The sequence below is a fragment of the Paraburkholderia strydomiana genome (assembly GCF_031456815.1).
In the GTDB taxonomy this organism is placed as follows: domain Bacteria; phylum Pseudomonadota; class Gammaproteobacteria; order Burkholderiales; family Burkholderiaceae; genus Paraburkholderia; species Paraburkholderia caledonica.
Window position 1 is genome coordinate 573073 of the sequence record NZ_JAVDVL010000003.1, and the last position, 94973, is coordinate 668045.

A 94973-nucleotide genomic window follows, 5' to 3' on the forward strand; every position below is an offset into this window, starting at 1 on the left:
TGTCAGCTTTGGAATTCGTGTCATCACGTCCATTCCCAAGGAGGTGCCGTATGCAAATGAGAGAACTCTGTCACACCCGCGTTACCGGTCGGCTGTCAGCGCAAGATCGCGAAAATGATAGCAAGGAACCGGCTACCGCAATTTTCGGAAATAGCTAATCATTAGGGTGTCGTCTTTCACGCGTTTCGAACGCCGGAGCTACCGTTTCATGGAACACGAATGCGATACGCTGCCGCATTGGCTGACCGGTTCGCCGCAGGGCGAATCCGGCCATGCATCCGCAGCATACAACCCGGCGGTCACCGCACAACCGGCCTACCCGGCCGGCACGCGGCAGCCCGCCAAGTCAGCCCACGCGGCTGACGCATCGATGGTATCGAGCCGCGCGGCAACAGGCGCGGCGCCCGCTGGTTTCCTGACCCTCTTCACCGAGGAGGAGATCGGCACGCCCGCGCCCGCCGCACGGCGCGCGCCCGTCATCAGTCCGCTGGTGCGTTTTGGCAGTGCGCAGGACCGCATCGAATTCGTGCGGCAACGCATCAGGCAACTGGGCTTCAACTCGTTCAGCTATACGGCCACGCGCACGTTCGCGCATCGCAAGACCATGTTCGTGCTGACGAGCTACGAGTCGCAAAGCTGGCTGACGCGCTATTTCCGCGAGCGCTATTTCGAACTCGATCCGCGCGTGGCGCTGGCCTCGCCGACCGGCATGCCGTTCCTCTGGAACACGGTCGACATGCGCGCAGACCTGCCGCGCGCGCAAATGCGCAGCGAGCGGCTCGGCGGCCTGATCGACATGCTGGAGGAGACCGGCCGGAAGAGCGGCATTCTCACGCAGATGCCGCTGCCCGAGCCGGAGTTGAGCGCGAGCCTGTGCTTCAATTCGGAGATCGGCAATCCACGCTGGATGACCGAATCGATCGTCGCGGAAACGCTGATGTTCGCGCACACGATTCATGAATTCATCTGGACGCACGCGAAAAGCGTAATCGGCATGACGCCCGAGCAGCAGCGCGTCACGCTGAGCGAGTTGCAGCACGCGGTACTGAAGGCGGTGGTTCAGGGGCAGCGCGACAAGGAAATTGCGTACTTCCTCGGGCTGTCGCCGCATAACGTCGACTATCACCTGCGGCGTCTGCGGCAATTGTTCAATGTTCGCAACCGCGTGCAGCTGATCAATGTTGCGAAAGCGTACGTGTCGTAGACCGGGGCGGTGTTGCAGTAACTCATGCGAACGGCATGACGGCGAGCGCCGTCATGCCGTTCTCTTATCAGCAGAAGTAATCAGCTCTTGAGCCGGTAACCCGTCTTGAAGATCCACGCAACGATCGCAAGAAACACGGCCAGAAAGAGAGCCGTCATAGCGAGGCTCACCTCGACGTTGACATCCGCGAGACCGTAGAAACTCCAGCGGAATCCGCTCACCAGATAGACGATCGGATTAAACAGCGTCACGACTTTCCAGAACGGCGGCAGCATGTTCACCGCATAAAAGCTTCCGCCGAGAAACGTGAGCGGCGTAATGATCAGGAGCGGAACCAGTTGCAGCTTCTCGAAGCTATCCGCCCATATGCCGATAATGAACCCGAGCAGGCTGAAGGTAACCGCCGTCAGCACGAGGAACAGGATCATCCAGAAAGGATGCTGCACTTGCAGCGGCACGAACAGGCCCGCCGTCGCGAGAATGATGAGCCCGAGCAGGATCGACTTGGTCGCCGCCGCGCCCACGTAGCTCACGACGATTTCCAGATACGACACTGGCGCCGACAACAACTCGTAGATCGTGCCGGTGAAACGCGGAAAGTAAATGCCGAACGACGCGTTCGAAATACTCTGCGACAGCAACGACAACATGATCAGTCCGGGCACGATGAACGCGCCGTAGCTAATGCCGTCCACTTCCTTGATACGCGAGCCGATGGCCGCACCGAACACGACAAAGTACAGCGATGTGGAGATCACCGGCGCGATGATGCTTTGCATCAGCGTGCGCCAGGTGCGCGCCATCTCGAACTTGTAGATCGCGCGAATGGCGTAGAGATTCATTGGTTACCTCGAAGCAGACTCACGAAGATGTCTTCAAGCGAACTCTGCGTGGTGTGCAGGTCCTTGAAACGGATGCTGGCGTCGTCGAGCGCCTTCAGCAGCGCAATGATGTCGGTGCGGCCGCCGTCGCCTTCATACGTGTAGATCAACTCGTTGCCGCCCTTCGCGACGTCGAGGCCGTAGCCTGCGAGCGCCGCCGGCAACGCGGAGAGCGGGGTTTCCAGCTGCAGCGTCAACTGCTTCTTGCCGAGCTTGCGCATCAACTCGGTTTTCTCTTCGACGAGCATGATTTCGCCGCCGTTGATCACGCCGATGCGGTCAGCCATCTCCTCCGCTTCGTCGATGTAATGCGTAGTGAGGATGATCGTCACGCCGCTTGCCGCAAGCGAGCGCACGAGCTTCCACATATCGCGGCGCAATTCGACGTCGACGCCCGCCGTGGGTTCGTCGAGGAACAGTACGCGCGGTTCGTGCGACAGCGCCTTCGCGATCAGCACGCGGCGCTTCATGCCGCCGGACAGCGTGATGATCTTGCTATCGCGCTTTTCCCACAGCGACAGGTCGCGCAGCACCTTCTCGACATACGCGGGGTTCTTCGGCTTGCCGAACAGGCCACGGCTGAACGACACGGTCGCCCATACGGTTTCGAACGAATCGGTGGTGAGTTCCTGTGGCACGAGCCCGATCAGCGAACGCGCGCCGCGATAGTCGGCGGCGATATCGCGGCCGTCGACCGTCACGCTGCCTTCGCTCGCGTTGACAATGCCGCAGACGATGCTGATGAGCGTGGTTTTGCCCGCCCCGTTCGGCCCCAGAAGGGCAAAGATTTCTCCCCGGTTGATCGCCAGATTGATGTTTTTTAGCGCCTGAAAACCGCTGGCATAGGTTTTCGACAGATTCGTGACTGAGACGATTGGCTGCATGGATTCGACGATGGCAGACACCGCTGTGAAAGTGGAGAAAATGACGCGCAAGCGCGACCGCACCCGCAATGTAATGGAATCTGCGAAAGCGTGCAGCGAAAGGATCGCGCCGCGGTGGAAGCCTCCTCGACGGTGCATGCTGCGATTCTCGCCGCCGAGGCCTTCGCTGCGCTGCAAGAAAGTTCGGTTTCCGTAGCGATATCAGCTGGGCGCAACGGCAATGAGAGCGCCGGTCCAAGACGTGCATAACGCATGGCCCGCGCCGTCCCAGGAACGCGTCATGCTCGACTCCTCGCCACGCTGCTGCGCCGGCGCACCTAGCGCCGGCACTTAAGGCACAGTGCTTGCGGCAGTCCTGGCATGTGAGTGCGACGCGCTCGCGTGACATCGATCGACTCTAATGGAGATGAACCATGAAACGCTTTACCAAGACGATTTTCGCTTCGGCGCTAGTAGTGGCACTCTCGGGCGGAGCCTTTGCACAGGCGGGCGGCGGTGCCGGTGGCGGCGGTTCGGGCGGTAACGGTGTGGGCGCCGGCGGCGGCACGACGGGCGGCGCAGGCGGAACTGCAACCCCGGGTGTGGGCCCCGGCACGATGAAGCACCCGGGCGACTCGGGCTATGGCTCGCCGGGCGTGACCGGCACCGGTGGCGGCATGGGCACGGGTACCGGCGCGTCGCCGAATAGCGCGACCACCAATCGCTCCAGTAACGGCATGAGCAACGGTACGGGCAGCACCAACGGCACGATGAAGAACGGCCAGTAACGAAGGTCGATGTTCGTGCAGCTTTTAACGCTGCACGAGTGGCGTTAAGAAGGACGGCGGTGCCGCTGCGCGGCATCGCCGTCCTTTTGTTTTTCGAGCCGCGCTGCGACGCTTGCAACCAGTTAGTGGATTTTGCAACGGCTCCAATGTAAAGAAGTCGCGCGTTGCATCGAAGCGGAATCGCAGAACATGGTCAGGGTTCCGTGCACACGAAGCTGCTTGCGAGATTCACATTGCCCTTGCCCGCATAGCGTGGAAACAGCGGATAGCGGCACAGTGGGCGCGAGCGTCCATTGGTCGCCGCGGCGATGTCGGTGGCGATCAAAGTCTCCGGCGACGCGCCGCGCGTCACCCAGCTATCGAGCGCACCGAGCAGGTCCACCGAAGGAATGAATGCGCCGCTACCGTGCTGAAAACCCGGCACCATGTAAAGACGCATGAACCGATTGACCTGGTCCACGCCGTAGCGATCGACCAATGCCTGATGGTAAGCAATCGTCTGATTCGGGCTAATGACTTCGTCGGCGAGACCTTGCAGCGTAATGAGCTTGCCGCCGCGCGCAATGTAGCGCGCAACGTCCGGATTCATCGCGCCGATGGTTTCGGAGAGCGCTGTCAACTGTGCGCGATATTTGCCCGGACGTTGCGGGTCGAATCTGAGCGAGTCGAAGCCCGCGTCACGCGCAACGAAGTAGCGTATGTAGCCGTCGCCTTGCGCGAACAGATAACCGTTAGCAAAAAACCTGGGCACGGCGAGACGCTCCGCTTGATGTCCCAACCCGAGCGAGCCTGTCAGGTGCGTACCTTGGAACACGTTGTAGCCGCGATAGCCGGCGACATCCCAGGCGAGTTTGTACGGCAGCGACAAGCCGTCGCGCATCACCATCAACGTGGCGAGTTGCGACTCGCTCAGGCATTGCTCGTTCGAAGGCGGGCGTCCCGCGCAACGCAACGACTCGATGATTTCCGATTCATGCTCGCGGCATGCGGGGACGTCGCTCACAATACCGTCCGTGGCACCGTCCAGCCTGTCGCAAACGCTGAGCGTGCGTTGATAGACCTGCTCCAGCAGCAACGGCGGAACATAGCCGCCCGGCGTTGCATATTCCGCCTGGCCGAGTTTGACGCCGATCAGGCGAACACCCGAAAAGTTGAGCGCGGGCGAATTGGCGATCACACCGTCGTAGTCGTCGGGAAAGCGCTGTATCACCGTGTAGCCTTCGCGGCCACCCGTTGAGCCGCCGCCAAAGTACATTCGCTGCGGCGGCCGGCCGTAAGCGCGCGCGATCAGTGCAAGCGCGGCGTCGTGTGTCTTCTTCAGATGCGCATAGCCGAAGTTCGTCACGGCTTCGTCGACGAGACCGAACACCGCGAGCGAGGAATCACCGACATGTCCGGAATCGTCGCCGAAGGTCGCATAGCCTTGCGCGAGCGGCGCGCGATCCGGCGAGAACGGCATCACGCCCGTGCCGCTCACCACGACGCCGTTATAGCCCCCTCCGCCGATTTGCAGCGCGCGGCCATTCCAGCGCCGCGGGAGATTCAGGTCGAAGCGGATGTCGGGTGTAGTCGCTTTGAGCGCCTTGATGCGACCCGTGATGCGGCAATACTCGCCGCCTTGCTGATTGCCCGGCGCGGTTGCGCCGACCATCGACGCGCTCTCGATCTGCGCGCCGGCCGTGGGCAACGCGATCACTTCCGGTGGCAACATGGCGCCCGCGAATTCGGCGCAACGCATGGCGAGCGGCGCATCCTTCTGCGCGGCGAACACCGTATGAGCGCCGGGCCCGAGCAGAGTACCGGCGATGGTGGCCGCGAGCGCGCAGGCGCGAACACCTGAAGTTCGCATGAAACGCATGCGGCGCGACAACGCCCTCATCCGCAACGCGCGCCGCTCGCAGCCGCACGCAACTGCTGTCCCTTCCAGCCGTGCCAGCCGCGCGCAAGCATGAGCAGCGCACCAATGGCGACGAAGTCTCCGGCCAGTCCGATCAACACGCCGCGAAAACCGTGAAACGTATGCGGCGTCGCTGTGTCCACGATCAACGACACCAGCGTGCCGCCGACAAAACATACGAGCCCGGTCCGGCCCACGGTGACCACGGCGGGCAACCGCTGCGCGAGCCACGCTATGGCGCCCATGCGCACGAGACGCGCGGCAAGCCAGGCAATGACAATGAAGTTGATCACGCGATCCACGGAAAGATTCTGTTTAAGGGTGCCGGCCAACGGCTGCGTCAGCACGAACAGTTTGACGGCGGCAAACGCGAGCACTGCGGCAATGGCGGCGCGCGTGAACCAGCGCGCCGCCTCGCCAGCATGAAACTGCTCGCTGATGGGTGCGAGCCGGCACACAATGCCGAGCACGAACATCAGTTGCCATGCAAACGGATTAAAAGCCCACTCGGCCATGTCGTCAATGCTCAATAGCCCGGCCAGCGGCCGCGCGAGCCACCACACAACCGTGCTGAGCAGGAGCGCCGCGATGCGCGAGCGCAGCGCCAGAGGCACCACGAGGGGCACGCAGAGCGCGAAGAACAGGTACATCGGCAACACGCTCGACAGGTAGGGCTGCCGTCGCAACACCGCGATTTCAAACGTCTGATGCAGCGGTTGCATGGCGAACGGCGGCCAGCCGGTAAGCTCGACCATCGGGTGATTCAGTCGCAGAAATGCGAGCGCCGCGCCCGAGAGCAGCGTGAGTACTGCCGTCAACAGATAAGCCCGGTAGATTTCCCAGCAGCGTCGCACGAAGCGCAGCTTGGCGGCCCGCTCTCCGCGGGCCGCAACCACCGCTGTGTATGCCGCCGCCGACGCGTAGCCGCCGAGGAACACGAACACCTCGGCCGAATCGCACAATGCGTACGCATGCAGCATCAGACGAGAGAGCGTGCTGCTGGGCATGTGGTCCAGCACGATGACGATCAGCACGACGCCGCGAAAGAAGTCCACTTCCAAGGAGCGTCCGCGGCGAATTTCCATTCATGTTCTCGCAGGAAAGTTATCCAGCAACGCGTCAAGATATCGCCTTCTTGCCGATGCCGTGCGGTCACGTTGTATGTGCTGACAAGCAGCCTGTCTTTCGGGGCGCCGCGCTGGCAATCTGAAATCCGCTTGTCGGCATGCGGTAAGAGTGATTCGCCGCGCATTGGATTTGCAGCAACTTTTGCGGCTTCGGTGTGGAACGAGCAAAGACGGCCGACTCGCGTCGTAGAAAAAAATCGGCTCATCGCACGATGCGATTTTTTTCGCTTTTTTTCGTCGTAGGATGAATTCATGCATGACCGTCGGAGTTCGCGTAACCCGCGCGACAGGTTTCTCCGCACGGCGGCCACTCATGTGGACCGGACACGCTTGCCCGCCGACCTGCGTCCGGCGGGCGCGTTGAGCGTCAGTGCGACGCCTTCTTTTTGCCGCTGCTCGTTTGCGTGATCGAGCTTTCATTTGCGCGGCACCGGTCCTTCCATTACCGACCTGAACGGTCGCGCGCCGCGCACCGCCCTCGCATTGGAAGACACTCACATGAACAACAGAATTGCCGGCTTCGACGGACTGCGCGCCATTGCCGTCCTGATGGTCTTTCTGCAACACCGGCTATTCGGCGATATCGGCGAGATAGGCCATCTGGGCGTATGGATCTTCTTCGCGCTGAGCGGCTTTCTGATCATCCGCATTCTGTCGGCCCAGCGGCAGCGCATCGAGCAAGGCGGCAGCGGTTTCAGAGCAGAACTCAAGCGCTTCCTGTTTCGCCGGACGCTGCGAATCTTTCCGATCTACTACCTGATGCTCACGGTGATGAGCGCGCTGATGCTGGTGGGCATGGCGAGTCCGGAACTCGCGAGCGGCATGCCGTATCACTTTGCCTACCTGTCGAACTTCTGGATCGGCTCGGTCCTGCATTACTGGCCGGGGCGCTACTCGCATTTGTGGAGTCTTGCCATTGAGGAGCAGTTCTATCTCGTGGTCGCACCGCTCCTGTTGCTGCTCGCAGCGCGGCGGCATCTGGCGGTATGCACGCTGATCGTCATGACGGGACTGGTTTCGCTTCTGGCGATGCGCGCCGCGCATTGGCAGGAGATCACGATCTACACGCATCCGTTGAGCAACTTCTGGTTGCTGGCGCTCGGTGGAATGGGCGGCTTGATGATTTCGGAGAAGGCCGGCGGTGTGGACGGTGCACGCGGTTCACGTGGTGCACGTGGTGTGCGGGCCCTGCTCGGACACGGCGCCACGCTGTTTGTTTTAAGCCTTTGTCTCGTGGGCTTTTGTGCAACCGAGCCGGCGTGGAGCGACATCGAGAATCCTTTGCTCTTTACCGTCGTCAGCGGCGCGTATGGGCTGTGCATAGCGGCGCTGGTGTGTTCGATTGCGTGCTGCCGGAATACGGTCGTGCTGGCTCTGCTGGAAGCGCGCTGGCTTGCGGGCCTCGGACGCATCAGCTATGGCTTCTATCTGTATCACAACCTCATTCCGGACCTGACGCGCAATCATCATGCGCAAGCGCTGTTCGGCGGTGTGGTGCCGCTGTGGGCACATGTGGCCGGGATTGGGGCGTCGTTTGCGATTTCGCTCGGCTTGGCGGTGCTGTCGTGGCGAATCATCGAAGAACCCATTCTTCGTTTGAAGACGCGGCGTGGCGCTTCGGACAAGGTAAGTGCTGATTCGAGGCACGCGGCAACACCTGCGTCCACTTCACCGGAGAAGCAGCATAGCCGGCGCGCGTTGACAGACGAAGGAACCGCTTCGGACGCAGCATGAGGTTGCATGAGGTCGCACTCGTGGCACAGCGGTTGCTGACAGATGACATGACCGTTACCAACTGGAGATGCGCCGTGGCCACTCAGCCCAATAGCCCGAACGAGCATGACCAGGACAAATCGGCCGATCCGGGCGGTCCGCCCACCGAGGTCTCGAAGCCCATTGGCGATGCAATCCCGACACCGGTCGAACCAGGGCTCGACCAGCCTCTGCCGGAAAAAGGCGCCGACTCGTTGCCCGCCGATGACGACGAAGCCAAGCGCGATCCTTTGGGCGAGACAGAAACGCCTCCCGGCGTTCCACCTCCGGGCCCGTCGGACTTCGCGTAGCGCGGTGGTGTCTGGCCGCTCAAGCGTGGTAGTGCGTGGCCGTTCAGGCCGCCTCGGGCTCGTGCACGATCTTCAGCGTGCTCTTGTGCTCCTTGATCAGGCGATACACCGTTTCGCCCGGCACCGTTTCCTGCTCGAGAAGTTCGTCTGCGATAGCGCGCAGCACGGGTTCATACGCGTGCAGCAGGCTATAGCACTGCTCGTTCAACTCCTTGAGCAGAACGTTCGCCTGCTCGATCGCGCCCTTCATCTGCAAACCCGCGTACTGCGAGGGCAATGCGGCGAGGCTAAACAGATTGCCGTCGCTGTTGAAGCCGAACTTCGACACCATGTCGAGGCTGATACGCGACGCTTCCTGCAGATCGGAGGCCGCACCGCTGGATGCTTCGGAAAACGCCAGGATCTCCGCGTTACGGCCGCCGAGCAAGACCTTCACTTCATTGCGAATCTCGGTCTCACGATAAAGATGCTTGTCCTGCGCCTTGGTGATAAGCGCGACGCCCAGCGCGCCGCCACGCGGCAGAATCGTGACCTCCTCGAGTACGCCGGTGCCGAGCAGCGCCGCAACCAGGCCATGCCCGGCTTCGTGCACGGCAATACGCGTGCGTTCGTCCTCGGTCAATGCGCGTTCCGCGCCGCTCACGTCGCCGATCCGCGCGATCTTGATCGCCTCGATGAAATGCTTCGCCGCGATTTCCGTGTCGCCGGCTTTGCGCGCGACGAGCCCCGCCTGATTCACGACCATCGCGACGGTCGCCGGCGACAAGCCTGTCGTAAGGCGCGCGAGTTGATCGTAGTCGATGTCCGCGGCCTTCGACTTCAGCCTCTCGGCATAGAAACGGAAAATCTTCGCGCGGTCCTCGCGATCGGGCAGGCGAACCTGCACGGTGCGATCGAAACGGCCGGGCCGGCGCAACGCCTCGTCCAGATTGTCCGGATGATTGGTGGCCGCAACGATAATCACGCCTTCGTTCGAGGCAAAGCCGTCCATTTCCGCAAGCAACTGATTAATGATGCGGTTGCTCTCCGCTTCGACGGGACCGCCGCCCGTGTCGGTGCGCTTCGCGAGGCCGTCGGCTTCGTCGATAAAGATCACCGTGGGCGCGTTCTTGCGCGCCATTTCGAACAGATGTTTGACCTTCTGGATGCCCACGCCGTAATACTTTGCGCTGAAATAGCTGCCGGTGATCGAGATGAAGCTCGCGCCGCATTCTCCTGCCAGCGCCTGTGCGAGCCGGGTTTTGCCCACGCCGGGGCCGCCCACCATCAGGATGCCGCACGGCGCTCGTACGCCCATCGACGTGAACTGCTTCGGGTTCGACAGATAGCCGCGAATGTCCGCGAGCGCCGCCTTCGCTTCGCCGGCGCCGATCACGTCGTCAAAGCGCAGCGTGGGCGCCTTGCCGAGCAGCGTCGCGCCGCCGCGCATCTCACGGCGCATGAACCACACCATGCCGCCGATCAGCAGCAACGGCAGCAGCAGGCTGATTACGTCGCGCGTCTGGTCGAAAGCCTGCACCCAGTTCGAACCGCCCGTGCGGATGTCCGCGTCGGGCAGCCACACCAGCTGGTATGAAGCCGCGTCGCCGTTCTTCGGCTCGCCGAGTAACAGCGCGTGCGAAAAGGTCGCGTTGTGGTCGGTCACGAAATATTTGGAGCCGTCGCGCCTCGACACGAGAATCGCACTGGGACTCACACCGATTGCGGCAACCTTCGCGTCATGAATGTCGCGCAGCATTTGCGACGCGTCTTTCTCCTCGCGCGTCCAGGCCGACGTGTCGTGGCGCATCTGGTTGGCGACGCCGGTCAGCGCGGGCGCAACCTGCGCCGAGCGCTGCTGGTAATGCCACAAACTGAATGCGAGCGTCAATGCGACAAGCGCCGCCGCCGCAATGACGAATTTGCGCGTGCGTGTTTTCCCAAGCGAATTCTTTCCCGGCTTCATGAGTCACTTCCAAAAACGGGCTCAAGCGAGCCCCGATACAAATCGAATTAGAGAGGATGAGCGGTTGGGAGAGGAATCGGCAATTGCGACGCCATGCCTGCCTGGAAGAAAGGACACCCAACCATGCGTCCCTTTTTCACCCGCCGCGTATAAGCCAGTATGCCGTGCGGCTGCTTCTTCCAAATCGCAGAAAAGGCCTGTTTCTACCGCTTATCCCGCATGTTGAGGCTGGCGGAAATTGGGGGCGCGAGTGGCGCATGGGTGCGGAAGAAAACTGCTCCGCCGCACAGTTTAGCAGCGCAAAAAAGGCCGCGTATTCTGTAGACCTATCATTTCACCCCGCCCTATTTTTTTATGAAAGCGATGCAGTTTTGAGATTAAGGGCTAGCGGGATGGCGATACCGCCGTGAGCACGCGGAAAATCGGAACAATCGTCCGGTTTTTGATAGGCTTCGCCATCCGTCTAAAATCGCGCGCGCTCCTCACAATGGACGTTGCGTAGCGACTCACACTACACGTCACACTCATGCTTCGTTTCGAAAACCTCAGCAAGCGCTATGGCGACCGCGTCATCTTTCAGCGACTGTGGCACGACTCTGCCGCAGGCTGCGTGGCGCTCAACGACGAGTCCGGCAGCGGCAAATCGACTTTGCTCGGCATGCTTGCCGGCGCAATCGAGGCTGATGAAGGGGAAATCTGGATCGGCAACCATTCACTGCGCACGGCACGTAAGGCCGCGCAATCGCTGCTGACGTACGTGCCGGAGGATTGCATGCCGTCACCTGATCCGACCGGTCGCGAATATCTGCAACGCGTGGCTTCGGCGAGAAACGCGGTGGTCAGCGACGCAGCGCTGGCGCTCGCCGACCGCTTCGGACTCACGCCGCATCTGGAAAAACGCTTTGAACAGATGTCGTTCGGCACGCGCAAGAAGTTTTTTCTAACAACCGCGGTGATTGGCGAAACGAAAGTGCTGGTCGCGGACGAGCCCGTTGGCGGACTCGACGCCGCCGCCCGTGCGGTGCTGGTGGATCTGTTCACGACGCTCGCGCAAACCCGCACCGTGTTTTTCTCCAGCTACGACGAAGCGTTCACCGAAGCATGCGCGGCCAGAAGCGTCACGTTCGCAGATCTCGCGCAGCGCGGTTGAGCATCACCGCGTTGCGCGGACGCTCAAGCGCGTCGTGCTCAGATCGATACGCAAATCTTTCCGAAGTGTGCGCCCGCCGCTTCATGCCTGAACGCGTCGCCGAGCTTCGCGAGTTCGAACGTGCTGTCGATGACAGGCTTGATGCCGGTCACTTCGAGCGCGCGAGTCATGTCGCGCTGATCCTGCCGGCTACCGACAATCAGCCCCTGCAGCCGCTGTTGCCGTGCCATCAGCGCCGCGGTGGGCACCGGACCCGCGCGTCCGGTCAGCACGCCGATTAGCGCAATATGGCCGCCTATCCGGCAGGCGGTGATCGACTGCGGTAACGTGCCCGGACCGCCCACCTCGATCACATGATCGACGCCTCTGCCCCCGGTCAACGAGCGCACCGTTTTGCCCCACTCGGGATTCTCGCGATAGTTGATCGTGTGATCGGCGCCGAGCGCGCGAAGCTTTTCGAGCTTCGCATCCGACGAGGACGTCGCGATCACCGAGGCGCCCATCGTCTTGGCAAGCTGCAAGCCGAAGATCGACACGCCGCCGGTGCCGAGCACGAGCACCGTCGCACCCGGTTTCAACTGACCGTCGACGATCAGCGCGCGCCATGCCGTCAGTCCGGCAGTGGTGAGCGTCGCGGCTTCGGCTTGGCTGTAGCCTTTCGGTGCATGCGTAAAGTAGTGGCTCGGCAGCACGACGACTTCGCGCGCATAGCCGTCAACGCCGTCGCCGGGTGTGGTTTTGAAGTCGCCAATCGTGGGCGTACCGTTCTCCCAAAAAGGGAAGAAGCACGACACGACATGGTCGCCAGCCTTGAATTCGCCGACGCCTTCGCCGACTGCTTCGACGACACCCGCGCCGTCCGCCATTGGAATACGCCCGGCGTCGGCGGGCAACACGCCGCTTACGACGCCGTAGTCGTGAAAGTTCAACGAGCTGGCGTGGATACGTACGCGAACCTGGCCCGGGCCTGGCTGTCCCGGATCGTCGATATCGACCAACTGGAGATTGTCGACGCTGGCAGGCGTTCCGATCTTGACGGCTTTCATGTTGCGAGTCCTTTGTGATGTGCTTGGGCGCTCGGCGCGCGGCTTGTCACAAAAGCATATCGCAAGCCGCTCGAGCATGTCGCGAGGTCGGGCAGTCGCGCGGCGTCAGCGACGCGGCATTCAAGCCGCTTTGTCGTGCGCCGCCTGCTCGAGCCACAGCCGGCTGTCGGGAAACCAGAACGCATCTGGCCGCGGTGGAGCGACGAGCTTGACGGGCAGCGCAGGGTTGAAGATTCGGGACCACGCGGACAGATAAGACGGCGTTTTGACCAGATAGCCGCAGCGCGACAAAAGCAGACTGGACACCAGCGCTTCGCGCCCGACTTCCAGCCCCGGAAAGCCGCTGAAATGAACCGGCGTCGCACCGTTCGCAAGCAGCCTCGCGGGCGCGACGCTCACCGGCTTGCTGAACGGCAATGCGACGAAGTAATCGACAAAGGCCTGTTCGTCGCTTGAAATGAAAATGTGGTTCAAATGCGGATTTTCCGCCAGCGTCGTTTCGACGTGACGGCAAAAGTCTTTCCACGAAACGGGAACCGCTTCGAGCGTTTTGTCAGTGCCTCTGAAGTGTGCGCCCAGTGTGAAGGCGCTGATACCGAGCCGCTCGCAGACTGCATCGACCTCGCGAACGATATGCTGCGCCGGCCGATAGTATGCAAAGAACAGTTGACTCGCGCTGCCGAGTTCCAGCAAGTGCTCGTAACGTTGCCGGAAGCCCAACTGCACGAGGTCACGAACCGTCGAAGTCCTGAGCTTGCGCGCGAGCGGCAAGGCAGCCGGAGCGCGTACCGGTTCGAAGAACGCGGAGAACCAGTCGACCTTTCCATCGGCATCGCCATACAGGCCGCCGCGAGCGCTAATGCGCGGCAGCAGGCATTTTTCCTCACAAAACATGAGGATGAACAACACCATTTGCATGACGGAGAAAAAGCCGGAGTTCTCCTTGATTTCGATCGCAAAGACGCCCCGGTTGAGGCGCTGCATCGCATGAAGCGATATGCGGCGAGGCGTGGCGACGGAATGTTTGAATCGCTCGCTCCTTCGGATCTGTTTTGCCCTGTCGACGACTTTTCTCAACATGCCTGGCCCCTGTTAATCGATTATTTTGGCAAACGGCACCCGCCTCACCGGCGAGAGAAACCACAACACGACAGCGCCCGAGCTTAGCACCCCGAACTCACCATCCAGTAAATCTGGCGCGGCGTTGAGTTAGCTAGCGCACAAAGGAACGGTAAGTTATGCCCGGTTCATAACGCTGCTTCAATTGCGCCGCGACGCGCTCGATTACTTCGTCCCAATTTCCCCGTTGCGGTTGCGTGAAAATGCGCACTGTCGGATACCACGGGCTGTCCTCGCGATTGCGCAGCCACCGCCAGCAACCGGCAAAACGATTCAGCAACCACACCGGCTTGCCCATGGCCGCTGCCAGATGAGCGACCGACGTATCGACCGAAATGACGAGGTCCAGGTTGTCGATGATCGCGGCAGTGTCCGCAAAGTCCGACACGTCGTCCATCCAGTCGGTGAGATACGCTTTTGTCGAGGGGCTCGCACGCTTCGCGAGGTCGTCGGCTTTCTGCAAGCTGATCCAGCGAATCCGCGACAAAGAAAGCAATGGGGCGAACTGCGCCGATGTGAGGCTGCGCGCACGATCTTCGGTGAGCCCGGAGTGGCCGCCTGCCCATACGACACCGACGCGCGGCAGGTCCGGCCGGGACAACTCGCCGAGTTTTGCACGCCACTCGGCGGACCGCTGCGGCTCTGCGTGCAGATACGGCTCTGCTGGGATGTTGTCGAGGCGCGTGCCGAATGCGAGGGGCAACGACATCAACGGACATTGCCAGTCCCACTCTTTGGCATCAGGCATGACGTCGTCGAGCATGACGAGGCCCGGCCAGCGCGCACACAACGACTCTTCATAAAGGCGCCGCAGCGAGGGCGGGCAGATGTAGCCCACCTGGGCAAAACGTTCGAGTGCGAGCGGCAGGTAACGCACGAATTGCAGGCTGTCGCCGTGACCTTGCTCCGGCAGAACGAGGAGGCGCGCGCCGCCCGCCACGCCGGGGTCCTCGCCCTTCCACTGCGGCCATGGGAGTTCCGGCCGCTGCGATACGGGCTGCCTGTCGGCATCGACGAAATTGGCCCAACGGTCTTCGAAGTACGGCCACGCTTCTTCGTATCGGCCCGCTGCCAGCAGCACCTGACTGAGACTTGCGCGAGCGCCGCGATTGGACGGGTCTAACGTCATGGCGTGCCTGAGGTGCTGCTCGGCCTTGCTCAACGAGCCCAGGTCTTTCACGACGACGCCCAAGTTAGCGTGCGCCTGCACATAGTCCGGTTTCAGTTCGATCAACCTGCGATAGACTGCTGCCGCCTCTTCCGCGCGCCCTTGCAACTGCAGCGCGACGCCGAGGTAATAGTGAAGCGAAAGCGAATCCGGCTGATACGTGAGCCCCGCGCTGGCAGTGTGCACAATGCTCGCGAACGCGCGCAGCCTGATCTGGACGAGGCACAACATATCGAAGAACGGCGGCTGCGGCTCGACTTCTACCGCCCGCTCGATCCAGCGTTGCGCCAATGGCAGCTGGTCCTGTGCGAGCGCCACCAGTCCGCGCGAGTAAAGCGCGGCCGCGTGCGCCGAGTCATGCACAATGATTCGATCGAGAAGCGCCTGCGCCGTGTCGAAGCGACCTGCGAGGCGTGCTTCTTCCGCTTCGTTGAACCAGAGCGAAATGGCTTGGGGTGATACAGGGGACTGGTTTTGCATGAGCGCGCGAATGATTCTGCGTGGATGAGTCTGCGTGGATGAATCGTGAGACCTCGACTGGCGCAGGCTGCGAACGCTGGCCTGCGCATGAGGTGACGCCGATTATCGACGTCCAAGACGAGCGCCCGTGTAGGACCGTTCCCAATGACGGGCACAGATTGGCGTCAGCGGGAAAGGTAAAGACGCATGCTCGCAGGCTTGACCTTCCCGCCGTGGGAAGGTGCAAGATCGTCTTGAGACTTGTCTCAGGAGATTGGAAATGAAATTGGAATTAGCCGTTCCGGATATGTCTTGCGGTGGATGCGCAAACGCGATTGCTCGAGCGATTGCCGGTCTTGATCCGGCTGCCGCGGTCGACATCGACGTGTCCACGAGGATCGTCAAGGTCGCGTCGACGCTAACATCCACGCAACTCACGGAAGCAATCGCGGCGGCGGGATTTCATCCGTCGATGAGAGACTGATAGCCGCGCGTCGCTCGAACAACTTTTTAATGGGAATCGACTATGAAGAAACTTCGCGCTTTTCGTGCATTGTGCGTGTTCGGCGGTGTGGCATGCGCCGTCGCCACCGCGCCTGTTCACGCGCAACACACGGCCTCCATGCCCGGCATGGACATGTCTTCCTCTGCCGATGGGGCTTCCGGCGATTCGACGCCGGCGTTCAAAGCCGCCGACGAAAAGATGATGAAAGACATGAGCGCGCCGACCTACACGGGGGACGCCGATAAAGACTTCGTCGCGCACATGATCCCGCACCACCAGGGCGCGATAGACATGGCGCAGGTCGAACTCAAGTACGGCAAAGACCCGGAGTTGAAGCGCCTGGCGAAAAACATCATCAAGGCGCAGCGTGACGAAATCGGCTTCATGCAACGCTGGCAGGCCAAACACGGAGCGAAGTAACGCTGCGAAGGCGACGTGTGGTCAGACGGACACCCGCACGGAGAACGGCGGCCTTCGGTCGCCGGCAACGCTGTGTGTGTTCAATGACGCGTGACGTCGGGGCCGGGTCCTGCTTTCACGTCGTCGCTTGACGCTTCATCGAGGCAAGCGGTTTCTTGCGGACCGGTGCTCATGTCGGGCACCCGCGACGCGGGCTCCTTGGCTTCCTGAAGCAGGCGCGCCGCCCGGCTCGCCGTGATGCGCTTCTTGGCCACTCCTTTTGCATCGAGTGCGATCACCTGGAAGAGTTCGCGGTCACACGCAAGCTCCTGCTGATATTGCTCGCCGGTGCTGACGAGCAATTCCAGCATGGTCTGCTGCCGGCGGCGCTCGTCAATCGTGACGGCAGGATTCCTACATATCGTGGACGCAAGCGTGATCAACGAGTCGAGCTTGCTCATCTGACGGTCACAGAGATGGAAAGCCGAGAGCGCAAGCTTTTCGTACTGGAGAGCGTCGACGGGTGGCCGGGAATCGGCTTGCGATCGGCGTTTATTCTTACTCATTGTGCGATCTCGCTAAGACTTCAGTAGGTCGGCGGGCATTCGGTTGAGACGGGCAACACAGCCCAGCAGAGGCAGACGCATGCCTCATGTGGGCGGATGCGTGGTTACGATCACAGCTTCCAGACCTGACCGTTGAGTGTTTCTCGATGGCCCGGGGATTATAACCAGTGCGAAGCCACGCACGTTCAACCGGGCGCGCTAAATATCCACGTCCGAGCCTGAGTTCGACGCCACGCGTCCGGCCAGCACCGGAGCGCCTCTGCCTAGCCCTGCACCCTGACCCAACCCTCCATCAAAACTCTCGCACTGCGACTCATCACCGCCTTCGTGACGACCCACTCGCCACCGACAACTGCAGCCTCCGCCCCCACCCGCAGCGTGCCCGACGGATGCCCGAACCTCACCGCTTCACGCTCACCGCCGCCAGCCGCCAGATTCACCAACGTTCCCGGAATCGCCGCCGCAGTACCGATCGCCACAGCGGCCGTGCCCATCATCGCGTGATGCAGCTTGCCCATCGACATCGCGCGAACCAGCAGATCCGCGTCGCCCGAGCCGATCCGCTTTCCGCTCGACGACACGTAGTCGGCCGGCTTCGCAACGAACGCGATCTTCGGCGTATGCTGGCGCGTCGCGATTTCGTCCAGATGCTTGATCAGCCCCATGCGCAGCGCGCCGTGTGCGCGAATCGTCTCGAACATTGCGAGCGCCTTTTCATCGCTATTGATGGCGTCCTGCAACTCTGTGCCCTTGTAGCCGATCGCCTCGGCGTTCACGAAAATCGTCGGGATGCCGGCGTTGATCATGGTCGCCTTGAGCGTGCCGACACCCGGCACCTCGAGATCGTCGACGAGATTGCCGGTCGGGAACATCGAGCCGCCGGCGCCGTCTTCTTCCGCTGCGGGGTCCATGAATTCGAGCTGCACTTCCGCCGCCGGAAAAGTCACGCCGTCGAGTTCGAAGTCGCCCGTTTCCTGCACTGCGCCGTCGGTCATCGGCACGTGCGCGATGATCGTCTTGCCGATGTTCGCCTGCCAGATCCGCACGGTCGCCACGCCGTCACGCGGAATCCGGTTCGCCTCGACCAAACCCGCGCTGATCGCGAAAGGGCCCACTGCAGCGGAGAGATTGCCGCAATTGCCGCTCCAGTCGACAAACGGCTTGTCTATCGACACCTGTCCGAACAGGTAATCCACATCGTGATCGGGCTTGCTGCTTTTAGCGATGATCACCGTCTTGCTCGTGCTCGACGTCGCGCCGCCCATGCCGTCAATCTGCTTGCCGTACGGGTCCGGGCTGCCGATCACGCGCAGCAGCAGCGCGTCGCGCGCGGCGCCGGGCATTTGCGCCGCATCGGGCAAGTCCTGCAAGCGGAAGAACACGCCTTTGCTCGTGCCGCCACGCATGTAAGTGGCCGGAATTCTGATCTGCGGTTTATGCGCCATGAAACAGTGTCCTGAACGATATTGATTAAGCCGCCGCCTTCGACGACTCCAGAAAGTCCTGCGCAAAACGCTGCAGCACGCCGCCGGCCTCGTAGATGGAAAGCTCTTCGGCCGTGTCGAGCCGGCAGGTCACCGGCACCTCGACGCGCTCACCGCTTCGGCGATGAATCACCAGCGTCAGATCCGTGCGCGGCTTGCGTTCGCCGATTACGTCGAAGGTTTCCGTGCCGTCGATTGCCAGCGTAATGCGGTTCACGCCCGGCTTGAATTCGAGCGGCAACACGCCCATGCCGACGAGATTCGTGCGGTGAATCCGTTCGAATCCTTCCGCGACAATCGCTTCCGCGCCGGCAAGGCGCACGCCCTTGGCCGCCCAGTCGCGCGACGACCCCTGGCCATAGTCGGCTCCGGCGATCACGATCAGCGGCTGCTTGCGTTCCATATAAGTTTCGATCGCTTCCCACATGCGCGTGATCTTGCCCTCCGGCTCGATGCGTGCAAACGAACCGGCCTTCACCTTGCCGTCTTCAATCACCATTTCGTTCCTGAGCGTCGGGTTCGCGAACGTGGCGCGCTGCGCCGTCAGGTGATCGCCGCGATGCGTCGCGTACGAATTGAAGTCTTCTTCGGGCAAGCCCATTTTCGTCAGGTATTCGCCTGCCGCGCTGTCCGGCAAGATTGCATTCGACGGCGACAGGTGATCGGTCGTGATGTTGTCGCCGAGCACGGCGAGCGCACGCATGCCCTGCAGCGTGCGCTCGCCCGCAAGCGCGCCCTCCCAATACGGCGGACGGCGAATGTACGTGCTCATCGGACGCCAGTCGTAAAGCGGGTTCGCTTTCTCCTGCGTGTCCACCGACACCGCGAACATCGGCTCGTACACTTTGCGGAATTGCTCGGGCTTGACGCTCGAAGCCACGATTGCGTCGATTTCTTCGTCCGACGGCCAGATGTCCTTCAGTGTCACGTTATTGCCGTCGGCATCGACACCGAGCACATCCTTCTCTATGTCGAAGCGAATCGTGCCCGCAATCGCATAAGCCACCACCAGCGGCGGAGAAGCAAGAAACGCCTGCTTCGCGAACGGATGAATGCGGCCGTCGAAATTGCGATTGCCCGACAGCACGGCAGTTGCATACAGATCGCGCTCCACGATCTCCTTCTGGATCGCCGGGTCGAGCGCGCCGGACATGCCGTTGCACGACGTGCACGCATACGCGACGACGCCGAAGCCAAGCTGTTCGAGTTCGGGCAGCAAGCCGGCTTCTTCCAGATACAACGTGACGGCTTTCGAGCCAGGCGCGAGCGACGTCTTTGCCCACGGCTTGCGCGTGAGCCCGCGCCGGTTCGCGTTACGCGCGATCAGGCCGGCCGCGATCATGTTGCGCGGATTGTTGGTGTTCGTACAGCTCGTGATTGCCGCGATGATCACCGCGCCGTCCGGCATCAGGCCCGGCTCGTTCTCGACCTTGCCGCTGATGCCGCGCGCCGCCAGTTCGGAAACCGGCAAGCGCCGGTGCGGATTCGACGGCCCGGCGAGCGTGCGCACGACCGTCGACAGATCGAACTTCAGCACGCGCTCGTACTCGGCATGCGTGAGGCTGTCGGCCCACAAGCCGGCTTCTTTTGCGTAGGTTTCAACGAGCTTCACGAGTTCGTCGTCGCGGCCGGTCAGCTTCAGGTACTTGATGGTCTGCTCGTCGATATAGAACATGGCGGCGGTCGCGCCGAATTCGGGCGCCATGTTCGCAATCGTCGCGCGGTCGCCGAGCGTGAGCTTCGCCGTACCCTCGCCGAAGAATTCAAGGTATGCACCGACAACTTTTTCCTTGCGCAGGAACTCGGTCAGCGAAAGCACGACGTCGGTTGCCGTAATGCCTTCAGCAGGCTTACCCGTCAACTCCACGCCGACGATATCCGGCAGACGCATATACGACGCGCGGCCCAGCATCACACTTTCCGCTTCCAGTCCGCCGACGCCGATCGCGATCACGCCAAGCGCGTCGACCATCGGCGTATGCGAGTCCGTGCCCACCAGCGTATCGGGAAACGCGACGCCGTCGTTCACCTGCACGACCGGACTCATGCGTTCAAGGTTGATCTGATGCAAGATGCCGTTGCCCGGCGGAATCACGTCGACGTTCCGGAACGCCCGCTTCGTCCAGTTGATGAAATCGAAGCGGTCTTCATTGCGACGGTCTTCGATTGCCCGGTTCTTCGCGAACGCGTCCGGGTCGAAGCCGCCGCACTCCACGGCAAGCGAGTGGTCCACGACGAGTTGCGTCGGCACCACCGGATTGACCATCGCGGGGTCGCCGCCTTGCGCGGCGATCGCGTCGCGCAAACCTGCAAGATCGACCAGCGCGGTCTGGCCGAGAATGTCGTGACATACCACGCGCGCCGGAAACCACGGGAAATCCAGCTCGCGCTTGCGTTCCACGATCTGTTTCAACGACGCGACGAGCGTCACCGGATCGCAGCGCCGCACGAGGTTTTCGGCGAGCACGCGCGACGTGTACGGCAGCTTGTCGTATGCGCCGGCCTGGATTGCGTCGACGGCGGCGCGCGCATCGAAGAAATCAAGCTGGGTGCCGGGAAGGCGTTTGCGGTAGGCAGTATTCATGGCGTGGGGACCAACAGTAATGATGCGGGAACAAGGGCGGCGGCCATCGCATTGAGCGGGCGTTTTTAACGGCGCGTTCCTGCCTGGGTGAAGCAATCGGTCTAGTGTAGCTCGCTACGGCAAAGAGCGACCCTGGCTCGGGGTATCGGCGAGCCAGAGTCCACGTGCTTGCGCGAGGGCTCTGACGGCGTTAGCCGCGCTTCGCGAGCGGCACGAACGGCAGATCGTCGGGACCGGTGTAATTCGCGCTCGGGCGAATGATCTTGTTGTCGATCCGTTGCTCGATGATGTGCGCGCTCCAGCCGGCCGTGCGTGCAATGACGAAAAGCGGCGTGAACATCGCCGTGGGCACGCCCAACATGTGATACGACACGGCGCTGAACCAGTCGAGGTTGGGGAACATCTTCTTCGCTTCCCACATCACCGATTCGAGTCTTTCCGCGATGTCGAAAAGCTTGTTGTTGCCCGCTTCCTTCGAAAGCTTCTTCGCTACTTCCTTGATGACCTTGTTGCGCGGGTCCGAGATCGTGTAGACGGGATGTCCGAAGCCGATCACCACTTCCCTGTTCTCAACGCGCCGGCGGATATCGCTTTCCGCTTCGTCCGGCGTCTGGTAGCGCGACTGGATCTCGAACGCGACTTCGTTTGCGCCGCCGTGCTTCGGTCCGCGCAGCGCGCCAATTGCGCCCGTGATTGCCGAGTAGATGTCAGACCCGGTGCCCGCGATCACGCGCCCCGTGAACGTCGACGCGTTGAACTCATGCTCGGCATACAGGTTCAGCGACACGTGCATTGCATCGACCCACGACTTCGACGGCTCGACACCATGCAGCAGATGCAGGAAGTGGCCGCCGATCGAGTCGTCGTCGGTTTCCACTTCAATGCGTTTGCCGTTGTGCGAATAGTGGTACCAGTAGAGCAGCATCGAGCCGAGCGACGCCATCAGTTTGTCGGCGATATCGCGCGCGCCGGGCAGGTTGTGATCGTCCTTCTCCGGCAGCACGGTGCCGAGCACCGAGACGCCGGTGCGCATCACGTCCATTGGATGCGCGGCAGCGGGAATCCATTCGAGCGCGGCCTTCACATTGGCGGGCAGGCCGCGCAACGCCTTGAGCTTCGTCTTGTAGGCGGTCAGTTCGGCCTGTGTCGGCAGCTTTTCGTGCACGAGCAGATACGCGATCTCCTCGAACTCGCAATTACCCGCGATGTCGAGAATGTCGTAGCCGCGGTAGTGCAGATCGTTGCCGGTCTTGCCGACCGTGCAGAGTGCCGTGTTGCCCGCGGTCACACCGGACAGCGCGACGGATTTCTTCGGTTTGAATGCGCCCGCGTTCGGCGTGCTGTTATCTGCTTCGCTCATCAGTCTGTCTCCAGTTGCGATCCTACGTTTTTGAACGGGTCGTTAAACGCAAAGATCGGGCCATGCGCTACGGCGGGCGCTAAGTGCCTGTTTCGGCGGAGATCCCGTCTTCTGCGAAATGCCGATGATTTCACTCATGAAATTGGCGAATTTCATTTTTGAAATGGATGCGCGCATAATGACTGCATCTAGCCAATCGAGAGCGCACCGCGCGCCACTGCCGTGAGCACTGCCCCCTTCGACCCCGTCCAGCGCCCGCGCATCTGGGCGCTCAGCATCAGCCGCCTGCGCGACCTGTTTTTCGATATCGCCGGCGAATATGTGGAGCGCGCCGACCTGCGCATCGTTGCGCAAGGTTTTGAAGATGCCGTTCGTGAAATCGAGGCCGCCGGAGCGTCGCGTCCCGATGTCGTCATCGCGGGCGGCTCGAACGGCGCTTATCTGAAGACGCGCGTCGCCGTGCCGGTCGTGATGATCACGCCAACGGGCTTCGACGTAATGCACGCGCTCGCGCGCGCTCGCCGCGACGGCTCGAAAATCGCATTGGTCACGCACGGCAATACGCCCGACGAGATTCGCCGCTTCGTCACCGCATTCGGGCTCGACGTGACGTTCGCCTCGCATCAATCGGCGCAAGACGCGGAAAGCGTCGTGCTCGATCTACGCGACCGGGGCGTGGACGTGGTGGTCGGCCCAGGTCTCGTGACCGACCTGGCCGCGAACGCCGGCATGGGCGCTGTGTTTCTCTACTCACGCGCGTCGGTGCGTGCGGGTTTCGACACGGCGCTCGAAGTCGCGCAAGCCACGCGGCGCGAAACGATCCGCCGTCAACGGCTCGACAATCTGCTGCAACACCTGCGCGACGGCGTCGTCGCGCTCGACTCGCAAGGCCGCGTAGAAGCGATGAACCAGCGTCTTGCCGCCGTGCTCGGTATCGACGCGGCAAATGCAGTGGGCCGCACGTTCCTCGAACTTGCACCGGATCTCGACGGCAGCCTGCCCGATTCGGACGGCGACGCGTTTTGCACCGTGCGCGGCGCGAGCTATGTCGTGCATCGCGGGCCGCTTGCAACGAGCGGAGCCGCGGCGGGCACGGTGCTGACGTTCCAGGAATCGCGCGCGGTCGAGCGGCTCGACCGCACATTGCGCTCGCGTCAGCGTGTGCAGCAGTTCAGCGCGCGGTATCGGCTCGAAGACATGGTCGGCGCGTCGGAGTCCATGCAACGGGTGCGCGCGCTCGTGCAGCGTTACGCAAGGTCGGACGCTACCGTGTTGATTCTCGGCGAGAGCGGCACCGGCAAGGAGATGGTCGCGCAAAGCATGCATCACCTGAGCGCGCGGCGCGACTTCGCGTTCGTCGCCATTAATTGCGGCGCCTTCCCCGAAGCTTTACTGGAAAGCGAGTTGTTCGGATACGAAGAAGGCGCATTCACCGGCGCGCGCAAAGGCGGCAAGGCCGGGTTGATTGAAGTCGCGCATCGCGGCACGCTGTTTCTCGACGAAATCGGCGAAATGCCGCTCTCGTTGCAAAGCCGCTTGTTGCGCGTGCTGCAGGAGCGGGAAGTCGTGCGGCTCGGTTCGACCGAACCCACGCGCGTCGACATTCGTGTCGTCGCGGCGACGCACCGTGCGTTGACTGCGGGCATCGAAGCCGGTACTTTCCGCGCCGATCTGTACTACCGGCTCAACATTCTCAGCATTGCGCTGCCGCCGCTGCGCGAGCGTCCAAAGGACCTGATTCCGCTCGCGGTCGAGTTGTTATTGCAAGCCGCAGCGCGTGAGCCGAGGCTCGCCGCGCGTCTGCCCGACGCCGCCGCTGCTGAACGCGCTCTTGCCGGGCTCGCCGAGCCGTTGCAGCGCTATGCGTGGCCCGGCAACGTGAGGGAATTGCAGAACGTGGTCGAGCGCATCGCGGTCGAGCTTGCCGAGATGGAGACCGAGACGAACGTGGGCCTGCACGCGGACGCCGCAGCACAAACCAGCCCAAGCCGGAACGCTGCAATCGCGCAACCGCTCATTACACGCGACATGCTGCGCACCATCGCGCCCGAGATCACCGAGCCGCACCACACGCGCTCAAAGAGAGCCGCGCTCACGTTGCGCGAACGCAGCCGTCATGTGGAAGCCGACGAGATCCGTGCCGCCCTTGCCGCGCACGGCGGCGACCGCGACGCCGTTTGCGACGCGCTCGGCATCAGCAAGACGACCTTATGGCGGAAGCTGAACGCACCGCGCTAGCTTTCGCGCTCACGTTGCACTGCTTGCCCGCATTGCCAGGATTGGCCGTCGCGCGTTGAATGAACATGCTGGGCGTCATGCCGCAGCATCGTTTGAAGTGCCGGCCAAAGTGGCTTTGGTCGAAGAAACCGACCTCGGTGGCAACCACCGAGCCTGGCACGCCTTCAAGCAGCATCGTCTGCGCACGCTGAATCCGCACGCCGCACAGATAGCGATACGGCGAAGAACCGTATTGCTGCCGGAACACCGTCGCGAAGCGCGACACGCTGAGCGCGGACAGTGCCGCGAGTTGCGCGAGCGTCACCGGCTCGTTGAAATGAGCTTCGATGAAAGCCCGCGCGGCATTAAGGCTGATGGACTGTTTCATGACGTCACGATGCTCGAGCGAGGCGCCGCTTCTTTTGCGAAACGCTGAATGGCGAACTTGTCCAGTGGAATCGGCGTGCTGCCCGTATCGACGAGTTCCGCCATCGTCTCGCCGACACCCGGGCCAATCTGAAACCCGGCGCCGTTGAAGCCGAATGCATAGAAAAGACCGTCGACCTTGCTGCTCGGACCGATCACCGGTTCGCCGTCGGGCAAATAACTTTCGACGCCGCTCCACACACGAATCACATGCAACGGCGCCAGCGCGGGGACGAGCCGCCGCATCTGCGCAAGCTGACGTACCGTGTTCTGAGGCAGGACCGACGCGCGGCTCGTCACCGGATCGGCCGGCCCGGCGGGACCGCCGCCGACGATGATATTGCCGCGCGGAATCTGCCGGAAGTAGATGCCTTCCTGCTTGATCGACGTGAACACGCCCATCGACGATTTGAACACGTAGGGCACCGGCTCAGTCACGCACATTTGCGGGCCGCTCACGGTAAGCGGCGCACCCTCGCCGAACTGTTCGGTAAGACGCGTCGCCCAGGCGCCCGCACAAATGACCAGTTGCGCGGCGCGGTACACGTCGCCCTGCGCGCTTTCCACGCGAAAACGGTCGCCGTCTTTTTCGACGCGCACGATCTCCGTGTTCTCGATCACCTGCGCGCCGAGCCGCGCCGCCGCGCGTCCGAATGCGGGTGCGGCCAGTCGCGGATTCGCATGGCCGTCGAGCGGCGAGATGGACGCAGCCAGCACTTCGCGTCCAAGAAACGGAAAGCGCCGGAACATCGCTTCGCCGTGCAGCACTTCGAGCTCAAGCCCGTGAGCGCGCGCGTCGATCGCGTACTGCTCGAAATTCTCGACGTCTTTCTGGTGATAGCACACGCGCGTATGGCCGACCGGCAGAAACTCGACATCGTCGCCGAGCAATTCAACCGAGCGCTGCCACGTACGCAACGCGCGGTTGGCCATCGCCAGTTGCGGCAATGCGCGGCCTTGCCGCCGAATGCCGCCAAAGTTCACACCGCTCGCCTGCTGCCCGGTCAGTCCGCGTTCCAGCAGAATCACCGAGCGATTGCGCCGGCTCAGGAAGAACGTCGTCGTGGTGCCCATGATGCCGCCGCCGATCACGATGACGTCCGCTTCGTTGCGATTGGCCGCGCTCATTGCGTCACCTCCTCGGTGAGTGCCTCGGTGAGTGCAACAGGCAGCGGCTTGACGGGCGCCTGGCCGCGCAACCGTCCCACCGACGACAACGGCACGCAAGCGGCCGCCGCAATGATCTCCGCGCCCGCGTGAGCGCAATAGCGCCCCTGGCAGCGCCCCATGCCGACGCGCGAAAACGCCTTTGCGCGATTGGCTTCCCGCGCGCCCGCCTCGCATACGACGCGACGCAACTCGCCCGCAGTAATCGCTTCGCAGCGGCAAACAATGGTCTCGTCCGGCAGCGACGCAGCGAACTTCGCCGGCCACGGAAACGCTTCGCGCAAGCCCGCAGCAAAGCGTGAGAAGCGCGTCAGTTCAGCGCGCAGGCCTTCCATGTCTTGCATGCTTCCCGTCTGCATGCCGTGGTCGTGCATGACGGCGAGCGCCGCGAGGCGGCCGGAACGTTCCGCTGCGTCCGCGCCGCGCACGCGCGCGCCGTCGCCCGCGAGATAGACGCCTTTGACGCTACTGCGGCCGTCGTTGTCCACTTGCGCGAGCCACTGCTGCGCTTCGTCGTCGAAAACAAAGCGGCAACCGGCCAGATCCGCAAGTTGTGTTTCCGGGCGCAAGTGATAGCCGAGCGCGACCGCATCGCAAGCTAACTCGATGCGCTTGCCGCCCGGCAGCGCCGCTTCCACGCCGCTCACGCCGGTTTGCGGGGAACCTTTGATCTCCAGAGGCTGCACGCCGCGATAAACCGGCACGCGCGCTTTCGACAACACGCGCGTCAACGCAATGCCCTTCTTGAGCGCGGCGGGAATCGCGAGCAAGCGCGGCAACGCGGCGACGCGCTGCATGAAGGTCGACGTGTCGAGCACCGCCGCGATCTGCGCGCCCGCCTTCACATATTGTGCGGACACGAGATACAGCAGAGGCCCGCTGCCCATCATGACGATGCGCGAGCCGATTGCGCAGCCTTGCGATTTCAGCGCGACTTGCGCGCCGCCAAGGCTATACGTGCCCGCCTGATGCCAGCCTTTGACGGGCATCAGCCGATCGGTTGCACCGCTGCAAATGATCAGCGCGTCGAACGGCAGCGTGCCGTAACGTGTGCCGCTCACTGTGTGCACCGCATTCGCCGAGATATTCCAGACGAGTGTCTCAGGCAGATAGTCGAGCCTGCTTCTCAGCGAATCGAAGCTTTGGTGCAATGAAGCGGCGCGCTCCGACTCCGTGCCATAAAGCGTGTCATAGCTGCGCGAGAAACCTTCAGGCTGACGCCGGTATATCTGTCCGCCGTCGCGCCGGCCTTCGTCGATAACCGTTGGACGCAGCCCGGCTTCGACAAGCGACTCTGCAGCACGCACCCCCGCCGGTCCCGCGCCGATCACGATTACACGCGGGGCCATACGCCCTCCCCGGCTTCGGCCAGTTTCGTCACGATCGACATGCCGGGTGCCGCCGGCGTGCTGCATGCGCGCACACGCTCGCCTTTCGCGGTCCACACCCAGCAGTCCTGGCAGGCGCCCATCAGACAGAAACCGGCGCGGCGGCCATCGCCGAATTCGGAATCGCGCAACGTGCTTCCGCTCGTGAGCAACGCGACCATCAGCGTGTCGCCTTCGGCGGCTTCGCGTAGCACACCGTCGACGGTAATCGGGAAGGTCTTGCGACCGGTTTCCGCGAGCCGCACAAATCGCTGGTTCATGCCGGGATCGTCTCCAGGGTTTGCAAACGGCTGAGCTCGGCCGCCGAATGATGGCAAAGAATCTCAGCGCCGGAAGGAAGTTTCTTGAGCGACGGCGCGGTCATATTGCACATACCGTCGATTCGCACGGGGCAACGTGACCGGAACGAACAGAGTTCGGGCACGTCGGCGCTCTCGCCCATCGCGGGCAATGCGCAAGCAGCCACGTGACGGCGCGCGTCGAGCCAGCCGGGCCTCAGTTCGGGCACCGAATCCACGAGCAACTCCGTGTACGGGTGATACGGCGGCGCGGCGAGCACGTCGCGCTGTCCTGCTTCGACGCGCTGACCCGCGTACAGCACGATCACTTCGTCGCAGATCGCGCGCACGGTGGAAATGTCGTGGCTGATGAACATGTACGACACGCCAAGCTCGCGCCGCAACTCGGCGAGCAGATCGAGAATCGCCGCGCCGACCACGGTGTCGAGCGCGGAGGTCACTTCGTCGCAGAGAATCAACGCGGGATCGGCGGCGAGCGCGCGCGCCAGATTGACGCGCTGCTTCTGGCCGCCGGACAAACCGGCAGGCGTGCGAGTCGCGATGGAAGCCGGCAGCTTCACCAGATCGAGCAGCGCGAGCATGCGTTTCTTTGCAGCAGCGCCACGCAGATGGTGATAGAACGCGAGCGGCCGGCCTAGAATGTCCGCAATCGAATGGCTCGGGTTCAGCGCGGTGTCCGCGTTCTGGAACACGATCTGGATCTGCCGGTACTGCTCGGGCGTGCGCCGCGACAGTTGCGCCGGCAGCGCCTCGCCATTGAACAGCACGTCGCCGCGTGCGCGGTCGACGAGCCCCGCAACCACGCGCGCAAGCGTCGTCTTGCCCGAGCCCGATTCGCCGATCACACCGAGCGCGCTACCGCGGGCAATGGTGAGACTCACGTCGTCGAGCACCCGTACGGCGGGCACGCCGGAACGGTCGATGCGGCCATAACCCGCGGACAGTCCGCGGATTTCCAGCAGCGGCGCCACGCGCTTTGCTTCTTCTGGCGGCGTGTCGAATGATGCTTCCGGGCGGCGCGTCGCGGCGAGCAGCTGACGAGTGTAGGCGTCGACGGGCGCGTCGAGCACCTGGGCGACCGCGCCGTTTTCCTTCACCGCACCGCCGTTCAGCACGACGATGCGATCGGCCATCTGCGCGACCACGGCAAGATCGTGCGACACATACACAGCAGTCGTGCCGAGTTCGCGCACCACCTTCTTGAAGGCGGCAAGCACTTCGATTTGCGTGGTGACGTCGAGCGCGGTAGTCGGTTCGTCGAACACGACGACAGCCGGATCGGTAATCAGCGCCATCGCGGCCATCAAGCGCTGCAACTGCCCGCCGGATACCTGATGCGGATAACGTTCGCCGATGGTTTCCGGCGCAGGCAACGCGAGCGCGCGAAAGAGCCCGATTGCCTTGGTCCGCGCGGCGTCTTTGGTCATCAACTGATGCAGCAGCGCAGGCTCGGTGACCTGATCCATGATCGTGCGCGCCGGATTGAAGCCGGCCGCCGCGCTCTGCGCGACATACGCGACGGTGCGTGCGCGCAATGCGCGGCGTCCCCGGGCGTCGAGCGACAGCACGTCGACGTCGCCGATCCGCACCGAGCCGCCGCTGATCGAGCAACCCGCGCGAGCATAGCCGAGCAGCGACAGCGCAATGGTCGTCTTGCCCGAACCGGACTCGCCGATCAGCGCGAGCACCTCGCCCTTCGCCACCGAAAAGTCGACGCCCTTGACGATCTCTGTCATCGGCCCGTGCGCCGCGCCCGCGACGACACGCAGCCCCTTCACTTCAATCATGTGCCGGTCGGCCATCATGCGTCTCCGTGGCTACGGCTGCGACGCCGCAAGTTGTCGATCAGCAGATTCATGCCGATGGTCAGCGTGGCAATCGCCACCGCCGGCATCAGGACCGCGGGTGCGCCTTCCGACAAGCCGCCGATGTTCTCGCGCACGAGCGAACCCCAGTCGGCGTTAGGCGGCTGCACGCCGAGGCCGAGAAAGCTCAGGCCGCTCAACAGCAGCACGATGAACACGAAGCGCAGCCCGAAATCCGCAAGCATCGGATGGATCATGTTCGGCAGCACCTCGACGCGCGCGATATATAGCAGGCCTTCGCCCCGCGCCCGGGCCACCTGCACGTATTCCAGGCCCATCAGGTTCAACGCGAGCGAACGCGAGATACGAAACGCGCCTGGAATGTAGGCGAGCGCGGCAACTGTGGTGAGCATCGTGATCGACGATCCGAACGCGGCGATCACGACGAGCGCGAGCACCTTGCTCGGAATCGAAATCAGCGCATCGAACAGGCGGCTCAACACTTCATCCACCCATTTGCCGGACACCGCCGCGAGCAGTCCGAAGAACGTGCCGATTACGCTCGCGAGCAACGCGGCGGCGAGCGCGAGGCCCACCGTATAGCGCGCGCCGTACAGAATGCGGCTTAGCATGTCGCGGCCGAGATAATCCGTGCCGAGCGGATAGGCTGCGCTATAGCGGCCGAAGATTTCCGTCGACGTCAGCGCGCCGCCTTTGTATGGCGCGACCAGCGGTCCGACGAAAGCGACCAGCAGCCAGAACAGGACCATGAGCAGGCCAAGCAGGCCGAGCACCGAAAAGCGCTGCACGAGGCGTTGCAACACATTCTGCTTAGCGCTCACCACTTCGACGGGTGGCGTCTCGGCGACGAGTTCATCGCGGCTGACGTCGTATAGCTCGGTGCCGGCGTGAGGAACGTGGGGATTGGTAGGTCGGCTCATCATCGACGCAGCCTCGGGTTGGATACGATCTGACACAGATCCGCGATCAGCACGAGCGCGAGATACGCGGCGCAAAACACCATCACGCAGCCTTGCACGAGCGGCATGTCGCGATTCGTCACGGCGTCGACCATCAGGCTCGCAAGGCCCGGATAATTGAAGATCGACTCGACGATCACCACGCCGCCGAACAGATACGAAAGGCTCAGCGCAACCGCGTTGGCAATCGGCCCAATGGTGTTCGGCAGCACGTGCCGCAACACCACGCGGCCCGGCGACGCGCCCTTGAGCAACGCCATTTCCACATACGACGAGTTGAGCTGATCGAGCACGGCGGCGCGCGTCATGCGAGCCATCTGCGCGACGATCACGCAGCACAGCGTCATGACCGGCATCGCGTAGATGCGCAGCAGCGCGCCGAACGAATTCACCTCGGACAGGTACGACAGCGCGGGCAGCCAGCGCAGCTTGACGGCGAAAATCAGCACCGCGACCGTCGCGACGAGAAACTCGGGAACGGCCACGGTCGACAGCGTCAGCACATTGAGCGCACGGTCGAGCAGCGAGCCGCGAAACATCGCCGACGCGATGCCGATTACCAGCGCGACCGGCACCGACACCACCGCGGTCAAGCCGGCGAGCACGAGCGAGTTCGGCAGGCGCGTCGCGATCAACTGGCTAACGGGCAGATTGTTCGACAACGACGTGCCGAAGTTGCCGGTCACAATATGAAGGAGCCACTCGAAGTAGCGTTGCAGCGCGGGCTGATCGAGCCCGAACTGATGCCGCAGGGCGGCGACGGCCTCCGGCGTGGCCGCCTGGCCGAGCGCCTGTTGCGCGGCATCGCCGGGAAGCAGGCCCGTCACGCCGAACACGATTGCCGAGACCAGCAGGAGCGTGAACAGCGCAAGGCCGAGGCGCGCGGCAATGAGTCGTTGCGCGTGTGCTTTCATTGAAAGTCGCCTCCTTTTTTGCAGCATGCGCGCCGCGTCGCAACGGCGAGCCGTGCACGTTTGGCGCGTATGGCGCGTATGGCGCGTATGGCGCGCATTGCGTATTGCGGGGGAAACGGCGCCCCGGTTCACCGAACCGGAGCGCCTTTACATTACGCCTCTAGCCAGACGTTTTCAGCAAATGCAAAACCCATCAGACCTGCGAGCGGAATCGAGCCGAGGCCCTTGAGCTTGCTCGTATAGGCGTCGAGCGAACTCTGGAACAGCGGAATGCCGATGCCGCCGTTTTCATGCACGAGCACCTGGATGTCGCCGTAGATCTGCTTACGCTTGGCGTCGTCCGGTTCACCACGCGCTGCAACCAGCAACTGGTCGAACTTCGCACTCTTCCAGTTCGCCTCGTTCCATGGCGCGTCCGATTTGAAGAACTGCGTGAGCAGCACATCGGCGCTCGGGCGCGCGTTGACGGAACCGTAACCGAGCGGATGCTTCATCCAGTGATTCGACCAGTAGCCGTCCGCCGGCACGCGCGTTACCTGCAGGTTCAAGCCCGCTTGCGGCCCGACCTGCTGAAGCAGCATTGCCATTTCGACCGAACCTTCAGCCGCCGGCGAAGCGAAAATCTGGATCGGCGTGCTGCCGACCTTGGCCTTCTGGAAGTGATACTTCGCCTTGTCCAGATCGAACTTGCGCTGCGGCAAACCGGCCAGGTAGTACTTGTTGGTCGGATCGATCGGCTGATCGTTGCCGATCGCGCCGTAGCCCTGAAAGACCGCGCGGCGAATCTGCTCGCGATCCTGCAGGTACATCATGCCTCGCCGAAAATCGTCGGTGCCGGTAATGCCGCCTTCGTCGCGAACGACCAGATCCGTGTACTGGCCGGTTTTCGTTTCCAGCACGGAGAAGCCGGACGTGCCCTTGATGCGCGGCGCCGAGCGCGGGCTGACCGCGTTGATCAGTTGCACGTCGCCGGAAAGCAGTGCATTCACGCGTGCCGATTCGTCGCCGATGCCGATCAGTTCGATCTCGTCCAGATGCGGCAGGCCCGGCTTCCAGTATTTCTCGTTCTTCACGCCGACCGTGCGAACGCCCGGCGAGAATTCCTTGACCTTGAACGGGCCGGTGCCCACAGCCGTCTTGAAGTCCTTGGTGCCGTCCTTGATGATGAGAAAGTGCGACGTCGCGAGGATCACCGGCAAGTCGGCGTTCGCGCCTTCGAGCGTGATCGTCACTTCGTCCGGACCGGTGGCCTTCACTTCCTTGATCTGATCGGCAAGCGTCTTGGCCTTCGACGCTGTCGCCGGGTCCTTATGGCGCATGATCGAATAAACGACGTCGGCGGGCGCGAGCGACTTGCCGTCGTGAAACTGCACGCCGTTGCGCAGCTTGACGACCCACACGGTCGCGTCTTTCGTATCGAGCGACGTGGCGAGCGCCATCTTCGCGCCGAGATGCGAGTCGAGTTCGGTCAAGCCGTTGTAGAACATGTTGCAACGAACGTAGTCGGTGGCGAGCGCCCCTTTCGCGGGATCGAGCGTGTCAGACGCGGACGCCGACTGTGTCGCCACGCGAATCTTGCCGCCCTGCTTGGGCGCCGCCTGCGCGAGAGCAGCGCCGCTTGCGCTCAGCAGCCCGGCGCCCGTCATCGACATCATCCCGGCCGCGGCCATCGCGCGCAGCACATCGCGTCGCGAGGCGCCCCGGGCTGTCAATTGCTCCAACCCGTTACCGAGGTCATAAGCGCCATGTTTCGAGTTTTCCTTATCCATCGAACTTCTCCGCAAGGGTGGGCAGTTGTGATGACTGCGTGGGGCTCAATAACAAACACAAGAACAGGACTTCAATAAAAGATGTCTTTGATACGGTAGTACGTCCCCACGAGCGGCAGGAACCAGGGCTTGCCGGTGTGGCCCGGTATCGCCGCCCATTCCGACTCGCCCCACGGGTTGCGGTCTTCGCGGCCGTCCATGACGTCCGCCATCACCTGACCCATGTGTGTGGACATCTGCGTGCCGTGGCCGCTGTAACCCATCGAAAAATAAATGCCGTCGTGTTGCCCGGCGTGCGGGAGACGGTCGGCGCTGATGTCCACCAGACCGCCCCAGCAATAGTCGATGCGCGCACTCGACAGCATCGGGAACATCGCGGCCAGACCTTGTTGCAGGATGCGCCCGCTCTTCGCATCGGACGGACGTTCCGACGCCGTGAAACGCGCGCGGCCGCCGAACAGCAGACGCGAGTCGGGCGTCACGCGGAAGTAGTTGTGCATCAGGCGCGTGGTCGTATAAGCGCGCCGGTTCGGCAACACCTTCGCCAACAGTTCCGGCGGCAAAGGCTCGGTCACCACGATGAACGACCCGACCGGAGCAAGACGCCGCCGATACCAGCCGAACGGTCCATGGCGCGACGGGCCCGTTGCGATCAACACCTGCTTTGCACGCACTTCGCCGCGCGTGGTGACGACGCGATGCGCGCCGCCGTCTTTCACGATCGACGTGACCGCCGCGTGTTCATACAGCTTCGCACCGCGACGAACCGCGGCCTCGGCGAGCCCGACCGTGAACTTGCCCATATGCATCTGACCGCCGTGACGTTGCAGCAATCCGCCATGAAAACTGTCGGATTGAACCTCGCTGCGAATACGGTCTCCGTCGATCAGTTCAATGTCGGTATCGACCGTGCGCCGAATCAGATCGGCGGTCTTTTCCAGATGCGCGAGATGATGCGGCTTCGACGCAAGCTTCAGCTTGCCGGACGCCAGGTAGTCGCAGTCGATCTGCTCTTCGCGAATCAAACGCTCGACCGTATCGACGGCATCGGCAAACGCGCGGTAACACGCGCTGGCGCGTTCGATACCGAGTTGCGCGGCGAGCGCGACGAAGTCTTGGGCGACGCCCGTATTCACCTGCCCGCCGTTGCGGCCGGATGCACCGCCGCCAACGCGCCCAGCGTCCACCACCGTTACCGACGCGCCGCGCTTACCCAGCGCCAGCGCCGCCGACAAGCCGGTGAAACCCGCGCCGATCACCACCACGTCGGCGAGGCCGTCGACCGGGCCTTCACACGCTGTGACGAACGGCGGCGCGGTGTCGAGCCAATAGGATTCGAGCTTCATCCGGTGTGTCCTTTGATCGGCAGATGCTTACAGGCCGAGTTCGGCGGCCAGCCCCGGAATGCCGTCGACTTCGTAGTACTGGTAATACGGCGTCGACGGTTCATGACCGCGGTTGATGAAGGCCTTATGCTTGACGCCCATGTCGTGCACGGTCATGAGGTCGTAGCGCAGGCTCGACGACACGTGCAACACGTCTTCCGGATTGCAGTTCAGCTTGTCGAACATGTACTCGAAGCCTTGCATGCGCGGCTTGTACGATTGCGCCTGCTCTGCCGTGAACACCGCATGGAACGGCGCGCCGAGCTTGTCGACGTTGCTCTGGATCTGGTCATTCGACGCGTTCGACAGAATCACGAGCTTGTACTTCTTTGCAAGGCGCGAAAGACCCTCGGGCACGTCCGGATGCGGACCCCACGTCGGCACTGCTTCATAGATCTTCTGCGCACCGGCTTCATTGAATTCGACATTCATGCGCGCGCACGCACGGCGCAGCGCATTCACCACGACATCGCGATACGGCTTCCATGCGCCCAGCACTTCGTCGCGGCGATAGCCGGCGTAGAACGCGACCAGCTTTTCGAGGTCGTCGGCCTTCAGAATGTGGCCGTACAGTTCGCGCGTCATCTCGGCCATGCGGAATTTGGTCAGCGTGCCGTAGCAGTCGAAGGTAATGTATTTCGGTTCGAATTCGATCATGGTGCAGTCCTATCGTGATGGTGAACTCGCGTCGAGCTCATTGGCGAAAACAGGGAAAGCTCATTCCTGTAAAAGATTTAATCAGCGCAAAAACATAGATGTTCCTGATTCGCGCGCTGCTTGTGACACAAACCATTCGTTTTGAGGCCGTTGCGCAGCACAGTCTGCGGTTACCGGCTGGAAGCCTTGCCAGGCTTGGCTCGCGTGGGCCGGGCGTGGCCGCCTTCCACGTACTCGCCGCCGATGAAATGGCCGCTGCGAATCGCGACATCGTCCGGATTGAAGCTGTCCATGAGAGAGGGTCCTGAGTGGTGACTGAATCAAACCGCCTGCGATGCGTCGGTAGCAGGTCATCGCAATGACAAAATCGTAGAGCCGCGTGCCCGGCATATGTCGCCGACAAAATTCGCCGCGCAGCAGAACCCGCCTGTAATGCATGTGCAGACCTGGTGTTTTGCATCGAATTGCAATGCGGCCCGCTGAAGCGCGTCACATAGAAAGATCGTCCTAGTCACACCGCGCCCTGGATGACAAAGTGACGCGTAAGCCTTTAGCCATTCATGGAGTGCGGCGTGCCCGATTCGATTACCTATAGACGCTTTACCCTCGACGACATAGACGCCGCTCATGCGTTGACGGTCGAACTCAAATGGCCGCATCGCGCGGATGACTGGAGATTCGTCGTGCAACTCGGCGTGGGTTTCGTCGCGGAAGACGCGAGCGGCGTGATCGGCACGGCGCTCTGCTGGAAGTACGGCGCGGACCGTGCGTCGCTCGGCATGGTGATCGTGTCGCCTGCGCGGCAAGGACGCGGCATCGGCAGAAAGTTGATGGAGCTTCTGCTGGAAGAACTCGGCGGCCGGATCACGTTCCTGCATGCAACCCCCGCCGGTCAGCCGCTTTACGAGAAGCTCGGCTTCCGCGCGGCCGGCACGCTCGACCAGCATCAGGGCGCGGCATTTCAGCCGCCGCTCGTGTCGTTGCCGCCCGGCGAGCGTCTGCGTCCGTTAGGTTCAAGCGACACCGCGCGGCTCGTGGAACTGGCTTCGCAGGCAAGCGGCCTCGATCGCAGCGAGGTCCTGCCCGCGCTGCTGGAGAACGCCGACGGCATTGCGCTCGACCGCGACGGCGAACTCGTCGGCTTCGCGCTCTTTCGCCGCTTCGGACGCGGCTTTGCGATCGGCCCGGTGGTCGCGCCTCATTCCGGCGATGCGAGCCGCGCGAAGGCGCTCATCAGCCACTGGCTCGCGCTCAATGAGGGCGTCTTCGTGCGCGTCGATACACCGGGCGATAGCGGTCTGACCGAATGGCTGGAACAGCTCGGCCTGCCGCGCGTGGACACCGTCGTCAGAATGGTGCGCAACGCAGCGCCGGAAAGCGTGGCGGCCAAGGCGACAGGGTGTGTGCAGTACGGCATCATCAATCAGGCGATTTTCTGACCCGTCATGGCCTTCCTCTATAAAGCAGACCCGGCGCGCGGGGCGCAGTGGGCGAAACTCTTCGCCGAGAAGGCGCCCGACCTACCGTTTCATATCTGGCCCGATCACGGCGATCCCGCCGCGATTCGCTATCTCGCCGCCTGGCAACCGCCTGCCAATCCCACGCTCACGTTTCCCAATCTGGAAGTGGTGTTTTCAGTGGGCGCGGGCATCGATCAATTCGATCTGTCGGGCGTGCCGGCGCATGTGCCGGTCGTGCGGATGATCGAACCGGGGATCGTGGAAGGAATGGTGGAATACGTCACACAGGCCGCGCTGACGATTCATCGCGATCTGTTCGACTACGGTCTTCAGCAACAACAGCAAGTGTGGCGCGAAATGCCGCTGAAGCCGGCTGCGCAACGGCGCATCGGCGTGCTCGGACTCGGCGTGCTCGGCACCGCGGTTCTGGAACGGCTGCGCCTTTTCGGTTTTGCGTGTGCGGGCTGGAGCCGCTCGCCGCGTGAAATAGAAGGCGTCGAATGTTATGCGGGCGAAGGCTCGCTCGACGCGTTTCTCGCGCGCACCGACATACTGGTTTGCCTGCTGCCGCTCACGTCCGCCACACGCGGTCTGCTCGACGCAAGCCTGTTTGCCAGGCTGCCGCGCGGCGCATCGCTGATTCAAACCGGGCGCGGCCCGCAACTGAATCAGCCGGATCTGCTCGCAGCACTCGACAGCGGTCAACTCCTCAACGCGATTCTCGACGTGACGGATCCTGAGCCTTTGCCGCCCGGCCATCCGTTGTGGACGCATCCACGCGTGCGGATCACGCCGCATATCGCCAGCGCCACGCGGCCCGATACCGCCGTCGACGTGGTGCTCGACAACTTGCGCCGTCATCGCGAAGGTCTGCCGATGCTCGGTCAGATCGACCGTACGCGTGGCTATTAAGCGGCACACATGTCACTGAACACATGCCCGGCGGCACTTTTCAGCGTTCGCAGCACAAAATGCTAAGGGCATGCATCAAAACGCGTCGCGCGCGCTTTTCAGGCAATTGTTTAGGCAAGCGGGCGATCGCCCCGGATCAGTAGTATGGAACCGTCAACAGCCCTTTCCCGCGACGAGAACCCACCATGCCGATTCAATCGCTCATTGAAGCCGACCGCCAGCATCTGATTCACCCTGTCATCAACTATCGTGCGCACGAAGCTCGCGGCGTCACGGTTCTCGAATCCGCCAGCGGCGCGTTTCTGCGCGACGCGGCCGGCAATGAACTGCTCGACGCCTTCTCCGGCTTGTGGTGCGTGAACGTGGGCTACGGCCAGCAGAGCATTGTCGAAGCCGCCACCGCGCAAATGAAAAAGCTGCCCTACGCGACGAGCTATTTCCATTTCGGCTCTGAACCTGCGATCGAACTCGCGCAGAAACTGGCGAGCGTGGCGCCGGCGTCGCTGCAACATGTGTACTTCACACTCGGCGGCTCGGACGCGGTCGACTCGGCAATCCGCTTCATCACGCATTACTTCAACGCGACGGGCCGCCCGTCGAAGAAGCACATCATCGCGTTGCAACGCGGCTATCACGGGTCGTCCAGCATGGGAGCGGGGCTCACTGCATTGCCCGCGTTCCACCGCAATTTCGATCTGCCGTTGCCGAACCAGCATCACCTGCCGTCGCCGTATGCATACCGCAGCAATTTCGCCGACGACGCCGCGCTGATCGCCGCCTCGGTCGCCGCGCTCGAAGCGAAGGTCGCGGAACTCGGCGCGGACAACGTCGCCGCGTTCTTCTGCGAGCCGATTCAAGGCTCGGGCGGCGTGATCGTGCCGCCGTTCGGCTGGCTGAAGGCAATGCGCGAAAGCTGCCGCAAGTTGGGCATTCTCTTCCTGGCGGATGAAGTGATCACGGGCTTCGGCCGCACGGGTCCGCTCTTCGCATGCCAGGGAGAAAGCGTCGAGCCGGACCTGATGACCGTCGCGAAGGGTTTGACCGCCGGTTACGCGCCGATGGGCGCCGTGCTGATGTCTGACGAAATCTATCAAGGCATTGCCGATGGCGACGCCGAAGCGATTGTCGGCCACGGTCACACGTATTCCGCGCATCCGGTCAGCGCGGCAATCGGTCTCGAAGTGCTGCGGCTTTATCACGAAGGCGGGCTGCTGGCGAACGGCGCAGCGCGCGCCCCGCGTTTTGCGCGCGGTCTCGACGCGTTGCTCGAGCATCCTCTGGTGGGCGACTCGCGTCACCGCGGCTTGCTCGGCGCGCTCGAACTCGTCAGCAACAAGGACAGCAAGGCGCAATTCGACCCAGCACTCAAGCTGTCGGAGCGCATTGCCGCTGCGGCGTATGAAAACCGCCTGATTTTCCGCGCGTTCGGCGACAACATTCTCGGCTTTGCACCGGCGCTCTCGTACACCGAATCGGACTTCGACATGATGTTCGAGCGGCTCGAAAAAACCCTGGACGACGTGCTCGCGCAACCCGACGTTCGGGCCGCGCTAAGCGGCAAAAACGCGGCTAACAACCAGGTCAAAAGTACTGCCGCTGCATGCTAGAGTAGAGGGCGCCTTAAGCCCCTTACCCCAACCGCCGGAGCTACAACGTTACGATGAGCAGCGATTGCAAGCTGGACCGTATTGACCTGCGCATACTTTCGCAGTTGCAGAAGAAAGGCCGCATAACCAACGTCGAGCTTGCCGATGCGGTTGGCCTTTCGCCCAGCCCCTGCCTGATTCGCGTCAAGCGCCTGGAGAAAGCCGGCTACATCATCGGCTATGGTGCGCAGATCCAACTCGAAAAGCTGGGCGACGTGCAGATCGTTTTCACCGAAGTCACGCTCGCCGATCACCGGCGCGAAGACTTCACGAAGTTCGTGAATGCGATTCGCGACGTCGATGAGATCGTGGAGTGCCATCTCGCAAGCGGCGGCTACGATTACCTGCTCAAGTTCGTCACGCGCAGCGTGAGCCATTACCAAAGCATTATTGAAGGCTTACTGGAACGCGACATCGGCATTGAAAAGTACTTCAGCTACGTGATCATCAAGTCGCCGTTCGTGAAGAGCCACTATCCGCTCGAAACGTTGTTCTCGCAGAATCATCACTAGGCATTATCAGGCGCTGTGTTCCGGCGGGCTCCACTGGGCGAACTCCTCGCTGAGGAAGTCCACGCAGACCCGCACTTTCGCCGACTGCGCGAGCCGCGCCGGATACACCGCCCACAAGTTCGCCGGCTGCGTCACCTCCGGCAACACCTGCTGCAATTGCCCGCTTTCCAGCAGCGGCCGCACGTCCCACATCGAACGCAGCACGATGCCGCGTCCGGCCAACGCCCATTGCACCGCCACCTCGCCATGATTGGTCGACAACGGTCCCGTGACCTTGATCGACGCCGCTTCGCCGCGGACGGTCAAGCGCCACAATCCGAACGGATGATCGCGCTCCTTGATCGCGAGACACGCATGCGACGACAGATCGGCTAGCTGACGCGGCGCGCCATGCCGCGCGAGGTAATCGGGCGACGCGCATAGCACGCGATGATTCGACGCGAGCCGCCGCGCGATCAGATGCGGCGCGATGTCGTCGCCAATACGAATGTCCAGATCGAAGCCCTCGCCGGCCACATCGACGAGCCGGTCGAAAAGGTCGAGGCGCACGCTCAACTGCGGATAACGTTCGGAAAACCCCGCGAGTGCGGGTGCAACGAAGCGCCGGCCGAAACCGAAACTGCTGGAAATACGCAGCTTGCCGCCAGGAATGCGGCGCGTGGTCGACACGTCTTCTACCAGCTGATCGACGTCGTCGAGAATCTTCTCGGCCCACGTATAGACGCGCTCGCCGGCTTCCGTGATCGCCACGCGCCGCGTAGACCGGTGCAACAAACGCGTGCCGAGCGTAGTCTCCAGCACATTGATCCGCTTGCTCACATAAGCTGCGGACACGGACAACGCCTCCGCCGCCGCGCTGAAACTGGCTTTGCGCGCGACTTCGCAAAACACGCGCAAATCGCCGAGATCGGGTGACGGGGCGGCGTTCATAGGTCGCTCACTGGCGTGGAGGTTTGTACACGAATCGTGCACAGTGGCTTAACTAAAGCGATCATTTTAGAGCCAAACTGCAGGAATAGAATAACCGTTATCGAATCAGTACTAGCCCTAATGGAGGAGCACAACATGTCGAAAAAATATCGGATCGCTGTCATCCCCGGCGACGGCATCGGCGTCGAAGTCATGCCCGAAGCGCTTCGCGTGCTCGACACGGTGAAAGAGCGCTTTGGCATCGAACTCGAGTATCAGCACATCGAATGGGCAAGCTGCGACTACTACGCGAAGCACGGCCAGATGATGCCCGACGACTGGAAGGCGCAACTGCAATCGGCGGACGCGATTCTGTTCGGCGCGGTAGGTTGGCCCGACACGGTGCCCGACCATATTTCACTGTGGGGCTCGCTGCTCAAGTTCCGCCGCGAATTCGACCAGTACATCAACCTGCGCCCGGCGCGTCTTTTTGCCGGCGTGCCGTCGCCGCTCGCGGGTCGCAAGGCCGGCGACATCGACTTCTGGATCGTGCGTGAAAACACCGAAGGCGAGTATTCGTCGGTAGGCGGCGTGATGTTCGAAGGCACGGAGCGCGAGTTCGTACTGCAGGAATCGGTATTCACGCGGCATGGCAGCGAACGCGTGTTGAAGTTCGCGTTCGATCTCGCGCAACGTCGCGAGCGCAAGAAGATCACCGTTGCGACAAAGAGCAACGGTATTGCGATCAGCATGCCGTGGTGGGACAAATGCGCGGCCGGCATTGCGGCGCAGTACCCGGACGTCACGTGGGACAAGCAGCACATCGACATTCTCTGCGCGCGCTTCGTGTTGAACCCGGATCGTTTCGACGTGGTGGTGGCTACCAATCTGTTCGGCGACATCCTGTCCGATCTCGGTCCCGCGTGCACGGGCACGATTGGGCTCGCGCCGTCCGGCAATCTGAACCCTGACCGCAAGTTTCCTTCGCTGTTCGAGCCGGTGCACGGCTCGGCGCCGGACATCGCCGGCAAGAACATCGCCAATCCGATCGCGATGATCTGGTCCGCGGCGATGATGCTCGACTTCCTCGGCAATCACGAGGGCAAAGAACGCGAGGCGCACGACGCGATTCTGGCTGCGATCGAAGCGACACTGGTTGAAGGCCCGCATACCGGCGACCTTGGCGGTAAGGCGAACACGACCGAAGTCGGTCAGGCCATTGCCGCGAAACTCGGCTGAAACTCGCTAATCTTTCTGCCAGGACACTCTCGCATGAGCATGGAAACCTATCCCATCGAGGTCGAGTTCCCCGACATCTCGGCACATGAACAATCGCCGTCGGGCATTGCCTACGTTCATACGTTCGACTCCGGCGTGCCCGGCCCGCACGTCATGATCAACGCGCTCACGCACGGCAACGAAGTGTGCGGCGCGATTGTCGTGGACGACCTGCTGCGACGCGCGTTGCGCCCGCGGCGCGGACGCCTCACGCTCGCGTTCGCGAACGTCGCGGCTTACCTGAGCTTCGATCCCGCGAAGCCGGACGCCGCCCGGTTCGTCGATCAGGACTTCAACCGCGTCTGGACCGCCGCCATGCTCGACGATGTGTCGCGAACCTCCAGCGAACTAACGCGCGCGCGGGCGATGCGGCCGGTCATCGACAGCGTCGACCTGTTGCTCGATCTGCACTCGATGCACGAGAAGAGCAAGCCGCTGATCGTGGCCGGGCCGCTGCAAAAAGGCATCGATCTCGCCACGCGACTCGGTACACCGGCCACCGTGATCTGCGACGAAGGCCATCCGGAAGGCCGCCGCATGCGCGACTATGAAGGCTTTGGCGATGCGGCCAGCCCGAAGAACGCGTTGCTGATCGAATGCGGGCAGCACTGGGAACAGACTGCCGTGGCAGTGGCACGCGACACGACTGCGCGTTTCCTGCTGCTCGCCGGTGTTGTCGACGAGAGCGATCTGCCGCCTGACTGGCTCGCGCCGTTGCCGCCTGTGCAGCACATCGTGCGCGTAACGGAACCGGTCGTCGCAACGAGCATGGACTTTCGTTTCGCCGGGCCGTACACCGGGCTCGAAATCTTTCCTGAAGCCGGCGCTGTCATCGGCTGGTCCAACGGCGAAGCCGTCACCACGCCTTACGACAACTGCATGCTCGTCATGCCTTCGCTGCGCCAACTGCGCCCTGGCGTGACGGTCGTGCGCCTCGGCAAGATCGAACAAACCATTGCCAACACTTCAACCAGCGGCCAGTAAGCGGGCGCGTGCATTTATATAAGGCGGCTAAAGCCATGAAGGTTCAACAAATCAAACAAAGCGTGAATCTGCAGAATCTGGAGGACTGGGGCACGGCTGGACTGCCCGGCACCACGCCGATCCGCGTCTCGGGCGTCCAACGGGTGATCAAAGGAACGGAAACCATCGACACCGGCATCTTCGAATGCTCGGCGGGCACTTACCGCCGCTCGGTCAAGCAGGCCGAAGTGATGCACATCATCGCCGGGCATGGGCGCTTTACGCCGGACAACGAGGAGACGGTCCACTTTGCGAGCGGCGACACGCTGTTTTTCGAGGCCAATACCGAAGGTCTTTGGGAAGTGGACGAGACTATGCGCAAGGTCTATGTGATCCTCTGATCGACTCTTGCAGTTTCTACCCGGCGCGCTCACACGCGCCGCGGCCTCCGCGCTATTCTCTGCTTCGTCACCGCCCTTTCCTTTCGACGTGACCCGGCCACAGTGTCGGGTAATCCCGCGTTGACCTGCCGTTATCAAATTACTTACAGTGGCACTTGTTCGCTGAGAGAATCCTAGTTCTATATACGAACAAATAAATTGATAGCGACGGCAACCCTGTCCGCATACCATGCATGAATGAAGCCGACAGAGTTGCAGGCGCAGGCATTGCGCGCCGCCCAACGGCACGCGATCGTAAAGTAAGACGAGGCTCGCTGCGACGAGCCTTTTTGCAGTCAGGAGACGCATCATGAATCGCAGCAACGCTGTGAACGTTCAGACCTTCCTCAACGAACATCCATTCTCACCGTTCCAGTGGCTGGTCTTTTTCATGTGTTTCGTGATCGTCCTGCTGGACGGTTTCGACACGGCCGCCATCGGTTTCATTGCGCCGTCGCTACTCGCGGAATGGGGCATTGCGAAACCGGCGCTCGCACCCGTACTGAGCGCGGCGCTGTTCGGCCTTGCATGCGGCGCGCTGGTGTCGGGGCCGTTGTCCGACCGGCTCGGACGACGGGGAATGCTGCTGGGCTCGGTGTTGTTGTTCGGCGCCGCCTGCCTCGGTTCGGCATTTTCGACGAGCATCGAATATCTGACGGTGCTGCGCTTCATCACCGGCGTCGGCCTCGGTGCGGCCATGCCGAACGCCGTCACGATGATGGGCGAGTACTGCCCGGACAGTCGCCGCGCGACCGTGATCAATCTGATGTTTTGCGGCTTCCCGCTCGGCGCGGCATTCGGCGGATTCCTCGCCGCGTGGATGATTCCGCATTTCGGCTGGCGCAGCGTGTTGATGCTCGGCGGTATCGCCCCGCTTCTCCTGCTCGTCCTGCTGGTGATCAAGATGCCGGAGTCGGTTCGCTACATGGTCGCCAACAATCAGCCGGTCGCGCGCATTCGCGCCGCTCTGTCGCGCATTTCGAGCGAAGCCGCGCAGGCGGACTCGTTCATGATGACGGAAACCGCGCCGCAAACGGGCGGCAAGGGCGCGGGTGTAGTGCTGTCGCGCGCGTACATCGTCGGCTCGCTGATGCTGTGGATCACGTACTTCATGGGCCTCGTAATTTTCTACGCGTCGATCAACTGGATGCCGATTCTGCTGAAGGACGCCGGCCTCACGCCGCAACGCGCGACGCTGATTTCCGCGCTGTTCCCGCTCGGCGGCGTAGGCGCGGTTGTGTGCGGCGTGCTGATGGATCGCTTCAACGCGAACCGTATCATCGCGGCCTGCTATGCGTTGACCGCCGTGAGCGTGTATTTCATCGGCCAGGCGGTGGGCAATGTCGGCGCGCTCGTGTTTATCGTGTTCGTTGCAGGGGTGCTGATGAATACCGCGCAATCGTCGATGCCCGCACTCGCTGCCGCCTTCTACCCGACGCAAGGCCGCGGCACGGGCGTCGCGTGGATGCTTGGTATTGGACGCTTCGGCGGCATTGCCGGTTCGTTCCTCGTGGCGGAACTCGCGCGCCGTCACTTCACGTTCGCCGGCATATTCGCGACGATCGCCGTGGCCGGCGTGATCGCGTGCATCGCGCTGCTGATCAAACAGGCGGCGCGGCCGCATGTGGCGAATGCATCGGTGCCTAAAGCGGAGTCGTTCGGACACTGAGCGCCTCGCACGGAAGTGCGTTGCTGGTGCAGACAAGCCGCCTTTCGAGGCGGCTTTTTCTTTTCAAGCTGCAACCTGCTCTGCCGGGTTCGGGGCTTGCTGCAAGTGATGCTGACCATCTTATGGAGCACACGACATGAACCCCGATTCTCTTGCCGGCACTCCTGCCTATTCGCTGCCCGTTCGCCATGTTCCTGTTTTCGGCATGGCGGCGGCATCCGATCCACCGGCTGATGAAAACGACGACGACCTCGATGACGAACTCGACGAAACGGGCGAGGTCACCAACAGGAGCAATGGCAAAACAGGCACCGACACCGAAGCCGAGCCGGACAAGAAATAGTCGCCCACAGCGACGAATCGACGCGGGCAGCAAGGGCTCGCTACCGCGTTAAACTGCGGCCTTTGCGCCCAACAGGATTCGTCGTCATGAAACGCGTGGTGATATCCGCATTGCTTGCGGGATGCCTTGTTCAAACGGCCGTTCAGGCCGTGGCACAAACGGTCAGCAATCAGTGCTTTGCGATTGGCGATATCGCCGGCCAGGTCGCTTCGTGGCGCGCGCACAAGAAGACCAAAGCGCAGGCGCTCGATCAGGCCGCAAAGTACTATCGCGACGATGCAGACCGCCAGACGTTTGCCGCCATCATCGAGAAAATCTATGCGCCCAGCGCGCCGCGCATGACGCCGGACCAGGCCAGCATGGCGTTCACGTCCGAGTGCGCGACGGCGCGCAACGAACAGGCGTTAGCGCACTAACGCCTGCGACCGTCAATGCTACGCGGGCGGTCGCCACTTGTCGTGCGCGCGTCGGCAGGCCGTGTCGTAGGCGCCAACTCCCAGTGCAATCAGCAGAATATGCTGTGGGCGCCCGAAAAAAACAATGTGCACACCGTGGGCCGCTTTTTGAGGCGAGTCATTGATTGCCGGACGCGCGTAGCATCGGCTTATGGAACGAGATTCGCGCTGCTCTGCACCCGCTGCGCGCTTACAGAAACCGTACGCCCGATACAGTCAAAACGGCAACCCAAGGAGCAACGCAATGTCTCTCGCATTGACGCGCAATGAACTGATTCGCCCGCTGAATTTCATCGGCGGAAAATGGATCGCCGCCGCGAACGGCGCGCGCTTTCCCGTCACTAATCCCGCGACCGGCGACACGATCGTCGAAGTGGCGAACAGCAGTGCCGCAGACGCGCGCGCCGCCACCGACGCCGCGGCCAGCGCGTTGCCCGCATGGCGCGGCAAGCTGCCGCGCGAACGAGCTGAGATTCTGCGCCGCTGGCACGCGCTCATCGTTGAGAACACCGAAGACCTCGCCAAGCTGATGTCGACGGAACAAGGCAAGCCTCTGGCGGAAAGCCGCGGCGAAGTCGCGTATGGCGCGTCATACGTCGCGTGGTTCGCAGACGAGGCGACGCGCATCTACGGCGACATCATTCCGCAGCAGCAACGCGGCAAACGCATGAGCGCGGTGAAGGAAGCCATCGGCATCGTGGCCGCGATCACGCCGTGGAATTTCCCGCTCGCGATGATCGCCCGTAAGATCGCGCCGGCCCTTGCGGCCGGTTGCACGGTAGTCGCCAAGCCCGCCGAAGACACGCCGCTCACCGCACTCGCGCTCGCCGCCCTCGCACAGGAAGCCGGCGTGCCCGACGGTGTGCTGAACATGCTGTCCGCTTCGCGCGACCAGGGCATCGAAGCGGTGGCCGATTGGCTCGCCGATGCCCGCGTTCGCAAAATCACGTTCACCGGTTCGACGCCGGTCGGCAAGCATCTCGCGCGCGAGTCCGCCGCCACGTTGAAAAAGCTCTCGCTCGAATTGGGCGGCAATGCGCCTTTCATCGTATTCGACGACGCCGATCTCGACGCCGCCGTCACCGGTCTGATGGCAGCGAAGTTCCGCAATGGCGGGCAAACGTGTGTATGCCCGAATCGCGTGTACGTGCAAGCCGGTGTCTATGAGCGTTTCGCCGATCTGCTCGCGAAACGCGTGGCGGCCCTGAAGGTTGCGCCTGCAACGGATCCGAGCGCGCAGATCGGCCCGATGATTAACGAACGCGCAATCGACAAGATCGCGCGTCACGTAGAAGACGCGGTAAAACAAGGCGCAAAAGTGTTGACCGGCGGCAAACGCCTAACGGAACTGGGCCCGAACTACTATGCACCGACTGTGCTGACCGACGCGAATGACGGCATGCTGGTGTGCTGCGAAGAGACCTTCGGACCGGTTGCGCCGCTGTTCCGCTTCAGCGACGAAGCCGAAGCGGTGCGTCTCGCGAACGACACGCCGTTCGGCCTCGCCGCTTACTTCTTTACGCAGGACGTGCGGCGTATCGACCGTGTCGCCGCCCGGCTGGAAGCAGGCGTAATCGGTATCAACGAAGGCGCTGTGTCGAGCGAAGCGGCGCCGTTTGGAGGCGTAAAAGAATCGGGCTATGGCCGCGAAGGCTCGAAGTACGGACTCGACGATTATCTGTCGATCAAGTACCTGTGCCAGGGCGGCTTCGACCAGTAAGCGTTCGCCTCGCGTTAAACCAAAGCGTTGCGATGGGCTTCCACCAGTTCGGCCATGCTGTTAAAGCGAAAGTCGATCTTCGGCTGGGAGCCCGGGTCCATTGTCGCGCCAAAGCCCTCTTTGGCATGCCGGCGATAGATCCAGCACGACGCAAGTCCGAACTCATTCGCCGGCTTGTGATCGTGAAAGAGACTTTCCGCCGTGTGAAGAATCTTTTCCTTGGAGATGCCGCGTTCGCCCAGCTTCTCCAGCATGTACTCGAAATTGCGCGGTGACGGCTTATATGAACCGATATCTTCAGCGGTGAAGATTGCATCGAATTCGACCTGCAGCTTTGCGTTGCTAAAGCTAAAGCTCTCATTGTCCACGTTCGAAAGAATGACCAGCTTGTAGTGCTGCTTCAGGTACTGCAACGCCGCGGCTGAATCGTCGAATGCCGGCCAGTTCTGAATCGATCTGCCATAAGCCATGCAGTCGTCGAGCGTGTACGGCACGCGCCATTCTTCGGCGAGGCGCTTATAGACGATCGGCAACAACTCCTGATATCGCCGGTAAGGCGTGTACTTTTGCTGCGACGACTCGTGTCGCGCGTGTGCTTCGAGTACCTGGTCGCGTGTCAGCATTTGCTCGACGCGTTCGAGAAGCGGCCGCAAGCCTTCGAAAATGCCTGTTTCCCAGTCGATTAGCGTGCCGTAGCAATCGAACGTCAACGTGTCGAAGTCAGTCAGTCGCATTGATTGCGCTCCTCGTTTTTGCGGATCATACGCAACAGTGTAGGGTATTCTGCGCGTACCGACGTCAAACAGAATCGCTATGAATCTTAGGGCCCTGCAGTGCTTCGTGATTCTCGCCGAGGAGCTTAATTTCAGCCGTGCTGCTGAACGGCTTCACATTGCGCAGCCCGCGCTGAGCCAACAGATCCGCTCACTCGAAGAGCGGCTCGGCACGCAACTGGTCGATCGCGCTCGACGGCCGCTCACGCTTACCGAAGCGGGACTTTACTTGTGTACAGAGGCTCGCCAGATACTCGGTGCTCTGGAGCAGGCGAGCCTCGCGACGCAGGAAATCGGCATAGGCCGGCGCGGCTGGCTCAGCGTCGGCTTCACGCGCTCGGCGATGTACAGCATTCTGCCGCCCGCGCTCAAAGCGTTTCATCAAGCGTATCCGCAGGTGGAACTGAAGCTCTTCGAAATGCTCACCGAAGAACAGACCGATGCGCTTCGCGACATGCGGATTCACATCGGCATTGGCCGTCAGCCGCTGGCAATCGAAGGATGCACGTCGTACCCGCTGCTGCGCGAACGGGTGGTGGCCGCGTTGGAGCCGGGCCATCCGCTTGCCGCCCGCAAGAGCTTGAAGATCACCGATCTCGCCGACACACCGTTGATCCTTTACCCAAAACATCAGAATGCGCAGTTCAAGCGCTCGGTTCTATCGTTGTATCGCGATGCCGGACTGACGCCGTTCGTCGCTCACCAGGCGTATGAGATTCAAACAGCTATCGCGCTCGTGGCCGCTGGGCTGGGTGTCACGTTCATTGGCGAGTCGGTAGCGCGTCTGGGCCGCAGCGACGTTGTCTATCGCCACCTGACAGGACCAGCTTCCAGATACCGCTCGACGCTTGCCGCGACTTTCCGCTCGGACGACGCGTCGCCGCACTTGCATGCGTTTCTCGCCTGCCTTCCGCCGCCGCTTGAGAACGCCGCACTATAAGCAAAAGCCTATAGAAGCATAAGCAACCGGTCTTGGACTGCTCACCCGCCCGTTCTTATCATTGCCTGCACATATGACAAGAACGCAGGGACGGCGCACTCGCCGTCGCCGCAAGGTAGGAGACAGCATGAACCCGATCGACGAAGCCGCAACCATGCGAAAGGTATATGGGCGCCTGATGCCCCTGCTTTTCGCCATGATGTTCTTCAATTACCTCGACCGCATCAACATCGGTTTCGCCGCACTCGACATGAACAAGCAGTTGGGCTTTAGTCCCGCTGTGTTCGGTTTCGCGGGCAGCATTTTCTTTGTCGGCTACATGTTGCTGGAGGTGCCGAGCAATCTGCTGTTGCATCGCGTTGGCGCACGGCGCTGGATCGCACGCATTCTTCTGACGTGGGGCGCCGTGGCCGCGGTGACTGCGTTCGTGTTCAACGACACGAGCTTTTACGTGCTGCGCTTTTTGCTCGGCGTCATGGAAGCCGGCTTTTTGCCGGGCGTCGCGGTGTATCTGACGAAGTGGTTTCCGGTGCGCTACCGGGCGCGAGCGGTGGGCGGCTACATCATCGCCGGGTCGTTTTCGGCAGTGCTGGGCGGGCCTATTTCCACGGCGCTCATGACCTACGCGGACGGCATTCTCGGTTTGCACGGCTGGCAGTGGATGTTCATTCTTGAAGGCGTGCCGGCAATGCTGCTCGGTCTCCTCACCCTGCGCATCATGACCGAGCGCCCGGCCGACGCCGAGTGGCTCTCCGTCGACGAAAAGCGCTGGCTCGAATCCACGCTCGCCGCAGAACGAGAAGCCCTGGGCGGCAACACGCACTTCCCGCTTATGCGCGTGGCGGGCGACATTCGTGTGTGGAGTCTGGCTTGCCTGTTCGGCTGCGCACTGGTGGGCATTTATGGATTGTTCCTGTGGTTGCCGCAGATCGTCAAAAGCCTTGGACACCTTACTAATCTTGAAGTCGGCTTTCTGTCCGCCGCGCCGCCTTTACTCGGCGTGCTCGGCATTTTCCTGATCAGCCGCAGCTCGGACCGCACCGGCGACCGGAAGAGACACCTTGCTTTCGTGTACGGAATGAGTGCGCTGGCCATTGCCGGCAGCGCGTATGCGCCGAATCCGGTGATCGCCTACGTGCTGTTATGCGTGACCGGTCTGTTTATCTATGCGGGCAATCCGCTGTTCTGGAGCCTTGCGTCGTCGTTCAGAACCGGCGCGGCAGGCGCCGCGACTATCGCGCTCATCAATACCATTGCGCAGTTCGGCGGCCTGGTCGGCCCATGGAGTATCGGTCTCGTGCGCAGCGCAACCGGCAACTTCAAGCTCGCGTTGCTGACGATTGCAGCATTCCTGCTCGTGGCCACGGTCATCGCACTGGTGATGCGTGTCACGGCATCGGAAGACGAAACACAATCGCTCGCCACAGGCGACGCCGCGCCGCGTGCGTAACGGACATCGCGACAACAAGCAAAGGCATTGCAAACCATGATCATCGATTGTCACGGGCATTACACGACCTCGCCGCCGCAGCACGAAGCCTGGCGCACGCAGCAGATTGCCGCGTTAAAGGACGGCCACACGCCGCCCGCACGCCCCAACATTAGCGACGATGAAATCCGCGAGAGCATCGAAACGGGCCAGTTGCGCATTCAACGCGAACGCGGCACCGACCTCACGATCTTTTCGCCGCGTGCTGCGGGCATGGGTCACCATCTCGCCACCGCGCAAGCGAACGCGCAATGGTCACGCGAATGCAACGACCTCGTGCATCGCGTGTGTTCGCTGTTTCCGCGCAACTTCGTGGGCGTATGCCAGTTGCCTCAAGCGCCAGGCGTGCCGCCCGCGAACTGTATTGACGAATTGCGGCGCTGTGTCGAAGAACTCGGTTTTATCGGCTGCAATCTGAATCCCGATCCATCCGGCGGACACTGGTCGGGGTTGCCGCTCACGGATCGCTCGTGGTATCCGCTCTATGAAGCGATGGTCGAACTCGACGTGCCCGCGATGATCCACGTGTCGTCGTCGTGCAACCCGAACTTCCATGCAACCGGTGCGCATTACATCAACGGCGACACCTCCGCGTTCATGCAGTTGCTCACTGGCGACCTGTTCGCGGACTTCCCCACGCTGCGTTTCATCATTCCACACGGCGGCGGCGCAGTGCCTTATCACTGGGGACGTTATCGCGGTCTCGCGCAGGACATGAAGCGACCGCTGCTGCGTGATTACCTGCTAAAGAATGTGTTCTTCGATACCTGTGTCTATCACCAACCCGGCGCTGAGTTGCTCGCGAAAGTGATCCCCGTCGAAAACATTCTGTTTGCATCGGAAACGATAGGCGCGGTGCAAGGCGTCGATCCGGAGACAGGACACCATTACGACGATACGCGCCGCTATATCGATGCAATCGAATGGCTTAGCGACGCGGAGCGCCAACGTATTTATGAGGACAACGCGCGTGCCGTGTATCCGCGGCTTTCGCGTCAGCTCGACCGGCAACTCGCGGCGCAAGGAGCCATTGTATGAACCCAATCGGATGGCGAGAGTATGAGTCGGCACCCCAGGCTGGAGCGGCGACTCTCGGTGCATTGCGCGAACTTGCGGTGTCCCTCCTCAGCGACAACATGGCACGCGCGAGCGGCATGCTCGGTTTGCGACCGTATCATCGGCCAAAGCCGCTTGCGGGCACCGCGGTCACGGTGCATACCCGGCCTGGCGACAACCTGGCGATTCATCGCGCGTTCGATTTCTGCAGACCCGGCGACGTGCTGGTGATCGACGGCGCCGGCGACCTGACCCAGGCGCTGATGGGCGAGATCATGGCGAGCTTCGCTCAGAGTCTGGGCGTGGAGGGACTCGTGATAGACGGTGCGATACGCGATGTCGGCGCGCTAGGTCAGCGCGACTTTCCGGTGTACGCACGCGGCGTCACGCATCGTGGTCCGTACAAGAACGGACCTGGCGAAATCAACGTGCCTGTCACCGTCGGCGGCATGGTGGTCCATCCAGGCGATATCATTGTCGGCGATGAAGACGGCCTGCTCGCAATCGCGCCCGCCGACGCCGAAGCTGTTATCGAAGGCGCGCGCCGCCAACAAGCGAAAGAGATGGCTGCCTTGAAGTCGATTGCCGAAGGCAACTTCGACCGCTCGTGGGTTGCCCCTCAACGCGACAGGATGATGAACACCTGACAGTGAGCCTCATGGCGCAATATCTGAACGCTGAAATGCTTGTTGAACTGGCGCGTGCCGCAGAGGCGCGCGTCACCGGGCCATGCGCGTGCATGAAAACGCCGCTCGACGGCTGGCAGTCGCAACCGCTTTCTCTCGACGAAACGCAGTTCGAGGAAATCGGCACGCTGCTGCCGCAGGACTATGCCGAGCCGACTTTCAGCGAGTACTTGCCGGACAAGACAACCTATTGGTCGGCCGACGCGCCTATTGCGCCGCGCTACTTTCCGTACAACCGCTGTGCAGTGTGGAAGTGCGTCTTATGCGGACGTCTCTATCTGCACTACACCGAAGGCGGCGGTTATTTTGTCGATCGCAGGATTCGCGCGGTGAAAGCCGATTTGATTGAAGACGTGCCATTGCTTCCCTGAAGCCCTAAAGCCCGAACGCAATAACGCAGTAACGCCCTAGCCGCTCGCCAGTCGAGCGATCTGTGTCTCCGATATCGCGCGAACGTCCACGCGGCGGGGCAAAATCGCGTCGCGGTTCGCACTGTCGGCCACTTTCTGAAGCGCGGCAATATCCTTATCGTTGATGAAATGCTGTTTGAGCGACGCACGCCGCGTGATCGTTTTCGCGGCATCGAGCGGAGAGCGCGTCAACGTCGCATAAATTTGTGCGTATGCATCGGGGTTCGCCAATGCCCAGTCGCCCGCACGTTGCAGCCTCAACAGCACGTCGGCGATAGCCGCGCGTTTGCCCGCGTCCGCAAGCGACGCCCCTGACGCAGTAATAAAGCCTAGCCCGCTATTGATGCCAGTGCCGTCGCGCAAAACGCGGGCGCCGCGTTGGACGGCAATGCCGTAGTACGGATCGAATGTCGCCCACACCTCAATGGATCCGGAAGCGAACGCCGCAAATGCATCGACGGGCAAAATGAAGCGCACCGTCACGTCGTCTTTCGATAAGCCCGCTTCGGCGAGCGCGCCATACAACTGGAATTGCGAAATGCTGCCGCGTGCCGACGACACAAACACGGTGCGCCCTTTCAGGTCGGCAACCGTGCGTATCGCAGAGTTCGGCGGGACAAGGATGCCGAGTTGCGCACCCGAACCCACGCGGGTCGCCACGATCTTCAGCGTCGGATCGCCAACCGCCGCTGCGAGCACCGGTAAATCGCCTGCCGGTGCGAGATCGACGGCGCCCGCGCGTTGCGCTTCGAACAGCGGCGCCGCCCCCTGAAAATTCGCCCAGCGAAAAGCGTATGGCGCACCGTCGAGCACTTTGGCCGCCTCGACGAGCGCGCGGGTGCCGCCGGCCTGATCACCGAGTACGAGCGTGGTCGATGCAAGATCCGCAGCCAGCGTATGTTGCGAATGCAAAGCGCCGGTTGCCGCGAAGGCGGGCACGGCACCCAACAGTTTCAGCATGCGCCGTCGCATTGAAAAAGAAGTTGGAGCGGAATGAGCCATAAGCCCTCACGTCAGGTCGATACGTCAGCGTATCGAGCCGCGCGCGGCATGGGAATGAATCGATTTCGATAACGTTATTTGCCGGCGCGCTTTGGCGTCGGGCGCGCGCTATGAGCGTCGAAGTCGAAGGGCATGCAGGTCGTTGCGAGGCTTGTATGTGAGTGCTCCAGTACACGCAAAAAACCGCCACTGTGCCGTTTGAAGTGCCGCTCTGACTACCCGCGATTCAAAGTTGAAACGAATCGGTCCGACGCCGGCCAAAAAACCGCCTCAATTCGTCGAAGAAAGCCGCGAACGACGCACCTGGGTCAAATCCCTAAATTTGGGCTGCACCGCATAACCATCGCCGGAAAGCGCGAAGTTCCGCCACGGCAAAAATGACCTGCAGATGAGGCAGAAGTGATTCAAGTCGGTCAGAACTACGCGCGCTGGCATCTTGCGAAGTGCGATCAACGGGCTGCAACCCCCGCGCGCTATGGAATCGACCATGACTGGCCCACTCCTTGCCTTTATCTTTTCATACAGCCGGCGACATGACCATCGACCAGGTCTTGCCAACGGGGGCTTCTCTCAAACGCTCGAGAATGAGCAGCGAGAAGAACGATCCGGTTGCGAAATAAAAGAATGCGAGGAGTACCAGAAGATGCAGTCTCTTATCCTCATTCGAACGGGCTTGCGGTGTGCCGTGCGCATCGCGCGTCGTCTTCTGGCATCGCATCTCGCGGTCATATTCAATGCGCCGCTTATGTTCCCTGTTTCCCGCAAGCTAATCCCGCTGACAGTCGCGCCGCGGCACAGCCACCACACAAATCGTAGCAGGCCGTTTTCGGCTCCTGCCCGGCCGCTCTCATCCGCAGCGCCCGGACGCCATTTCCTGTAGCACCCTTGTAGTGAGCAGCACGTTGTACCCAAACCGTAGTTATTCGATGACATTTAAGTTAGCCATCCTAAAGGGAGTTCAATCATGAAATCGTTTATCAACAGCGCCAAGGCATTCATTCGCGACGAAGACGGCGTGACCGCCATCGAATATGGCCTGATCGCCACGCTCATCGCGCTCGCCATCATCGTTGGCGCGACGGCCGTTGGTACCAATCTCAACGCGAAGTTCAACTTCATCGCAGGGAAGCTCGCGTAAATACGGGCCGGTGCCGGCGGACGAATCGTGCAAGCGTACCGTCCGCCGCCACCGCCGTTAGCCGCTGCCCGGCCCGCAAGGCCGCCATCCAGTTGAACGGGAGTTGATCATGCAATCGCTCATTGAATCCATTGACGCATTCGCCCACGACGAAGAAGGCGTCACCGCAATCGAGTATGGCCTCATCGCCACGCTCATCGCGCTCGCCATCATCGTTGGTGTGACGGCCATCGGGACGAACCTCGAGGCGAAGTTCATCGCGATCTCCGGCTATCTGGCCTAGTTTCGCGCGAAGTGCCGATGGGCGTGCCGCGTTCGCGCCGTCGTCCATCGCACCGCCCTTTTTCAGTCTGCGGTATTGCCGATAAGAGCTTGCCATGTTGATTACCAGCAACGTCATGCCACCGATCGCTCCGTGCGTCATCGCGCTCGTGGTCGCTGCCGCCAGCACGGACATCCAGTGCCGCCGTATTCCTAACATGCTGGTCGGCGCCGGTCTGCTCGGCGCGCTCTTTGTGCAGTGCTGGCTCAAGGGATTCAGCGCCGGCGCCGGCGCGTGGTTCACGGGCGCCGTTGTGGGACTCGCGCTGTTTCTGCCGTTTTATCTCGTGCGCGGCATGGCCGCCGGCGACGTCAAGCTGCTCGCGATGGTCGGCGCATGGATTGGTCCTTTGCTCGTGTTCCATGCGGCTCTCGCCACGTGCGTGATCGGTGGCATATGGATGCTTGCGCGCACCGGGCGGCGTCATCAGTTGGGAAAGGTGTGGGCAAATCTCCGCGTCATTGTCCAGCCCGCGTTGCGCAAAACAGGCGCGGCTTCCATCGAATCGGTGGGATCAGTGCCCTACGGCGCAGCCATCGCAGCAGGAACCATTTCCGTCTTGCTGACGGCAACGGCATAACGGAATCACAACCGCGTGCCGGACGACGATCCGGCATCCGAAGCGATAAAGCCGTGCTCAAAATAGCGCGCGGCACCGGGGAGCAGGACATGAACACGAACGGTACGGCCACAGCCCAGGCAGCAAGCGCACCTCTCGACATGGACGCCGGCCAGAGCTGCACGAACGACATGGTATTGCGCGCGCCGCGCACTGTTGCGGACACCGGCTTGCCCGCGCTCTTCGTCGCGCATCTGGTTCTGAAGTCCCTTTTGCAGAACGGCAAATCGTCGCTCGGCGATCTCATTTTGCGGCATTGCCTGACAGCAGCGGCACTCGAAGAAACGATCGGCTTCCTGGTGCGCGAACATCTTGTCGAAATCGCCCATCGCGGTGCGGCCGATACCGATGTCTATCTGCGCCTCACCGATGCCGGCCGCGCTCTCGCAGCTCACGAAGCAAGCCGCTCCACCTATTGCGGCCCCGCGCCGGTCACGCTCCAGGCGTATGTGAGCATGGTCAACGCGTATTCGGTAACACGCATCCGCATTGCGCAGCACGACGTGCGCGCCGCCTTCCCGGACCTGATCGCCGATATGCCGTTGATCGATTCCGCAGTCGCCGCGTTGAACGCCGGCCGCCCGGTCATGCTCTATGGCCCGGCGGGCGGCGGCAAGACCTACCTCGCCGAACGGCTTGGGGAATTGCTGCAAGGCGCTGTGCCGGTCCCCTATGCGATTCATGTAGCGGGCGATGTCATCCAGTTGCACGATCCGCTGATTCATCGCGACGCTTGCGCTAGCGCTCTGCCTCACGTAACCGATCGCCGCTGGCGAGTATGCGAACGGCCGGTGGTGATGTCCGGCGGCGAACTGACATTGGCGATGCTCGATCTCCAGTACAACGCGAACAGCGGCTTTTATCAGGCGCCGCCGCATATGAAGGCGAACATGGGCATGTATGTCGTCGACGATCTCGGCCGCCAGCGCGTCGCGCCCGCCGATCTGCTCAATCGCTGGATCACGCCGCTCGATCGCGGCGTCGATCAGTTCTCGCTGCAATCGGGCGCGCGCTTCGTGAGCCCGTTCGATGTGTGGCCCGTATTCTCGACCAACCTTACCCCTGCCGAACTGAACGACAACGCCTTTCTGCGCAGGCTCGGCTCGAAGCTCCATGTCGGCCCGCTGTGCCTCGACGACTACCGGCGCCTCTTCGACGCTCAATGCGCAGCGCACGACATTGAGCAGGCACCCGGCGTGTTCGAGTACCTGATGCACCAATTACATCTGCGCAGCGGGACACCGCTTCTCGCCTGTTATCCGGCCGATCTTCTCGCCGTGCTGCGTTCTTTCGCGCTCTATCACGGCGACGCACCTGTCGTCACCGAATACCGTCTGGCGCATGCATGGCACAGCTATTTCGGCAGCGCGCCGGAACATGAAGACACGCATTTATCCCATGCCGGGGAAGCCGGCAAACGGTACGCCGGCGTCTGATCAGCAGGTGCCATCGCAACTCATGAAAGGAGTATCAACATGAAGACCAGTCGCGCAATTGTGATGTTAGGAATGGCTCTGCTCGCGGGTCTTGCCGCCGTCGGTTTCGCGTCGCGATGGTTGCTGCAGGCGTCGTCGTCGGCCGTCACGCCGGTTGCGGTGGCCACCGCCGAAGTGAGTCTCGGGCAGCCGCTGAATCCGAACATGATCCGCACGGTGAACTGGCCGTCCGCAAGCGTCCCGCCCGGCGCGTTCAAGGATGCCAAAGCACTTGACGGACGTGTGGTGCGCACGAGCCTCGAACCCGGCGAGCCGGTGATCGAATCGAAGCTCGCTCCGCAAGGCACCAAGGGCGGCCTCTCGGCGGTGATCGGCGAAGGCAGGCGTGCGATCACGGTGCGCGTGAACGATGTCGTGGGTGTGGCGGGTTTTGCACTGCCCGGCAACTATGTGGACGTGATCGTCAACACTCAGGAACCCGAAGCGAAGAACTCTGACCCGCAGCAGAGCATCTCGAAGATCGTCCTCGAAAAGATTCTCGTGCTTGCCGTCGCGCAGCAGGTCAGCCGCGACGACACGCAGCCCAAGGTCGTCAACGCAGTCACGCTCGAAGTGACGCCTGACCAGGCCGAAAAACTCGATCTCGCGCGCAGCGTCGGCAGCCTGTCACTCGTGCTGCGCAACCAGATCGACGACCGCGCGTTGCCCACCGGCGGCGCGACCAAGGTCACGCTGCTAGGCAGGCCCGCCGCGCCGGCATCCGCGCCCGTTGTCGCGGCGGCGCCCGCTCGCGTCAAATACACGGCCCGCCCTGCGCCGAAGCGCGACTGCGTCGGCGTGCTGTCGGGAACGCAAGGTAGTCAGGAATGCTTTTGATCACATAACAGTCGGGCAATGCCGCCGCGTGTCGCGCACGACAGTTCGCTCGCAACGGGGCTACGGGGAGATAAAGAAATGAAATCGAGTCAACGGAAACTCATGAACGGCTGCGGGATGCGCGCCGCGTTGCTGACCACAACGATATGCGCATCGCTGCTCGGCACGCAGGCGGTGCACGCCCAGGAGGCGCTCGATCCCGGCATGTCCGGCAAAGGCGTTGCCGTGCCCATGCCGCGCGGCCCGGTGCAAATGACCATCAGCATGAATCCCACGGCGGCGCAGCCTGCCAGCGCAATGCAAAGCGCCGCCGCCCGCGGTCCTGCATGCAGCCGCACGCAGAACGAGCAGAGCACGGTGGTAGTGCCAATCGGCAAGTCGACGCTGATGCACACCGCGGAACCGGTGCGCAATCGCACGCTGGGCAATCCGTCGATCGCGCAGGCCACCATGGTGTCGCCGCAAACGCTGTACGTAGTCGGGATGGCGGTCGGCACCACCAACATGATCGTGCAAGGCAAGAGCGGCGCGTGCGAGGTCATCAACGTGGTAGTCAACGCGGATTCAGGCGGCCTGCAGACTTCGCTGTCGCAACTCATGCCCGATGAGCCGAACATCCGCGTCTCGACGGTCGCTGGAGACCTCGTGCTCGCCGGCCGCGTATCGAATGCACAGGCCGCCAATCAGGCACAGGAAATCGCCAAAGCATACGCACGAAGTTCGCTGCCAGCAGCCAACGGCGCGTCGAATGGCAACGCCAAGGCCGCGACGGTGCTCAACATGATGAGCGTCGACTCGCCGCAACAGGTAATGCTCGAAGTGAAGGTCGCTGAAGTGTCGAAGACCGTGCTCAACCAGTTGGGCTCGGCAATGAACATCCAGGGCGGCTTCGGCTCGTGGAGCGGCGCGTTGATCAGCAGCCTGCTCGCGGGCGTGTCGAGCATCGTCGACGTGAACAAGGCGAATAACCGGCCATTCAATGTCGCGATCGACGGACAGCACGGCGATAACCTCGTGAAGATTCTGGCCGAGCCGAATCTCGTCACATTGAGCGGACAGGAGGCGACATTCCTCGCAGGCGGCAAGGTTTTTATTCCGATTCCGCAAAGCAACCTGAACGGCGTGGCGACCATCGTCCTGCAGGAAGAGGAATTTGGCGTCGGCCTGAAGTTCACGCCGACTGTACTCGCCGGCGGCCGCATCAACCTGAAGGTGGCGCCGGAAGTGTCGGAGCTGTCGTCCACCGGCGTCACCGTCGGTGCGACGAATACCAACAATCTGACGATCTTGCCGCTGATCACCACGCGCCGCGCTTCCACGACGGTGCAGATGAACGATGGGGAGACTTTCGCGATTGGCGGCCTGATCAAGAACAACGCGTCGGGCACGTTGAAGGCCATTCCGGGTGTCGGCGAAGTACCGGTGCTGGGCGCGCTCTTCAGAAGCACGTCGTATCAGCAGGACCGCACCGAACTCGTGTTCATCATCACGCCGCACCTCGTGAAGCCGTTGCAAACGGCGGCGAATCTGCCGCTGCCCACCGACCGCCTGAGGACGCCGAACGAGGCCGACGTTTATCTGATGGGCAACATGGAAGGCCGCGATCCGGCGGGCGACAACAAGCCCGCGCCGCCGATGCCTGCCCCTGCGCCGTCGCCGGCGATGGCTCCGGCACCGTCGCAACCGCAGGTTCCTGCAGTCGTTCCCGCCGCCGAGCCGCCCGTCTCCGCCATGGTGCCGAATCCCGCAGCGGCGAGCACACCGCTGCCTGAGGCGAAAGCCGCGCAAATTGCTGCTCACAACTAACGCAACCCCTCGGAGAACGTCATGACAAACCACACCATTTCCTCCTTGCGCTGGGCTGCGTTACTCCTGCCGGCGTGCCTCGCGCTCAACGGCTGCATGTCGACGACGCCCGACTTCGACCGGCACTTCGGCGAATCGGTGCGCAGCTACACCGAGGCCCAGATCATCGACCCGGACGCGGCCGCGAAAAATCCGTCGACGGCGGGCGTGGACGGCAAGGCTGCGGTCGCGGCGATGTCGAACTACAACGCGTCGCTGAAGGCACCCACAACGTCCGCCAATGCATTCGTAATCGGCGTGGGCCGCAGCTCTGCCGGCGGTGCGAGCGCGGGCGCGGGCGCGGCCATGCCTACGCCTGCGAACGGCGAGTAGGCAACGTGAGCCTTGCAACGGCGCGAGCCGTCGCAGGGCCAACCCGGCAACGATTCCGCGGACGACAACATCATGATCAATATCCTCATCAACTCCGAGCACACGGGCCGAATGTCCGAGGTCGTTCGCCTCGTCACGGACTGCGGCAATTGCACGACGACCCGCATGCAAGGCGCGCCCTCCACGTTGCTGGAGCGCGGCGACAGTCTCGATGCGTTCGACGTGCTGATCATCGACGCGGCGTCGATCGAGCGCGCCGAACTCGATTCGGTCAACCTGCTGGTGCACCGCTATCCGCGCCTTACGTGTCTGTTGCTGTTGCCGCAGACGTCGCCCGACACGCTGATCGCCGCAATGCGCGCGGGCGTTCGCGACGTGCTGAACTGGCCGCTCGACGCACGCGCGCTCGGCGCCGCCGTGCAGCGTGCCATGGCCCCGCACGCCGACGAGACTCGCCACGAAACGCATATGGTGTCGTTCATTTCGTGCAAGGGCGGCGCAGGCACGAGCCTGATCGCGGCGAACGTGGGTCACGCGATCGCGACGCTGCACGGCAAGCGGGTGCTGCTCGTCGACCTGAACCAGATGTTCGCCGACGCCGCGTTTCTCGTAAGCGATCAGGAACCGCCGTCGACGTTGCCGCAAATCTGCGCGCAGATCGAACGCATCGACGCCGCGTTTCTCGATGCGTCGCTCACGCACGTCACGCCCGGTTTTCATGTGCTGGCCGGCGCGGGCGATCCGTTGAAGGCGCTCGAGATTCATGAAGAACAGCTTGAATGGATTCTCGGCGTGGCGGCGCCGCGTTACGACGTCGTGCTGTTCGATCTCGGCCAGAGCATCAACGCGCTGTCCATCGTCGCGCTCGATCGCAGCGCCGAGATTCACCTGGTGCTTCAGGCAAGCATGCCATATGTGCGCGCGGGCCGCCGTCTGCAGGAGATGCTCGTGTCGCTCGCGTATTCGCCCGACAGGATGCGCCTGCTATTGAACCGGCACCGCCGCCACGACGAGCGAGCCGCGAGCGCGCTCGAACAGGTGCTCGGCAGGCGTCCTTCGCATCTGATCGCCGACGACCCGCAAGCGGCGGCCGAGGCCGTCAACCTCGGTGAGCCGTTGCTGAAAAATGCGCGCAACAGCGCGCTCACGCGCAGCATACAGGCGCTCGCACAAAGCATCGTCAATCAGTCGACAGGCGTCGTCCCGCAGAAGAAGCGGGATGACCCGTTGCTCGCCCGGCTGTTCGGCCGCTCGGCCACGCAGCGGCAGTCGACGGCGTCATAACGTCAGCCAGGAGAATCTCATGTCACTACGCGAACAGATGTCGTCACAAACGGTCCATGCGCTGCCGGAACGCCAGGCGGGCATGCGCGCGCCGCTCGGTCTCGCGCGCGCCGCCTACCAGACGCTCAGACGCAAGGTTCACGAAGCCGTGCTCGATCGCGTCGAACTGGAACGTCTCGCGCGGCTGCCGGCCGAGCAGGTGCGTCAGGAAATCGGCGGGCTGATCGCGCGCATCCTCGAAGAAGACAAGGCGCCCGTCAACGACTTCGAACGCAGGCAGTTGATGACCGACATCCACGACGAGATGTTCGGTTTCGGTCCGCTCGAAGCGCTGCTGCGCGACCCGAGCGTATCGGACATTCTGGTCAACACGTACCGCACGACGTACGTCGAGCGCGGGGGACGGCTGGAACTCACGGACGTGACCTTTTACGACGACGCGCACCTGATGAAGGTGATCGAGAAGATCGTCTCGCGGGTCGGGCGGCGCATCGACGAATCGAGTCCGATGGTCGACGCACGCCTGCCTGACGGCTCGCGCGTCAACGCGATCATTCCGCCTTCCGCTGTGGACGGGCCGCTCATGTCGATCCGGCGTTTCGCAGTGAACCCGCTGCAGATGAGCGACCTGGTGGCGTCGCAAAGCCTCACGCCACCCATGGCCGAGCTGCTCGATGCGCTCACGCGGGCAAAGGTCAACGTGCTGGTGTCGGGCGGAACGGGCAGCGGCAAGACCACGCTGCTCAACATTCTGTCGGGCTTCATTCCCGAAGGCGAGCGCGTGGTAACGATCGAAGACGCGGCTGAGTTGCAACTGCGACAGCAGCACGTGCTGCGTCTGGAAACGCGGCCGCCGAATGTCGAGGGACGCGGCGAAGTCACTCAACGCACACTCGTGCGCAACGCGCTGCGGATGCGGCCGGATCGCATCATCCTCGGCGAAGTACGCGGCGCCGAAGCGCTCGACATGCTCAATGCGATGAACACCGGCCACGAAGGATCGCTCGCGACAATTCACGCGAATACGCCGCGCGACGCGCTGACGCGCCTCGAAAACATGATCAGCCTTGCCGGCCTTGCCCTGTCGCCGAAGAATCTGCGCCAGCAGATTTCGTCCGCGATCTCGGTGGTGGTCCAGGTGGCCCGCTTGACCGACGGCCGGCGCAAGGTCGTCAGCATTCAGGAATTGACGGGCATGGAAGGCGAGATGGTGAATATGCAGGAGATCTTCACGTTCAAACGAACGGGCATCGATCAGAACGGCACCGTGCGCGGCCACTTCTGCGCGACCGGCGTAAGACCGAAATTCACCGAGCGGTTGCAGGCGTTCGGCATTGCGCTGCCCGACCAGCTCTACGATCCGGCCCGGCGCTTCGATACGGCGTAACGGTCGGCGCGGCGCACGCGGCTCATCTTTGTGAGGCATCTATGAATCCGATCTTTTACGCCTTCGCTTTCCTGCTCTTCGTTGCGGTGGTTCTGGGTATAGAAGGGGTGTATCAATGGTGGAACAGCCATCATGGGGCCGCTGCGCGACGCCTCGATCAACGGATCAGAGCGCTTTCGGCGGGCGCGCATGTGCACGGCGAGCGCCTGTCCATCCTGAAGGAGCGCATGCTCAGCAATTCCGCGCCGCTCCATGCGCTGATGTTGCGCGTGCCGCGCATCCACGCGATCGACCGGATCGTCGTTCAGTCGGGGTTGAGCCACACGGTCGGGCGGCTCGTGATGCACAGCGCGGTGGCCGTTATCGTCGTGCTGCTCGCGGCCAGTTTCTCTCCAGTGCCGGTGCCGACGCTCGTCATGGTGCTCGCCGGCGCGGCGGCCCTCGCGTTCCCAACACTGCGCGTGCTGCGCGCTCGCGCCAGGCGCCTTCGTGTTCTCGAGCGGCAGTTGCCCGAGGCCGCCGACATGATCAGCCGCGCATTGCGAGCGGGCCATTCGTTTTCAAGCGCCATCGGCATGCTCGGCAACGAGTTCGCCGAGCCGACGGGCGGCGAGTTCCGTACCGTCTTCGACGAAATCAATTACGGCGTCACGATGAACGAAGCGCTGCTCAATCTTGCGACGCGCGTGCCGGTTCGCGATCTGCGCTACTTCGTGATCGCGGTGCTGATCCAGCGCGAGACCGGCGGCAATCTCGCCGAGATTCTCGACAGCATTGCGTCGCTGGTTCGCGACCGGCTGCGTCTGTTCGATCAGGTGCGCGTGCTGTCCGCCGAAGGGCGCCTGTCCGCATGGATCATCGGCCTGTTGCCGTTCGCAGCGGCGGGCGCGATGAATCTGTTGAACCCGAGCTTTCTCTCCGTGCTCTGGGAAGATCCCGCCGGGCTCAAGGTCATCGAATCGGTGTTCGTGTCGATGCTGTTCGGCGTGCTGTGGATGCGGCGGATCGTGCGGATTCGCGTATAACGCCGGCCGTGCGTCAAGAGAACCCAATTGGAGAGTCACGATGGAAACGCTCGATTCAGGGACCCTGTTGCTGCTCGGCGGCGTGTTCGTCGCCACATTCGCCGGCGTGGTCGCGCTCATGTGGTGGATGACGCCAAAGGATATGCAGCGCCGCATCCAGCAGGCCGGAGGCGTGTCGCTGTCGCGGCAAACGCAGTCTTCGGCCGGCTCGGGATGGGCCGAGAAAATCGCGGAGATCTCGCGGCCGATCTCGCAACTGTCCATTCCAAAGGACGGCTGGGAAGACTCGCCGTTACGGCTGCGTTTGATGAACGCGGGCTGGCGCTCATCGACGGCGGCCGGGCTTTATTTCGCGGCGAAGACCGTGCTCGCACTGCTGCTGCCGCTTATCGGTCTCATCGCATTGATGCGCACGCCGGTCGTCAACGGACAGTACGCTGTGAGCGCAACGATCCTCGCCATACTCGCGGCGATCGGCTACTACACGCCGAACATCATACTGGCGCGCTGCCGTGCGCGGCGTCAGCGCGCGATTGTCGAAGGCTTCCCGGACGCGCTCGATCTGCTGACGGTTTGCGTGGAAGCGGGCCTCGGTATGGACGCCGCGCTGATGCGAGTAGCCAACGAAATGCAGCTCGCAAGTCCCGAAGTCGCAAGCGAACTGCAATTGATGCTGCTCGAACTGCGTTCCGGCTTCACGAAGGAAAAGGCGCTGCGCAACCTCGCGTTGCGCACGGGTGTCGAGGACGTCGACAACTTCGCTTCGATGCTGGTGCAAGCGGATCGCTTCGGCACGAGCATCGGCGCTTCGTTGCGCGTGATGTCGGACACGCTTCGCACGCGCCGCAGAATGCGCGCAGAGGAACGCGCCGCCAAGATCGCATTGAAGCTGTTGTTCCCGCTGATCTTCTGCATCTTCCCCGCATTGATGACGGTGCTGATGGGACCGGCGTTCATCCACATCTACCGCATTTTGCTGCCGACGCTCGGCACGTGACGCGTTCATCGGCACGCGGCGCACGCATTGGTTGAAAACAACAACGCGCACAGGGGACGAGAAATGAGCCATAAAACAACGCACTTTTCATCATTTTCCGGAACGCGCCCGGCCTCGCGCAGACGCGGGCGGCGCCGCGAGGCGGGCGTCGCGGCCGTCGAGTTCGGACTCGTCCTGCCTCTGCTGTTGCTGATCGTGTTCGGCATGGTCGAGTTCAGCATTGCGCTGTACGACAAGGCGGTGATCACCAATGCGAGCCGCGAAGCTGCACGCGCCGGCGTGATGTACAAGGTACCGCCACTCACGGCCGCTCAGATCACCACTGTCGCGCAGAACTATGCGTCGACGTATCTGATCAGCTTTGGCGCGTCGCCGTCGCCGGTGAGCGTAGCCGTAGATCAATCGTCGGGCACGACGACCGGTCAGCCGCTCAAGGTCACGCTCACCTATTCGTATAGCGGCGTGGGGCTCGGCGCGATCGTCAGTCAACTGGTGGGCTCGGTGCCCATCACCGCCATCACCACGATGAACTACGAATAACGACGCGCAACCGGCAGGCCGCCACTGCCCGGCGCAATCCACACGCGATGGAGGTTCACATGAGACCCCGAAGAAATCCTGCGCCGGCGCGGAACCGGCAACGCGGCGCCGTAGCGGTGATGACCGCGCTGTGCCTGACCGTACTGATCGGCACGACTGCGCTCGCGGTCGACCTGGGCCGCGCGTGGGTCGTGCGCAACGAACTGCAGAACGCTGCCGATGCGGCGGCGCTTGCCGGCGCTGGAGCGCTCGGGCCGAACTACGCGACCCCGAACTGGACGCAGGCGGAAATGAAGGCACAATCCGCGATCACGCTGAACCGGACCGAAGGCTCGCTACTGCTGACGGCCCAGGTTCAGAGCGGCTACTGGAACGTGACGGGCACACCCGCCGGCTTGCAGTCGCTGCCTGTGCCCTCGCCGGGCGCCTACGACAAACCCGCCGTGCGAGTGACGGTAAGCCGCGCGGCCGGGCAGAACGGCGGACCGCTTCCGCTCGTGCTGGCGCCGATCATCGGCATCAACACAATGCCGATCAGCGCAACGGCTGTGGCGGTCATCTCGGCGCCGGGCTACGCCGCGCCCGGCGCACTTTTTCCGACAGCCATCTCGAAGTGCCTCTATACGGCCTACTGGAATGCAACGACGGGACAACCGGTAAACGATCCCGCAACCGGCCGCCCTCGGGAGTTCAGCATAGGATCGACTTACCACTATCCCGGCTGCGCGGCGAGCGTGGGCTCCGGGCAATGGACATCGTTTCAGTACAACGTTCAGGACGTGACATCGATCCGCAATCTGATCGCCAACGGCAATCCACTGCCGCTCAATATCGGCGATACGACATGGATTCAATCCGGCGTGAAGAATACGATCTACAACTCGGTGCCTGCTCCCGCCGATGTTCTGCTGCCGGTGGTCGACACGCTCGATACGGGCAGCCCCGTGCCCATCGTCGGGTTCGCGCCTTTTCATATCGACGGTGCGGTGAACGGCAGCAACCCGTACATTTACGGCCATTTCATTGCGGGCTACAAGGCGCCGTCGGCTAGCGGAGGCTCCGGCGCCGCGACGTATTACGGCGCCGTCACAGCGCCGAGTCTCGCCAACTAGCGAACATTGCCCAACCTCGCACGCCGCGAATCCACCTGCCGGGAACGTTCGCTGCGACTGTATAGCCTGGCGCCCGCCATCGCGGCGACATACGTCATACGCGAGACCGGCGCCGGTCATTTTTTTCAACGCTTCAAGTAACCCTTTCATACGATGCGTTTACACGAGGGTTGCAGCGGACTTCGCGGAACGGAAAGAGCGGCAGACATTGCGCGTCCCCGACCGGGGAGTCCCCAACGGCAGGAGTAGCGACATGCAAAACGCGGAAGACAATCCCACGCAGAAACAGCAGAACGAAATGGCCGCAAAGAGTCCGGTGCATACCCCTGCAGCCGGAACGGCTTCTCCAGACGCTCATACGCAAGCTAAAGAGTTCGGCAGCTCGAGTAACGCCGGCGCGGCCGAGCCGACGGGGCGCCACGACAACGCGCAGAATCTGCCGCCTATCGATCTCGACGCGCTGACGGCCGATTCGCCTGACCCGGTGCACCGGGCGAGCAGCCGCACGGTCTCGGTGGACGCGGCCAACACGGCGTCGACCGATAACACCGTCGACACCGACGGCAAAGGTCTTGAAGCAAAGCGAGGACTGTCGCCGTGGCACGACAATGTCATCTCGTCGAATGCCACGCTCGAAAACAACGTTCCCGCGCCCGCAATGGGCCTGGGCGGCATAGACAGCCGCGCCGGTGGAAACATGCCGCTGATTGCGGCGCGCGACGGCTGGCAAGTGTCGTATCGCGGCACTGTTTACATCGAGCGAAGGAACGGCTCGCTCGCAGAACACGTCATACAGTTCGACGCCCGCAGGGCAAGCGGCAACGAGCCAACGTAAGCTGCGGTAATCCGGCGGGACTGCGCAAGGCATGGACCTTGCGCAGCGTTTTCGCCGGACGCATGGCACGCCTCCCTCCCCGGAAGCACACCGCTGTCGCCTGCCGGCGCACCAGTTCGGGAAGGCACCATGGAACTCGTCGATCGGAGCGATCGGAGTCGCGCTAGCCGCGTGCGCGGACGGCGGCGCTCACGCGTTTTATCCCGCTATGCGGGTCGGCCGGTTCGTCTCATCTGGCGCTATGTCGCGCGCCACAAAGTGGCTCACGTCATCATGCTCGTCAGCGTCGTGGCCGCGGTCGGCTTCGCGCTCGCGTCGCAATACGGTATCCGCAATCTGATCGACGCGCTGCCGCAAGGGCGCGCGCATCCACAGACGGTCGAGTACGCGTTTGCCGTGCTCGTCGGCCTCATTTTCGCGGACAACCTGATGTGGCGCGTCGCCGGCTGGGTCGCGGCACGCGCATTCGTGCGCGTGACGGGCGACATCCGCCAGGACATGTTCGAGTATCTGACGGGACATGCGCCTTCGTTTTTCGCGGACAAACAGCCGGGCGTTTTATCCAGCCGTGTGTCAGCCACGGCGAACGCGGTATACATCATCGAAAACACGGTGGCATGGACCGCCTTGCCGCCGACGCTGACCGTGATCGGCGCGATCGTGATGGTGGCCACCGTGAGCGTTCCGATGAGCGTCGCGCTCGTCGCCGTTTCGGCAGCCCTCAGCGCGTGTCTGTTCTGGCTCGCGCGCAAGGGCACGTCGCGGCACGAGGCGTTCGCGAGCCAGGCGGCTTCCGTAGACGGCGAACTGGTCGATGTAATCGGCAACATGGGGCTCGTGCGTGCGTTCAGCGCGGTCAACGCGGAGCAACGGCGCTTCGACGGCCATCTCGAAGCCGAGGCCGTTGCGCGCAAGCGCAGTCTGCTGTATCTGGAAAAGCTGCGCCTGCTGCATGCGTTCGCCACCGTGGTGCTGTCGGCGGGCGTGCTCGGCTGGACCGTGTGGCTTTGGACGCAAGGTAGAGCGAGCACCGGCGACGTGGTCCTCGTCGGCTCTCTGGGCTTTTCAATTCTGCATGGTTCGCGCGACGTGGCGGTCGCATTCGTCGATTTAACGCAGCACGTGGCGCGCCTCGCGGAAGCATCGCAAACTTTGCTGACGCCCTATTCGATGCCGGAACCGCCCAAAGCAATACCGCTCGCGGTGCGCGAGGCGACAGTCGATTTCGACAACGTCTCGTTCGCTTATCCGGGCCGCAGGCCGGTATTGAACGAGTTGACGCTGCACATCCAAGCAGGGGAACGCGTGGGACTGGTCGGACCGTCCGGCGCGGGTAAATCGACCGTGCTCGCGCTGCTTCAGCACTTCTACGAGCCGGCCACCGGGTGCGTACGCATTTCCGGCCAGGACATCTCGCAAGTGACGCTGGAAAGCCTGCAAGCGGCGATCTCGGTGGTGCCGCAAGACGTCACGCTGCTTCATCGCTCGTTGCTCGACAACATCCGCTATGGCTGCCCCGATGCAAGCGAAGCCGACGTGAGGCGCGCATGCGAAGACGCCAGTTGCATGGATTTCATCGGGGCATTGCCTGACGGCTTGAACGCGATAGCAGGCGACCGCGGCGCGAAGCTCTCCGGCGGACAGCGCCAGCGCATCGCAATTGCGCGCGCGATCCTGAAGGACTCGCCGATACTTCTGCTCGACGAGGCGACCTCGGCGCTCGACACCGCTTCGGAAATCGTCATTCAGGCCGCGCTCGAACGTCTCATGCAGAATCGCACGGTGATCGCGATTGCGCACAGGCTGTCGACGTTGCAGTCGTTCGACCGGATCATCGTGATGAACCGCGGCCGCGTCGTTCAGGAAGGCACCCCCGCGCAACTTGCCCAAGTGCCGGGCATCTACCGCGATACGCTGGCGCGCCACGGCCGGCGCACCCCCGCCCCTACGCTGAACTGATCCGCCTGCGCCTTCTGCCGCATTCAAACGACTTCGCGGCAAGGGCTAGCCGTCCATGCGCTCACCTTGTGTCCTGATCAACTCGACGAGACGCTTCGCGGGCATCCGGTAACTGGTCTGCTGTTGAATACCCCATTCGGAGCGCTCCGTTTCGACCAGCAAAACGTATTTGCCGTCCGGGCTCGCTTCCAGGTGCTGCATGTTCAGCATTTCCTCGCCGGCAATATCTGTTTCCTGCCCGAGCGTCATGACACCTTTCGCGCCACATCCCATGCCACGCCTCCATGCCGTTGCTGCCTGCGATTGCGGGCCCCCTTCGTCGCCTGCATCGGTCCAGCAAAGCGCGTACCGGCGAAGCAGTCACTGGCAATTGACGGATAATCGGGGCTGCGTCTTGCGCGCTCGCTGCGTTGCGCCAGACCGGTTCATGGTTTACCGCACTACTCTGCTTACCTTCGTATGGCGAGCATCGGAACACTTTCACAACCGCACTGAGAAGACTTCACCATGCGCATACCACCCGTCAAAGCCATCATCGCTTTTGAGAGCGTGGCTCGAACTGGGAGCGTCAATCGTGCGTCGGAGGAGCTTGGGCTGACCGCTTCGGCGGTGAGTCATCAGATCAGCAATCTCGAGTCGATCATCGGCCAGACGCTGTTCTACCGCTCAGGCCGGGGCCTCGTGCTTACGCCGACAGGCGAGCGCTATCTGTCGGACGTCACGGGTTCTCTTGCGGACCTGAGCCGCGCGACCGAGCGCGCGTCGAGCCGCACCGAGGTCGACATTCTGCGCGTGCATTCGAGCCCCAGCTTCGGGCTGATGTGGCTGCTGCCGCGGCTCGCATCGTTTCAGGAAGCGAACGGGGACATCCAGCTGAACCTCGCATGCTCATACGAAGATGTGTCGTTCACGAGCGGTTACTACGACATCGACATTCGTCACGGTTATGCGAACTGGCGCGATCTCGAAGTGCGGACGCTTCGCAACGAGTTCATTGCGCCGCTGGCGTCGCCGGCCTATTTGCGGAGCCACCCGGTGAATACGCCGGAAGATCTGCTCGCCCATCGTCTGATCTACTCGGAAACGCCGCTCGTTCAGTGGAAGCAATGGTTCGGGCGTACCGGCGTCTCTGCCGCGCACAAGACGTTCGATTTCTCGTTCGACCGCTCGTACATGTCGCTCGAAACGGCGGCGCTCGGACTCGGCATCGCGCTCGAAAGTCTGATGCTCGCGTCGGTACGGATCAAGGAAGGCGCGCTCGTGCCGGTGTTCGATCACTCGCACGCGGTCGAGGTCGGCGCGCATCATCTGGTGTGCCCGCCGCAGAATGCGGAGTTGCCACGGGTCGCGCGATTCATCGCGTGGATCGACCGGGAAATCGGTCAGAGAGAACGCGCGGCTTAAAAACACCGGCAGATCGACACCAGGGTATTCCAGCACCGTGCTCATTCGGCGGATTGCTTCGCAGGCCGCCAACCCGCGCGCAGCAAGCGTCGCGTCCGCCCTCCCGAACACCTGAAAATTTCTCAAGCATAGTTGAGCCGTACTGCGTTGATGCCACGCGCGGCGTGCCGGACACTGGCTCCATCACATCAACATTCAGGAGACAAGTGATGCTGCTCGAGAACAAGGTGGTTATCGTCACGGGCGCGGCTTCCCCGCGTGGAATCGGCAAGGCGACGGCGAACGCACTGGCCGCCCAGGGTGCGCGCGTCGTGATTCTCGATCTGCGCGAAGAAGACGCGAAAGCCGCCGCCGCCGATCTGGGCGCGGCACATCTCGGCCTTGCTTGCGACGTCACCAACAAAGCTGCATGCGTGCAAGCTGCAACCGCCACGCTCGAACGTTATGGCCGCATAGACGGCCTCGTCAACAACGCCGGCATCACGCAGCCAGTACGCACGCTAGACATTAGCGCCGAAGGTTTCGACGCAATCGTCGATGTGAATCTGCGCGGCACGCTCTACATGTCGCAAGCCGTACTGCCTGCAATGAAGGAGCAGAAGCGCGGCAGCATCGTGTGCATGTCGTCTGTCTCGGCGCAACGCGGCGGCGGCATTTTCGGCGGCCCGCATTACAGCGCGGCGAAAGCCGGTGTGCTCGGTCTCGCGCGTGCGATGGCCCGCGAATTCGGCCCCGACAGCATCCGCGTCAATTCGATCACGCCGGGGCTCATCCAGACCGACATCACCGGCGACAAGCTGACTGCGGAAATGCGCGTGGACATCATCAAAGGCATTCCGCTCGGCAGACTGGGCGACGCCGCCGATGTCGCGAACGCGTGCCTTTTTCTCGTGAGCGATCTCTCGACGTATCTGACGGGCGTCACGCTCGACGTCAACGGCGGCATGCTCATTCATTGACGACAGCGCTCGCCCGTGAGGCGGCGCTGTGTTCCTGGCACCCGGGCGAACCCGGGGCCCATGGAAGGAGACAAACATGAAATCGAAATACACCGCTTCTGCTATCGACGGCGAAGTGTTGGCGCACTCAGACGCGACGAGCTTCGAATCGCGCACCTACGCCAAGGTAAGCCGCAGGCTGATTCCGTTTCTGATGCTGTGCTATCTCGGCGCGTATCTGGATCGCGTCAACGTCGGCTTTGCGAAGCTGCAGATGCTGAACGATCTGCGCTTTAGCGAGACCGTCTACGGCATGGGCGCGGGCATCTTTTTTCTCGGTTACTTTCTTTTCGAGGTGCCGAGCAATCTGGTGCTTCACCGTGTCGGCGCGCGCAAATGGCTTGCGCGAATCATGCTGACGTGGGCGGTGATTTCCGCGTCGTTCGTCTTTGTGAAGTCGCCCACCGCGTTTTATGTTTTGCGCTTTTTGCTTGGCGTTGCAGAAGCGGGTTTTGCGCCCGGCGTCATTCTTTATCTGACGTACTGGTTTCCCGCTGCCCGCAGAGCCAAGGCGTTGTCGCTCTTTTTCATGGCGATTCCGCTTGCGGGCATAGTCGGCGGTCCGCTGTCGGGCTGGATCATGCATTCGCTCCACGGTGCGATGAACATGGCCGGCTGGAAGTGGCTGTTCATGCTTGAGGCTCTGCCGTCGCTCGTGCTTGGAGTCGCGATTCTTCTGTATCTCGACGACGGCATCGCCAAAGCAAAGTGGCTCACCGAGTCGGAGAAGAATCTGCTGGCACGCAATGTCGCCGGCGATAACGTGCACACCACTGCCCATATTTCGATTCGCTCGTTCATTGGCGACCGTCGCTTGTGGCTGATGGCAGCGATTTATTTCTGTGTCGTGCTCGGTCAGTACGGGCTGACTTTCTGGCTGCCGACGATCATCCGTAAATCAGGCGTCGCCGATCCGCTGTGGGTGGGTGTGTTCACCGCGATTCCTTATCTTTGCGCGATCGTCGCATTGCCGCTGATCGGCATGAGTGCGGACCGCCGGCGCGAACGCAGACTTCACCTGGCCATTCCAATGCTGATCGCGGCAGCGGGGTTTGCGGTCCTGCCCACGCTCGGCAGCGTGCCGGCGTCGATCGTGTGTTTGAGCATTGCGGCTGCCGGCATCCTCGCGTCGTCGTCGCAGTTCTGGTCGCTGCCCACGGCGCTGCTCGGCGGCATGTCCGCCGCAGCCGGCATCGCGGCTGTGAACTGCTTCGCCAATCTTGCGGGCTTCTTTTCGCCCGCCATCGTGGGCTGGCTCAACGACATGACGGGCCGCTCGACAGCGGGACTGATCTTCATCTCGGTTGCGGTGACGCTCGGCGCATGCCTGGTCTTCCTCGTGCCCGCGAAGTCCGTGAACCGCTGACCTTTTCCAACTATTCCGCTTAAATCTCAGGAGACGACATGAACAGTCCATCCAATGCGTCGACGGCGTCGCTTGCCGAACACGCTTACCGCATCCGCAGAAACGCACTGTTAATGGGCGAGGTGCAGGGCCAGGGTTATATCGGGCAGGCGCTCGACATCGCCGATGTACTGGCCGTCGCGTACTTCGGCGCAATGCGCTATCGCCCGGAAGATCCCGAGTGGGACGAGCGCGACCGCTTCCTGCTCTCGAACGGACACTATGCAATCGCGCTGTACGCGGCGCTGCTCGAAGCAGGCATTCTTCCCGCTGAAGAACTGGAGACCTACGGCAGCGACGACAGCCGTCTGCCCATGTCCGGCATGGCGAGCTACACGCCCGGCATGGAGATGTCCGGCGGCTCGCTCGGACACGGCCTGACGATTGCGGTCGGCCGCTGTCTCGGACTCAAGCGCAAGGGCTCGAAGTCGTTCGTGTACACGCTGTTCTCCGACGGCGAACTCGACGAAGGCGCGATCTGGGAAGGCATCATGTCGGCGAGCCACTGGAAGCTCGACAACCTGATCGCCGTTGTTGACGTGAATAACCAGCAGGCCGACGGACCGTCGACACAGATCATGGCGTTCGAACCGCTAGTCGAGAAGCTCGAAGCATTCGGGTGGTTCACGCAACGTGTGGACGGTAACGATATCGGCGCCGTGGCCGCCGCGTTCGACGCGGCCCGCAAGCATCCCGGCAAGGAGCCGCGCATGATCGTCGCCGACACGCGCATGGGTTGCGGCGTGCCGTTCCTCGAAGAGCGCGAGAAGAACCACTTTATCCGCGTCGATGCGCACGAATGGCAATTGGCGCTCGAAGCACTGGAAGCAGGGAGACAAGCATGAGCAACGCAACCATGAGCAAACCGCGCCTGAAGACCTCGGCGATGATCGCGTCCATTGCGGGCGAAGGCCAGCTCACGCGCTCGGCGCCTTTCGGTCACGCACTCGCCGAATTGGCTCGACAGAAAACCAACGTTGTCGGCATGACGGCCGATCTCGGCAAGTACACGGACCTGCATATCTTCGCGAAGGAATTCCCTGAGCGCTACTACCAGATGGGCATGGCCGAGCAATTGCTGATGGGCGCAGCGGCGGGCCTCGCGCACGAAGGCGCGCAGCCGTTCGTGACTACCTACGCGGTGTTCGCGACGCGCCGTGCGTATGACTTCATGCACCAGGCCATTGCCGAAGACAACCTCGACGTGAAGATCGTCTGCGCGCTGCCTGGGCTCACCACTGGCTACGGTCCTAGCCACCAGGCCGCGGAAGACCTCGCGTTGATGCGCGCGATGCCGAACATGACCGTTGTCGATCCATGCGATGCGCTCGACATCGAACAGATGGTGCCGGCCATTGCCGCACACAAGGGCCCTGTATATGCGCGTCTTTTGCGCGGCAACGTGCCTGCGGTGCTGGACGAATACGACTACACGTTCGAACTCGGCAAGGCAAAGATGCTGCGCGACGGCGCGGAAGTGCTCGTGATCTCGTCGGGCATCATGACCATGCGTGCGCTCGAAGTCGCGAAAGCGCTGGAACGCGACAACATCGGCGTGGGCGTGCTGCATGTGCCGACCATCAAGCCGCTCGACACGCAGACAATCGTGCGCGAAGCAAAGCGTTCGGGCAGGCTCGTCGTGGTGGCGGAGAACCATACGACGATCGGCGGTCTGGGTGAGGCCATTGCGGCCGAACTGATGCGCGCCGGAGTGTCGTGCCCGTTCAGGCAGGTGGCGCTCCCCGATGCATTCCTCGCGGCGGGCGCACTGCCGACACTGCATGACCGCTATGGTATTTCGACCTCCGCGATGATCGAGTCGATCAAGGGCTGGCTCGGTTAGATCCGCACATTGCGGATTCCATTACCTGCGAGGTAATCGACGCGCCTCCGGGCGAGGGCAATCATACGCAGCATGCAAGTTCCGGTTTCTTCATGCATGGAGGAGTGAACATGACTGCGTATGCGATTGCCCATTTGCACGACGTTGAAATGTGCGCTGAGATTGTCGAATACCTCGAGGGTATCGACGCCACCCTTGCGCCATTCGGCGGCCGATTCATCGTACACGGCGCACGGCCGCACGTCGTGGAAGGCGAGTGGCACGGCGACCTGATCGCGATTGAGTTTCCCGACCTTCCGACGGCGCGCGCCTGGTACGCGTCGGACGCGTACCGGCGCATCCTGCCGTTGCGCATGCGGCATGCTCGCGGACCGGTAATCCTCGTGGAAGGCGTGGACGGGAATCACAAAGCGACCGACATTCTGCGTTGAATTCCGCGTTGAATTCGGCCGACACCGCGGTTCGGCAGCGGGGAACTCCGAAGCGCACGGAGTCCACAACCCTCATAATGCGATCATTCGAAGCCACAAATTTGCGCCACAATGATCGACCTTCAAGCCCAAGCAAGCTCCTCGCCCCGCCTCACCAGCCTGTCGCACGGCGGCGGGTGCGGCTGCAAAATCGCCCCCGGCCTGCTCGCTGACCTGCTCAAACGCAGCGCGCCGCTGCCGTTCTTCCCGGACCTGCTCGTCGGCAACGATACCGCTGACGACGCCGCCGTCTACAAGCTGAACGACGAGCAGGCGATTGTCGCGACCACGGACTTCTTCATGCCGATCGTCGACGATCCGTTCGACTTCGGCCGCATTGCGGCGACCAACGCGCTCTCCGACGTCTATGCGATGGGCGGCAAACCGCTGATGGCGCTCGCCATCGTCGGAATGCCGATCAACGTGTTGCCGCACGACGTGATTGCGGCAGTGCTGAAGGGCGGCGAGTCGGTGTGTGCGGACGCCGGCATTCCGCTCGCGGGCGGACATTCGATCGACTCGGTTGAGCCCATCTACGGCCTCGTCGCAATCGGTGTGGTCGATCCGCGGCGCGTGAAGCGCAACGCGGGCGCGCAGGCCGGCGACGTGCTGATTCTCGGCAAACCGCTCGGCGTTGGCGTGCTTTCGGCTGCGCTGAAGAAAGACCGGCTCGACGCGAACGGCTACGCCGCCATGGTCGGCGCGACGACCAAGCTCAACCGGCCGGGTGCTCAACTCGCCGGGCTCGACGGCGTCCATGCGCTCACCGACATCACGGGCTTCGGCCTGCTCGGCCATACGCTGGAACTGGCGCGCGGCTCGAAGCTCACCGCGCGCGTGCGTTACGCCGACCTGCCGTGGCTGCCGGGCGTAGTCGACTTTGCCGAAGCCGGCGTTTTCACGGGCGCCTCCGGTCGCAACTGGGATGCTTACGGTAAAGATATTTCGTTGCCGGCGACATTGCCGCCGAGCGCGCGCACCTTGCTCACGGACCCGCAAACCTCGGGTGGTCTGCTGGTTTCGTGTTCACCCGACACTGTGAACGACGTGCTGGCGCTCTTTCACGCCGACGGTTTCGGCGACGCTCGCGTGATCGGCGAAATAGTTGCAGGCGAAGGGCGCGTAGAAGTGATCTGAAAGAAGGTGGCGGCCGGCACGGCGCGGTGAAAGGTTGCAGAAAGCCGTGCCCTGCCGCCAATCGCGCCGCATGCGATAATTTCGGTCTTTCCGGCACCACTTTGTCCGCATTTCCTCCGTACGCCCTTGAAAAACCTACTCGTCAGCCTCGATCAAGCAGGTGATTTCGATGAAATCATCGACGTACGCACGCCTCTCGAGTTTGCCGAAGACCACATTCCGGGCGCGATGAACGCGCCGGTGCTCAGCAACGAGGAGCGCGTGCTGGTCGGCACGATGTACAAACAGGTGTCGCCGTTCGAAGCCACGAAGGTGGGCGCGGCGCTGGTGGCCCGCAATATCGCGCTTCATCTGGAAACGACGTTCGCCGACCGGCCGCGCCACTGGCGGCCGCTGGTTTATTGCTGGCGCGGCGGCAAACGCTCGGGCTCCGTCACCACGCTCTTCAACATGATCGGCTGGCCCGCGCGTCAGCTCGACGGCGGATACAAGACTTACCGGCGCGCAACAGTCGAGGCGCTCACCACGCTGCCGAGCCAATTCCGTTACGTCGCACTGGTCGGCCCGACCGGGAGCGGCAAGACGCGGCTCCTCGCCGCGCTCAACGAAGCAGGTGCGCAGACGCTGGACCTCGAAGCGCTCGCCGCGCATCGCGGCTCGCTGCTCGGCGCATGGGCTGGGGTCGCTCAGCCGTCGCAAAAAGGCTTTGACACCTTGCTCGTGAGCGCGCTGCGCAGCTTCGATCCCGCGCGCCCGGTGTTCGTTGAAGCGGAGAGCCGTCGCATTGGCGCAATCACGCTGCCGCTCGCTCTGCTCGACACGTTTCATCGCGGCGATTGTGTGGAAGTGGCGGCGAGTCGCGAAGACCGCTCGGCGTTTCTGCTTCACGACTACGCGCAACTGTTCGACGACCCCGAGTCGTTGAAGGCGCAGCTGGAACGTTTGATCGGCTTGCATAGCCGCGAACGCGTCGCCGGGTGGCAAAAACTCGTCGACGAAAACCGGCGCGCCGAACTCGCGAACGAGTTGATTGAGCTCCACTACGATCCGGCATACGCGCGCAGCAGCCATCAGCATTTCACGCAACTGCCGCAGGCGCTGAAAATCAGTTTCCGGCCGAACGACGCAGACGTCGTCGATCAGGCTAAAGCGCTCCTCGCGCAACTCGATAAGCGTTCAGTCGCGCTAGTCTGACCCAACCTTAACGTTACGAACAACATGCAATCAACCCTTCGGCAGCCCCGCGTCGCGCTTGGCTGGATCGTGTTCCTCGCGATCGCCGTCGTCGGACTCTTCTATGTGAAGTGGTTTCCGTATTACAACCGCGCGTTCGTCGCCGCGAGCCAGCATTCGATCGGCAAGTCGATCCTGATGGGTACGTCTGCGAGCGCGCCCGCAGCGTCGTGGCAGTCCGCAATCGACTACGCGTTTGCCTACGGCAAGGCCATCTGGCAGGCAATGGTGCTGGGTCTGTTGCTCGGCTCCGCGGTGCAGGCGCTGATTCCGCCGCAATGGGTCGCCCGCGCGCTCGGCCGCAGCGACTTCAGCAGCGTCGTGAAAGGCGGCCTGATGTCGTTGCCCGGCATGATGTGCACCTGCTGCGCAGCGCCGGTAGTGGCGGGACTGCGCGCGCGGCAGGCGGCGCCCGGCGCGGCAATCGCATTCTGGCTCGGCAATACGGCGCTCAATCCGGCCACACTGATCTTCATGGGTTTCGTGCTCGGCTGGCAGTGGATGGGCTTGCGGCTCGCTCTCGGCCTGGTGATGGTGTTCGGCCTTGGCTATCTCGTGAACCGCATGGTGACGCCGAAGGAAGCCGAGGCGTCGCGCGAAGCCATCGCGCAACTGGTCACGACGGATGAACCGGGCACCGCATTTACGCGCTGGGTGAAAATACTCGGCACGATGACGCTGCGTCTCGTGCCCGAATACATCGTGCTGGTGCTGATTCTCGGCGCGGCACGCGCGTGGCTCTTTCCGCACGTTGGGCCGGACATCGACAACAGCGTGCTGTGGATCGTCGCGCTGTCCATCGCCGGCACGCTGTTCGTGATTCCGACGGCGGGCGAAGTGCCGATCATTCAGGCGATGCTGTCTTTCGGCATGGCAGCCGGGCCTGCGGGCGCGCTGCTCATGACGCTGCCGCTAATCAGCGTACCGTCTATGGCGATGCTGGGTCGCTCGTTTCCGAAGCGGGTCTTGACCGTCGTCGCGTTGGCCGTGGTGGTCTGCGGCATAGTGAGCGGCGCGCTCGCCGCGTCCCTGGGGTTCCGATGAAAAAGCTCGCGGTGTTTACGCTCGCGTCGTGGTCGGCTGCGGCGCTTCTCTACTTCGGCCAGCATTCGGTCGCGCTGATCGCGGTGACCGGCGTACTCGTGCTGGCGAGCTTCGACCTGCTTCGTCCTTGACGCGGGTTTAACAACGCGGGCTTAACAACGCGTGCTAGCGGCCCTGCATAGACACGGCCGCGTCACACCGCGTCTAGTCGCGCTAACGTACCGTTGCTGCTGCAAGTGTCGTGCGACGGCGGGCGCTGATCAAAGCAGCGATGCCCGTACCAATTCCCAACGTCAGAAGACATGCAGTAGGTACCAGCATCGGCGCAATCTGGCTATGCGCCGCTTTGCCGACATAAGGCATCAGATTCTGTCCCGCGAAACCGCCGAGATTGCCGATCGCATTGATCGCCGCGACACTCGCAGCGGCGCGCGCCCCCGAGAAAAAGCGCGGCGGCAGCGACCAGAAGCACGGATACAGTAACGGAATGCATGCTCCGCCCAGGCACAGCGCCGCAAAGCGCAGCGTTGGGGTCGGCAGCACGAGGCTCGACGCGAAGCCCACCACGCCGACCGCTGCAACAATGCTCATCGCCCTCAACACCACGCGCTCACGCTTGAGCTTGCCGGGAAGCCACAGCAACAGCAGCGTGGCGAGCGCCCACGGAATCATATTGAGCACGCCATTGAGCGACGACGACACACCGTCGCTCTTGAGCAGCGTCGGCATCCAGTAGGTCACGCCGTACAGCGACGTCGACATCAGCATGTAGGTCAGCGCGAACATCAGCACCTTGGGATCGAGCAGCGCGGCCCACGGATGCGTCGCCTTGGCATCGCCCGCTGCCTCGCGCTTGAGCGCGGCGAGCACCACATCCTTTTCCTGTTGCGAGAGGAACGGTGCGTCGCTCACCGAATTCGGCAGATACTTCAGCGCGACAAATGCAACCACCACAGCTGGCAGGCCGGTCGCGATGAACACCCACTGCCAGCCGGCAAATCCCCATGTGCCGCCCAGCGTGAGTAACAGACCGCCGATCAGCGAGCCGAGCATATTGGCGAGCGAACTGCCGAGCGTGAAGAAGCCAAGCACTTTCGTGCGATAGCTCTGCGGGAACCACTGCGTGAGGTAATAGATCACGCCCGGATAGAACCCTGCTTCAGCGACGCCCAACGCAAAGCGGAACGAATAGAACACCGGCAGCGACCGGGCAAACGCCATCAGCACCGTTACGATGCCCCACGTCATCATGATGCGGGCGAGCCATGCACGCGCGCCGAAGCGATGCAGCGCGAGCGTGCTGGGCACCTCGAACAGCAGATAGCCGATGAAGAACAGCGACGCGCCCAATCCGTACGACGCTTCGGTCATGCCGAGGTCGTGCACCATCTCCAGCTTGGCGAAGCCGACGTTCTGGCGGTCGATGAACGAAATCAGGAACATGACGATGAGTAGCGGCATTAACCGCCACGCCATCTTTTTCATGACCTGCTGCTCGAATGCTAATTGTGTGGACATGATTTCTCCGCTTGCCCGACTGCACGGCAAATAAAAATTGATACAGTCATATATATGATTGTAGGAATTTCAGCCGGACGCCATGGGGTGATACCCGCATGACGGGCAACGCCACCTTGAGCAGGAAGCTGTGTTCGGCGGAAACAGGCGGGCTAACGCGGGTCTAGCGGATTTCGACCTGGTACTGGAATGTATCGGCCGCGCCACGCGTGCTGCGCCATTCGAACGGTGTGCCGGCGAAGTCGGAGGCGACGCGGTGAACCAGAATCACCGGGCTGCCGGTTTTCATGCCGAGCAGCGAAGCCGTTTCGGCGGTAGCCTGTTCTACGCGGAGAATTTCGGTCGCCGAGGCCACCATCTGCTTGCAGAGCCGTTCGTAGAGCGGGTACAGCAGGTCTTCGAATTTGTCGAGCGGCAACGCGGCAAGCGCTTCGAAACGGGCGCGCGGCAGCCAGATTTCCTCCGACAACACCGCCTGCCCTTCGATCATTCGCACGCGCGACAAGTGGATTGCCTTCTCCGAGGCCTTCATACGCAAAGCGTTGCGGATCTCTTCGCTGGGCTTCACCACCTCGCGCTTCAGGACGCGCGCGGTGGGGCGCACCGGCTGCCCGTCGCGCGAGACAAAACGAAAGAAGCGGAACAGCGACGAGTCGAAGCGCGGCCGCCGCACGAACGTGCCTTTGCCTTGGGTGCGGGTGAGCACGCCGTCGCTGACCAGCAGGTCGATCGCCTTGCGAACGGTGCCCGTGGAAACGTTGTAGAACTGGCCTAGTTCCGCCTCGGTGGCGATGGCCTCTTCGGGCGCCCATTCGCCGGCGGCAATGCGGCTCACGAGGTCGTCACGCAATTGCTGATAACGGGGCAGCCGGTCGTCCGGCCTGGACACGAAAGACGCCGTATTCATGGATTCATACAGTTATGCAGAGGAGTAACTACTGTACCGCATTGAATCGATCGAAAGCGAGCAAGGGTTATTACCCAATGACCCGCAGTCCGATTGGGCGCAAGATTCATACAGTCATATATATGAATCACCGAAACAGCAGGACGAACGGACGGAGATGGCTATGTTCAATTGGTACAGGCAGGGTACGCCTGTCGAGCGCAACACCTTCTGGGGGTGTTTCGCGGGATGGGGTCTGGACGCGCTCGACGTGCAGATGTTCACGCTTGCCATTCCAGCGATCATCGCGGCGTATGGCATCGACCACACGCAGGCGGGCGCGATCAGCGGTGTGACCCTGGTCTCGTCGGCGCTAGGCGGCTGGATTGCCGGCGCGCTGTCGGACCGCTTCGGCCGCGTGCGCACCTTGCAGATGACGATTCTCTGGTTCGCCGGCTTCACCTTCCTGTGCGCATTCGCCCAGAATTTCCCGCAGCTGTTGCTGCTCAAAGCGCTGCAAGGCTTTGGATTCGGCGGCGAATGGGCTGCCGGCGCTGTGCTCATGGCGGAGACGATCCGCACCGAACATCGCGGCAAGGCAATGGGCGCGGTGCAAAGCGCGTGGGCCGTGGGTTGGGGCGCCGCGGTGCTGGTCTACGCAGCCGTATTCTCATGGCTTCCCTCTGACACCGCCTGGCGCGTGATGTTCGCAGTCGGCCTGCTGCCCGCCGGCCTCGTGCTATTCGTGCGGCGCAATCTGAAAGAGCCGGTGCGCATTGAGCCCGCCGGCGCGAGAGTCGGTCCCAAGGTCTCAGCGTTCGGTCAGATTCTGCAAGTGTTTCAGCCTCGCGTGCTTCGAACCACGATTATCGGTGCGGTGCTCGGCACGGGTGCTCACGGCGGCTACTACGCGATCATGACGTGGCTGCCCACGTTTCTCGCGAAGGAAAGGCATCTGTCGGTGTTGAATACTGGCGGTTACCTCGCCGTCGTGATCGTCGCGTTCTGGTGCGGCTGCATGCTGAGCGCGTACCTGCTCGATCGGATCGGCCGGCGTCGCAACATCGCGTTATTCGCTTTCTGCTGCATCGTCACCGTGCTCGCATACGTCATGTTGCCGTTGACGAACATGCAGATGCTCGTGCTTGGCTTCCCGCTCGGCCTCTTTGCCGCCGGCATTCCGGCAAGCCTCGGCCCGCTCTTCAACGAACTCTATCCCGCCGACATGCGTGGCACCGGCGTCGGCTTCTGCTACAACTTCGGGCGCATTGCATCCGCAGGCTTTCCGGTTCTGGTCGGCTACATGAGCCATTCGATGTCGCTCGGCGCGGCCATCGGCATCGACGCAGCCATTGCCTACGGGCTTGCGATGACCGCGGTACTGCTGCTTCCGGAAACGCGCGGCAAGCGTCTGCGCGATACCGCGCCGGAGCAGGCCGCAGATACCGCCGATGCCGCCGACGCAGCGCGCCTCAACCTGAACTCTCCGCGCAGTTGAATATGAACGCACACGCATCCTTACCGTCGTTTGCACACGGTGGCGTCGACACCCACGCACACGTTTTCGAGCAGGGCTTGCCGTTGACCGGCGACCGCCGCTACGCGCCCGTCTACGACGCAACGCTCGACGACTATCTGCCGCTGCTGAACGCGCATGGAATGACGCACGCGGTGCTCGTGCAGCCGAGCTTTCTCGGCACCGACAATCGCTATCTGTTGCACACGTTATCCGCCGACACCGAGCGTTTGCGCGGCGTTGCTGTCGTTGCGCCGGACATAAGCGCGAATGAGCTTGATGCTCTGCATAGGCATTGCGTAACGGGAGTTCGGCTTAACCTTATCGAGCAGCCGCTGCCGGATTTGCGCGCACGACCGTGGACGTCGTTGCTGGACCACGTTGCGCGACTGGATTGGCATGTCGAGTTGCATAGAAACGCAGCCGATCTGGCACCGCTGATCGAGCAGCTTCTGGAGCGCGGCGTGCGAGTCGTCGTCGATCATTTCGGCCGGCCCGATCCGGCATTGGGCACACAGGACCAGGGTTTCAAAGCGCTGCTCGGCTATGGCAAGACGGGGCGAGTGTGGGTAAAGCTGTCTGGCGCATATCGCTGTACCGCACCGGACTCGCCCTTCGTCGCAGATGCGACACGGCAATTAATCGAGCAGTTCGGCCCGGACCGTTTGATGTGGGGCAGCGACTGGCCGCACACGCAATACGAAGCGGTGACGAGTTATGGTGACACCTTGTCGACGCTGCTCGACGCCGGTCTCGATTCGACCGCTCTCGGCGCGATTTTGCGCACCACTGCTCGTTCGTTCTATGGATTTGACGTTGAGTCTGTCGAGAATGCGTCCGCAACGACAGCTGCCGTGCAACGCGCGACGTACTGAATGCAGCGAGAGGAAAGCGAGGAGTTACAGCGATTGTTTTGACAGGACAGTGGACGAAAGCGGCACCGCTTTCGTCCACCTCACTGATGCGTTGGTAGGCTCGATTGGATTCGAACCAACGACCCCCACCATGTCAAGGTGGTGCTCTAACCAACTGAGCTACGAGCCTGTAGAGGCGCGAATTATAGAGAGTCTGTCGAAACTGTACAAGAGCCGGACGGCATTCTTGTTGTTGACGCTCGCGCCACTCATTACGACGCGCTCCATTCGGTATCTGCATCGAGTGGAAAGACCGGGCGCCGGATATTCTGGAAAGCGAACAGGCCGTAGTCCGAACTCGTCACGCCCCGGCTATCGCACTCCACGAGCCCGGCGGAGATCGGCACGAAAACCGGACGGCAATACATGCGCGATTTGAGTAGCAGGAAACGCGCGCGACGCGGGTCGATACCAACGCTTTCGAACACGCCCAGGTCCCACGGCTCATGCGTGTGTTCGGTCACGACCAGTTTCACCGTGCCCGTATCGAGAACCGCGGCGCGCCCCATGTGGGCTCGCTGACCGGTGTAAGTCGGCCCGCTGATCACATATTCGCCGTCGGTCAAGGCTCGCACCACACCGGTCATTGCGACGGGCGCGCGCGGCGTCACCGCACTGCTTCCAACCTTGTTGCCGATCGTGATGGTCACCGTGCTGCCGACGCCTGCGGCCATCAATGCGGCCACCGCCTGCGGATCGCACAACGGCCCAGTGACGATGCCGTCCAGATTCTGCCGGAGCGCTTCTTCGAGCAGATCCATCGTGTCGCACGTGCCGCCCGACATGCAGTTGTCGCCATGATCCAGCAGAAGCACCGGCTTGTCGGCGTCTTTTGCGAGAGCAGCGGCTTGCGCAACCGATTCGGCGAGCGGCGCGCTGCGATAGACGAATTCCTCGCGCTCGTTCCAGATTTGTTGCGCGATTCGCTCGGCCACTGACTCCGCTTGCGCGCGATCGCCATTGCTGACAACCACGACGCTGATGCACGGCGCAGCGATATCCGCGAGCGAAAAGCCGGACAACACCGAGACCGCGAGCATGCCGTCGGCCTCGGCGGCGCGCGCCGCGTCGACAGCACGCTTCATCGCGCCCTCCGCGGTCGCGCTGCGCAGCGTGTGCGTGAGCAACGGCGGCTGGCGCCAGGCGATGACCGGCTTCGCCTTGCCATGTATCAGATCAAACAGCAGACGCGCGGCGTGCGCGCCGGTTTCATACATATCGACGTGCGGATAGGTCTTGAAGCTGACGATCACGTCCGCGTTGTCGATCATTTTCTGCGTGACATTGCCGTGCAGATCCAGCGCGACGGCGATCGGGGCGTTGGGCAATGCCGCGCGCACGCGTTCGAGGAGATCGCCCTCGCCGTCATTCGAATTTTCCGCGACCATTGCGCCGTGCAGGTCCAGCATCACTGCATCGCATCCGCTCGCGGCTGCCAGAATTGCGTCGCAGATTGCGTCGTATGCTGCCGCTTCGACCGGCCCGCTCGGGTTGGCCGCCGCCGACACCGGCGTAACGATCTGCGCGCCTTCGCGTGCAGCGGCGTCGATGAACGCGGCCATTGCGGTCTGCATGCCCTTGTTGTCGTTGAACGCGTCGTCGTTGAAGCTCGGGCCGGCGTTCGTACCGTTCTGGCCGAAAGCGGACAACGGCGTCGGCACCGGCGAGAACGTGTTGGTCTCGTGATTCATCCGCGCGATGAGGATTTTCATACGTTCGAATCCTCCGACATCGGCGCTGTCTGGACCACTTGTGCCGCTCCCAACATCGCGTGCAGCAACACGTTGCAGCCGGCCTCCAGATGATCCGCGCGCGCGTCTTCGATTTCGTTGTGGCTGATACCGTCCTTGCAGGGCACGAAGATCATCGCGGCAGGCGCGACGCGCGCGAGATACACAGCGTCATGGCCGGCACCGCTGATCACGTCCATTGACGAGAGGCCCAGCATCTCCGCGCCGTGTTTGACGGCGGCCACCAGTTCCGTCGCGAACGGTTGCGGCGCGAAGTACACGACCGGCTCGACATCAACCGCGATGCCCGCTTTTTCGCTCGCGACCGTGCAGGCGTCGCGCAGTGCGCTGTCCATTGCGGTCAGCGTGGTGTCGTCGGCGGCGCGCAGATCGACCGTCAGTTTGACGCGGCCCGGAATCACGTTGCGTGAGTTCGGATGCACGTCGACCCAGCCTACCGTGCCACGCCCATGCGGCGCATGTTCGAGCGCAATACGGTTCACGGCGTGAATGAGGTCGGCGGCAACGAGCAGCGCATCGCGGCGCAATTCCATCGGCGTCGGTCCTGCGTGCGCCTCCATGCCGTGCACGGTCACGTCGTACCAGCGTTGACCGAGCGCGCCTTGCACGATGCCGATAGTTTTGTCGTTTGCTTCCAGCACCGGGCCCTGCTCGATATGTGCTTCGAAATACGCACCAACGGTATGCGGTTTCGTGTTTTCTCCAACGTAGCCGATTGCGGTCAGCGCGTCGCGCACGGACACGCCGTCCCGATCCTGCTGCGCAAGCGCATGTTCGAGCGTGAAAGCGCCTGCAAACACGCCTGAGCCCATCATCACGGGAACGAAGCGCGAACCTTCCTCGTTGGTCCAGACCGCGACCTCGATCGGGGCGAGCGTTGTAACGTTTGCATCGGCCAGCGTGCGCAGCACTTCGATGCCGGCGAGCACGCCGTAGTTGCCGTCGAACTTGCCGCCGGTCGGCTGCGTGTCGATGTGGCTGCCGGTCATCACCGGAGGCAGCTCGTCGCGCAAACCAGCGCGGCGCGCAAAAATGTTGCCGATCGCGTCGATGCGAACCGTGCAGCCTATTTCCTTCGCCCAACTAACGACCTGATCGCGTGCTATGCGATCCAGTTCGGTTAGCGCGAGCCGACAGACGCCGCCCTTCTCGGTCGCTCCAATTTTCGCGAGCTGCATGAGACTGTTCCAAAGCCGTTCGCCATCAACGCGCAAACGACTCACTGCCTCGGTAGCCTGCGATTCATGAACTTGCATCAGTGCTTCCTCATAGTGAAGTCGGCGCGGACTCAGACAACGCCGACGCCCAGATAGCGGTCCTTGATCGAGTCGTCGGCGGCGAACGACGCATTGTCGCCCGAATAAACGATCACGCCCTGTTCGATGATGTAGTGACGATCCGCGAGTTGCGTGCAGACTTCGAGGTTCTGCTCAACGAGCAAGATCGCCACACCGGCCTCGCGAATGAGTTTGAGTTGCGCGACGATTTCTTCGACGATCACCGGCGCGAGGCCCTCTACCGGTTCATCGAGCATCAGAAGACGCGGATGATTCATCAGCGCACGGCCCACTGCTAACATCTGCTGTTCACCGCCGGACAGTTGTCCGCCGCCGTTCGTGCGTCGCTCTTTCAGCCGCGGAAAAATGCGGTAGATGTCGTCGAGTTGCCACGGCGAATCTTTGCGCGCGCCGAGTCGCAAGTTTTCTTCCACGGTGAGCAACCGGAAAATACCGCGGTGCTCGGGCACGAAACACACACCACGCGAGGCGATTTTATGCGGCTGCAGCCCGCTAATGGTCGCGCCGTTGAACGTCACGCTGCCGTTCTTCGGCGCGACGACGCCCGCGATCGCCTTGAGCGTGGTCGATTTTCCTGCGCCGTTGCGGCCCAGCAGCGTAACCGTCTCACCTTCCGCGATCTGCAACGAAACGCCTTGCAGGATGTGACTTTTGCCGTAGAAGCCGTGAATCTGCTGCACGTCGAGAATCATGCGCGGCCTCCGGTAATCATGTTGCCGAGATAGGCGCTGCGCACGCGCTCATCGCCGCGAATTTCGTCGGGCCGCCCTTCCACCAGCACGCGCCCTTGTTGCATGACGGTGATCGTGTCGGAGATGTCCATCACGATGCCCATGTTGTGCTCGATCAGGACGACGGTGTAGTCCTCGCGCAGGCCGCGAATCAGTTGCTTCATATCGTCGAGGTCGTCGATACCCATGCCCGACGTCGGCTCGTCGAGAAAGATCGCCTTGGGACGCGCCGCGAGTGCCATGCCGACTTCGAGCCGCCGCTGCTGACCGTGCGACAGAGCGCCTGCCGACACTTTGCTGAAACGCTGCAACGCGAGGCGTTCGAGTATGTCGTCGACGGTTTCGGTGTGAGCCAGCGCGCCGCGCGGCGGCGACCATGCATTGAGCGCACGCACGGAATCGACACCTTGCGCAGCGAGCCGCAAGTTTTCCTGCACGCTCAGATTAGCGAACAGACTCGTCACCTGGAACGATCTCGCGACGCCGCGACGCACACGCTTGTGATCGGGCTCGTGCGTCACGTCGTGTCCGTCGAAGACAATCGTTCCCGCGGTGATCGGCAGAGTGCCGGTGAGCACATGGAAAAGCGTAGTCTTGCCCGCGCCGTTCGGACCGATTACCGAGTGCACGGTGCGCGGCATGATGCGCAGGTTGACCTCGGAGAGCGCCGTGAATTTACCGTAGCGTTTCACGAGGTCGCTTGCGTTTAGAATGGCCTCGCTCATGCGCGCTCCTTTGCGGTGTCGTCGGCTGCTGCGTCTGCATCGGCTTTGTCATTTCGGCGCAGGGCGTGCCAGATGCGCTCGCCGAGTCCCCATAGACCGCGCTGCATGTACAGGCTCACCGCCATCAGCACGATGCCGAGCAACAGCAGCCAGCGCGGCCACAAAGTCGAGAGCCAGTCGGCGAACAGCACATAGAAAGCGGCACCCAGCACGGACGCGAAGAGATTGCCGGTGCCGCCGATCACGGTCATCACGAGGATCATCTCGCTCGTGTGGTAGTCGATGTTGGAAAGCGGCGCGATGCCGGTCATCAACGCATGCAGTGCGCCCGCGAGTCCGGTTACGGCACCGGAGATGACGAACGCCATCAGCTTGAATCGCTTGACGTCGTAGCCGACGGCGGCGGCGCGCGCTTCGTTGTCGCGGATCGCAAGCAGCGTGCGGCCGAATACCGAGTGCGAGACGCGCATCAACAGCCAGAATACGACGAGGAAAAGTACCGCGACGAATCCGTAGTACTGCCACGGGGAAGCGAGCGGAATCAGCGCTTTGCCGGCCAACCCGAGCGCCGGCCGCGGAATGTCGAGCAGTCCGTTGTCGCCGCCGGTCAGGTCCGGCGTGGTGTAGGCGAGGAAGTAGAACAGTTGCCCGAATGCGAGCGTCAGCATCACGAAGTATGTGCCGCGCTGTCTGATCGAAAACCATCCGACCAATGCGGCCGCTATCGCGCCGACCGCGATTGCCGCCAGCAGCGCGACGGGCACCGGCAACGCGGCCCTGGTCAGCACGAGCCCCGCGCTATAGCTGCCGAGTCCGAAGAAAATGCCCTGCCCGAACGACAGCAGTCCCGTGTGGCCGAGCAGAAGATTGCAGCCCAATGCGGCGAGCGCGAATACGAGCACTTCTGTCGCGAGCGAGCCGGAGCGCAACGTCAGCGGCAAGATGCACACGACGAGCAGCGCGAGCAACAGGAACCGGTAGCGATGCAGCGCGTGTCGCGGAACGGGCTGCGATGCACGCGTAACTGCTTTAGTGTCGGCGGCTTTAGAAGTATCGATCACGCGGCTCTCCCGAGTAGGCCATTGGGCCGCAGCAGAAGTACGGCCGCCATCGCGACGTAGATCATCAAGCGCGCGCCTTCGGGCCACAGCGTGCTCATGACGCTCTGCACGATGCCGACCAGCAGGCCGCCGACCAGCGCGCCGAGAAAATTGCCCATGCCACCCACCACCACGACGACGAACGCGACGCCGAGCGCCTCGATACCCATGAAAGGATCGACGCCGCGAATCGGCGCGGCGAGCACGCCGGCGAGCGCGGCGGTTGCGGCACCGAGCGCGAACACGAGGCTGAACACCCGCAATACGTTGATGCCGAGCAGCGAGACCATCTCCGTCGATTCGCTGCCGGCGCGCACCGCGCTGCCGAGACGCGTACCCTCGAGCACCCACCAGAGCAACGCCGCGAGCACTGCAGTGAAGCCGATCACGAACAGGCGGTACTTGGGATAAACAAAACTGCCCCAGATCACCACGCCGTTCAGCATGTCGGGAACGGCCACGTTGTCACCGAGCGGCCCCCACACGAGGATCGCGCATTCCTGCACGACGAGCGCGAGGCCTACCGTCACGAGAATATGGAACTCGTGCTGCTGCGCGTATACGTGCCGCAAAATCAGCTTTTCGACGACCCATGCCAAGGCGCCGACCGCAATCGGCACGACGATCAGTGCTGTCCAGAAGCTCATCGACCACTGCATCGCCTGATAGCAGAAGTAGGCGCCAAGCAGATAGAAGGCGCCGTGCGCGAAGTTCACGAAGCGCAAGAGGCCGAACACAATCGACAAGCCGACCGCGAGCAGGAAATACAACATCCCGACCCCGATGCCGTTGACGATCTGCAGGAGATAAACGTTCATGGCGTCCGTGTGAGGAATTGGCGAAATTCACTGCCTGTGCTTGTGCGTGCGCTTGCGCCTGCGCTTCGTGCTCTCATGCGCTCGCACGTGTAGGTGCTGCGGTGCGCGAGGCACCGCGGCGCCCGCGCGGATCACGCCAGCTTGCAACCGGTCTTGTCGAGCGGCAGAAACGATTGTCCTGAACTGACGATATCCGCGTAGTCGTCGGCGTTTTTCATCTTGCTCTTCGCCTTGCCCTTTAACAGATAATAGTTCTTCAGCACCTGATGATCGCCCTTGCGAACCTCTTCAGGTCCTGTCAAACCATCGTATTTCATGCCTTCGAGCGCGGCGACCACTTTCTTCGGATCGACGTTGCCGGCCTTCACAATGCCGTCCAGCAGAATCTTCGTGCAGATGTACGAGCCCGCCAGGCTGTAGTTCGGATTCGTCTTGAAGGCCGCCTGCGTGCGTTTGACGAGATCGCGGTTGAGCGGCGAGTCGATTGCGTGCCAGTACTGCGCACCGAAATACACGCCGTCGCACAGGTCCGCACCGAGCGATTCGAACTGCTCGAGACCCGAAGCCCACGCGAGCAGAATCGTGCAGTTGTTCTTCATGCCGAAGCTGACCGCCTGGCGCAGCGTGTCGGAAGATTGCGAACCGAAGTTGAGGATGAGCAACACGTCCGGCTTGGCGGCGACTGCGTTCGTCAAATAACCGCTGAACTCTTTTTCGTTCAGCGAGTGATAACTGTTGCCCACGTGCTCGATGCCCTTCTCCTTGAAGACGGCTTTTGCGGCGGACAACAGGCCGTCGCCAAACACGTATTGCGGCGTGATCGTGTACCAGCGTTTGGCCTTCGGCATCATCTGGATCAGCGGACGCACGGTCTGTTCAATTGCGCCATATGTGGGCACCGACCAGCGGAAGGTCGCATCGTTGCAGTCTTTCCCCGTGATTTCGTCCGCACCCGCTGTGGTGATGAAGACGCCGCCGGCTTTCTGGACTTCCTTGCCCATCGCCAATGATTCGGACGACAAAATACCGCCGGCAAAGAATCGAGCATTCTTCTGTTGCGCGATTTCCTGAACGCGGCGTACTGCTGTTGCCGGCTTGCCTTCCGTGTCGAGCACCGAATAGGCGAGCGGTTCGCCGAGAACCTTGCCATATTGTTCGATGGCGAGCTTCATACCAAGGTCTGCATACTTACCGTTGGCGGCGAACGCGCCCGACATCGGCACCGGACAAGCGAACTGCACGCTGCCTGCCTGTGCGAAGGCGCTGCGCGCGACGAGCGACCCCAGCGTGCCCGGAACGGCCGACAGCGCGGCCAGCTTCAACATATTTCGGCGATTCAAAATGACGCTCCTTGGAAGAGACACGCACTGAACGACTGCGAAAGCTTGCTGGCCTGGGTGAACTTTCCACCACGTCGGCTTTGTTCTATTTATCATGATAAATAGGTTGAATCCGATCGTAGGTACAATAAATTCCGGTGTCAATAAGGCAAAATTCCTGGCGGCAGCAAGGCAGCTTTGCTTGCAACGCGGTGGGCGCCGGCGGAACGCCGATGGTGCAGTACACAAATGGGAGCATGAAGATGGCCATGGATCGAACCAAGGCTGGCGCAGCGATTGAGATCAAGCAGCAGAAGCGTGGCGATCTGGTCGCGGAGGAAATCAAGCGACTGATCACGGAAAAGGACCTGAAGCCGGGCGATCGCCTTCCACGCGAGGTCGAGTTGCAGCAACTCTTCTCGGTGAGCAAAAGCACGATCCGCGAGGCGCTGAAGTCGCTTGAAGTTCAAGGGCTCATCAAGGTGACGACCGGCCCTGCCGGCGGCGGCATGGTGGTGGAGGTGCCGCTCGATCGGACGTTGCAGCTTCTGCAGAACTATCTGTTCTTCAAGGACGTTTCGATCGACGACATTTACACCGTGCGCAAACTGCTCGAGCCGGAGCTCGCGGCAGGCGCGGTCCCGCACCTGACAGAGCAGGATTTCGAAGCGCTGGAGGCGAGCATTGCTTGCTGCGATCGGCCGGCTTCAGCGCACGGCGGGCAGGACATCGTCCGGCAGCGCCAGGAGGACGTGAACTTCCACGACATTCTGGCGGCGGCTAACCCGAATCCGTTTTTGCGTTTCAGCTGCGAGCTGATTAACGAGATGATCCGGCAGCTCATCGAGTTTCGTAACGATACGCCGCAGGCCGAGCACGAGCGGTTCGGCCAGGCCAATGTCAAGATTCACAAGGCGATCACGAAAGCAGCGCGCGAGCGTGACGTCGACAAAGTGCGCGAGCTAATGACGGTCCATATGACCGAGGCGCCGCGTTACGTGAAACGGATGAAAGGGAAGCTGCGCGGGAGACTTATTCTCGACTCGGAGATCCGCCGCCGGGTGCGGGCGCGAAGTGCTGGTCCCGTGGAGGCGGAGGGAGATGGGGAGTGATGGGGTTGGTGGCCGGGGTTGGTGGCCGGGGTTGGTGGCCGGGGTGGGTGGCCGGGGTGGGTGGCCGGGGTGGGTGGCCGGGGTGGGTGGCCGGGGTGGGTGGCCGGGGTGGTCGTTGGGGTTGGTCGTTGGGGTTGGTCGTTGGGGTTGGTCGTTCGGGTTGGTCGCCGGGGTTGGTCGCCGGGGTTGGTCGCCGGGGTTGGTCGTTCGGGTTGGTCGCCGGGGTTGGTCGCCGGGGTTGGTCCCTGAGGTTGGTCGCCGGGGTTGGTCGCCGGGGTTGGTCGCCGGGGTTGGTCCCTGAGGTTGGTCGCCGGGGTTGGTCGCCGGGGTTGGTCGCCGGGGTTGGTCGCCGGGGTTGGTCCCTGAGGTTGGTCGCCGGGGTTGGTCGCCGGGGTTGGTCCCTGAGGTTGGTCCCTGAGGTTGGTCCCTGAGGTTGGTCCCTGAGGTTGGTCCCTGAGGTTGGTCCCTGAGGTTGGTCCCTGAGGTTGGTCGCCGGTTGGTGGCGGAGTCGGCGCCCTGGGTGGTGGCCGAGGCTGGCGGCCGACGCTGGTGGCAAAGCTAGTCGCATGGGATCGTCGGTTGCCCGGTTGCGTGGGTCGCGTGGGTCGCGTGGGCTGCGTGCGCTGGCTCACGTGCGTGGATTATGTGGGCATATGTCAACGAAGGGACGACGAAATCGCGTACACGGGGCGTCGACACTCGTGACGCGGGTTCGCGGCGAGTGATCGGTTGAAGCGTCGTGGCTCGAACGTGAGCGCTCGAAATGAGCTTTGCGACGCGCTTTGTCGCATCGTGCCGCCGACGCTGCGAACGGGATCCGTAGGCGCTAGGGAGCGGTGACGCCAACCTGAACGACACGGTGAATCTCGTGGCGATCGGCCCACAGGTTGCTTCGCAGTCGAGCGTGGGCCACAGCGATCGGCCGCGTCAAGGATGTCGATTCACCTTCGGCTTTTCAAGACAGTTGTCATTGGGTTGGCGGGAGGTGCCTAGGGAGGTCGGCGGCTAACGACAAGAGGGCTCAACCTTTTGACGCGCGCGCCGTTATTGCATCTGCACAGCACGTTCACTGGACCTTCATGGCACAACCTATTCCGTTCTCCCGAAACACCGGCGCGGCACGCGCCCGGCATGCCAAGGCGATGCTGCTGACGATGGCACGCCAAACCGCGGACGATCTCGCGCTGCGCGTGCATCTGGCGCTAGACGCGTTGCGACGAGGCGACGGCGGGATAAGCGATGCTCAGACACTGACGCAAGTAATGCTGCTGACGGGTTTTCTGGCCGAGTCGGGTTTCGGCTCCGCGACTAGCGAGCAACTCGGCGAGGCCGAGCGTGCGATAGCCAAGGTATTCGACACCGGACGAGATACCGGCAGATGGATGCTCAACGAGAACGGATTCGCGATATTTGCACAGATCGCTACCAACTACGACCAGCAATTACACCGCGCTCCGCTTTGGGCAATTACCGAGGTCAGCGAGCGGCTGGACCGTTTTACCGCGGGGCTGCCGGATCAATTTGCGACGCGAAAGAGGGCTTAGTTGTCGCCCGATTACCGGAGTACTGAATAGCCGAGAATCGCTTCAAGCCGTATTCGTCCGATGACGACAGCGATTTGTTTGCTTGGCTGTTTTACCGCCGGTAAACGCAGAAACCCCACCTTTTGTGGGGTGGGGTTTCTGATGCTGCTGGGGAGCCTGACGATTACCTACTTTCACACGGGCAATCCGCACTATCATCGGCGTGGAGTCGTTTCACGGTC

The 94973-nt window shown here is 62.4% G+C and carries 91 protein-coding genes and 1 tRNA gene (1 of these 92 running past the window's edge); 53 read left to right on the forward strand and 39 right to left on the reverse strand.

Annotation, left to right across the window (positions count from 1 at the left end; translation table 11 throughout):
* On the reverse strand, positions 1 to 33 hold the 5' portion of the coding sequence (locus tag J2W46_RS12120; protein ID WP_193610991.1) for an AraC family transcriptional regulator. 891 nt of this gene lie to the left of the window's left edge; only the first 33 of its 924 coding nucleotides appear in the window; its start codon is at positions 31 to 33; its stop codon lies off the left edge, out of view.
* Between the two features lie 175 nt (positions 34 to 208).
* On the opposite strand from J2W46_RS12120, the gene J2W46_RS12125 reads away from it, so the two are divergent.
* Positions 209 to 1204 carry a helix-turn-helix transcriptional regulator gene (locus J2W46_RS12125; RefSeq protein ID WP_027804632.1) on the forward strand — a complete coding sequence of 332 codons (996 nt, stop codon included), beginning with the start codon at positions 209 to 211 and terminating at the stop codon, positions 1202 to 1204.
* An 80-nt stretch (positions 1205 to 1284) separates the two neighbouring features.
* On the opposite strand, the gene J2W46_RS12130 is transcribed toward J2W46_RS12125, so the two are convergent.
* Complete coding sequence (locus J2W46_RS12130) at positions 1285 to 2046, reverse strand: ABC transporter permease (RefSeq protein WP_020068034.1); 762 nt, start codon at positions 2044 to 2046, stop codon at positions 1285 to 1287.
* A complete protein-coding gene (locus tag J2W46_RS12135) occupies positions 2043 to 2969 on the reverse strand; it encodes an ABC transporter ATP-binding protein (RefSeq protein ID WP_310353973.1) in 927 nt (308 codons plus the stop codon). Before J2W46_RS12135 ends, J2W46_RS12130 begins: the two co-directional genes overlap by 4 nt.
* A gap of 413 nt (positions 2970 to 3382) precedes the next feature.
* Here J2W46_RS12135 and J2W46_RS12140 point away from each other — a divergent pair, with 413 nt between their 5' ends.
* Positions 3383 to 3736 (forward strand): hypothetical protein, encoded by a 354-nt coding sequence (locus tag J2W46_RS12140; protein WP_310353975.1) that lies wholly within the window; start codon positions 3383 to 3385, stop codon positions 3734 to 3736.
* A gap of 193 nt (positions 3737 to 3929) precedes the next feature.
* On the opposite strand, the gene J2W46_RS12145 is transcribed toward J2W46_RS12140, so the two are convergent.
* The 3 genes from J2W46_RS12145 to J2W46_RS12155 are packed head-to-tail and all read right to left on the reverse strand — an operon-like array spanning position 3930 to position 7014.
* On the reverse strand, positions 3930 to 5585 hold the full coding sequence (locus tag J2W46_RS12145; RefSeq protein ID WP_374726822.1) for a tannase/feruloyl esterase family alpha/beta hydrolase: 1656 nt from the start codon (positions 5583 to 5585) through the stop codon (positions 3930 to 3932).
* A 26-nt stretch (positions 5586 to 5611) separates the two neighbouring features.
* Entirely contained in the window at positions 5612 to 6718 is a 1107-nt protein-coding gene (locus J2W46_RS12150) for an OpgC domain-containing protein (RefSeq protein ID WP_310353978.1), read from the reverse strand.
* Entirely contained in the window at positions 6661 to 7014 is a 354-nt protein-coding gene (locus J2W46_RS12155) for a hypothetical protein (protein ID WP_310353981.1), read from the reverse strand. The genes J2W46_RS12150 and J2W46_RS12155 overlap by 58 nt, the downstream gene beginning before the upstream one ends.
* A gap of 244 nt (positions 7015 to 7258) precedes the next feature.
* Between J2W46_RS12155 and J2W46_RS12160 the strand changes: the two genes are divergently transcribed.
* Both J2W46_RS12160 and J2W46_RS12165 read left to right on the forward strand, forming a co-directional pair.
* Positions 7259 to 8494 carry an acyltransferase family protein gene (locus J2W46_RS12160; RefSeq protein WP_310353983.1) on the forward strand — a complete coding sequence of 412 codons (1236 nt, stop codon included), beginning with the start codon at positions 7259 to 7261 and terminating at the stop codon, positions 8492 to 8494.
* A gap of 74 nt (positions 8495 to 8568) precedes the next feature.
* Entirely contained in the window at positions 8569 to 8823 is a 255-nt protein-coding gene (locus J2W46_RS12165; protein WP_087753314.1) for a hypothetical protein, read from the forward strand.
* 43 nt (positions 8824 to 8866) lie between these two features.
* Here J2W46_RS12165 and J2W46_RS12170 read toward each other — a convergent pair whose 3' ends face one another.
* Complete coding sequence (locus tag J2W46_RS12170) at positions 8867 to 10768, reverse strand: AAA family ATPase (RefSeq protein ID WP_310353985.1); 1902 nt, start codon at positions 10766 to 10768, stop codon at positions 8867 to 8869.
* Between the two features lie 526 nt (positions 10769 to 11294).
* Here J2W46_RS12170 and J2W46_RS12175 point away from each other — a divergent pair.
* A complete protein-coding gene (locus tag J2W46_RS12175) occupies positions 11295 to 11918 on the forward strand; it encodes an ABC transporter ATP-binding protein (protein WP_310353987.1) in 624 nt (207 codons plus the stop codon).
* Between the two features lie 38 nt (positions 11919 to 11956).
* Here the strand turns inward: J2W46_RS12175 and J2W46_RS12180 are convergent, their stop codons facing one another.
* From J2W46_RS12180 to J2W46_RS12190, 3 genes are all read right to left on the reverse strand, one after another.
* The gene (locus J2W46_RS12180) at positions 11957 to 12964 is read right to left on the reverse strand and encodes a zinc-dependent alcohol dehydrogenase family protein (protein ID WP_310353988.1); all 1008 of its coding nucleotides are present in this window, start codon (positions 12962 to 12964) and stop codon (positions 11957 to 11959) included.
* A 120-nt stretch (positions 12965 to 13084) separates the two neighbouring features.
* Entirely contained in the window at positions 13085 to 14044 is a 960-nt protein-coding gene (locus J2W46_RS12185) for an O-fucosyltransferase family protein (RefSeq protein WP_310353990.1), read from the reverse strand.
* Positions 14045 to 14177: 133 nt separating this feature from the next.
* Entirely contained in the window at positions 14178 to 15731 is a 1554-nt protein-coding gene (locus tag J2W46_RS12190; RefSeq protein ID WP_310353992.1) for a tetratricopeptide repeat protein, read from the reverse strand.
* A 265-nt stretch (positions 15732 to 15996) separates the two neighbouring features.
* Between J2W46_RS12190 and J2W46_RS12195 the strand changes: the two genes are divergently transcribed.
* Both J2W46_RS12195 and copM read left to right on the forward strand, forming a co-directional pair.
* On the forward strand, positions 15997 to 16194 hold the full coding sequence (locus J2W46_RS12195; RefSeq protein WP_310354155.1) for a heavy-metal-associated domain-containing protein: 198 nt from the start codon (positions 15997 to 15999) through the stop codon (positions 16192 to 16194).
* Positions 16195 to 16236: 42 nt separating this feature from the next.
* Positions 16237 to 16635, forward strand: coding sequence for a CopM family metallochaperone (copM, locus tag J2W46_RS12200; RefSeq protein WP_310353994.1), 399 nt, complete (start codon positions 16237 to 16239; stop codon positions 16633 to 16635).
* An 80-nt stretch (positions 16636 to 16715) separates the two neighbouring features.
* On the opposite strand, the gene J2W46_RS12205 is transcribed toward copM, so the two are convergent.
* The 4 genes from J2W46_RS12205 to prpC form a co-directional block, all read right to left on the reverse strand.
* The gene (locus J2W46_RS12205) at positions 16716 to 17180 is read right to left on the reverse strand and encodes a hypothetical protein (protein ID WP_310353997.1); all 465 of its coding nucleotides are present in this window, start codon (positions 17178 to 17180) and stop codon (positions 16716 to 16718) included.
* A gap of 263 nt (positions 17181 to 17443) precedes the next feature.
* Positions 17444 to 18625, reverse strand: coding sequence for a 2-methylaconitate cis-trans isomerase PrpF (gene prpF, locus J2W46_RS12210; protein WP_310353999.1), 1182 nt, complete (start codon positions 18623 to 18625; stop codon positions 17444 to 17446).
* Between the two features lie 25 nt (positions 18626 to 18650).
* Entirely contained in the window at positions 18651 to 21248 is a 2598-nt protein-coding gene (acnD, locus tag J2W46_RS12215) for a Fe/S-dependent 2-methylisocitrate dehydratase AcnD (protein WP_204523092.1), read from the reverse strand.
* A gap of 190 nt (positions 21249 to 21438) precedes the next feature.
* Positions 21439 to 22608 carry a bifunctional 2-methylcitrate synthase/citrate synthase gene (gene prpC / locus J2W46_RS12220; RefSeq protein ID WP_310354002.1) on the reverse strand — a complete coding sequence of 390 codons (1170 nt, stop codon included), beginning with the start codon at positions 22606 to 22608 and terminating at the stop codon, positions 21439 to 21441.
* 222 nt (positions 22609 to 22830) lie between these two features.
* Here prpC and prpR point away from each other — a divergent pair, with 222 nt between their 5' ends.
* A complete protein-coding gene (gene prpR / locus J2W46_RS12225; protein ID WP_310354004.1) occupies positions 22831 to 24846 on the forward strand; it encodes a propionate catabolism operon regulatory protein PrpR in 2016 nt (671 codons plus the stop codon).
* Here the strand turns inward: prpR and J2W46_RS12230 are convergent.
* From J2W46_RS12230 to J2W46_RS12280, 11 genes are all read right to left on the reverse strand, one after another.
* On the reverse strand, positions 24803 to 25213 hold the full coding sequence (locus tag J2W46_RS12230; protein WP_310354008.1) for a helix-turn-helix domain-containing protein: 411 nt from the start codon (positions 25211 to 25213) through the stop codon (positions 24803 to 24805). The two genes, prpR and J2W46_RS12230, sit on opposite strands and share 44 nt — an antisense overlap.
* Positions 25210 to 26379, reverse strand: coding sequence for an NAD(P)/FAD-dependent oxidoreductase (locus J2W46_RS12235; RefSeq protein WP_204523095.1), 1170 nt, complete (start codon positions 26377 to 26379; stop codon positions 25210 to 25212). Before J2W46_RS12235 ends, J2W46_RS12230 begins: the two co-directional genes overlap by 4 nt.
* Positions 26376 to 27767: an FAD/NAD(P)-dependent oxidoreductase gene (locus J2W46_RS12240; RefSeq protein ID WP_310354013.1), complete on the reverse strand. Its 1392-nt coding sequence runs from the start codon at positions 27765 to 27767 to the stop codon at positions 26376 to 26378. Before J2W46_RS12240 ends, J2W46_RS12235 begins: the two co-directional genes overlap by 4 nt.
* Complete coding sequence (locus J2W46_RS12245) at positions 27752 to 28066, reverse strand: (2Fe-2S)-binding protein (RefSeq protein ID WP_020071313.1); 315 nt, start codon at positions 28064 to 28066, stop codon at positions 27752 to 27754. Before J2W46_RS12245 ends, J2W46_RS12240 begins: the two co-directional genes overlap by 16 nt.
* Positions 28063 to 29907, reverse strand: coding sequence for an ABC transporter ATP-binding protein (locus J2W46_RS12250; protein ID WP_310354156.1), 1845 nt, complete (start codon positions 29905 to 29907; stop codon positions 28063 to 28065). Before J2W46_RS12250 ends, J2W46_RS12245 begins: the two co-directional genes overlap by 4 nt.
* The gene (locus tag J2W46_RS12255) at positions 29907 to 30854 is read right to left on the reverse strand and encodes an ABC transporter permease (protein ID WP_310354017.1); all 948 of its coding nucleotides are present in this window, start codon (positions 30852 to 30854) and stop codon (positions 29907 to 29909) included. Before J2W46_RS12255 ends, J2W46_RS12250 begins: the two co-directional genes overlap by 1 nt.
* Positions 30851 to 31804 carry an ABC transporter permease gene (locus J2W46_RS12260; protein ID WP_310354023.1) on the reverse strand — a complete coding sequence of 318 codons (954 nt, stop codon included), beginning with the start codon at positions 31802 to 31804 and terminating at the stop codon, positions 30851 to 30853. The genes J2W46_RS12255 and J2W46_RS12260 overlap by 4 nt, the downstream gene beginning before the upstream one ends.
* Positions 31805 to 31956: 152 nt before the next feature.
* Positions 31957 to 33573 carry an ABC transporter substrate-binding protein gene (locus J2W46_RS12265; protein ID WP_087753022.1) on the reverse strand — a complete coding sequence of 539 codons (1617 nt, stop codon included), beginning with the start codon at positions 33571 to 33573 and terminating at the stop codon, positions 31957 to 31959.
* Between the two features lie 71 nt (positions 33574 to 33644).
* Positions 33645 to 34919: an NAD(P)/FAD-dependent oxidoreductase gene (locus tag J2W46_RS12270; RefSeq protein WP_310354027.1), complete on the reverse strand. Its 1275-nt coding sequence runs from the start codon at positions 34917 to 34919 to the stop codon at positions 33645 to 33647.
* A gap of 27 nt (positions 34920 to 34946) precedes the next feature.
* Complete coding sequence (locus tag J2W46_RS12275) at positions 34947 to 35615, reverse strand: haloacid dehalogenase type II (protein WP_020071319.1); 669 nt, start codon at positions 35613 to 35615, stop codon at positions 34947 to 34949.
* Positions 35616 to 35785: 170 nt separating this feature from the next.
* The gene (locus J2W46_RS12280) at positions 35786 to 35908 is read right to left on the reverse strand and encodes a hypothetical protein (RefSeq protein WP_310354032.1); all 123 of its coding nucleotides are present in this window, start codon (positions 35906 to 35908) and stop codon (positions 35786 to 35788) included.
* A 267-nt stretch (positions 35909 to 36175) separates the two neighbouring features.
* Here J2W46_RS12280 and J2W46_RS12285 point away from each other — a divergent pair, with 267 nt between their 5' ends.
* From J2W46_RS12285 to J2W46_RS12300, 4 genes are all read left to right on the forward strand, one after another.
* Positions 36176 to 37054: a GNAT family N-acetyltransferase gene (locus J2W46_RS12285; protein ID WP_020071321.1), complete on the forward strand. Its 879-nt coding sequence runs from the start codon at positions 36176 to 36178 to the stop codon at positions 37052 to 37054.
* A 6-nt stretch (positions 37055 to 37060) separates the two neighbouring features.
* The gene (locus tag J2W46_RS12290) at positions 37061 to 37987 is read left to right on the forward strand and encodes a 2-hydroxyacid dehydrogenase (protein ID WP_020071322.1); all 927 of its coding nucleotides are present in this window, start codon (positions 37061 to 37063) and stop codon (positions 37985 to 37987) included.
* A 185-nt stretch (positions 37988 to 38172) separates the two neighbouring features.
* Positions 38173 to 39594, forward strand: a complete 1422-nt coding sequence (locus J2W46_RS12295; RefSeq protein ID WP_310354036.1) for an aspartate aminotransferase family protein — start codon at positions 38173 to 38175, stop codon at positions 39592 to 39594.
* 53 nt (positions 39595 to 39647) lie between these two features.
* Positions 39648 to 40145 carry an Lrp/AsnC family transcriptional regulator gene (locus J2W46_RS12300; RefSeq protein WP_020071324.1) on the forward strand — a complete coding sequence of 166 codons (498 nt, stop codon included), beginning with the start codon at positions 39648 to 39650 and terminating at the stop codon, positions 40143 to 40145.
* 6 nt (positions 40146 to 40151) lie between these two features.
* Here the strand turns inward: J2W46_RS12300 and J2W46_RS12305 are convergent, their stop codons facing one another.
* A complete protein-coding gene (locus tag J2W46_RS12305) occupies positions 40152 to 41075 on the reverse strand; it encodes a LysR substrate-binding domain-containing protein (protein ID WP_020071325.1) in 924 nt (307 codons plus the stop codon).
* Between the two features lie 135 nt (positions 41076 to 41210).
* On the opposite strand from J2W46_RS12305, the gene J2W46_RS12310 reads away from it, so the two are divergent.
* The 7 genes from J2W46_RS12310 (at position 41211) to J2W46_RS12340 (ending at position 47922) form a co-directional block, all read left to right on the forward strand.
* The gene (locus J2W46_RS12310; protein ID WP_087753016.1) at positions 41211 to 42293 is read left to right on the forward strand and encodes a tartrate dehydrogenase; all 1083 of its coding nucleotides are present in this window, start codon (positions 41211 to 41213) and stop codon (positions 42291 to 42293) included.
* A gap of 33 nt (positions 42294 to 42326) precedes the next feature.
* Positions 42327 to 43316, forward strand: a complete 990-nt coding sequence (locus J2W46_RS12315) for a M14 family metallopeptidase (RefSeq protein ID WP_087753015.1) — start codon at positions 42327 to 42329, stop codon at positions 43314 to 43316.
* Between the two features lie 35 nt (positions 43317 to 43351).
* Entirely contained in the window at positions 43352 to 43696 is a 345-nt protein-coding gene (locus tag J2W46_RS12320) for a cupin domain-containing protein (protein WP_020071328.1), read from the forward strand.
* A gap of 349 nt (positions 43697 to 44045) precedes the next feature.
* Positions 44046 to 45404 carry an MFS transporter gene (locus tag J2W46_RS12325; RefSeq protein WP_027780315.1) on the forward strand — a complete coding sequence of 453 codons (1359 nt, stop codon included), beginning with the start codon at positions 44046 to 44048 and terminating at the stop codon, positions 45402 to 45404.
* A gap of 136 nt (positions 45405 to 45540) precedes the next feature.
* On the forward strand, positions 45541 to 45747 hold the full coding sequence (locus J2W46_RS12330; protein ID WP_310068722.1) for a hypothetical protein: 207 nt from the start codon (positions 45541 to 45543) through the stop codon (positions 45745 to 45747).
* Between the two features lie 86 nt (positions 45748 to 45833).
* On the forward strand, positions 45834 to 46163 hold the full coding sequence (locus J2W46_RS12335) for a hypothetical protein (RefSeq protein WP_310354042.1): 330 nt from the start codon (positions 45834 to 45836) through the stop codon (positions 46161 to 46163).
* A gap of 283 nt (positions 46164 to 46446) precedes the next feature.
* The gene (locus tag J2W46_RS12340) at positions 46447 to 47922 is read left to right on the forward strand and encodes an NAD-dependent succinate-semialdehyde dehydrogenase (protein WP_088175868.1); all 1476 of its coding nucleotides are present in this window, start codon (positions 46447 to 46449) and stop codon (positions 47920 to 47922) included.
* 14 nt (positions 47923 to 47936) lie between these two features.
* On the opposite strand, the gene J2W46_RS12345 is transcribed toward J2W46_RS12340, so the two are convergent.
* Positions 47937 to 48656: a haloacid dehalogenase type II gene (locus J2W46_RS12345; RefSeq protein WP_310354046.1), complete on the reverse strand. Its 720-nt coding sequence runs from the start codon at positions 48654 to 48656 to the stop codon at positions 47937 to 47939.
* Between the two features lie 79 nt (positions 48657 to 48735).
* Between J2W46_RS12345 and J2W46_RS12350 the strand changes: the two genes are divergently transcribed.
* From J2W46_RS12350 to J2W46_RS12370, 5 genes are all read left to right on the forward strand, one after another.
* Positions 48736 to 49635, forward strand: coding sequence for a LysR family transcriptional regulator (locus tag J2W46_RS12350; protein ID WP_310354048.1), 900 nt, complete (start codon positions 48736 to 48738; stop codon positions 49633 to 49635).
* Between the two features lie 127 nt (positions 49636 to 49762).
* Positions 49763 to 51085, forward strand: coding sequence for an MFS transporter (locus tag J2W46_RS12355; RefSeq protein ID WP_310354052.1), 1323 nt, complete (start codon positions 49763 to 49765; stop codon positions 51083 to 51085).
* A 36-nt stretch (positions 51086 to 51121) separates the two neighbouring features.
* Positions 51122 to 52162 carry an amidohydrolase family protein gene (locus tag J2W46_RS12360; protein WP_020071336.1) on the forward strand — a complete coding sequence of 347 codons (1041 nt, stop codon included), beginning with the start codon at positions 51122 to 51124 and terminating at the stop codon, positions 52160 to 52162.
* On the forward strand, positions 52159 to 52827 hold the full coding sequence (locus J2W46_RS12365) for an RraA family protein (protein ID WP_310354056.1): 669 nt from the start codon (positions 52159 to 52161) through the stop codon (positions 52825 to 52827). Before J2W46_RS12360 ends, J2W46_RS12365 begins: the two co-directional genes overlap by 4 nt.
* Positions 52828 to 52838: 11 nt before the next feature.
* Positions 52839 to 53237 carry a hypothetical protein gene (locus tag J2W46_RS12370; protein ID WP_310354060.1) on the forward strand — a complete coding sequence of 133 codons (399 nt, stop codon included), beginning with the start codon at positions 52839 to 52841 and terminating at the stop codon, positions 53235 to 53237.
* 36 nt (positions 53238 to 53273) lie between these two features.
* Here J2W46_RS12370 and J2W46_RS12375 read toward each other — a convergent pair whose 3' ends face one another.
* Positions 53274 to 54236, reverse strand: a complete 963-nt coding sequence (locus J2W46_RS12375; RefSeq protein WP_374726823.1) for an ABC transporter substrate-binding protein — start codon at positions 54234 to 54236, stop codon at positions 53274 to 53276.
* A gap of 1006 nt (positions 54237 to 55242) precedes the next feature.
* Here J2W46_RS12375 and J2W46_RS12380 point away from each other — a divergent pair.
* The 15 genes from J2W46_RS12380 (at position 55243) to J2W46_RS12450 (ending at position 69986) form a co-directional block, all read left to right on the forward strand.
* A complete protein-coding gene (locus J2W46_RS12380) occupies positions 55243 to 55416 on the forward strand; it encodes a Flp family type IVb pilin (protein ID WP_020071341.1) in 174 nt (57 codons plus the stop codon).
* 109 nt (positions 55417 to 55525) lie between these two features.
* Positions 55526 to 55699: a Flp family type IVb pilin gene (locus J2W46_RS12385; RefSeq protein WP_027805140.1), complete on the forward strand. Its 174-nt coding sequence runs from the start codon at positions 55526 to 55528 to the stop codon at positions 55697 to 55699.
* A 94-nt stretch (positions 55700 to 55793) separates the two neighbouring features.
* Positions 55794 to 56318, forward strand: a complete 525-nt coding sequence (locus J2W46_RS12390) for an A24 family peptidase (protein WP_310354066.1) — start codon at positions 55794 to 55796, stop codon at positions 56316 to 56318.
* Positions 56319 to 56407: 89 nt separating this feature from the next.
* Complete coding sequence (locus J2W46_RS12395) at positions 56408 to 57793, forward strand: P-loop NTPase family protein (protein WP_374726824.1); 1386 nt, start codon at positions 56408 to 56410, stop codon at positions 57791 to 57793.
* A 39-nt stretch (positions 57794 to 57832) separates the two neighbouring features.
* Complete coding sequence (cpaB, locus tag J2W46_RS12400) at positions 57833 to 58669, forward strand: Flp pilus assembly protein CpaB (protein WP_020071345.1); 837 nt, start codon at positions 57833 to 57835, stop codon at positions 58667 to 58669.
* 78 nt (positions 58670 to 58747) lie between these two features.
* Positions 58748 to 60475 carry a type II and III secretion system protein family protein gene (locus tag J2W46_RS12405; RefSeq protein WP_310354069.1) on the forward strand — a complete coding sequence of 576 codons (1728 nt, stop codon included), beginning with the start codon at positions 58748 to 58750 and terminating at the stop codon, positions 60473 to 60475.
* Positions 60476 to 60496: 21 nt separating this feature from the next.
* Positions 60497 to 60847, forward strand: coding sequence for a hypothetical protein (locus tag J2W46_RS12410; protein WP_310354073.1), 351 nt, complete (start codon positions 60497 to 60499; stop codon positions 60845 to 60847).
* Positions 60848 to 60919: 72 nt separating this feature from the next.
* The gene (locus J2W46_RS12415) at positions 60920 to 62131 is read left to right on the forward strand and encodes an AAA family ATPase (RefSeq protein ID WP_310354076.1); all 1212 of its coding nucleotides are present in this window, start codon (positions 60920 to 60922) and stop codon (positions 62129 to 62131) included.
* A gap of 19 nt (positions 62132 to 62150) precedes the next feature.
* The gene (locus J2W46_RS12420) at positions 62151 to 63518 is read left to right on the forward strand and encodes a CpaF family protein (RefSeq protein WP_310354079.1); all 1368 of its coding nucleotides are present in this window, start codon (positions 62151 to 62153) and stop codon (positions 63516 to 63518) included.
* Positions 63519 to 63559: 41 nt separating this feature from the next.
* A complete protein-coding gene (locus tag J2W46_RS12425; RefSeq protein ID WP_310354083.1) occupies positions 63560 to 64543 on the forward strand; it encodes a type II secretion system F family protein in 984 nt (327 codons plus the stop codon).
* Between the two features lie 40 nt (positions 64544 to 64583).
* On the forward strand, positions 64584 to 65540 hold the full coding sequence (locus J2W46_RS12430; protein WP_087752999.1) for a type II secretion system F family protein: 957 nt from the start codon (positions 64584 to 64586) through the stop codon (positions 65538 to 65540).
* Between the two features lie 63 nt (positions 65541 to 65603).
* Positions 65604 to 66080: a TadE/TadG family type IV pilus assembly protein gene (locus J2W46_RS12435; RefSeq protein ID WP_310354086.1), complete on the forward strand. Its 477-nt coding sequence runs from the start codon at positions 65604 to 65606 to the stop codon at positions 66078 to 66080.
* 59 nt (positions 66081 to 66139) lie between these two features.
* The gene (locus tag J2W46_RS12440) at positions 66140 to 67192 is read left to right on the forward strand and encodes a TadG family pilus assembly protein (protein WP_310354089.1); all 1053 of its coding nucleotides are present in this window, start codon (positions 66140 to 66142) and stop codon (positions 67190 to 67192) included.
* A gap of 253 nt (positions 67193 to 67445) precedes the next feature.
* Positions 67446 to 68027 carry a DUF3005 domain-containing protein gene (locus tag J2W46_RS12445; protein ID WP_310354091.1) on the forward strand — a complete coding sequence of 194 codons (582 nt, stop codon included), beginning with the start codon at positions 67446 to 67448 and terminating at the stop codon, positions 68025 to 68027.
* A gap of 129 nt (positions 68028 to 68156) precedes the next feature.
* Positions 68157 to 69986 (forward strand): ABC transporter ATP-binding protein, encoded by a 1830-nt coding sequence (locus J2W46_RS12450; protein ID WP_310354093.1) that lies wholly within the window; start codon positions 68157 to 68159, stop codon positions 69984 to 69986.
* A 45-nt stretch (positions 69987 to 70031) separates the two neighbouring features.
* On the opposite strand, the gene J2W46_RS12455 is transcribed toward J2W46_RS12450, so the two are convergent.
* A complete protein-coding gene (locus J2W46_RS12455) occupies positions 70032 to 70259 on the reverse strand; it encodes a hypothetical protein (RefSeq protein WP_020071356.1) in 228 nt (75 codons plus the stop codon).
* Positions 70260 to 70493: 234 nt separating this feature from the next.
* On the opposite strand from J2W46_RS12455, the gene J2W46_RS12460 reads away from it, so the two are divergent.
* The 10 genes from J2W46_RS12460 to J2W46_RS12505 all read left to right on the forward strand — a co-directional run bounded on the left by J2W46_RS12460 (position 70494) and on the right by J2W46_RS12505 (position 79651).
* Positions 70494 to 71390 carry a LysR substrate-binding domain-containing protein gene (locus tag J2W46_RS12460; protein ID WP_027805144.1) on the forward strand — a complete coding sequence of 299 codons (897 nt, stop codon included), beginning with the start codon at positions 70494 to 70496 and terminating at the stop codon, positions 71388 to 71390.
* A gap of 209 nt (positions 71391 to 71599) precedes the next feature.
* The gene (locus J2W46_RS12465; protein ID WP_310354096.1) at positions 71600 to 72349 is read left to right on the forward strand and encodes an SDR family NAD(P)-dependent oxidoreductase; all 750 of its coding nucleotides are present in this window, start codon (positions 71600 to 71602) and stop codon (positions 72347 to 72349) included.
* A gap of 76 nt (positions 72350 to 72425) precedes the next feature.
* Entirely contained in the window at positions 72426 to 73754 is a 1329-nt protein-coding gene (locus tag J2W46_RS12470; RefSeq protein WP_020071359.1) for an MFS transporter, read from the forward strand.
* Between the two features lie 38 nt (positions 73755 to 73792).
* A complete protein-coding gene (locus J2W46_RS12475) occupies positions 73793 to 74638 on the forward strand; it encodes a transketolase (protein ID WP_310354098.1) in 846 nt (281 codons plus the stop codon).
* Entirely contained in the window at positions 74635 to 75636 is a 1002-nt protein-coding gene (locus tag J2W46_RS12480) for a transketolase family protein (protein WP_310354100.1), read from the forward strand. The genes J2W46_RS12475 and J2W46_RS12480 overlap by 4 nt, the downstream gene beginning before the upstream one ends.
* A 110-nt stretch (positions 75637 to 75746) precedes the next feature.
* Complete coding sequence (locus J2W46_RS12485; RefSeq protein ID WP_088175889.1) at positions 75747 to 76067, forward strand: DUF1330 domain-containing protein; 321 nt, start codon at positions 75747 to 75749, stop codon at positions 76065 to 76067.
* 111 nt (positions 76068 to 76178) lie between these two features.
* On the forward strand, positions 76179 to 77243 hold the full coding sequence (gene selD, locus J2W46_RS12490) for a selenide, water dikinase SelD (protein WP_310354103.1): 1065 nt from the start codon (positions 76179 to 76181) through the stop codon (positions 77241 to 77243).
* A 126-nt stretch (positions 77244 to 77369) separates the two neighbouring features.
* Complete coding sequence (gene mnmH / locus J2W46_RS12495; RefSeq protein WP_310354104.1) at positions 77370 to 78437, forward strand: tRNA 2-selenouridine(34) synthase MnmH; 1068 nt, start codon at positions 77370 to 77372, stop codon at positions 78435 to 78437.
* A 24-nt stretch (positions 78438 to 78461) separates the two neighbouring features.
* Positions 78462 to 79520 (forward strand): permease, encoded by a 1059-nt coding sequence (locus J2W46_RS12500; RefSeq protein ID WP_310354107.1) that lies wholly within the window; start codon positions 78462 to 78464, stop codon positions 79518 to 79520.
* A complete protein-coding gene (locus J2W46_RS12505) occupies positions 79517 to 79651 on the forward strand; it encodes a hypothetical protein (protein ID WP_006049077.1) in 135 nt (44 codons plus the stop codon). The genes J2W46_RS12500 and J2W46_RS12505 overlap by 4 nt, the downstream gene beginning before the upstream one ends.
* Positions 79652 to 79733: 82 nt before the next feature.
* Here J2W46_RS12505 and J2W46_RS12510 read toward each other — a convergent pair whose 3' ends face one another.
* The gene (locus tag J2W46_RS12510; protein WP_020071367.1) at positions 79734 to 81038 is read right to left on the reverse strand and encodes an MFS transporter; all 1305 of its coding nucleotides are present in this window, start codon (positions 81036 to 81038) and stop codon (positions 79734 to 79736) included.
* A 163-nt stretch (positions 81039 to 81201) separates the two neighbouring features.
* Complete coding sequence (locus J2W46_RS12515; protein ID WP_020071368.1) at positions 81202 to 81945, reverse strand: GntR family transcriptional regulator; 744 nt, start codon at positions 81943 to 81945, stop codon at positions 81202 to 81204.
* Positions 81946 to 82108: 163 nt separating this feature from the next.
* On the opposite strand from J2W46_RS12515, the gene J2W46_RS12520 reads away from it, so the two are divergent.
* Both J2W46_RS12520 and J2W46_RS12525 read left to right on the forward strand, forming a co-directional pair.
* Positions 82109 to 83422, forward strand: coding sequence for an MFS transporter (locus tag J2W46_RS12520; protein WP_310354112.1), 1314 nt, complete (start codon positions 82109 to 82111; stop codon positions 83420 to 83422).
* Positions 83423 to 83424: 2 nt separating this feature from the next.
* Positions 83425 to 84315 (forward strand): amidohydrolase family protein, encoded by an 891-nt coding sequence (locus tag J2W46_RS12525; protein WP_310354114.1) that lies wholly within the window; start codon positions 83425 to 83427, stop codon positions 84313 to 84315.
* Positions 84316 to 84407: 92 nt separating this feature from the next.
* Here J2W46_RS12525 and J2W46_RS12530 read toward each other — a convergent pair.
* From J2W46_RS12530 to J2W46_RS12565, 8 genes are all read right to left on the reverse strand, one after another.
* Positions 84408 to 84484 (reverse strand) — tRNA-Val (locus J2W46_RS12530).
* Positions 84485 to 84566: 82 nt separating this feature from the next.
* Positions 84567 to 86066, reverse strand: coding sequence for a M81 family metallopeptidase (locus tag J2W46_RS12535; RefSeq protein WP_310354116.1), 1500 nt, complete (start codon positions 86064 to 86066; stop codon positions 84567 to 84569).
* Positions 86063 to 87361 carry a Zn-dependent hydrolase gene (locus J2W46_RS12540; RefSeq protein ID WP_310354120.1) on the reverse strand — a complete coding sequence of 433 codons (1299 nt, stop codon included), beginning with the start codon at positions 87359 to 87361 and terminating at the stop codon, positions 86063 to 86065. Before J2W46_RS12540 ends, J2W46_RS12535 begins: the two co-directional genes overlap by 4 nt.
* Before the next feature lie 32 nt (positions 87362 to 87393).
* Positions 87394 to 88095, reverse strand: a complete 702-nt coding sequence (locus J2W46_RS12545) for an ABC transporter ATP-binding protein (RefSeq protein WP_088175899.1) — start codon at positions 88093 to 88095, stop codon at positions 87394 to 87396.
* Positions 88092 to 88859, reverse strand: coding sequence for an ABC transporter ATP-binding protein (locus J2W46_RS12550; RefSeq protein ID WP_310354122.1), 768 nt, complete (start codon positions 88857 to 88859; stop codon positions 88092 to 88094). The genes J2W46_RS12545 and J2W46_RS12550 overlap by 4 nt, the downstream gene beginning before the upstream one ends.
* Complete coding sequence (locus J2W46_RS12555; RefSeq protein ID WP_310354125.1) at positions 88856 to 89920, reverse strand: branched-chain amino acid ABC transporter permease; 1065 nt, start codon at positions 89918 to 89920, stop codon at positions 88856 to 88858. The genes J2W46_RS12550 and J2W46_RS12555 overlap by 4 nt, the downstream gene beginning before the upstream one ends.
* Positions 89917 to 90777, reverse strand: coding sequence for a branched-chain amino acid ABC transporter permease (locus tag J2W46_RS12560; protein WP_027780285.1), 861 nt, complete (start codon positions 90775 to 90777; stop codon positions 89917 to 89919). Before J2W46_RS12560 ends, J2W46_RS12555 begins: the two co-directional genes overlap by 4 nt.
* Before the next feature lie 131 nt (positions 90778 to 90908).
* The gene (locus J2W46_RS12565) at positions 90909 to 92117 is read right to left on the reverse strand and encodes an ABC transporter substrate-binding protein (RefSeq protein ID WP_027780284.1); all 1209 of its coding nucleotides are present in this window, start codon (positions 92115 to 92117) and stop codon (positions 90909 to 90911) included.
* A 242-nt stretch (positions 92118 to 92359) separates the two neighbouring features.
* Here J2W46_RS12565 and J2W46_RS12570 point away from each other — a divergent pair, with 242 nt between their 5' ends.
* Positions 92360 to 93208 carry a FadR/GntR family transcriptional regulator gene (locus J2W46_RS12570; RefSeq protein WP_027805146.1) on the forward strand — a complete coding sequence of 283 codons (849 nt, stop codon included), beginning with the start codon at positions 92360 to 92362 and terminating at the stop codon, positions 93206 to 93208.
* 1079 nt (positions 93209 to 94287) lie between these two features.
* Entirely contained in the window at positions 94288 to 94752 is a 465-nt protein-coding gene (locus J2W46_RS12575) for a hypothetical protein (protein ID WP_310354127.1), read from the forward strand.
* Positions 94753 to 94973 lie beyond the last annotated feature (221 nt).

Excerpts from the sequence above, each read along its gene's own strand:
- J2W46_RS12480 (WP_310354100.1), top strand. The coding sequence starts at position 74,635 with ATGAGCAACGCAACCATGAGCAAACCGCGCCTGAAGACCTCGGCGATG.
- J2W46_RS12330 (WP_310068722.1), top strand. The coding sequence starts at position 45,541 with ATGAACCCCGATTCTCTTGCCGGCACTCCTGCCTATTCGCTGCCCGTT.
- J2W46_RS12445 (WP_310354091.1), top strand. The coding sequence starts at position 67,446 with ATGCAAAACGCGGAAGACAATCCCACGCAGAAACAGCAGAACGAAATG.
- J2W46_RS12290 (WP_020071322.1), top strand. The coding sequence starts at position 37,061 with ATGGCCTTCCTCTATAAAGCAGACCCGGCGCGCGGGGCGCAGTGGGCG.
- J2W46_RS12340 (WP_088175868.1), top strand. The coding sequence starts at position 46,447 with ATGTCTCTCGCATTGACGCGCAATGAACTGATTCGCCCGCTGAATTTC.
- J2W46_RS12395 (WP_374726824.1), top strand. The coding sequence starts at position 56,408 with ATGAACACGAACGGTACGGCCACAGCCCAGGCAGCAAGCGCACCTCTC.
- J2W46_RS12325 (WP_027780315.1), top strand. The coding sequence starts at position 44,046 with ATGAATCGCAGCAACGCTGTGAACGTTCAGACCTTCCTCAACGAACAT.
- J2W46_RS12425 (WP_310354083.1), top strand. The coding sequence starts at position 63,560 with ATGAATCCGATCTTTTACGCCTTCGCTTTCCTGCTCTTCGTTGCGGTG.
- J2W46_RS12435 (WP_310354086.1), top strand. The coding sequence starts at position 65,604 with ATGAGCCATAAAACAACGCACTTTTCATCATTTTCCGGAACGCGCCCG.
- J2W46_RS12180 (WP_310353988.1), bottom strand. The coding sequence starts at position 12,964 with ATGAAAGCCGTCAAGATCGGAACGCCTGCCAGCGTCGACAATCTCCAG.
- J2W46_RS12345 (WP_310354046.1), bottom strand. The coding sequence starts at position 48,656 with ATGCGACTGACTGACTTCGACACGTTGACGTTCGATTGCTACGGCACG.
- J2W46_RS12405 (WP_310354069.1), top strand. The coding sequence starts at position 58,748 with ATGAAATCGAGTCAACGGAAACTCATGAACGGCTGCGGGATGCGCGCC.
- J2W46_RS12390 (WP_310354066.1), top strand. The coding sequence starts at position 55,794 with ATGTTGATTACCAGCAACGTCATGCCACCGATCGCTCCGTGCGTCATC.
- J2W46_RS12335 (WP_310354042.1), top strand. The coding sequence starts at position 45,834 with ATGAAACGCGTGGTGATATCCGCATTGCTTGCGGGATGCCTTGTTCAA.
- J2W46_RS12205 (WP_310353997.1), bottom strand. The coding sequence starts at position 17,180 with ATGAGTAAGAATAAACGCCGATCGCAAGCCGATTCCCGGCCACCCGTC.
- prpC (WP_310354002.1), bottom strand. The coding sequence starts at position 22,608 with ATGAGCGAAGCAGATAACAGCACGCCGAACGCGGGCGCATTCAAACCG.
- J2W46_RS12455 (WP_020071356.1), bottom strand. The coding sequence starts at position 70,259 with ATGGGATGTGGCGCGAAAGGTGTCATGACGCTCGGGCAGGAAACAGAT.
- J2W46_RS12255 (WP_310354017.1), bottom strand. The coding sequence starts at position 30,854 with ATGATGAGCCGACCTACCAATCCCCACGTTCCTCACGCCGGCACCGAG.
- J2W46_RS12420 (WP_310354079.1), top strand. The coding sequence starts at position 62,151 with ATGTCACTACGCGAACAGATGTCGTCACAAACGGTCCATGCGCTGCCG.
- J2W46_RS12485 (WP_088175889.1), top strand. The coding sequence starts at position 75,747 with ATGACTGCGTATGCGATTGCCCATTTGCACGACGTTGAAATGTGCGCT.
- J2W46_RS12300 (WP_020071324.1), top strand. The coding sequence starts at position 39,648 with ATGAGCAGCGATTGCAAGCTGGACCGTATTGACCTGCGCATACTTTCG.
- J2W46_RS12250 (WP_310354156.1), bottom strand. The coding sequence starts at position 29,907 with ATGGCCGACCGGCACATGATTGAAGTGAAGGGGCTGCGTGTCGTCGCG.
- J2W46_RS12130 (WP_020068034.1), bottom strand. The coding sequence starts at position 2,046 with ATGAATCTCTACGCCATTCGCGCGATCTACAAGTTCGAGATGGCGCGC.
- J2W46_RS12270 (WP_310354027.1), bottom strand. The coding sequence starts at position 34,919 with ATGAAGCTCGAATCCTATTGGCTCGACACCGCGCCGCCGTTCGTCACA.
- J2W46_RS12260 (WP_310354023.1), bottom strand. The coding sequence starts at position 31,804 with ATGAAAGCACACGCGCAACGACTCATTGCCGCGCGCCTCGGCCTTGCG.
- J2W46_RS12380 (WP_020071341.1), top strand. The coding sequence starts at position 55,243 with ATGAAATCGTTTATCAACAGCGCCAAGGCATTCATTCGCGACGAAGAC.
- J2W46_RS12520 (WP_310354112.1), top strand. The coding sequence starts at position 82,109 with ATGTTCAATTGGTACAGGCAGGGTACGCCTGTCGAGCGCAACACCTTC.
- copM (WP_310353994.1), top strand. The coding sequence starts at position 16,237 with ATGAAGAAACTTCGCGCTTTTCGTGCATTGTGCGTGTTCGGCGGTGTG.
- J2W46_RS12575 (WP_310354127.1), top strand. The coding sequence starts at position 94,288 with ATGGCACAACCTATTCCGTTCTCCCGAAACACCGGCGCGGCACGCGCC.
- J2W46_RS12295 (WP_310354036.1), top strand. The coding sequence starts at position 38,173 with ATGCCGATTCAATCGCTCATTGAAGCCGACCGCCAGCATCTGATTCAC.
- J2W46_RS12320 (WP_020071328.1), top strand. The coding sequence starts at position 43,352 with ATGAAGGTTCAACAAATCAAACAAAGCGTGAATCTGCAGAATCTGGAG.
- J2W46_RS12505 (WP_006049077.1), top strand. The coding sequence starts at position 79,517 with ATGAAAAAGCTCGCGGTGTTTACGCTCGCGTCGTGGTCGGCTGCGGCG.
- J2W46_RS12460 (WP_027805144.1), top strand. The coding sequence starts at position 70,494 with ATGCGCATACCACCCGTCAAAGCCATCATCGCTTTTGAGAGCGTGGCT.
- J2W46_RS12375 (WP_374726823.1), bottom strand. The coding sequence starts at position 54,236 with ATGCTGAAACTGTTGGGTGCCGTGCCCGCCTTCGCGGCAACCGGCGCT.
- J2W46_RS12350 (WP_310354048.1), top strand. The coding sequence starts at position 48,736 with ATGAATCTTAGGGCCCTGCAGTGCTTCGTGATTCTCGCCGAGGAGCTT.
- J2W46_RS12275 (WP_020071319.1), bottom strand. The coding sequence starts at position 35,615 with ATGATCGAATTCGAACCGAAATACATTACCTTCGACTGCTACGGCACG.
- J2W46_RS12525 (WP_310354114.1), top strand. The coding sequence starts at position 83,425 with ATGAACGCACACGCATCCTTACCGTCGTTTGCACACGGTGGCGTCGAC.
- J2W46_RS12415 (WP_310354076.1), top strand. The coding sequence starts at position 60,920 with ATGATCAATATCCTCATCAACTCCGAGCACACGGGCCGAATGTCCGAG.
- J2W46_RS12560 (WP_027780285.1), bottom strand. The coding sequence starts at position 90,777 with ATGAACGTTTATCTCCTGCAGATCGTCAACGGCATCGGGGTCGGGATG.
- J2W46_RS12125 (WP_027804632.1), top strand. The coding sequence starts at position 209 with ATGGAACACGAATGCGATACGCTGCCGCATTGGCTGACCGGTTCGCCG.
- J2W46_RS12385 (WP_027805140.1), top strand. The coding sequence starts at position 55,526 with ATGCAATCGCTCATTGAATCCATTGACGCATTCGCCCACGACGAAGAA.
- selD (WP_310354103.1), top strand. The coding sequence starts at position 76,179 with ATGATCGACCTTCAAGCCCAAGCAAGCTCCTCGCCCCGCCTCACCAGC.
- J2W46_RS12315 (WP_087753015.1), top strand. The coding sequence starts at position 42,327 with ATGAGCATGGAAACCTATCCCATCGAGGTCGAGTTCCCCGACATCTCG.
- J2W46_RS12475 (WP_310354098.1), top strand. The coding sequence starts at position 73,793 with ATGAACAGTCCATCCAATGCGTCGACGGCGTCGCTTGCCGAACACGCT.
- J2W46_RS12240 (WP_310354013.1), bottom strand. The coding sequence starts at position 27,767 with ATGGCCCCGCGTGTAATCGTGATCGGCGCGGGACCGGCGGGGGTGCGT.
- J2W46_RS12160 (WP_310353983.1), top strand. The coding sequence starts at position 7,259 with ATGAACAACAGAATTGCCGGCTTCGACGGACTGCGCGCCATTGCCGTC.
- J2W46_RS12310 (WP_087753016.1), top strand. The coding sequence starts at position 41,211 with ATGTCGAAAAAATATCGGATCGCTGTCATCCCCGGCGACGGCATCGGC.
- J2W46_RS12515 (WP_020071368.1), bottom strand. The coding sequence starts at position 81,945 with ATGAATACGGCGTCTTTCGTGTCCAGGCCGGACGACCGGCTGCCCCGT.
- acnD (WP_204523092.1), bottom strand. The coding sequence starts at position 21,248 with ATGAATACTGCCTACCGCAAACGCCTTCCCGGCACCCAGCTTGATTTC.
- J2W46_RS12285 (WP_020071321.1), top strand. The coding sequence starts at position 36,176 with ATGGAGTGCGGCGTGCCCGATTCGATTACCTATAGACGCTTTACCCTC.
- J2W46_RS12365 (WP_310354056.1), top strand. The coding sequence starts at position 52,159 with ATGAACCCAATCGGATGGCGAGAGTATGAGTCGGCACCCCAGGCTGGA.
- J2W46_RS12135 (WP_310353973.1), bottom strand. The coding sequence starts at position 2,969 with ATGCAGCCAATCGTCTCAGTCACGAATCTGTCGAAAACCTATGCCAGC.
- J2W46_RS12245 (WP_020071313.1), bottom strand. The coding sequence starts at position 28,066 with ATGAACCAGCGATTTGTGCGGCTCGCGGAAACCGGTCGCAAGACCTTC.
- J2W46_RS12500 (WP_310354107.1), top strand. The coding sequence starts at position 78,462 with ATGCAATCAACCCTTCGGCAGCCCCGCGTCGCGCTTGGCTGGATCGTG.
- J2W46_RS12450 (WP_310354093.1), top strand. The coding sequence starts at position 68,157 with ATGGAACTCGTCGATCGGAGCGATCGGAGTCGCGCTAGCCGCGTGCGC.
- prpF (WP_310353999.1), bottom strand. The coding sequence starts at position 18,625 with ATGGCGCATAAACCGCAGATCAGAATTCCGGCCACTTACATGCGTGGC.
- J2W46_RS12145 (WP_374726822.1), bottom strand. The coding sequence starts at position 5,585 with ATGCGAACTTCAGGTGTTCGCGCCTGCGCGCTCGCGGCCACCATCGCC.
- J2W46_RS12470 (WP_020071359.1), top strand. The coding sequence starts at position 72,426 with ATGAAATCGAAATACACCGCTTCTGCTATCGACGGCGAAGTGTTGGCG.
- J2W46_RS12230 (WP_310354008.1), bottom strand. The coding sequence starts at position 25,213 with ATGAAACAGTCCATCAGCCTTAATGCCGCGCGGGCTTTCATCGAAGCT.
- J2W46_RS12280 (WP_310354032.1), bottom strand. The coding sequence starts at position 35,908 with ATGGACAGCTTCAATCCGGACGATGTCGCGATTCGCAGCGGCCATTTC.
- J2W46_RS12140 (WP_310353975.1), top strand. The coding sequence starts at position 3,383 with ATGAAACGCTTTACCAAGACGATTTTCGCTTCGGCGCTAGTAGTGGCA.
- J2W46_RS12535 (WP_310354116.1), bottom strand. The coding sequence starts at position 86,066 with ATGAAAATCCTCATCGCGCGGATGAATCACGAGACCAACACGTTCTCG.
- J2W46_RS12440 (WP_310354089.1), top strand. The coding sequence starts at position 66,140 with ATGAGACCCCGAAGAAATCCTGCGCCGGCGCGGAACCGGCAACGCGGC.
- J2W46_RS12430 (WP_087752999.1), top strand. The coding sequence starts at position 64,584 with ATGGAAACGCTCGATTCAGGGACCCTGTTGCTGCTCGGCGGCGTGTTC.
- J2W46_RS12150 (WP_310353978.1), bottom strand. The coding sequence starts at position 6,718 with ATGGAAATTCGCCGCGGACGCTCCTTGGAAGTGGACTTCTTTCGCGGC.
- J2W46_RS12355 (WP_310354052.1), top strand. The coding sequence starts at position 49,763 with ATGAACCCGATCGACGAAGCCGCAACCATGCGAAAGGTATATGGGCGC.
- J2W46_RS12190 (WP_310353992.1), bottom strand. The coding sequence starts at position 15,731 with ATGCAAAACCAGTCCCCTGTATCACCCCAAGCCATTTCGCTCTGGTTC.
- J2W46_RS12510 (WP_020071367.1), bottom strand. The coding sequence starts at position 81,038 with ATGTCCACACAATTAGCATTCGAGCAGCAGGTCATGAAAAAGATGGCG.
- J2W46_RS12305 (WP_020071325.1), bottom strand. The coding sequence starts at position 41,075 with ATGAACGCCGCCCCGTCACCCGATCTCGGCGATTTGCGCGTGTTTTGC.
- J2W46_RS12360 (WP_020071336.1), top strand. The coding sequence starts at position 51,122 with ATGATCATCGATTGTCACGGGCATTACACGACCTCGCCGCCGCAGCAC.
- J2W46_RS12175 (WP_310353987.1), top strand. The coding sequence starts at position 11,295 with ATGCTTCGTTTCGAAAACCTCAGCAAGCGCTATGGCGACCGCGTCATC.
- J2W46_RS12410 (WP_310354073.1), top strand. The coding sequence starts at position 60,497 with ATGACAAACCACACCATTTCCTCCTTGCGCTGGGCTGCGTTACTCCTG.
- J2W46_RS12265 (WP_087753022.1), bottom strand. The coding sequence starts at position 33,573 with ATGGATAAGGAAAACTCGAAACATGGCGCTTATGACCTCGGTAACGGG.
- J2W46_RS12545 (WP_088175899.1), bottom strand. The coding sequence starts at position 88,095 with ATGATTCTCGACGTGCAGCAGATTCACGGCTTCTACGGCAAAAGTCAC.
- J2W46_RS12185 (WP_310353990.1), bottom strand. The coding sequence starts at position 14,044 with ATGTTGAGAAAAGTCGTCGACAGGGCAAAACAGATCCGAAGGAGCGAG.
- J2W46_RS12465 (WP_310354096.1), top strand. The coding sequence starts at position 71,600 with ATGCTGCTCGAGAACAAGGTGGTTATCGTCACGGGCGCGGCTTCCCCG.
- J2W46_RS12550 (WP_310354122.1), bottom strand. The coding sequence starts at position 88,859 with ATGAGCGAGGCCATTCTAAACGCAAGCGACCTCGTGAAACGCTACGGT.
- J2W46_RS12155 (WP_310353981.1), bottom strand. The coding sequence starts at position 7,014 with ATGAATTCATCCTACGACGAAAAAAAGCGAAAAAAATCGCATCGTGCG.
- J2W46_RS12170 (WP_310353985.1), bottom strand. The coding sequence starts at position 10,768 with ATGAAGCCGGGAAAGAATTCGCTTGGGAAAACACGCACGCGCAAATTC.
- J2W46_RS12540 (WP_310354120.1), bottom strand. The coding sequence starts at position 87,361 with ATGCAAGTTCATGAATCGCAGGCTACCGAGGCAGTGAGTCGTTTGCGC.
- J2W46_RS12570 (WP_027805146.1), top strand. The coding sequence starts at position 92,360 with ATGGCCATGGATCGAACCAAGGCTGGCGCAGCGATTGAGATCAAGCAG.
- J2W46_RS12370 (WP_310354060.1), top strand. The coding sequence starts at position 52,839 with ATGGCGCAATATCTGAACGCTGAAATGCTTGTTGAACTGGCGCGTGCC.
- J2W46_RS12235 (WP_204523095.1), bottom strand. The coding sequence starts at position 26,379 with ATGAGCGCGGCCAATCGCAACGAAGCGGACGTCATCGTGATCGGCGGC.
- cpaB (WP_020071345.1), top strand. The coding sequence starts at position 57,833 with ATGAAGACCAGTCGCGCAATTGTGATGTTAGGAATGGCTCTGCTCGCG.